The sequence below is a fragment of the Xanthomonas sp. AC360 genome (assembly GCF_979258225.1).
Map to the genome: position 1 here is coordinate 4,535,135 of NZ_OZ409846.1, position 115,343 is coordinate 4,650,477.

At 62.7% G+C, this 115,343-nt stretch carries 96 protein-coding genes, 2 tRNA genes, 3 other RNA genes and 4 pseudogenes (1 of these 105 cut by a window edge); 33 read left to right on the plus strand and 72 right to left on the minus strand.

The annotated features are described in order from the left end of the window. Positions 1-34 precede the first annotated feature (34 nt). The 11 genes from ACZZ0O_RS19420 to grxD all read right to left on the minus strand — a co-directional run bounded on the left by ACZZ0O_RS19420 (position 35) and on the right by grxD (position 13,741). Entirely contained in the window at positions 35-481 is a 447-nt protein-coding gene (locus tag ACZZ0O_RS19420) for a type IV pilin protein (RefSeq protein WP_463591604.1), read from the minus strand. Continuing rightward, positions 478-4,221, minus strand: coding sequence for a pilus assembly protein (locus ACZZ0O_RS19425; RefSeq protein WP_463591605.1), 3,744 nt, complete (start codon positions 4,219-4,221; stop codon positions 478-480). The genes ACZZ0O_RS19420 and ACZZ0O_RS19425 overlap by 4 nt, the downstream gene beginning before the upstream one ends. A 12-nt stretch (positions 4,222-4,233) precedes the next feature. Beyond that, positions 4,234-4,752, minus strand: coding sequence for a pilus assembly PilX family protein (locus ACZZ0O_RS19430; protein WP_463591606.1), 519 nt, complete (start codon positions 4,750-4,752; stop codon positions 4,234-4,236). A gap of 2 nt (positions 4,753-4,754) precedes the next feature. Further along, positions 4,755-5,909: a PilW family protein gene (locus tag ACZZ0O_RS19435; protein ID WP_463591607.1), complete on the minus strand. Its 1,155-nt coding sequence runs from the start codon at positions 5,907-5,909 to the stop codon at positions 4,755-4,757. Between the two features lie 3 nt (positions 5,910-5,912). Then, positions 5,913-6,386 (minus strand): type IV pilus modification protein PilV, encoded by a 474-nt coding sequence (gene pilV, locus ACZZ0O_RS19440; protein WP_082473501.1) that lies wholly within the window; start codon positions 6,384-6,386, stop codon positions 5,913-5,915. Beyond that, on the minus strand, positions 6,383-6,898 hold the full coding sequence (locus tag ACZZ0O_RS19445) for a GspH/FimT family pseudopilin (RefSeq protein WP_082473500.1): 516 nt from the start codon (positions 6,896-6,898) through the stop codon (positions 6,383-6,385). The genes pilV and ACZZ0O_RS19445 overlap by 4 nt, the downstream gene beginning before the upstream one ends. Positions 6,899-7,014: 116 nt before the next feature. Beyond that, complete coding sequence (ppnN, locus tag ACZZ0O_RS19450; protein WP_115513319.1) at positions 7,015-8,400, minus strand: nucleotide 5'-monophosphate nucleosidase PpnN; 1,386 nt, start codon at positions 8,398-8,400, stop codon at positions 7,015-7,017. Between the two features lie 106 nt (positions 8,401-8,506). Next, positions 8,507-11,713 carry a TonB-dependent receptor gene (locus ACZZ0O_RS19455; protein ID WP_463591608.1) on the minus strand — a complete coding sequence of 1,069 codons (3,207 nt, stop codon included), beginning with the start codon at positions 11,711-11,713 and terminating at the stop codon, positions 8,507-8,509. A 371-nt stretch (positions 11,714-12,084) separates the two neighbouring features. Continuing rightward, the gene (locus ACZZ0O_RS19460; protein ID WP_005996031.1) at positions 12,085-12,684 is read right to left on the minus strand and encodes a YhgN family NAAT transporter; all 600 of its coding nucleotides are present in this window, start codon (positions 12,682-12,684) and stop codon (positions 12,085-12,087) included. Next, a complete protein-coding gene (locus ACZZ0O_RS19465; protein ID WP_463591609.1) occupies positions 12,681-13,424 on the minus strand; it encodes an SDR family NAD(P)-dependent oxidoreductase in 744 nt (247 codons plus the stop codon). Before ACZZ0O_RS19465 ends, ACZZ0O_RS19460 begins: the two co-directional genes overlap by 4 nt. Beyond that, positions 13,421-13,741 carry a Grx4 family monothiol glutaredoxin gene (grxD, locus tag ACZZ0O_RS19470; RefSeq protein WP_055850119.1) on the minus strand — a complete coding sequence of 107 codons (321 nt, stop codon included), beginning with the start codon at positions 13,739-13,741 and terminating at the stop codon, positions 13,421-13,423. The genes ACZZ0O_RS19465 and grxD overlap by 4 nt, the downstream gene beginning before the upstream one ends. Before the next feature lie 121 nt (positions 13,742-13,862). On the opposite strand from grxD, the gene ACZZ0O_RS19475 reads away from it, so the two are divergent. Beyond that, a complete protein-coding gene (locus tag ACZZ0O_RS19475) occupies positions 13,863-14,441 on the plus strand; it encodes a superoxide dismutase (RefSeq protein ID WP_463591610.1) in 579 nt (192 codons plus the stop codon). A gap of 122 nt (positions 14,442-14,563) precedes the next feature. Here ACZZ0O_RS19475 and ACZZ0O_RS19480 read toward each other — a convergent pair whose 3' ends face one another. After that, positions 14,564-15,709, minus strand: a complete 1,146-nt coding sequence (locus ACZZ0O_RS19480; RefSeq protein ID WP_055850113.1) for a 5-(carboxyamino)imidazole ribonucleotide synthase — start codon at positions 15,707-15,709, stop codon at positions 14,564-14,566. Next, a complete protein-coding gene (gene purE / locus ACZZ0O_RS19485) occupies positions 15,706-16,209 on the minus strand; it encodes a 5-(carboxyamino)imidazole ribonucleotide mutase (protein WP_055850111.1) in 504 nt (167 codons plus the stop codon). The genes ACZZ0O_RS19480 and purE overlap by 4 nt, the downstream gene beginning before the upstream one ends. 58 nt (positions 16,210-16,267) lie before the next feature. Between purE and ACZZ0O_RS19490 the strand changes: the two genes are divergently transcribed. From ACZZ0O_RS19490 to ACZZ0O_RS19500, 3 genes are all read left to right on the plus strand, one after another. Next, entirely contained in the window at positions 16,268-16,537 is a 270-nt protein-coding gene (locus tag ACZZ0O_RS19490; RefSeq protein ID WP_055850108.1) for a Trm112 family protein, read from the plus strand. A gap of 8 nt (positions 16,538-16,545) precedes the next feature. Continuing rightward, a complete protein-coding gene (gene nadC, locus ACZZ0O_RS19495) occupies positions 16,546-17,415 on the plus strand; it encodes a carboxylating nicotinate-nucleotide diphosphorylase (protein ID WP_463602913.1) in 870 nt (289 codons plus the stop codon). A gap of 63 nt (positions 17,416-17,478) precedes the next feature. Further along, on the plus strand, positions 17,479-18,531 hold the full coding sequence (locus tag ACZZ0O_RS19500) for a DUF2272 domain-containing protein (RefSeq protein ID WP_463591611.1): 1,053 nt from the start codon (positions 17,479-17,481) through the stop codon (positions 18,529-18,531). Positions 18,532-18,898: 367 nt separating this feature from the next. Here the strand turns inward: ACZZ0O_RS19500 and pnp are convergent, their stop codons facing one another. The 25 genes and pseudogenes from pnp to tpiA form a co-directional block, all read right to left on the minus strand. Then, positions 18,899-21,013, minus strand: a complete 2,115-nt coding sequence (pnp, locus tag ACZZ0O_RS19505; protein WP_055850102.1) for a polyribonucleotide nucleotidyltransferase — start codon at positions 21,011-21,013, stop codon at positions 18,899-18,901. A gap of 168 nt (positions 21,014-21,181) precedes the next feature. After that, a complete protein-coding gene (rpsO, locus tag ACZZ0O_RS19510) occupies positions 21,182-21,442 on the minus strand; it encodes a 30S ribosomal protein S15 (RefSeq protein ID WP_055850100.1) in 261 nt (86 codons plus the stop codon). A gap of 156 nt (positions 21,443-21,598) precedes the next feature. Further along, positions 21,599-22,524: pseudogene (truB, locus tag ACZZ0O_RS19515) on the minus strand (tRNA pseudouridine(55) synthase TruB). Between the two features lie 81 nt (positions 22,525-22,605). Next, positions 22,606-22,998 carry a 30S ribosome-binding factor RbfA gene (gene rbfA, locus ACZZ0O_RS19520; protein ID WP_005991395.1) on the minus strand — a complete coding sequence of 131 codons (393 nt, stop codon included), beginning with the start codon at positions 22,996-22,998 and terminating at the stop codon, positions 22,606-22,608. A 141-nt stretch (positions 22,999-23,139) separates the two neighbouring features. After that, entirely contained in the window at positions 23,140-25,851 is a 2,712-nt protein-coding gene (infB, locus tag ACZZ0O_RS19525) for a translation initiation factor IF-2 (protein ID WP_463591613.1), read from the minus strand. 95 nt (positions 25,852-25,946) lie between these two features. After that, positions 25,947-27,458, minus strand: a complete 1,512-nt coding sequence (gene nusA / locus ACZZ0O_RS19530; protein ID WP_055850094.1) for a transcription termination factor NusA — start codon at positions 27,456-27,458, stop codon at positions 25,947-25,949. A gap of 4 nt (positions 27,459-27,462) precedes the next feature. Further along, on the minus strand, positions 27,463-28,047 hold the full coding sequence (gene rimP / locus ACZZ0O_RS19535; protein WP_463591614.1) for a ribosome maturation factor RimP: 585 nt from the start codon (positions 28,045-28,047) through the stop codon (positions 27,463-27,465). 211 nt (positions 28,048-28,258) lie between these two features. Next, a tRNA-Met gene (locus tag ACZZ0O_RS19540) sits at positions 28,259-28,335 on the minus strand. Between the two features lie 205 nt (positions 28,336-28,540). Beyond that, a complete protein-coding gene (nuoN, locus tag ACZZ0O_RS19545; protein ID WP_463591615.1) occupies positions 28,541-30,001 on the minus strand; it encodes an NADH-quinone oxidoreductase subunit NuoN in 1,461 nt (486 codons plus the stop codon). 36 nt (positions 30,002-30,037) lie between these two features. Then, positions 30,038-31,540 (minus strand): NADH-quinone oxidoreductase subunit M, encoded by a 1,503-nt coding sequence (locus tag ACZZ0O_RS19550; protein ID WP_055850090.1) that lies wholly within the window; start codon positions 31,538-31,540, stop codon positions 30,038-30,040. 20 nt (positions 31,541-31,560) lie between these two features. After that, positions 31,561-33,735 (minus strand): NADH-quinone oxidoreductase subunit L, encoded by a 2,175-nt coding sequence (nuoL, locus tag ACZZ0O_RS19555; protein WP_463591616.1) that lies wholly within the window; start codon positions 33,733-33,735, stop codon positions 31,561-31,563. Between the two features lie 7 nt (positions 33,736-33,742). After that, on the minus strand, positions 33,743-34,048 hold the full coding sequence (nuoK, locus tag ACZZ0O_RS19560) for an NADH-quinone oxidoreductase subunit NuoK (protein WP_006450557.1): 306 nt from the start codon (positions 34,046-34,048) through the stop codon (positions 33,743-33,745). Then, positions 34,045-34,707 (minus strand): NADH-quinone oxidoreductase subunit J, encoded by a 663-nt coding sequence (locus tag ACZZ0O_RS19565; protein ID WP_193552493.1) that lies wholly within the window; start codon positions 34,705-34,707, stop codon positions 34,045-34,047. Before ACZZ0O_RS19565 ends, nuoK begins: the two co-directional genes overlap by 4 nt. Positions 34,708-34,711: 4 nt before the next feature. Continuing rightward, positions 34,712-35,200 (minus strand): NADH-quinone oxidoreductase subunit NuoI, encoded by a 489-nt coding sequence (gene nuoI / locus ACZZ0O_RS19570; protein ID WP_055850086.1) that lies wholly within the window; start codon positions 35,198-35,200, stop codon positions 34,712-34,714. A gap of 3 nt (positions 35,201-35,203) precedes the next feature. Further along, positions 35,204-36,295, minus strand: coding sequence for an NADH-quinone oxidoreductase subunit NuoH (nuoH, locus tag ACZZ0O_RS19575; RefSeq protein WP_055850084.1), 1,092 nt, complete (start codon positions 36,293-36,295; stop codon positions 35,204-35,206). Continuing rightward, the gene (nuoG, locus tag ACZZ0O_RS19580) at positions 36,292-38,526 is read right to left on the minus strand and encodes an NADH-quinone oxidoreductase subunit NuoG (RefSeq protein ID WP_115528403.1); all 2,235 of its coding nucleotides are present in this window, start codon (positions 38,524-38,526) and stop codon (positions 36,292-36,294) included. The genes nuoH and nuoG overlap by 4 nt, the downstream gene beginning before the upstream one ends. Next, positions 38,523-39,857, minus strand: coding sequence for an NADH-quinone oxidoreductase subunit NuoF (gene nuoF, locus ACZZ0O_RS19585; protein ID WP_055850080.1), 1,335 nt, complete (start codon positions 39,855-39,857; stop codon positions 38,523-38,525). The genes nuoG and nuoF overlap by 4 nt, the downstream gene beginning before the upstream one ends. Positions 39,858-39,860: 3 nt before the next feature. Next, a complete protein-coding gene (gene nuoE, locus ACZZ0O_RS19590; protein WP_005991372.1) occupies positions 39,861-40,388 on the minus strand; it encodes an NADH-quinone oxidoreductase subunit NuoE in 528 nt (175 codons plus the stop codon). Beyond that, entirely contained in the window at positions 40,385-41,692 is a 1,308-nt protein-coding gene (locus tag ACZZ0O_RS19595) for an NADH-quinone oxidoreductase subunit D (protein WP_115513331.1), read from the minus strand. Before ACZZ0O_RS19595 ends, nuoE begins: the two co-directional genes overlap by 4 nt. Beyond that, positions 41,689-42,441 carry an NADH-quinone oxidoreductase subunit C gene (locus tag ACZZ0O_RS19600; RefSeq protein ID WP_115528405.1) on the minus strand — a complete coding sequence of 251 codons (753 nt, stop codon included), beginning with the start codon at positions 42,439-42,441 and terminating at the stop codon, positions 41,689-41,691. The genes ACZZ0O_RS19595 and ACZZ0O_RS19600 overlap by 4 nt, the downstream gene beginning before the upstream one ends. Before the next feature lie 36 nt (positions 42,442-42,477). Beyond that, positions 42,478-43,032: a NuoB/complex I 20 kDa subunit family protein gene (locus ACZZ0O_RS19605; RefSeq protein WP_039420570.1), complete on the minus strand. Its 555-nt coding sequence runs from the start codon at positions 43,030-43,032 to the stop codon at positions 42,478-42,480. Further along, on the minus strand, positions 43,023-43,379 hold the full coding sequence (locus ACZZ0O_RS19610) for an NADH-quinone oxidoreductase subunit A (protein ID WP_005991364.1): 357 nt from the start codon (positions 43,377-43,379) through the stop codon (positions 43,023-43,025). Before ACZZ0O_RS19610 ends, ACZZ0O_RS19605 begins: the two co-directional genes overlap by 10 nt. Before the next feature lie 105 nt (positions 43,380-43,484). After that, a tRNA-Leu gene (locus tag ACZZ0O_RS19615) sits at positions 43,485-43,569 on the minus strand. A gap of 49 nt (positions 43,570-43,618) precedes the next feature. Then, positions 43,619-44,092 carry a preprotein translocase subunit SecG gene (gene secG / locus ACZZ0O_RS19620; RefSeq protein ID WP_055850073.1) on the minus strand — a complete coding sequence of 158 codons (474 nt, stop codon included), beginning with the start codon at positions 44,090-44,092 and terminating at the stop codon, positions 43,619-43,621. A gap of 33 nt (positions 44,093-44,125) precedes the next feature. Continuing rightward, positions 44,126-44,881: a triose-phosphate isomerase gene (gene tpiA, locus ACZZ0O_RS19625; RefSeq protein ID WP_055850072.1), complete on the minus strand. Its 756-nt coding sequence runs from the start codon at positions 44,879-44,881 to the stop codon at positions 44,126-44,128. 112 nt (positions 44,882-44,993) lie between these two features. On the opposite strand from tpiA, the gene ACZZ0O_RS19630 reads away from it, so the two are divergent. Together ACZZ0O_RS19630 and ACZZ0O_RS19635 are read left to right on the plus strand one after the other, a co-directional pair. Next, positions 44,994-45,794, plus strand: a complete 801-nt coding sequence (locus ACZZ0O_RS19630; protein WP_115554124.1) for an SDR family NAD(P)-dependent oxidoreductase — start codon at positions 44,994-44,996, stop codon at positions 45,792-45,794. 82 nt (positions 45,795-45,876) lie between these two features. After that, positions 45,877-47,271: a hypothetical protein gene (locus tag ACZZ0O_RS19635; protein WP_463591617.1), complete on the plus strand. Its 1,395-nt coding sequence runs from the start codon at positions 45,877-45,879 to the stop codon at positions 47,269-47,271. A gap of 56 nt (positions 47,272-47,327) precedes the next feature. Here the strand turns inward: ACZZ0O_RS19635 and ACZZ0O_RS19640 are convergent, their stop codons facing one another. The 10 genes from ACZZ0O_RS19640 to trpB all read right to left on the minus strand — a co-directional run bounded on the left by ACZZ0O_RS19640 (position 47,328) and on the right by trpB (position 58,211). Continuing rightward, complete coding sequence (locus tag ACZZ0O_RS19640; protein WP_115513335.1) at positions 47,328-47,753, minus strand: group I truncated hemoglobin; 426 nt, start codon at positions 47,751-47,753, stop codon at positions 47,328-47,330. Next, complete coding sequence (locus ACZZ0O_RS19645) at positions 47,753-48,625, minus strand: DUF3034 family protein (RefSeq protein ID WP_463591618.1); 873 nt, start codon at positions 48,623-48,625, stop codon at positions 47,753-47,755. Before ACZZ0O_RS19645 ends, ACZZ0O_RS19640 begins: the two co-directional genes overlap by 1 nt. Continuing rightward, the gene (locus ACZZ0O_RS19650; RefSeq protein ID WP_463591619.1) at positions 48,622-50,988 is read right to left on the minus strand and encodes a putative bifunctional diguanylate cyclase/phosphodiesterase; all 2,367 of its coding nucleotides are present in this window, start codon (positions 50,986-50,988) and stop codon (positions 48,622-48,624) included. The genes ACZZ0O_RS19645 and ACZZ0O_RS19650 overlap by 4 nt, the downstream gene beginning before the upstream one ends. Continuing rightward, positions 50,985-51,668: a methylamine utilization protein gene (locus tag ACZZ0O_RS19655; protein ID WP_463592496.1), complete on the minus strand. Its 684-nt coding sequence runs from the start codon at positions 51,666-51,668 to the stop codon at positions 50,985-50,987. Before ACZZ0O_RS19655 ends, ACZZ0O_RS19650 begins: the two co-directional genes overlap by 4 nt. A gap of 258 nt (positions 51,669-51,926) precedes the next feature. Next, positions 51,927-52,865 carry an isopenicillin N synthase family dioxygenase gene (locus tag ACZZ0O_RS19660; RefSeq protein WP_055850060.1) on the minus strand — a complete coding sequence of 313 codons (939 nt, stop codon included), beginning with the start codon at positions 52,863-52,865 and terminating at the stop codon, positions 51,927-51,929. Between the two features lie 123 nt (positions 52,866-52,988). After that, complete coding sequence (gene glmM / locus ACZZ0O_RS19665; RefSeq protein WP_463591620.1) at positions 52,989-54,338, minus strand: phosphoglucosamine mutase; 1,350 nt, start codon at positions 54,336-54,338, stop codon at positions 52,989-52,991. A 148-nt stretch (positions 54,339-54,486) separates the two neighbouring features. Continuing rightward, positions 54,487-55,371 (minus strand): acetyl-CoA carboxylase, carboxyltransferase subunit beta, encoded by an 885-nt coding sequence (gene accD, locus ACZZ0O_RS19670; RefSeq protein ID WP_104615893.1) that lies wholly within the window; start codon positions 55,369-55,371, stop codon positions 54,487-54,489. A gap of 289 nt (positions 55,372-55,660) precedes the next feature. Then, positions 55,661-56,482 (minus strand): tryptophan synthase subunit alpha, encoded by an 822-nt coding sequence (trpA, locus tag ACZZ0O_RS19675; RefSeq protein WP_323521183.1) that lies wholly within the window; start codon positions 56,480-56,482, stop codon positions 55,661-55,663. Next, positions 56,479-56,982 carry a hypothetical protein gene (locus ACZZ0O_RS19680; protein ID WP_463591621.1) on the minus strand — a complete coding sequence of 168 codons (504 nt, stop codon included), beginning with the start codon at positions 56,980-56,982 and terminating at the stop codon, positions 56,479-56,481. The genes trpA and ACZZ0O_RS19680 overlap by 4 nt, the downstream gene beginning before the upstream one ends. Positions 56,983-56,993: 11 nt before the next feature. Beyond that, the gene (gene trpB, locus ACZZ0O_RS19685; protein WP_055850419.1) at positions 56,994-58,211 is read right to left on the minus strand and encodes a tryptophan synthase subunit beta; all 1,218 of its coding nucleotides are present in this window, start codon (positions 58,209-58,211) and stop codon (positions 56,994-56,996) included. A 107-nt stretch (positions 58,212-58,318) separates the two neighbouring features. On the opposite strand from trpB, the gene ACZZ0O_RS19690 reads away from it, so the two are divergent. Further along, positions 58,319-59,245: a LysR family transcriptional regulator gene (locus tag ACZZ0O_RS19690; protein ID WP_463591622.1), complete on the plus strand. Its 927-nt coding sequence runs from the start codon at positions 58,319-58,321 to the stop codon at positions 59,243-59,245. A 400-nt stretch (positions 59,246-59,645) separates the two neighbouring features. Here ACZZ0O_RS19690 and ACZZ0O_RS19695 read toward each other — a convergent pair whose 3' ends face one another. From ACZZ0O_RS19695 to prmB, 9 genes are all read right to left on the minus strand, one after another. Then, positions 59,646-60,314, minus strand: a complete 669-nt coding sequence (locus ACZZ0O_RS19695) for a phosphoribosylanthranilate isomerase (protein ID WP_055850047.1) — start codon at positions 60,312-60,314, stop codon at positions 59,646-59,648. Continuing rightward, the gene (gene truA / locus ACZZ0O_RS19700) at positions 60,311-61,084 is read right to left on the minus strand and encodes a tRNA pseudouridine(38-40) synthase TruA (RefSeq protein ID WP_115513343.1); all 774 of its coding nucleotides are present in this window, start codon (positions 61,082-61,084) and stop codon (positions 60,311-60,313) included. The genes ACZZ0O_RS19695 and truA overlap by 4 nt, the downstream gene beginning before the upstream one ends. Before the next feature lie 174 nt (positions 61,085-61,258). Beyond that, on the minus strand, positions 61,259-61,630 hold the full coding sequence (locus ACZZ0O_RS19705) for a VOC family protein (RefSeq protein WP_193552494.1): 372 nt from the start codon (positions 61,628-61,630) through the stop codon (positions 61,259-61,261). 8 nt (positions 61,631-61,638) lie between these two features. Continuing rightward, positions 61,639-63,621 (minus strand): FimV/HubP family polar landmark protein, encoded by a 1,983-nt coding sequence (locus ACZZ0O_RS19710; protein WP_463591623.1) that lies wholly within the window; start codon positions 63,619-63,621, stop codon positions 61,639-61,641. Positions 63,622-64,803: 1,182 nt separating this feature from the next. Beyond that, the gene (locus ACZZ0O_RS19715; RefSeq protein WP_115554133.1) at positions 64,804-65,829 is read right to left on the minus strand and encodes an aspartate-semialdehyde dehydrogenase; all 1,026 of its coding nucleotides are present in this window, start codon (positions 65,827-65,829) and stop codon (positions 64,804-64,806) included. A gap of 84 nt (positions 65,830-65,913) precedes the next feature. Further along, complete coding sequence (locus ACZZ0O_RS19720; RefSeq protein ID WP_463591624.1) at positions 65,914-66,972, minus strand: 2-hydroxyacid dehydrogenase; 1,059 nt, start codon at positions 66,970-66,972, stop codon at positions 65,914-65,916. Then, positions 66,965-68,068 carry a chorismate synthase gene (gene aroC / locus ACZZ0O_RS19725; protein ID WP_463591625.1) on the minus strand — a complete coding sequence of 368 codons (1,104 nt, stop codon included), beginning with the start codon at positions 68,066-68,068 and terminating at the stop codon, positions 66,965-66,967. Before aroC ends, ACZZ0O_RS19720 begins: the two co-directional genes overlap by 8 nt. Continuing rightward, the gene (locus ACZZ0O_RS19730; protein WP_463591626.1) at positions 68,058-68,546 is read right to left on the minus strand and encodes a hypothetical protein; all 489 of its coding nucleotides are present in this window, start codon (positions 68,544-68,546) and stop codon (positions 68,058-68,060) included. The genes aroC and ACZZ0O_RS19730 overlap by 11 nt, the downstream gene beginning before the upstream one ends. Continuing rightward, complete coding sequence (prmB, locus tag ACZZ0O_RS19735) at positions 68,536-69,462, minus strand: 50S ribosomal protein L3 N(5)-glutamine methyltransferase (protein ID WP_463591627.1); 927 nt, start codon at positions 69,460-69,462, stop codon at positions 68,536-68,538. The genes ACZZ0O_RS19730 and prmB overlap by 11 nt, the downstream gene beginning before the upstream one ends. An 80-nt stretch (positions 69,463-69,542) precedes the next feature. Between prmB and ACZZ0O_RS19740 the strand changes: the two genes are divergently transcribed. From ACZZ0O_RS19740 to ACZZ0O_RS19760, 5 genes and pseudogenes are all read left to right on the plus strand, one after another. Then, on the plus strand, positions 69,543-70,193 hold the full coding sequence (locus ACZZ0O_RS19740; RefSeq protein ID WP_115513349.1) for an SCO family protein: 651 nt from the start codon (positions 69,543-69,545) through the stop codon (positions 70,191-70,193). After that, positions 70,190-71,039 (plus strand): annotated as a pseudogene (asd, locus tag ACZZ0O_RS19745) (archaetidylserine decarboxylase). Before ACZZ0O_RS19740 ends, asd begins: the two are co-directional and overlap by 4 nt. Before the next feature lie 48 nt (positions 71,040-71,087). Continuing rightward, a pseudogene (locus tag ACZZ0O_RS19750) lies at positions 71,088-71,171 on the plus strand (archaetidylserine decarboxylase); the annotation flags it as partial. A 179-nt stretch (positions 71,172-71,350) separates the two neighbouring features. After that, positions 71,351-72,334 (plus strand): hypothetical protein, encoded by a 984-nt coding sequence (locus tag ACZZ0O_RS19755; protein ID WP_463591628.1) that lies wholly within the window; start codon positions 71,351-71,353, stop codon positions 72,332-72,334. 60 nt (positions 72,335-72,394) lie between these two features. Further along, positions 72,395-72,471, plus strand: a non-coding RNA gene (locus ACZZ0O_RS19760) — sX9 sRNA. 44 nt (positions 72,472-72,515) lie between these two features. Here ACZZ0O_RS19760 and ACZZ0O_RS19765 read toward each other — a convergent pair. Further along, complete coding sequence (locus tag ACZZ0O_RS19765) at positions 72,516-74,096, minus strand: transglycosylase SLT domain-containing protein (protein WP_323518348.1); 1,581 nt, start codon at positions 74,094-74,096, stop codon at positions 72,516-72,518. A gap of 284 nt (positions 74,097-74,380) precedes the next feature. On the opposite strand from ACZZ0O_RS19765, the gene ACZZ0O_RS19770 reads away from it, so the two are divergent. Both ACZZ0O_RS19770 and ACZZ0O_RS19775 read left to right on the plus strand, forming a co-directional pair. Further along, positions 74,381-75,886 (plus strand): helicase HerA-like domain-containing protein, encoded by a 1,506-nt coding sequence (locus tag ACZZ0O_RS19770; protein WP_463602853.1) that lies wholly within the window; start codon positions 74,381-74,383, stop codon positions 75,884-75,886. A 23-nt stretch (positions 75,887-75,909) separates the two neighbouring features. Next, positions 75,910-76,431 (plus strand): hypothetical protein, encoded by a 522-nt coding sequence (locus ACZZ0O_RS19775; protein WP_463591629.1) that lies wholly within the window; start codon positions 75,910-75,912, stop codon positions 76,429-76,431. Between the two features lie 204 nt (positions 76,432-76,635). Here the strand turns inward: ACZZ0O_RS19775 and nudK are convergent, their stop codons facing one another. Continuing rightward, entirely contained in the window at positions 76,636-77,235 is a 600-nt protein-coding gene (nudK, locus tag ACZZ0O_RS19780; RefSeq protein ID WP_463591630.1) for a GDP-mannose pyrophosphatase NudK, read from the minus strand. A gap of 432 nt (positions 77,236-77,667) precedes the next feature. On the opposite strand from nudK, the gene ACZZ0O_RS19785 reads away from it, so the two are divergent. Both ACZZ0O_RS19785 and ACZZ0O_RS19790 read left to right on the plus strand, forming a co-directional pair. Further along, a complete protein-coding gene (locus ACZZ0O_RS19785) occupies positions 77,668-78,942 on the plus strand; it encodes a hypothetical protein (protein WP_463591631.1) in 1,275 nt (424 codons plus the stop codon). Between the two features lie 60 nt (positions 78,943-79,002). Beyond that, positions 79,003-79,073, plus strand: a non-coding RNA gene (locus ACZZ0O_RS19790) — sX9 sRNA. Between the two features lie 258 nt (positions 79,074-79,331). Here ACZZ0O_RS19790 and ACZZ0O_RS19795 read toward each other — a convergent pair. Next, positions 79,332-80,798, minus strand: coding sequence for a rhomboid family intramembrane serine protease (locus ACZZ0O_RS19795; RefSeq protein ID WP_463591632.1), 1,467 nt, complete (start codon positions 80,796-80,798; stop codon positions 79,332-79,334). Positions 80,799-80,910: 112 nt separating this feature from the next. On the opposite strand from ACZZ0O_RS19795, the gene greB reads away from it, so the two are divergent. After that, positions 80,911-81,417, plus strand: a complete 507-nt coding sequence (greB, locus tag ACZZ0O_RS19800) for a transcription elongation factor GreB (protein ID WP_055850016.1) — start codon at positions 80,911-80,913, stop codon at positions 81,415-81,417. A gap of 281 nt (positions 81,418-81,698) precedes the next feature. Here the strand turns inward: greB and rimO are convergent, their stop codons facing one another. Then, positions 81,699-83,072, minus strand: coding sequence for a 30S ribosomal protein S12 methylthiotransferase RimO (gene rimO / locus ACZZ0O_RS19805; RefSeq protein WP_463591633.1), 1,374 nt, complete (start codon positions 83,070-83,072; stop codon positions 81,699-81,701). A gap of 183 nt (positions 83,073-83,255) precedes the next feature. On the opposite strand from rimO, the gene ACZZ0O_RS19810 reads away from it, so the two are divergent. From ACZZ0O_RS19810 to ACZZ0O_RS19825, 4 genes are all read left to right on the plus strand, one after another. After that, positions 83,256-83,918: a dienelactone hydrolase family protein gene (locus ACZZ0O_RS19810; protein ID WP_055850012.1), complete on the plus strand. Its 663-nt coding sequence runs from the start codon at positions 83,256-83,258 to the stop codon at positions 83,916-83,918. Next, positions 83,915-84,352, plus strand: coding sequence for an HIT domain-containing protein (locus ACZZ0O_RS19815; protein WP_463591634.1), 438 nt, complete (start codon positions 83,915-83,917; stop codon positions 84,350-84,352). The genes ACZZ0O_RS19810 and ACZZ0O_RS19815 overlap by 4 nt, the downstream gene beginning before the upstream one ends. 28 nt (positions 84,353-84,380) lie before the next feature. Next, positions 84,381-84,548 (plus strand): LiaI-LiaF-like domain-containing protein, encoded by a 168-nt coding sequence (locus ACZZ0O_RS19820; protein WP_005994260.1) that lies wholly within the window; start codon positions 84,381-84,383, stop codon positions 84,546-84,548. 394 nt (positions 84,549-84,942) lie between these two features. After that, entirely contained in the window at positions 84,943-85,128 is a 186-nt protein-coding gene (locus ACZZ0O_RS19825; protein ID WP_055850008.1) for a LiaF transmembrane domain-containing protein, read from the plus strand. Positions 85,129-85,289: 161 nt separating this feature from the next. On the opposite strand, the gene dcd is transcribed toward ACZZ0O_RS19825, so the two are convergent. Next, positions 85,290-85,859, minus strand: coding sequence for a dCTP deaminase (gene dcd, locus ACZZ0O_RS19830; protein WP_055850006.1), 570 nt, complete (start codon positions 85,857-85,859; stop codon positions 85,290-85,292). A gap of 96 nt (positions 85,860-85,955) precedes the next feature. Further along, positions 85,956-86,807 carry an iron-sulfur cluster carrier protein ApbC gene (gene apbC / locus ACZZ0O_RS19835; RefSeq protein ID WP_055850004.1) on the minus strand — a complete coding sequence of 284 codons (852 nt, stop codon included), beginning with the start codon at positions 86,805-86,807 and terminating at the stop codon, positions 85,956-85,958. Between the two features lie 331 nt (positions 86,808-87,138). Between apbC and ACZZ0O_RS19840 the strand changes: the two genes are divergently transcribed. Both ACZZ0O_RS19840 and ACZZ0O_RS19845 read left to right on the plus strand, forming a co-directional pair. Next, complete coding sequence (locus tag ACZZ0O_RS19840; protein ID WP_463591635.1) at positions 87,139-90,129, plus strand: TonB-dependent receptor plug domain-containing protein; 2,991 nt, start codon at positions 87,139-87,141, stop codon at positions 90,127-90,129. Between the two features lie 374 nt (positions 90,130-90,503). After that, positions 90,504-93,578, plus strand: a complete 3,075-nt coding sequence (locus ACZZ0O_RS19845; protein ID WP_055850002.1) for a TonB-dependent receptor — start codon at positions 90,504-90,506, stop codon at positions 93,576-93,578. Between the two features lie 115 nt (positions 93,579-93,693). Here the strand turns inward: ACZZ0O_RS19845 and ACZZ0O_RS19850 are convergent, their stop codons facing one another. Next, positions 93,694-95,289 carry a phytoene desaturase family protein gene (locus ACZZ0O_RS19850; RefSeq protein ID WP_463591636.1) on the minus strand — a complete coding sequence of 532 codons (1,596 nt, stop codon included), beginning with the start codon at positions 95,287-95,289 and terminating at the stop codon, positions 93,694-93,696. A gap of 362 nt (positions 95,290-95,651) precedes the next feature. Between ACZZ0O_RS19850 and ACZZ0O_RS19855 the strand changes: the two are divergent. The 4 genes and pseudogenes from ACZZ0O_RS19855 (at position 95,652) to ACZZ0O_RS19870 (ending at position 104,875) form a co-directional block, all read left to right on the plus strand. Continuing rightward, positions 95,652-97,756: pseudogene (locus tag ACZZ0O_RS19855) on the plus strand (M13 family metallopeptidase). Between the two features lie 306 nt (positions 97,757-98,062). Further along, a complete protein-coding gene (locus ACZZ0O_RS19860; protein WP_463591637.1) occupies positions 98,063-100,165 on the plus strand; it encodes a M13 family metallopeptidase in 2,103 nt (700 codons plus the stop codon). A gap of 402 nt (positions 100,166-100,567) precedes the next feature. Beyond that, positions 100,568-102,676, plus strand: coding sequence for a M13 family metallopeptidase (locus ACZZ0O_RS19865; RefSeq protein ID WP_463591638.1), 2,109 nt, complete (start codon positions 100,568-100,570; stop codon positions 102,674-102,676). 186 nt (positions 102,677-102,862) lie between these two features. Next, positions 102,863-104,875, plus strand: coding sequence for a M13 family metallopeptidase (locus ACZZ0O_RS19870; RefSeq protein WP_463591639.1), 2,013 nt, complete (start codon positions 102,863-102,865; stop codon positions 104,873-104,875). A gap of 544 nt (positions 104,876-105,419) precedes the next feature. Here the strand turns inward: ACZZ0O_RS19870 and ACZZ0O_RS19875 are convergent. Beyond that, positions 105,420-106,121 (minus strand): rhomboid family intramembrane serine protease, encoded by a 702-nt coding sequence (locus tag ACZZ0O_RS19875; protein ID WP_055849991.1) that lies wholly within the window; start codon positions 106,119-106,121, stop codon positions 105,420-105,422. 41 nt (positions 106,122-106,162) lie between these two features. Continuing rightward, positions 106,163-106,576, minus strand: a complete 414-nt coding sequence (locus tag ACZZ0O_RS19880; RefSeq protein ID WP_463591640.1) for an MGMT family protein — start codon at positions 106,574-106,576, stop codon at positions 106,163-106,165. Positions 106,577-106,666: 90 nt separating this feature from the next. On the opposite strand from ACZZ0O_RS19880, the gene ACZZ0O_RS19885 reads away from it, so the two are divergent. Further along, positions 106,667-106,744: non-coding RNA, sX9 sRNA (locus tag ACZZ0O_RS19885), on the plus strand. A 540-nt stretch (positions 106,745-107,284) separates the two neighbouring features. Here ACZZ0O_RS19885 and gorA read toward each other — a convergent pair. From gorA to ACZZ0O_RS19905, 4 genes are all read right to left on the minus strand, one after another. Continuing rightward, entirely contained in the window at positions 107,285-108,655 is a 1,371-nt protein-coding gene (gene gorA / locus ACZZ0O_RS19890; protein ID WP_463591641.1) for a glutathione-disulfide reductase, read from the minus strand. A 121-nt stretch (positions 108,656-108,776) separates the two neighbouring features. Continuing rightward, on the minus strand, positions 108,777-109,703 hold the full coding sequence (locus ACZZ0O_RS19895; protein WP_463591642.1) for a hypothetical protein: 927 nt from the start codon (positions 109,701-109,703) through the stop codon (positions 108,777-108,779). 30 nt (positions 109,704-109,733) lie between these two features. Next, positions 109,734-110,978 carry a DUF418 domain-containing protein gene (locus ACZZ0O_RS19900; protein WP_463591643.1) on the minus strand — a complete coding sequence of 415 codons (1,245 nt, stop codon included), beginning with the start codon at positions 110,976-110,978 and terminating at the stop codon, positions 109,734-109,736. Positions 110,979-111,210: 232 nt separating this feature from the next. After that, positions 111,211-111,690 carry an FKBP-type peptidyl-prolyl cis-trans isomerase gene (locus ACZZ0O_RS19905; RefSeq protein ID WP_055849982.1) on the minus strand — a complete coding sequence of 160 codons (480 nt, stop codon included), beginning with the start codon at positions 111,688-111,690 and terminating at the stop codon, positions 111,211-111,213. On the opposite strand from ACZZ0O_RS19905, the gene ACZZ0O_RS19910 reads away from it, so the two are divergent. Together ACZZ0O_RS19910 and ACZZ0O_RS19915 are read left to right on the plus strand one after the other, a co-directional pair. Beyond that, on the plus strand, positions 111,689-112,342 hold the full coding sequence (locus ACZZ0O_RS19910; protein WP_193552458.1) for a C40 family peptidase: 654 nt from the start codon (positions 111,689-111,691) through the stop codon (positions 112,340-112,342). The genes ACZZ0O_RS19905 and ACZZ0O_RS19910 overlap by 2 nt on opposite strands. A gap of 109 nt (positions 112,343-112,451) precedes the next feature. Continuing rightward, complete coding sequence (locus tag ACZZ0O_RS19915; protein WP_055849980.1) at positions 112,452-113,201, plus strand: C40 family peptidase; 750 nt, start codon at positions 112,452-112,454, stop codon at positions 113,199-113,201. 200 nt (positions 113,202-113,401) lie between these two features. Here ACZZ0O_RS19915 and ACZZ0O_RS19920 read toward each other — a convergent pair whose 3' ends face one another. Further along, a complete protein-coding gene (locus ACZZ0O_RS19920) occupies positions 113,402-113,893 on the minus strand; it encodes an acyl-CoA thioesterase (RefSeq protein WP_055849978.1) in 492 nt (163 codons plus the stop codon). Positions 113,894-114,233: 340 nt separating this feature from the next. Here ACZZ0O_RS19920 and ACZZ0O_RS19925 point away from each other — a divergent pair, with 340 nt between their 5' ends. From ACZZ0O_RS19925 to ACZZ0O_RS19935, 3 genes are all read left to right on the plus strand, one after another. Next, on the plus strand, positions 114,234-114,449 hold the full coding sequence (locus tag ACZZ0O_RS19925; RefSeq protein WP_463591644.1) for a hypothetical protein: 216 nt from the start codon (positions 114,234-114,236) through the stop codon (positions 114,447-114,449). 225 nt (positions 114,450-114,674) lie between these two features. Continuing rightward, complete coding sequence (locus tag ACZZ0O_RS19930) at positions 114,675-114,803, plus strand: hypothetical protein (protein WP_463591645.1); 129 nt, start codon at positions 114,675-114,677, stop codon at positions 114,801-114,803. Positions 114,804-114,806: 3 nt separating this feature from the next. Continuing rightward, on the plus strand, positions 114,807-114,965 hold the full coding sequence (locus ACZZ0O_RS19935; RefSeq protein ID WP_463591646.1) for a hypothetical protein: 159 nt from the start codon (positions 114,807-114,809) through the stop codon (positions 114,963-114,965). Between the two features lie 10 nt (positions 114,966-114,975). On the opposite strand, the gene ACZZ0O_RS19940 is transcribed toward ACZZ0O_RS19935, so the two are convergent. Continuing rightward, positions 114,976-115,343, minus strand: the end of a protein-coding gene (locus tag ACZZ0O_RS19940; protein ID WP_463591647.1) for a class I SAM-dependent methyltransferase. Its footprint extends 472 nt past the window's final position; the window shows 368 of its 840 coding nt (coding positions 473-840); its start codon lies off the right edge, out of view; it ends in the stop codon at positions 114,976-114,978.

Sequence of the window (115,343 nt, forward strand, 5' to 3'; positions counted from 1 at the left end):
GAAGATGCAACCCCTTATCTACCGACCTTCCGAGTCACCAACAATCGGACTTGGCTCCCTTGGAATTGGATTTTCTTGAAGCTTGATCAATGCCGAGATCGCCACACTTGTCTTGCGCCTGGTTGCCCTGTGCGGTTGCGGAGATCGAGAAGGTCGACTGAGTGGTTTGAAGAGCAAGACGATACGCAGCTGTTCCTCCCTCCCGAGGCGAAACTTGCGTCGGCAGCGTAAAGTCCACGTAGGTATTCCGCACGGTGTAGAACCTCACCGCTAACTGCGCATACTCGACGAGATCAGCCTTAGCCTGCGCCCGTCGGGACTTACGGACGTACTCGGCGTAACTCGGATACGCAATAGCAGACAAGATCGCTATTACCGCGACGACTATCATCAATTCGATCAATGTGAAACCGGAAACAGCTCGCCCCGATTTCCGTACTGACGCCGCACGCCCTGTAAATGCTTGCAAGAAAGTGGTCATTGCACCTGCCTCCAGGACTGCCTGCCGCATGGGTAAGGTATATAGAGCGGACCAGAACCGGCGGCCGTAACGACCATCCAGCAGGCCTGCCCGCCAGGCACACCAACACTCTCAGCCGGGGACAATCGAGGAATCGCGGAGACTCCAACATCCTTGACTGGCGCATTACCGCCTGTGGTCAGCGGCGTCGCAGCAGTTCTTGAGGCAAAGCTGGCGCCTGTAGGAGATCCTTTACGTGCGTCCATCAAAGCCCCGTCTCCAGTACGCGTATCCAAGCCGAACAGCCAGTTGGCGCCTTCTGGCTTACAACCGGAACTGACCACAGTCGGTGTATACGTCGGCATAAACACGATACCCGAAGCAATCGAAGGATTACCCACCATCCGCTCTTTAGCCGGCAAATCAACGTACGAGCCCTGCGAATTTGTAGGTGCTACTGCACGATTCAGCGTGCGATCACCGTTCTGAACGACTGTACTACCTCGCAAGTTCGCTCGGGTGAGCGCTGCAACTGGTGCAGCCCTCGATGCATCGTTGATTCCATAAAGCGACTGAATCGATTCATCACTTGGGTCATTAGTAAATGAAAAGCTGCCGGTCCCGAAGAACAACATGACGCCGCCCGCATCTCCAGCAGTCGCAACAAGCCCGCCGGTGATAGGTTGACGATACGTTTGCCCACTCTCAGTCGAAGTTCTTGTAGTGAAAAACGGCACGGTAATCGAAGTTCCTGCACTACGGAGATCAAACTTCCAAATTGCACCCTTTTGATCAGCGCCGTAGACAGTGTCTGCATAGCCGTCGCGAACGGCGTCAGTCTGCGATGTCCCGCCCCATCGATCCACAACCACGATGTTTCCCAACCCATTGCTTCCAGCAATAGCGTTTCCGGGCTCTGCCGCCTCGATCATCGTGATGGCAGGCGCTCCTGTTTTGATATCTACGACAAACAGGACAGCCTTTCCGCTCTGGCTATTGTAACCGTTGCCAAAAATTGCCTTCCACGTAACAGCTCCTGCCGCATTTCTGACGGGGACAATGACAGGTTTTCCAAGTACGTGACCTATATTGTTTCTGATCGCCGCCGAAAGACTGACATCAAGATCACTGATCTCCCACAGTTTACTAGAGGTCGAAAAGCTTGAGGGGTTAGTCACATCCAGTGCAAATATACTGCGCCCACCCGCCCCTGCAGTACCTACGGCAACGGTCTTCCAGCTACCACCATAATTAGCGTCACCCACAACAACGGGCCCGTCTACATAGTAGCGATGCTCATACTCGACCGTCTTATTAGTGGGATCGGACGCCAAGAGAAGATTCCCCATGTGTCCCAATGCAGTTGCCGGAATGTAGGCAAAACGCTCAGCACCACCGTTGACATCAATCGAACCATCTGCGGTCATCCCAGCATCGAATGCGTGCAACATCCCATCATTTGCACCAACATAAACCGTATAACGCCCAGATGCCGTTTTTGTAGCCAGATAGCTACTATAAGTGGTTCCTAACGCTGCAGGCAGAGCCCGGTAGCCATAGTCATCGGTGGGCGCGCTGATAACCGGAGACGAATTAACGATGTCGCCGAGCAAGGAGGTCCGATCACGTAAATTACCACGATTCTTAACCTCATTCGCCCGATCTCCCCTGAGATAAGCGACGGCAGACTGGGCGGTTACATTGATCGCTGTCAAACCCAGCCCAGTGCATTTGGAAATTCCAGGATAGAGCCCGGCAGGCTTAGTACATAGATCGAAGAGCGTCACATTAGTGGCGTTAAAGTCGAAAGTAGTGCCAACCTTATTAACAACGATATTTCGTGAGCTCTGCGCCATTCCCGCAAGACGAGCGCTCGCCTCCCAAACCTGCGTCGTCGTGGCCAACCGGGTTTGAGGGTCAATACCTACCCGATTTCCCTCCAGACGACCGTACCAATCGGTACCGTCGGTCGCAATACGATACGCCGGCGTGACAGCGAACGATCCATTTCCTATTCTCGCACCGGTCTGAGCGGCAGTCCCAGACGGCGATTCACCCTGAGTCACCGACGCAAGGACACGATCGATCGCGGCCGTAATATCGGCAGGGGTACGCGCATTGATGTACTCGCCGCGCGTGTTTACGGCCGCATGCCATATATCATCAATAGTGGAAGGATTATTGTCAGAGCGTGCCGGCCAATTATTATAAATTGACGGGTCGGTGTATGCATCCTTCACTATGTTCGGATCAAAAAGATTACCTCTTGCACCTAATGTAACACCAAAGAAATTGATGTGCAGATTCTTCTGACAGTCAAGCCTAACGCTTGGCGCAGAGGCGCACTCACTGGGAATAGGAACTTGCCCGGCAAGTAGATCTGGCCGCAAAGGTGATGCACCGCTGAAATCATTATAATATCGCGCAGCGATATCCGCCATAGTATTAGAGTGAGCGTCAGTAAACGGAATACCCATTCCACCATCGCCATCAGCATTGTCGACAGAAGCAAAGTTGTCGTCGATATCATTACTAAATCCGTCAGTAAATAGCATGACGGCATTTTTTTGGCATGCAAGCAGAACTGGCGCTCCTGCGCCGGAGCGGGTGAACTGGATCGCAGCGGCGTTTACTGCCTCACGATTCGGAGTGCCGCCAGAAGCAGTGAGACCAATCATATCTCCATAAAGAGCATTTCGATCATCTGCATTACTTATATTCCTCATCGCCAATGGCTCATCAGTAGAATCGAAACTAGTGTTTTGATTGATCCTGAAATAACCGACTCGCAAATTCTGCTCTACCGCGTTAAATGAGCGCGTCATGCCAGCGATCATTGCTCTATTTCGATTACCGTAAAAAGAGAACCAATTCGCAAAATTTTTCAATGCCGCTGTTGAGCCGGAGGAGATAGTGTACTTCCAAAGGTCGCACCCTTGACCACAGGCATTAGCGACACGCACGCGTTGACCGCTGTTGTAAGCGTTGGTTTCTCCTGGCAAGACAGGAACCGGATCATTATTTGAAGTATAAGGCACGAAAAACACAGCGCGCCGATGAGAGATCACGACGTTCGCTGCACCACCACTCCACGCCGATCCATCAGAACGCTGAAGTGTTCCGTAAGAAATAGCACCTCTAGCGCTAACATTGACTCGCTTAAAGTTAACCCCAGCAGGAATCACCATTCCATTTTGGATGTACCCAGCATCAAACCAATTATCCAGCAACAGATCGTCGGTCAGGTTCACCCTAAGATTGGTATTACGCGGATCAACCAAGGTTGAGCCTGTATCTGCATCTTGATAAACCGTACGATTAGGCCCTATCCAGGGCTCATACTTGACCTCGGGATTATAGTAAGTAGGATTATAGGCAGAAGAACGCGCAAACCCATATATATCAAGCGGCGGAATTCCCCGTCGAGCCAACTCCAGACGGGGACCAAAGATTACGTGGTTATAATTGCATCCATCAAGACTTCCAACAGTATTGAGGACGCGCGGCGCTGAAAAGAAACTTAGCCGGGTGGCATTCCAACACCCTTGCCCATCAGCACCGGGAAACTGTGTCTGAAATGTCATTGAACCAGAGTCGTCCACAGCCATAATGAACGCGGGCGGGATGGAAAGCTGATTATTGAGAGGCCCCTGCGCAAGCACACCCTGACCTTGCGCAGCAACCAACATGTATATCAAACCAAGCCCAGCAAGACATAGTACGCTGGAAGCGGTAATGAGCTTTACTTTGCGCGATGGCATAATGGGTGGCCTTTAAAGCTTGAACACGGTATCGATGGCGGATTTCGACGAAGCATTTGTCTGATCGTCAACGGAGACACCTGTGATTTGAAAAATTGGCGACGCTGAATCTACCGGCGGACCCATTCCGATACTCGCTTCGCCCTCAATACATTGGTCTATCTGGCGTACATTGGTGGCTTCAGTCGAGGTCTGCTCGCGGGCCCACTGCACCGGGTCGAAACCATCATCGCATCCGCGCTTTATGCTGGCAGAGGTCACAGTACTGCCAGTCGGCAGCGCAGTGCGGTTAGAAATCGCTTCCACTGAAGCCTCGCCGTTGCGAACCACACCCTCCGCCTGCTGGAAAGCCCGGTTAACAGCACGGTAGTTGGAAGCCATCTTTTCTTGCATTCCTGCTACCTGCATTGCAGAGATACCCAACAATGCAAGCAGAATCAACATAATCAGGGCGACATACAGAACAGCGCCCCTCTGCCGACTGTGCGAGGACAAACATACTTTATTCACGAGGTTATGCTGACGATTCATGATTAGTTGCCAAACAAGCGATTGCGAAGTGCGATGGATAGTTCGTAACTGGCTCGGTAGCGGCCGTCAGATGCAGATGGAGGTTGCATGCTGACTCCCAGTACACCTACGGGATCGTCACTAGCCGTAGCAACTGCGTTAGCCGTATTGGGACTGCGCGCTAGAATTCCTACCTGGACCGCTCCAACCCGTCGCCACTGGTTAGCGCCTGCCGCATCTGCACTGGCTCCCAACCCTGATGCCGTCAATTGAGACGTTATATTCCCCACGGGCGGAGTAGCACTTGAGATATTGGCTGTGGAATCCAGCCCGTATAGCAATTGCATATTTTCAATACCCTCGACGAGCTCCTCGTTCTGAGTGTATGTGCCATCGCTCGCTGCTCGTGCTCGACGCAGCGCAGGCTCACCTGATGCTCCAGTGCCGACGTAGTACACCAGTGACTCGGCACGGTAGAGCATTGTTTGCCCCGTCGGCTGAGCGGTATAGCGCGAAAGATCTAAACTGGTCGTAACAGAACTCGCAGCAGATGTCCCAGTAAACACGTCTGCATGTGAGCAATCGGCGATGCCGAATAAGGTGGGTGTTCCAACGCCCCCACTGGTTAAGCGTGACAAACGCGCTGCATCAAAGCTGGCGATGGAGTTGCTGCCTGTACGTACTAGTCCAGTAACCGGCACACCTTCAGGGGAAAGAAAACGTAGTACAAGAATATCGCTGCCTGGCAACGGAGCAGGATTGAGCCCTTGAATTTGCGAAGGCACACCAGCAGCGGCGGACAACGTCCCGCCGAGTCGCAGCTGCGCTCCCGGCGATGTACCCGTCGCTTCATACCCTTGAATCGATACAGAGAAATCCAATGGACTGCCACTTCCGGTTGTCGCGGATAAGCTGACGCGGGGATCGCCCTGGCCTTTAACAAAATGCGCCTGGTCGTTGACGCAACCGAAGTGACCCGCCATCCGGATGTCACGCGCCAGGAAATCCAGGGCGAACCGTGCATTTTCTTGGGCTCTGGACGCTCCTTCAGACAGCTGAAACGCTGTTCTCGAAGCGGAAAAGACCTGGATTACCCCAAGCATCAGCACAAGGCCAATGACCAGCGCAATCATCATTTCAATAAGCGACAGACCCGCCGCCCTGGTACGTGCGGTCATGATTCAGATCTCTGTCTGCAATGCGAATGTCGTCGATGTGTCCGGATCAGTTGCATCCCATTTCTGATCACCCCAGGAGATGGACACAGTAACCCGTCCATTGGCGACCACGACGTTTGCCGATGAAGTGTCTCCCAATGCCTTGGTAACCTGGCATTTCCAGCGACTAATATTTTGGGTGATGGATACGGTCTCGCCAGTCGGGCGACTACAGGCTCCTCTTGCGGTCGCCGAACCTGCAGCGAAGCTGGCCGCTGTGTACTGACTAGCCTGGTACCGATTTGAGCGCATTTGATCGATAAGGTCATAGGCGAGATTAGTTGCCTGTGTTCGATAGTTGGCGCTTTGCACGAAGCGCACGCTCATCGTTTGTAACAGTGCAAAACCAAGTAGCCCGAACGCGAGAACAATGATCGCTATTAATACCTCAATCAATGTAAACCCAGATGTTTTCCGCCTAGTTCCGTGCCGTCTCATTGACAGGTATCCTTTCTGCTTCTGACTTGCCCAGCTGCATTGATGAGCAGCGTTCGCATCAATTGCTGGCCGCCACATTGATCCGGGCGCACAGTGACCTGCTGGTCGGCAGCAGAAATTCGGCGTCCTCGGCCGTCAAAGGCAACTAGACCGCTACTTGGGCCTTGAACAACCAGCTTGGAATTACCAAGCCAGTAGCGCAAGACAGGTTCTCCGCCATCCAGTGCACCGTTTGCATTGACATCGCTCCATGCAAGGATGCCTCCGCCCCAGTTCCCATCGCAGGCAGTGCCATTACTGCTTCCGCAGATCGCCCCACTTTGGCCAGAACGCAATGCCTCGCTCCTGGCGAGGTTAAGCAACCCGAGCACTTCATTATTTGCGGTAACAGCTCGATTCGACCGAATGACGCCTTGAAAACTCGGGTATCCGATAGCGGCGACGATCGCAAGGACTGCAACCGTGGTCATCAACTCAACCAGCGTGAACCCGCGGGCACGGCAGAAAGACATCAATACGCTCCCCAGCGTCAGTGCTGAGGAGCATGAGTGACCATAAGAGTAAAGACAAGCACCCTACCGACAAGCGGCTCTGCGAACCGACGAACGTCAGTCCCGCAGCTAGCGGATCAAGTCACCACCCGATAACAAGGCCGGTAGTCCCCCGAGATCTTCATCCGGCGCTGCTCGACGAAGCCGCGCAGCAGTTCGTCCAGGGCCTGCATGATGTCCGGGTCGCCGTGGATCTCGAACGGGCCGAACTCTTCGATACGGCGCATGCCGTCTTCCTTGACGTTGCCGGCGACGATGCCTGAGAAAGCACGGCGTAGGTCGGCGGCCAGTTCGGGTGCCGGGCGGCCGTGGTGCAGGTCCAGGGCGGCCATGGCTTCGTGGCTGGGGACGAAGGGCTGCTGGTACTCGAGCGGGATGTGCACCGACCAGCTGAAGTAGTACGAGTCCTTCTGGTCCTTGCGATGCGCGCGCACCTCGTGGATGCCTTCTGCCATGCGGCGCGCAACGGCGACCGGGTCGCCGACGATGATCTCGTAGCGCGAAGCTGCCGCATCGCCGAGGGTGAGGCGGATGAAGCGGTCGATCTGTTCGAAGTACGGCGCGGCGATGGTCGGCCCAGTCAGGATCAGCGGGAACGGTAGGTCCGCGTTTTCTTCGCGCAGCAGAATGCCGAGCAAATACAGGATTTCTTCGGCAGTGCCGACGCCGCCCGGAAACACCAGAATGCCGTGACCGATACGGACGAAGGCCTCGAGGCGCTTCTCGATGTCCGGCATGATCACCAGGTGGTTGACGATCGGGTTCGGCGATTCGGCCGCGATGATGCCGGGCTCGGTTACGCCGATGTAGCGCGTGTGATGCTTGCGCTGTTTGGCGTGGGCGATGGTGGCGCCCTTCATCGGGCCCTTCATCGCGCCTGGGCCGCAGCCGGTGCAGATGTCCAGCCCACGCAGGCCTAGCTCGTAGCCCACCTGCTTGGTATAGAGATATTCGTCGCGCGAGATGGAATGCCCGCCCCAGCACACGACCAGATTTGGGTCGGACGGCTGAAGGATGCGTGCGTTGCGCAACTGGCCGAACACTGCGTTGGTGATGCCCTCGCTGGTGTCCAGATCGGCGCGCTGCGCTTCCAGCTCGATGGCCATGTAGGCCAGATCGCGTACGACGGCAAACAGCAGCTCGGCGACGCCGCGGATGATCTCGCCATCGACGAACGCCATTGCCGGCGCATTATTCAGGTCGATGCGGATACCGCGATCCTGCTGGTTCACCTGGATGTCGAAATCCGGGTACAGATCGCGCGCGGCGCGCGGGTCGTCGGAAGCGCTGCCGCTGGTCAGCACCGCAAGCGCGCAACGGCGCAGCAATTCGTGCATGCCGCCGCTGGATGCATCGCGCAACCGGGCCACTTCCGCCTTGGACAACACGTCCAGGCCACCACGCGGGTAGATCCGCGCATCCACCACCGGCAGCGCCCGTGCCGCCGTACTGCTGAGTTCCATAGCTTGCTCCTGTCGTCTCTCAAGGACTTTAACGTACTCACCCGCCCAAAAGAAAACGGCCGGGAAGACCCGGCCGTTTTCGCAACACATTACACGCTAAACGCGATCAGAACTGGTAGCGGAAGCCCAGCTGCAGTGCCCAGCGGGAGATGCCGCGGTCGTCGTACACAGTGGACTGGTCCGGCGTATTGAAGCGATATACGTACTTGCCGCTGGCCGCATCGATACCGCCGTATTCCACGACACCACGCATACCCGGGAAGCCATACTCCTCGACACGGCCCCACTTCTTGTTGAGCAGGTTGCCCACGTTCATGACGTCAAGCCAGACAGAGGCCTTGTTGTCCTTGAAAAAGCCCGGAATCTCCTGCTCGATGTGCAGGTCGAACTGGTTGATCCAGGAGTTCCGTGCGCCATTACGTTCTGCAACCTGACCACGACGGGCGGCCAGATACTCATTGCCTTCGATGTAGTTCCAAAACGCCTGTTCTTCTTGAGCGGAACCGAACAGCACATCACCACGGCCGGCCGGGATATACAACAGGTCGTTCAAGCGACCATCGCCATTGGCGTCGTTGTCGAACGCATAGCTATACGGGCGACCATTGCGGCCTTGGTAGATCAGGCCCAACTTGGTCTCGTAATCGCCGAAGAACGCATGCTTCCAGTTCAACGTACCGAGGATGCTGTTCTTCACTTCGTACGCGGCGGTCGAGGCAACGTTTTCATTGGCCTGGAAAACGGCGTTGTTGCCCAGCTGCGAACCCGAGGTCGAACTGGTCAGGCCGCTGACTTCGTCGGCATCGGTGTAGGTGTAGTACAGGCCCCACGACCAATCACCACCGTTGAAGGGCTTGTTCAGACCGACGGTAAAACTCTCGCTGCCGCCCTTGTCGGTTGGACGCGCGATCAGCGCATCGTTGTATCGGCGATCACGATTGCCGCGTGCATCCACTGAAACACCAGTTGGCTGCAGGCCGTTGACGTTCCAACTGGAAGGACGAAGACCGTTCGCGTTCCAGTAAATGTTGCGGCCATCCTGGCCCACTGCACTCGCCGCACCCAGGTTCAGCTGCTGATAGTAGATGGCTTCGTTGACCTTCGTAACTACAGCTTCAGCAGATGCAACGATTCCGTTCCACGGCAATTCCGTATCGAAGGCGAGGTTCGCCTTCCACACTGAGGGCTGCCCCAGCTTGCCATCGACGAAATCGACAGATTGCGTGCTTCCGGCGACAGTCGTGCCCCGCGGCTGATTGTTGATATCCGGAGTAAAGCGGATGCCATTGTCACGTACCAGTGCCGGGCTAGAGAAGTTGTAATCCGTATAGGCCAGGCCGGTGTTGGAGTATGGGTTCGACAACCAAACCGTTGCCGCTGCGCCCTGGAAGAGGCCTACGCCACCACGCACCTGAGTCGGGCGATCACTGTCAAACGTATAATTGAAACCAAAACGCGGCTCGAACAGGCCATTCCCGTCGATGGTCTGGTCGTTGCGGAAACCGAACACCGAGGATGCCGTCGCATTGTAAGCAGGACTGTTTTTCACCATCGGCTCGTCGTAACGCAGACCGAAGGTTAGCGTCAAGTTGTTATTGACTGCCCAAGTGTCCTGCACAAATACGCCCACGTTGCGCATTCCCCACTTCGCAGCGATATCGTCGATATTTCCGCTGTTGGACTGCGAGTAACGATAGTTCTGGGCAATATTGTTGCGGTAGTCCGAAATCGAGTTGAACGTGTAAGAACCAAAGACACGCTGCCCAAACAGATTGAAAAGATCGTTGTCTTCGTAGTCAAAGCCGAACTTGACGGTGTGGTCGTTCAAGAACAACGTACCCGCGAAAAAGGCGTTCCACGTTTCGGTACGCAGTTCGTTAGCCTGGGTGCTCTGCTCGGTGCCCAGGTTGACGGTGTTGTTGCCGATACGCACAGCTACGGCCGGCAATTGCGAAGCAGCCGTACGCGCGGCCGAGTAATCGCGATAGGAAACCTTGGCTTCGGTCGAAAAGGTATCGGTCCAATCGCTGAACAACTGAGCGGTATAGGTTTTGAGACTGAAATCGCGAACGTAGTGATACGAATTCAGCGAAAGCGCCTGATTGCCAAACCCGTTAAGGTTCGCGGTGCTCTGCTCGGTCTCGCCGTAGCGGAAGGAAGCGCGGTGCTTGTCGGAAATATTCCAGTCAAGCTTGAAGCCCTTTTCTTCCGAATCCGAATCCAGTGCCGGTAGTGCCAGAGTACCCGGATCGAATCCGTAGACATTGCGCGAAATGTCGATAATTTCATCGACCTGCGCCTGCGAGATCGGAACGATATTGCTCTCGCCCGAGCCAGTCGGACCGTAGCCAGAGGCTCCGGTGAACACGCCCTTGCCCTTGTACTTTTCGTAGTTGGCGAAGAAGAACAGCTTGTCCTTGATGATCGGGCCGCCCAGGGTCAGGCCGTAGGTGGTCTCGTTATCGAACAGCTGCGGGCGGATATCGTTCTGGTTCTTGCCCGACCAATCGTTCTCGCGATAGGTGCCGTAGACCGAACCGTGAAATTCGTTGGTACCGGATTTGGTGACCGCATTGATTACGCCGCCCGTGGCGCCGGTGATGGTGACGTCGTAGTTTGCAACGTCTACCGAGATTTCGTCGATGACATCCATCGAGAAGGGCTGACGGGGAGTTGGCAGTCCGTTGGACTCGAGACCGAACGCGTCGTTGGTGCTGATACCGTCAACGCGGATCAGATTGAAGCGCGGATTCTGGCCACCCACCGAGATTTCGTTGCGCGCCTTATCGGTCTGCGCCACGCGCGGGTCGAGACGCACATAGTCCTGCAGGTTGCGGTTGATCGACGGCAGCGATTCGATCTGCTCACGGGTCACGTTGGTGCCGGTGCCCATCTTGTTGGCACTGAACAGAGCCGAGCCGTAGTCGCCACCAATGGCCTGCACAGCACCCAGCGTGGTGACGTCACCGCCCAGGGAAGCGTCGACGCTATTGACCTGATTGAGGTTGAGGTACACGCCCTCTTCGGTCTTGGTGCCTTCACCCGACTTGGTGATGGTGATCGTGTACGGCCCACCCACACGCAGGCCGCGCGCGTTGTAGCGTCCGCTGGCATCGGTGGTGGCGCGGCTGACGGTACCCGATTCGACGTGGGTGATCGTGACTTCGGCATTCGGCACCGGCTGACCGCCGCTGCTGGTAACCAGGCCAGCGACGCCGGCGGAGGTGCTCTGGGCAAATACGGGGGCAGCGGCGAGTGCGGCAACGAGACCAAGGGTGAGCTTGGACATGCGGAGACAACGGGGGTGGGTCATTTCGGTAGCCTCGATACAGGTTGGGCAGTGACAAAAAGGCGCAGTCAGCCCAACCGTTCCCGGGGGTGGGCTGCCGATGATCTGGGGTCCCTTGCCGCGCGGCTGGTTGCTGCCGCAACGGTTAACAACAGATTAACACGCTAAGGCCTGATTGTGACGGCGGCGTGACAAAGTTCGCGCACTGCAACATGAACTTCGCATGTGACGGCGCAACGGCCAGACTGCGCAAGGTCGCAGCGGGAGCGAGACGTGCGTCTCGACAGGAAGTTTCTCAGGCGCGGAAAGCCGGCAGAAATGCCGTTTGCCCACTCTGCGCAAACGCGCGCGCAAGACGCGACGAGGCCGGGTCGTTCCCGGATATGACAATCGCCTTAGATGGACACCGGCAGCTTGAAGTACGTCCCTAACCCGTCCAGGAACATCTGCACCGAAATCGCGACCAGCAGCATGCCCATCAGCCGCTCGATTGCGGTCAGTGCACGGTGGCCGAGCAATTTGTACAGCAACGGGGCCGAGGCCAGGATCGTGGAAGCGCCGATCCAGGCGATCATCAGCGCCAGGCTCCAGTCCCAAAGACGCGTGGGCTCGTTGCTGCCCATCAACATCACCGCGGCCATACCGGACGGGCCGGCCACCAGCGGGATGGCCAACGGCACAATGAAGGGCTCGCCATCGGGGATCTCGCCCATCAGGCCTTCCGGGCGCGGGAAGATCATGCGGATGCCGATCAAAAACAGCACGATGCCGCCGGCGATCGCTACCGATTCCTGACGTAGATGCATCAGTTCCAGCGCGTATTTGCCGCCCCACAAGAACGCCATCAGCACACACAGCGCGATCAGCAGCTCGCGTGCGAGCACGAAGCGCTGACGCTTCGGCGGCAACGGCTTGAGCACGCTGAGAAAGACCGGGATGTTGCCCAGCGGGTCCAGGATCAGGAACAGCAGCAATGCTGCCGACAGAATGGTCATGTGGAAGGGCTCCAGATCGCACCGCGGTGCGGGACACCTGCCATGGACAACAGGGTGACGCAGGCGGACGCGTAACGGGCAGGATCGGCCGCCTCACTGTCTTCCTGATGGGTAAAGGCGCGCGCGCGCAACGCAGTACGCATGGGGCCAGGTTGCAAGCCATGGACACGCACCGGACCGGCTGCAGTTTCATGATGCAGGCTGGCGATCACGCCGAGCTGTGCGTGCTGAGCGGCGCCGTATGCACCCCAGTACGCCTGACCAACGCGTACGGCATCGTCGACGACGAAGACCACGGCCGCGTCGTCCTGCTGCCGCAAAAGCGGCAGGCACGCCTGGGTCAACCAGGCGCGTGCGGTGAGGTTGACGTGGATGCTGCGTGCGAAGTCCGCAGGTGCCGCAAGTTCGGCGGGCGTCAGCCCACCGAACTCGGCCGCGCAATGCAGCAGGCCGTGGACGCCGCCCAATTCTGACTGCAGCCGCTGCGCCAATGCTGCGTAATCCTCCGGGGCCGCCCCGGCCAGGTCGAGCGGATACAGCAACGGCTCCGGCCCTAGCGTGGCGACGGCATCGTAGACGCGCTCCAGCGGGCGCAGTTTGCGGCCCAGCAGCACCACGGTCGCCCCTGCGGATGCGCATGCCTGTGCGGCAGCAGTGCCCAGCCCGCCGGCCGCGCCGGTGATCAGCACGACCCGCCCGGTCAGTGATGGCGAGAGAGGCTGGCCCTGCACTGCAGTCACGGCTGGTACGCTTCGGTGACGATGCGCTTGAGCTCGCCGGCTTCAAACAGTTCCAGCGTGATGTCGCACCCGCCGATCAACTCGCCATGGATGAACAACTGCGGGAAGGTCGGCCAGTTGGAATAGCGCGGCAGATTGGCGCGCACTTCGGGTTCTTCCAGCACGTTGACAGTGCGCACCTGGTCTGCGCCAGCGGCGATCAACGCCTGCACTGCGCGACTGGAAAACCCGCACATCGGAAACTGCGGGGTGCCTTTCATGAACAACACGATCGGGTGTTGTTCGACTTCGGCCTGGATCCGTTCCATCACCGGCATTGGACTCTCCTGACTGGGAGCGGCAGGCCCGACCGCCGGGTCGGATAGACTTCCGCAAAGGCGCGCATTGTAAGCCTTCAGCGCGACCTGTCGCCGCACTCCCTTCGCTGCCATTGCCATCATGCCGATCGAACACGTTGCACTGCCCTACTCCCGCGCCGCTCTGGAGCCGCATCTCTCGTCCGCGACCCTGGAGGCGCACCACGGCGTCTGTCATCGCGGCGAGGTCGAACGGCTCAATACGCGCATCGAAGGCAGCGAGTTTGCCGAGCTGACGCTGGAAGAGATCATCGCGCAGGCGCAGGGCACGCTGTTTCATCTGGCCGCGCAGGTGTGGAACCACAATTTCTATTGGCAATGCCTGCGGCCACGCGGCGGCGGCGAGCCGCTCGGCAAGCTGGCCGACAGCATCGGCACATCCTTCGGCGATTTCGTGCACTTCAAGCAGGAATTCAATCGCGTCGCCTTGAGCAGCTTCGGCTCGGGCTGGGTATGGCTGGTGCAGCGTCCGGACGGCACATTGGCCGTTGTCGCCACGCCTAATGCGTCGACCCCGCAGACTGGGCCGGATACGCCGCTGCTGGCGTGCGACCTCTGGGAACACGCGTACTACCTGGATTACCAGCAAGACCGTGCGCAGTACCTGGAGGCATTCTGGAAGCTGATCAACTGGGATTTTGTCGCCAGCCGGTTGGGCTAGCAGGCGCGTCTCGTTAGCAACGGATCGCTCACCGATGCACCCACCTGCGCGCACTCAATCGAAGCGCACGCAGTCGGCACCACAACCCTCGCGATACCGCACTGCTGCGTCGCGATTGACACTCAGCCTTCGCGCAAGCGCGCAATCACCGGTTCAACGTGCGCATTACGCTGCAACGCCATGCCGGCCTCGACCAGCGCCTGTACCAGCATCTGCGGCGTATCGGCACGCAGCGTTGCGTGGCCCACCTTGCGACCATCGCGCGACTGTTTGCCGTAGTCGTGCCAATGCCCGCCGGGCACAGCCAGAAATGCCTCAGCGTCCGGCATAGCACCCAACCAGTTGAGCATGCAGGCATGGCCGCGCATCGTGGTGCTGCCCAACGGCAACCCGAGCACAGCGCGCAGGTGATTTTCGAACTGGGAGGTTTCCGCGCCCTCGATGGTCCAGTGGCCGGAATTGTGCACGCGCGGGGCGATTTCGTTGGCGAGCAGTGTGCCATCGCGCACGAACAGCTCCAGGGCGAACACGCCCACGTAGTCGAGCGTGTCGGCAATGGCACGCGCGTGTGCTTCGGCGACCTCCTGCAACGTTGCGTCCACATTGGCAGGCGCAAGACTGGCCGACAGCACGCCATCGACATGCCAGTTTTCGGTCAGCGGCCACGCACGGAATTCGCCATCGCGGCCCCGCACCGCTACCACGCTGACTTCGCGTTGAAATGGCACGAATGCCTCAAGAATCAGCCCGACCTTGGCAGCCTGTGCACCCAGCGCAGTCCATGCCGCATCGGCATCGGCAAGCGTCTTGATGCGGAACTGGCCCTTGCCGTCATAACCGAAGCGGCGCGTCTTGAGGACGCACGGCGCACCGATACGCGCCAACGCAGCATCAAGCCCGGCGCGGTCGTCGATGGCAGCAAACTCCGGCACCGGAATACCCAGTTCGCGGAACAAGGTTTTTTCGCTCAACCGGTCTTGCGCCACCGCCAAGGCATCCGGGCGCGGAAACACCGGCACCTGCGCAGCAAGTTGCTGCGCGCTGGCCGCGGGCACGTTCTCGAAATCGAAGGTGATCACATCCACCTGCGCGGCGAACGCAGCGAGCGCGGCAGCATCGTCGAACGCGCCCACCTGCAGCGGCGCCACCTGCCCTGCGCAGGCATCGGCTGCCGGGTCGAACACTGCAAACCGCAGCCCAAGCGGCGCGCCGGCCAGCACCAGCATGCGCGCCAACTGGCCGCCTCCCAGAATTCCAACTGTGGTCATTGGCGCGGGTCGTCGCTGGCCATCACATCATCGGTCTGCTTGGCACGGAACTGCGCCAGTGCCTGGCCGATCTGCGCCTGCTCCGGCGCCAGCATCGCAGCCGCGAACAACGCCGCATTGGCAGCGCCGGCATTGCCGATCGCAAACGTGGCCACTGGGATGCCCGCCGGCATCTGCACGATCGACAGCAATGAATCCATGCCGTTGAGCGCCTTGGACTGCACTGGCACGCCCAGCACCGGCACCGCCGTCTTGGCCGCCAGCATGCCCGGCAGGTGCGCCGCACCGCCGGCACCGGCAATGATGGCGCGCAACCCACGCGCGCCCGCCTGCTCGGCGTAGGTGAACAGCACATCGGGCGTGCGGTGCGCCGACACCACCTTGACTTCGTACGGCACGCCCAGCGCATCGAGCTTCTGAGCTGCGTGTTGCATGGTCTCCCAATCCGAACGGGAGCCCATCACGATGCCGACCAGCGGCGCGGAGTGGTTGGAGGTCATGGCCCTGCCCTGCGGTAAAGACGTATTCTAGCCAATCTCCACGCAAGACAAGACTTCGATGGATCGCAAACTGCTCGACCTGCTGTGCTCGCCCGACACCCGCCAGCCACTCTCGCTGCTGGACGGCAAAGGCCTGGAAGCACTCAACACCGCCATCGCCGCCGGAAACCTGCAGCGCGCCGACGGTACCGCGCAAAGCCAGCCGCTGCGCGAGGCCCTGATCACCCGCGACCGCAAGCAGATCTTCCGCGTCGACGACGGCATTCCGGTACTGCTGGCCGAAGAAGCCATCGGCACCGCCCAGATCACCGACTTTCCCGACAAGTGAATTCGTCCGTGCGCACCGTGCCGGAGGCGCCGCCCGCCGCGTTGGTCGACGCCGATGTGGCGCGCGCGCTGGCCGAAGACATCGGTACTGGCGATGTAACTGCGGCATTGCTTCCCGATCAAGCCGACAGTGCGTATCTGTTGTGCAAGCAGGATGCGGTGATTGCCGGCCGGCCCTGGTTCGATGCCACGCATCGCGCGCTCGACCCGCAGGTACGCATCGACTGGCACGTGCACGAAGGCCAGCACGTCAGCGCCGGCACGGTGCTGGCCACCCTGCAAGGTCGCAGCCGCAGCCTGGTCAGTGCCGAACGTACCTCGCTCAACTTTCTGCAGACGCTTTCGGCCACGGCTACCACCACCGCGGCGTATGTGGCCGCAGTCGCCGGCACCGGAGCCCGCATCCTGGACACGCGCAAGACGCTGCCGGGCCTGCGCATGGCGCAGAAATACGCAGTGCGCTGCGGCGGCGGCGACAATCACCGCATCGGCCTGTTCGACACGGTGATGCTCAAGGAAAATCACATCCGCGCCGCCGGCTCGTTGAGCGCAGCCGTGCAGGCCGCACGTGCCCAGCAACCGCAGCTACCGCTGGTGGTCGAGGTGGAAACGCTGGCGCAGTTGCGCGAGGCATTGCAGGTGGGCTGCACGCGTATCCTCATCGACGACTTCGATCCGGCGATGCGTCGCGATGCCGTGCGTATCGTCGCCGCGTTGCCGGTGGATCAGCGTATCCCGCTGGAAGTCTCCGGCAGCGTCGACCTGGCCGGCATCCGCGCAGTTGCGCAGGACGGCGTGGATTGCATTTCCATCGGCGGGCTGACCAAACATGTGCAGGCGGTGGATCTGTCGCTCAAACTCGGCCCGGCCCCGCGCTGATTTCACGCGTGCGCGCAGGCTGCTCTGTCAGCCTGCTGCGATTGATTTCGTGCAGGATGTTCGATGACCGTAAGACCCTGGCCGTGGATGTGCCTGCTGCTTGCAGGATTGGGTGGCAGCGCTGCGGCTGCGGAAGTGTGCGATATGCCACCGCGCTTCGGCACCAGCCCTGCAGCCATCGCCATCGTGCGCACGGCCTGCAATGAGCATCGCCTATGGCAGCACCCGTTTATCGACGCCAAAGGCCGCCTTGCCAGCCTGGGCGTGACCGAGGCCGAATCCGGCTATCTCGCCGACCATGGCGTCGTGGCCTGGCAACGCGTCGCAGGCTATTGGCGCGATAGCGGCACGCTTGCCTCGATGGGCGGACGTCCCGGCGCATCGAGCTGCGCCGCACTGGATGGCACCCGCTACACCGCCAGCGACTGTCGCGCGTTCCTGATCGACAACCCGTGGTCGGCCGCCTTCATTTCATGGGTGATGACGCAAGCGAGACTGAGCGGATTCCATCGCTCCGCACGCCATCTGGATTACATCCGCAGCGCGTACAACGACGGCGCCACCGGCCCGTACCAGTTCACCGACCCTGCGGTGGAAAAACCCGCACCCGGCGATCTGCTATGCCTGCTGCGTGGGCGCAACGTTGCACTCGGCTACGCGGGTTTGAAGGCCGCGCTGGGCGGTAGCGCACCGATGCCATGGCAATCGCATTGCGATGTGGTGGTGGCCGCCAATGTCGGTGGCGATCGCATGCTGTATCTGATTGGCGGCAACGTGTTCAACACCGTCATGATGCGCAAGATGCCGCTGGACCGCGCCGGCCGTGTGGTATTGCCGACGCCGCAGTCCGACAGCGCGCAGGATCAGAATGAAGACAGCCTTGGCGTCGCAAGCGAATGCACGCCGGCACACGAAGAACTGTGCGACTTCAACCGACGCGACTGGGCGGCACTGCTGAAGCTGCGTCCCGACGCAGCAATGCTGGCGCCACCGCCAACCGAACCACTGCCTGTGCCCACCGCACCGCCTGCCGAGCAGACGATGCCCCCAGGTTTCCCACGCGTGGTGCCGCCGCGCCCGGAAACCCAGCCGGCGCCGACGCAGCAGCCTGGGTGAGAAAAGATTCAAAGCCCCTCTCCCGCCGGCAGGCTGGTTGAGGTGAAGGTGTGGGGCGAAGCCCTAGTGCCGCCTCAACTGCACCGGGCTGCGCACGTATCCTCATCCGCCCCTTCGGGGCACCTTCTCCCGAGGGGAGAAGTAACAGACACGTGGCGCCACGCTCTAGCCATTCTCCCGCCGAGAGGGGGGCGGGTACGGGGCGAACATGGTGATGCCTCAACTGCATGAGGCTGCGCCCGACCCCTCATCCGCTCCTTCAGGCACCTTCTCCCAAAGGGAAAAGGAACACGGCATGGGCTATTCCGAATCGACAACGAAAAAGCGGGCCGAAGCCCGCTTTTCGTGACGCATCAACCAGCGGCGATTACTCGGCCGACGGCGGAACGCCCTCGCCTTCTTCCACTGCCTTGATCGACAGACGGATACGGCCCTGCTTGTCCACTTCCAGCACCTTGACGCGGACCAGATCGCCTTCCTTCAGCTTGTCGCCGACCTTCTCCACGCGCTCGCTGGAAATCTGCGAGACGTGCACCAGGCCGTCCTTGCCCGGCAGGATGGTGACGAACGCACCGAAGTCCATGATCTTGGCGACCTTGCCTTCGTAGATGCGGCCCGGCTCCACGTCCGAGGTGATCTGCTCGATGCGCGACTTCGCAGCTTGCGCGGCGATGGCGTTGACCGAGGCAATGATGATCGTGCCATCGTCCTGGATGTCGATCTGCGTACCGGTTTCCTTGGTGATCGCCTGGATGGTCGAACCACCCTTGCCGATCACTTCGCGGATCTTGTCCGGGTGGATCTTGATGGTCAGCAGACGCGGCGCATAGTCGCTCAGTTCCAGACGCGGGGTGGTCAGTGCATGCGCCATCTCGCCGAGGATATGCAGACGGCCAGCCTTGGCCTGCTGCAATGCCTGCTTCATGATTTCTTCGGTGATGCCTTCGATCTTGATGTCCATCTGCAGCGCGGACACACCTTCGGCAGTACCGGCCACCTTGAAGTCCATGTCGCCCAGGTGATCTTCGTCACCCAGGATGTCCGACAGCACCACGAAGCGGTCGTTTTCCTTGACCAGGCCCATGGCGATACCCGCGACCGGCGCCTTGATCGGCACACCGGCGTCCATCAGCGCCAGCGAGCTGCCGCAGACCGATGCCATCGACGAGGAACCATTGGACTCGGTGATTTCCGAGACCACGCGGATGGTGTACGGGAATTCTTCCAGGCTCGGCATCACGGCGAGCACGCCGCGCTTGGCCAGACGGCCGTGACCGATTTCGCGACGCTTCGGCGCACCGAACCGACCGCACTCGCCCACCGAATACGGAGGGAAGTTGTAATGGAACAGGAAGTTTTCCTTGTACTCGCCGCTGACCGCATCGATCACCTGGCCATCGCGGGCAGTGCCCAGCGTGGTGACCACGATCGCCTGCGTCTCGCCGCGGGTGAACAGCGCCGAGCCGTGGGTACGCGGCAACACGCCGGCCTGCACAGCGATCGGACGCACGGTATCCAGCGCACGACCATCGATACGCACCTTGGTGTCGAGCACCGAGTCGCGCATGGTGTGGTATTCCAGCTCGCCGAATTCCTTCGACAGCTCAGCGGTGTTCCAGCCCTCGGAGGCGACGCGGCCGGCCAACGACTCCAGCACGTCCTTCTTGATCGCCGAGATGGCGTCGCGACGCTGCAGCTTGTCGCGCACCTGGAAGGCGCTCGCCAGCTGCGTGCCGACGGCTTCCTTCAGCGCGTTGATCAGCGCGGTGTTCTTGGCAGGCGCAACCCAGGTGCTGGGCTTGGTGCCGGCTTCCACGGTCAGCTCGTTGATCGCGTTGATGACTTTCTGCAGTTCGCGATGACCGAAGGTCACTGCGCCCAGCATCACTTCTTCGGACAGCAGCTCGGCTTCCGACTCGACCATCAGCACCGCATTGGCGGTACCGGCAACCACCAGCTCCAGCTGCGAATCCTTCAGCTCGGCGATGGTCGGGTTGAGGATGTACTCACCGTTCTTGTAGCCCACCTTGGCGGCGCCGATCGGGCCGTTGAAGGGGGTACCGGCCAGCGACAGTGCAGCCGATGCGCCGATCAGCGCGGCGATGTCGCCGTCGATGTCCGGGTTCATCGACATCACGGTCGCGATGATCTGTACTTCGTTCTTGTAGTCCTCCGGGAACAGCGGACGGATCGGACGGTCGATCAGGCGCGAGATCAACGTTTCCTTCTCGGTCGCACGTCCTTCGCGCTTGAAGAAGCCGCCCGGGATGCGGCCGCCGGCATAGAACTTCTCCTGATAATCGACCGTCAGGGGGAAGAAGTCCTGCCCTTCGCGCGCGGTTTTTGCGGCGACGGCGGTGACCAGCAGTACGGTGTCGTCCATCTTGACGATGACGGCACCGCTCGCCTGGCGAGCGACTTCGCCCGTCTCCAGGGTGACGGTGTGCTTGCCGTACTGGAAGGTTTTGGTGATTTTTGCCACGGAGGTTTTTTCCTTAGGTGTAACTGTCTTCGTTGGACCGTCGTCGACCCATGCCGAGAACGGGCGGCCGGGAGGCTCCGGCCCATAAACTTGATGGTGCGATGACGCGTTTGCGAACGACCAAAACAAAACCGCGGCGCATCGCTGCACCGCGGTGGTAGGACTCGATTAGCGGCGCAGGCCGAGCTTCTCGATCAACGACTTATAACGCTCGTTGTCCTTCTTCTTCAGGTAGTCGAGCAGGCTGCGGCGACGGTTGACCATCTGCAGCAGACCGCGACGGCTGTGGTGATCTTTCTTGTGGGTCTTGAAGTGACCGCTCAGCAGCTCGATGCGTGCGGTCAGCAGAGCGACCTGCACTTCCGGCGAACCGGTGTCCTGGGCGCTGCGCTTGTTGTCTTCAATAACTTTCTGGGTGTCAACAGACATGATGTTTTCTCGATAGATGCGTGGTCGACAGAAACGTGCATGACGCACCGTCGGACTCGCCGTTTGCTAGGGATAAGCGCGCTTGGCGCTGAGGTGCCCCGATCGGGGCCGCGAAATTGTACCGTTGCACGGCGCCGGGAACAAGTTGACTAAATCTTAACAACCCGGACTTCCGTTCAGTCCATTGAACAGGCGCTGCGGCGACAGCCTGCCGTCAGCGTCAACAAGGCCAAGGCCTGACGGGCTTCCATCCGGGTCAAATACCGCGACCTGGCCGGTCGGAAATGCAGGATCGCGCAGCCGCTGCCCCATCCGGAAGCGGGTCGCATGGGCCTGGTCGAGGGTGATCTGCGCAAAATCGGCCAGCCCGGCCTGGATCGGCAGCAGCAGATCGTCGGCCCGCGCACCCGATTCCAATGCCGCGCTCAACGCCTCCAGGGTCATCATCTGTGGCGACCGGAACGGTTCTACCCAGAGCCGGCGCAACGAAGCGATATGCGCCCCGCAACCGAGCGCCTCGCCCAGATCGCGGGCCAGGCTGCGGATGTAAGTGCCGGAGCCACAGGTCACGCGCAACTGCAGACGCGGCGCGTGGTAACTGATCAGCTCGATCGCATGCACCTCGACCTCGCGTACCGGCGCCTCGATCACTTCGCCCCGGCGCGCCTTGGCATACAGCGGCTCGCCGCCCTGCTTCAACGCGGAATAGATCGGGGCCTGCTGCTGGATGCGGCCAATCAACGGCGCCAAGGCTGCGCGTAACGCGTCTTCGGTCAGCACAGGCACCGCACGCTCGCGCAGCGGTTCACCGTCGGCATCGTCGGTATCGGTGGTGACGCCCAGCACCACCTCGGCGTCGTACGCCTTGGCCGAGCCGAGCAGCAAGCCGGCGATCTTGGTCGCCTCGCCCAGGCACAACGGCAGCAAGCCGGTGGCCAGCGGGTCCAGGCTGCCGGTGTGGCCACCTTTTCGGCCCGCAACAGACGGCGCGCGGCCTGCAATGCGTTGTTGGAACTGAGCCCGGCCGGTTTATCCAGCAACAGGATGCCGTGCAGCGGGCGATAGACGATGCGGGGTTTCAAAAGATCGGTGCTCGAATCGGGCGCTGTGCGCGTCCGCGGGAATCCAGGGGGCGCGACAATCTCACCCCGCCGACACAGCGCTTAGCGCTGCTCAGCGTCTTCATCGCTGGACGTGGCCTGCGGACCGACATCGTCCAGGTCACGCAGCAGGTTATCGATACGTTCGCCACGGTCGACCGAGTCGTCGTAGTGAAAGTGCAGCTCGGGCACGTGACGCAGCTTCATCGCGCGCGCCAACTGCGTGCGCAGCTGCCCGGCGATTTCCTTGAGTCCCTTGACCGCTTCGGCCGAACGCTCCTGCTGCAACGCGGTGACGAATACCTTGGCGTGCGCCAGATCGCGGCTGATTTCGACATCGGAAACGCTGACCGACGGCAAGCCGTGGTCGCGCACGGCCGCGTGCACGATCGTGCCGAGGTCGCGACGCACCTGCGCAGAAACGCGATCGGTGCGATGGAATGATTTGGTTGGCATGGTCGTGGACCTGGTTGATTCGGAGGGCCAGATGGCACCGAAGCCAAAAACGAACGCGGGCGGCCATGCCGCCCTCGCCTTGCAGAACTTGCGTACACCATCGCCTGTGTGGAAGACCGGGGCCGCAGGCCCCGGCAGCCATTACAGCGTGCGGGCAACCTCGATACGCTCGAAGCACTCGATCTGATCGCCAGGCTTGACGTCGTTGTAAGCCTTCACGCCGATACCGCACTCGGTACCGTTACGCACTTCGTCGACGTTTTCCTTGAAGCGACGCAGCGATTCCAGCTCGCCCTCGAACACCACGACGCTGTCGCGGAGCACGCGGATCGGCTTGCTGCGCTTCACCACGCCTTCGATGATCATGCAGCCTGCAACCGCACCGAACTTCGAGCTGCGGAACACGTCGCGCACCTGCGCAATACCGATGATCTCTTCGCGGATTTCCACGCCGAGCAGACCGGACGCCACCTGCTTCACCTGATCGATCACGTCATAGATGATCGAGAAGTAACGCAGATCGATGCCATTGGACTCGACGATCTTGCGTGCCGACGCATCCGCACGCACGTTGAAGCCGATCATCGTGGCCTTGGACGCCGCTGCCGAATTCGCATCCGACTCGGTGATGCCGCCCACGCCGGAATGGATCACGTTGATGCGGATGTCGTCGTTGGACAACGCCACCAGCGACTGCTTGAGCGCTTCCACCGAACCCTGCACGTCGGCTTTGATCACCAGGTTCAACACCTGCTGGCCTTCGCCCTTGCCCATCTGGGCCAGGATGTCTTCCATGCGGTTGGTTGCCGAGGCGACCAGACGCGATTCGCGGCGCTTGGTTTCGCGCTGCTGCGCCACGTCCTTGGCCAGACGCTCGTCGTCGACGACCACGAAGTCATCGCCAGCTTCCGGCACGCCGGACAGGCCGAGCACCTGCACCGGAATCGACGGGCCCGCCGAGGCCGGCTGATGGCCGGTTTCGTCGAACAGCGCACGCACGCGGCCGTACTGAATGCCGCACACCAGGTAGTCGCCACGCTTCAGCGCGCCCTGCTGCACCAGCACCGTTGCGACCGGGCCACGGCCCTTGTCCAGCGAGGATTCGATCACGGTACCGCTGGCGCGGCCATCGGCCACTGCCTTGAGTTCCAGCACTTCGGCCTGCAGCGAAATCGCATCCAGCAGCGTATCCACACCGGTACCGACCTTGGCCGACACTTCGATGAACTGGGTATCGCCGCCGAAATCTTCGGCAACCACGTTTTCGGCCAGCAATTCGTTCTTGACCCGCAGCGGATCCGCGCCGGCCTTGTCGATCTTGTTGACCGCCACGATCAACGGCACGCCTGCCGCCCTGGCATGCGCCACTGCTTCCCTGGTCTGCGGCATGACGCCGTCGTCGGCCGCAACCACCAGCACCACGATGTCGGTGATCTTGGCGCCGCGCGCACGCATCGAGGTAAACGCGGCATGGCCGGGCGTATCCAGGAAGCTGATGACGCCACGGCCGGTTTCGACGTGGTACGCACCGATATGCTGAGTGATGCCGCCAGCTTCGCCGGAAGCGATCTTGGTGCGACGGATGTAGTCCAGCAGCGAGGTCTTGCCGTGATCGACGTGACCCATGATGGTCACGACCGGCGGACGCGAGGTGGTCTCGCCCTGCGCGTCTTCGGAATGCGCCAGCAGCGCATCTTCGAAGTCGGCATTGTCCGCACGCACTGCCTTGTGGCCGAGTTCTTCGGTCACCAGTGCAGCGGTGTCGTGATCGATGCTCTGGGTAATGGTCGCCATGACGCCCATCTTGAACAGCGCCTTGACCACGTCGCCGCCCTTGAGCGCAAGCTTCTGCGCCAGATCGGCCACGGTGATGGTCTCGCCGATCGCCACTTCACGCACCACCGGTGCAGTCGGACGCTCGAACCCGTGCGGGCCGCTGTTGCTCTGGTTGCTGCCACGACCGCCATCATTGCCGCGACGCGACGACGACGAACCCGGACGACCGGTCGGCTTGCCACGCACATTGGAACGACGCGCGCGATCGGCGGCCGACAGATGCAGCTGACCAGCAAAGCGCTTGGTCGCATCGTCGTCTTCGACGCCAGCCACCATGACGTGCGAACCGCGCGTCTTGTGCTTGGCTGCGTTATTGCGATCATCCGGACGTGCCGGCGTCGCCGGACGCGAAGCGGGCGACGCGCCAGCCGGACGGGCCGGACGCGGTGCCGAAGACGGCGAAGATGGTGCACGCGCAGCAGGCGCCGAAGACGGCGTCGGCGCAGCGGCAACCGGGGCCGGCGCACTGGCAGCCGCAGCGGCTTCCTCGGCAGCCTTGCGCTCGGCTTCTACACGGTCTTTTGCGGCCTGCTCTTCGTCGCGCTTGCGCTGAATCGCTTCATCGCGCACACGGTCACTTTCGGCCAGGGCCTGCTGCTCGTCGAGATTGCGCTGACGCGATGCAGCGAGCTTGGCCAGGATGTCGGCACGCTCTTCGTCCGGCGTCATCGGCACGGCACGGCCGCCGACTTCGTTCTCGGATTTGACGTACGTCCGCTTCTGGCGCACTTCCACGTTGACCGTGGTCTTGGTGCGACCGGCGCTGACCGTGACTTCCTGCAGCTTGCGCCGATTCAGCGTGATCTTCTTGGCTGCTTCGCTTGCCGCTTCGGCAGGTGCATCGGACTTGCCATGCGTGCGACGCAGGAAGCCAAGCAGTTTCATCTTCTCGGTGCTGGTCACGACCTGGTCGGGACCGCTGAACTTCATTCCGGCCTCGGCCAGTTGAACCAGCAGTTTATCGACCGGCGTGTTGACCAGTTCGGCAAGCTTGCGGATGGTGGTTTGCTGCGACATTCGGATCCTATGATCTGGTTGGCGCCCCCTCGCCCAGAGCAAGGGAAACGCTGATTCTAAGCCCTGATGGGGTCAGGGCGCGGTTCATTGCCGGCTCATTCGCCGCGCTCCAAACGGGCGATCTCCTCGGCGCGGGCCGCCAGGATCAGCGCCGAGGCGCGCTCCTGGGTCATGCCCTCGATGCCGAAGTCGACGATCTCGTCCGCTGCCAGGTCGGACAAGTCCTCGCTGGTACGCACGCCGTGCTCGGCCAGAGCAAAGGCCGTTTCCTCGTCCATCCCCTCCAGCGCCAGCAGGTCCTCGGTGGGCTGAGTTCCTTCCAGGCCTTCTTCCTCGGCCAGCGCGGCGTTGAGCAGCGCATCGCGGGCACGGGCACGCAGTTCTTCGACGATGTCTTCGTCGAAGCCTTCCACCGCCAGCAATTCGCCGACCGGCACGTAGGCGATTTCTTCGACCGTGTTGAAGCCTTCGGACACCAGGATCGCGGAGATTTCTTCGTCCACTTCCAGGCGATCCATAAACAGCTGGCGCGCCGATGCCTGTTCAGCCTCGGACTTGGCGGCCACCTGGTCGGCAGTCATCACGTTGAGCTGCCAACCGGTCAGGCGGCTGGCCAGACGCACGTTCTGGCCGCCCTTGCCGATCGCCTGCGCCAGGCGGTCTTCCGCCACGGCCAGGTCCATCGAGTGCTTGTCTTCATCGACGATGATCGACTGCACTTCAGCAGGCGCCATCGCGTTGATCACGAAGTTGGCCGGGTTCTCGTTCCACAACACGATGTCCACGCGCTCGCCATTGAGCTCGTTGGACACTGCCTGCACGCGCGAGCCGCGCATACCGATACAGGCACCGATCGGATCGGTACGCGTGTCGTGCGCAATCACCGCAATCTTGGCGCGGTCGCCAGGATCACGTGCGCAGGCCTTGATCTCGACCAGACCCTGACCGACTTCCGGTACTTCGAGCTTGAACAGCTCGATCATGAATTCCGGCGCAGCGCGGCTGATGAACAGCTGAGGGCCACGCGGTTCAGAACGCACTTCGGCCAGGTAGCCGCGTACGCGGTCGCCCGGGCGCAGCACGTCGCGCGGAATGCCCTTGTCCTTCGGAATGAAGGCTTCGGCATTGCCACCCAGATCGACAAAGATATTGCCGCGCTCGGCACGCTTGACCACACCGGTGATCAGCTCGCCGACGCGATCTTTCCATGCGTCCACAACCTGCTGACGCTCGGCTTCGCGCACACGCTGCACGATCACCTGCTTGGCAGCCTGCGCGGCGATGCGGCCGAAATCCGGATTTTCGATCTGTTCTTCGATGTAGTCGCCCACATCCACGCCGTCGGCTTCGTCGATGGCATCCATCAGACGCACCTGGCGATCCGGCGACTCCATCACCACATCGTCGGCGACGACTTCCCAACGACGGTAGGTTTCGTAGTTACCGTCCTTGTGGTCGATGGTCACGCGTGCCAGCACATCCTGGTCGGGATAGCGCTTCTTCGCTGCGGAAGCCAACGCGGCCTCGATCGCATCGAAGATCACTTCGCGCGGCACGCCCTTTTCGTTGGCCACCGCATCCACTACCAGCAAAAGTTCCTTGCTCATTTAGTCACTCCGCGCGCGGCTTGCCAGCCGCCGACTCGTTGGATGGTTTCTTCTTGTCGTGCCCGGGTTTTTTCGGGCCGGGCTTATTCGGTTTTTGCGGCGCCAGGCCCAAGGCAACCCAATCCGGCAGGATGCGCGCCTTGTCGATGTTGTCGAAGCCGATCTGGACGTCCTTGCCATCGACCGAAAACACTACGGCCTCGGACTCGGTACGCAGGATCTGACCCTGAAAACGGCGCCGACCATCCTGCGCAAGCTTCAACACGATCTTTGCGGACTCGCCGGCATGGCGCGCGAACTGTTCGAGGGTGAACAAGGGACGGTCCACACCCGGCGATGACACTTCCAGGGTGTAGTTGCCACTAACTGGGTCTTCGACGTCGAGCTGGGCCGACACTTCGCGGCTCACGCGCTCGCAGTCGTCGACGTTGATCACACGCTCGGGCTGTTCGGCCAGCGGCACATCGATGTAAAGGCGCAACGTGGCGCCACCTGGCGCGGGAAGATATTCCACGCCCAGCAGTTCCAAGCCCAGGGACTCAACCGTTGGACTCAGCAGATTCGCGATTTCGGTCGCTTTTTCGCTCACAGACTGCCCTGATCAAATGATTGCCAGTAGAACCCCGGCAACCGGCAGCAAACTTTCCGGTTCCGGAAAAAACAAGGGGCCCGATGGGCCCCTTGCGTGAAAAAAGCCCGACCTCTCAGGGTCGGCACAAAGACGGGAACATGCGTCTTTGCGATCCAAGAACATGAACTGCTGCCTTAAGGCAAACTGCATTAAAGCAGCAATTCAAACTTGGTAGCGGGGGCAGGATTTGAACCTGCGACCTTCGGGTTATGAGCCCGACGAGCTGCCAGACTGCTCCACCCCGCAGCAGAAGCGGAATTATGAAGAACTTGAGCGGCAATTGCAAGCCCTAAGTTTTTCATCTGTTGGACACTTTGGCGAGTGTCCAACGTCGCGGCGAATGATAACCGCAATGCAACAAAAACGAAACACCAATCACAACTTTATTTCAGATCCGCGCCATACACCTGCAGCAAACGCCGCTGCGTCAGCGTCGCGCGCGTCTACCCGCTTACACGAGACCAGCAAACGCGCGCTGGCACCACACCATGATCGGGCTCCAGGCCAGACCCAGCGCCAGCAATGCGAGTACGTTGACGCCCAGCACCGTGCCCAGGACGCGATCATTGTTGGCGGGCAACGGCTCACCGACCGGTTCGTCGAAGTACATGACCTTGATGACACGCAGGTAGTAGTACGCACCGATCACCGCACACAGCACACCTACCAGCGCCAGCCACAGCATGTCGCCCTTCACCGCCGCGCCCAGCACGGCGAGCTTGGTCCAGAAGCCGAGGAACGGCGGAATGCCCGCGAGCGAGGCCATGATGCACAGCACCAGGCCAGCCATCCACGGATTGCGCGCGTTGAGCCCCTTGAAGTCGTCGATGTTCTCCGCTTCAAAGCCATTACGCGACAACGCGATGATCGCGCCGAACGAAGCGGTCGACATGATGGTGTAGCTCACTGCATAGAACATCGCAGCCGCATACCCTTCTTCGCCGCCACCGGCTACGCCCATCAGCAGGAAGCCGATGTGCGACACCGTCGAATACGCAAGCATGCGCTTGAGATTGGTCTGCGCGATGGCCATCAGGTTGCCGATGACCAATGACAGTGCCGACAGCCCGCCAATCAGCAGATGCCACTGCGGCGACAACGGACCCATACCCACTTCCAGCAGGCGGTAAGCCATGCCGAATGCAGCCAGCTTCGGTGCCGAGCTGATAAACAACGCGATCGGTGCCGGTGCGCCCTGATAGACGTCGGGCAGCCACATATGGAACGGCGCAGCGCCCAGCTTGAATGCAACGCCTGCGATCATGAAGATGGTACCGGTCAGCAGCAGTGTGCGTTCGCCCGAGCCGTCGATCGCGTCATGGATGCCCGCCAGGCTCAAGGTGCCGGTAGCGCCATAGACCAGCGACATGCCGTATAGCAACAGACCCGACGCCAACGAACCCAGCACGAAATACTTCATCGCCGCTTCGGTGGCCAGGCCGTTGTCGCGATTGGATGCGACCAGCGCGTACGAACACAGCGCCAGCAGTTCCAGTCCTAGATAGACCATCAGCAGACTGCCGGCCGAGGCCAGCAGCATCATGCCGGCGGTGGCGAACAACACCAATACCGGGATTTCGCCCTGATAGAGATTGCGCTCGCGCAGGTAGGTCCAGCCATACACCAGGCTCAACCCGCTGACGAGCACGATCACCGTCTTCATGACATCTGCGGCGGTATCGCGCACGAACATGCCGTTGAAAATGTCGCCCTGCCCACCCGTGCCGGTTGCCAACAACGCAAACACCACGGCCAGAACAGCGATAGAGAACAAGTGGGTCCAGACCTTGTTCCGCTGGCTCATAAACAGGTCGAGCATCAGCAGTGCGAAGGCGCCGCCGATCAGCACCAGCTCCGGAACAAGCGGAGCCAGGTCAGCGGTGGTCAACGGCGCGAGCGTTGGCGTGGTCATCATCAAATCCTGAAAATCGGTACGTACGGCAAGCAGTTACAGCTTGGTCGCGGCAATCTGGGTAGCCAGCTTGGCGATCGATGGTTCCATCAGATCGGTCAGCGGCTTCGGATACAGGCCCAGGGCCAGCACGCCAGCAGCGAACACCCCCAGCACGAAGGCCTCACGGCCATTGATGTCCTTCAGCTCGGCCACATGCGCGTTGGCCACTTCGCCGAAAAACACGCGCTTGTAGAGCCACAGCGTGTAGGCGGCAGTGATCACCAGCGTGGTGGCGGCAGCGAAGGCAACCAACGGATGCTTCTGGAAGCTGGCCAGGATCACCATGAACTCGCCGACGAAACCGCTGGTACCCGGCAGACCGGCATTGGCCATGAAGAACAACATCGCAAAGGTGGCGAACCACGGCATCACATTGACCACGCCGCCGTAATCGGCGATGCGACGCGTGTGCATGCGGTCGTACAACACCCCGATGCAGGAGAACATGGCGCCGGACACGAAGCCGTGCGAAATCATCTGCACCATCGCGCCTTGCAAGCCGAGACGCGCAGCGTCGGTGCTGCCGTACTCACGCACCAGCGTGAAGGCAATGAAGGTACCCAGGGTGACGAAGCCCATATGCGCGATGGACGAGTACGCCACCAGCTTCTTCATGTCTTCCTGCACCAATGCCACCAGACCGACGTAGACCACCGCGATCAGCGACAACGCAATGACCAACCAGGCGAACTCGTGACTGGCGTCCGGCACGATCGGCAGGTTGAAGCGCAGGAAACCGTAGCCGCCGATCTTCAGAGCGATCGCAGCCAGGATCACCGAACCGGCGGTCGGCGCTTCGACGTGCGCATCCGGCAGCCAGGTGTGCACCGGGAACATCGGCACCTTGACCGCAAAGGCAATCAAGAACGCGAAGAAGATCCAGGTCTGCTCCTTGGCGGTCAGCTGCAGCGCGTACAGGTCGGCGAGTTGGAAACTGCCGCCCTTCAGATACAGGTAGACCAGACCCACCAGCATCAGCACCGAGCCGAGGAAGGTGTAGAGGAAGAACTTCATCGCCGCATAGATACGTCGCGGACCACCCCAGACACCGATGATCAGGAACATCGGGATCAGCATGGCTTCGAAGAAGACATAGAACAGCATCGCGTCGGTGGCAGCGAAGATACCGACGGTGACGCCTTCCAGAATCAGGAACGCGGCGACGTACTGATTGACGCGCTTGTCGATCGAGCGCCAGGCGCCGATCAGCGCCAGCACCGTCACCAATGTGGTGAGCACGATCAACGCGACCGCGATGCCATCCACGCCCAGGTTGTAGCCGATGTTGTAAGCCGGAATCCAGGCATGCAGTTCGATGAACTGCATCGCGTCATTGGCGGTGTCATAGCCCAACAGCGGCAGACTCAGCACAAAGGTCGCCACCGCCACCGCCAAGGACGCCCAGCGGGCAGTCTCGGCGTTGCGCAACGCGAGGATCAGGGCGCCACCGATAATCGGCAGCCAGATCAAGATAGACAGTAAAGGCCAGTTCGACACGTTTTCTTATTCCGTACAGGTCAACGCCAGAAATGCATCAGTACCGCCAACAAGGCGATCAAACCGATGATCATTGCGAAGGCGTAGTGATAGAGGAAACCGGATTGCGTGCGACGCAGCAGATTTGCAGCCAGGTCGATCAGTCGGGCAGAACCATTGACGACCACGCCGTCGACCACATGGGTGTCGATTGCGCGTGACGCTTTGCCAAGGACAACACCGCCACCGGCGAAGCCATTGATCCACAGCTTGTCGAAGCCGTATTTGTTTTCCAGCAGCCACACGATCGGCGCGAACGCCTTGCGCGACTTGGTGGCAAGGTCGGGCTTCCACAGATAGAACAACGCGGCAAGCAATAGACCAGCGACCGTCAGGAAGAACGGCGCCGCCATCATGCCGTGTAACGCGAACGCCACCGGGCCATGGAATTCTTCGGCCAGCGCACCAACGGTATCGCGCGCCGGGTCGTAGAAGTCGACGATGCCGGTGAAGAACGACACGGCCTGCCCCTTGAGCGCGTGCGCCGCGTGGTGGCCCTGCCAATCGGTACCGAACAACATGGGGCCGATGGTGAAGAAACCGATCGCCACCGACGGAATCGCCAGCAGGATCAGCGGCAACGTCACCACCCACTTGGACTCGTGCGGCTCGTGAACACCGTGGTGCCCATGACCGTGATCGTCGTGGCTATGGCTGTCATGCGCATGTGCATCGTGCGCGTGGCTGTCATGGGCATGCACCAGCGCTTCGGCATCGGTGTGCGCGCTGTCGTGATGTGCATGCGCATCGTGCGCATGGGCATCCCGGAAACGCTCCTTGCCGTGGAAGGTCAGGAACAGCAGACGGAAGCTGTAGAAGCTGGTGACCAGCACGCCACCGAGCACGGACCAGTAGCCGTAAGTCGCGATCCAGCTATGCGATTCGTGCGCGTGGTGCGCAGCGGCTTCGATGATAGTGTCCTTCGAGTAGAAACCCGAGAAGAACGGCGTACCAACCAGTGCCAGCGTACCGATCACGCTGGTCCAGTAGGTCACCTTCATGTACTTGCGCAGGCCGCCCATCTTGCGCATGTCCTGCTCGTGGTGCATGCCGATGATGACCGAACCCGCCGCCAGGAACAGCAGCGCCTTGAAGAAGGCATGCGTCATCAGGTGGAACACAGCGGCCGAATAGGCCGACACGCCCAGCGCCACGGTCATGTAACCGAGCTGGGACAGCGTCGAGTACGCGACCACGCGCTTGATGTCGTTTTGCACGATGCCGATCAGGCCGGTGAAGAAGGCCGTGGTCGCACCGATGAACAGGATGAAGTTGAGCGCGGTTTCCGACAGCTCGAACAGCGGCGACATGCGCGCCACCATGAAGATGCCGGCGGTGACCATGGTCGCAGCATGGATCAGTGCCGAAATCGGGGTCGGGCCTTCCATCGAGTCAGGCAGCCACACATGCAGCGGCACCTGCGCCGACTTGCCCATCGCGCCGATGAACAGGCAGATGCAGATCAGCGTCATCACACTCCATTCGTGGCCCGCAAACAACTGCACCTTGGCGTTGGCCATGGTGGTCGCGTTGGCAAACACGGTGGAGTAATCCAACGAGCCGAACCACAACAGCACGCCGGCGATGCCGAGAATGAAGCCGAAGTCGCCCACGCGGTTGACCAGGAACGCCTTCATGTTGGCGAACACGGCAGTCGGGCGCTTGAACCAGAAGCCGATCAGCAGGTACGACACCAGACCCACCGCTTCCCAGCCGAAGAACAGCTGCAGGAAGTTGTTGCTCATCACCAGCGTCAGCATGGAAAAGGTGAACAACGAGATGTAGCTGAAGAAGCGCTGGTAGCCGGGATCTTCTTCCATGTAGCCGATGGTGTAGATGTGCACCAGCAGCGACACGAAAGTCACCACCACCATCATCATCGCGGTCAGGCGGTCGACCATGAAGCCGACATGCGCGGAGTAATTACCGACGTCGAAGAAGGTGTACAGGTTCTGGTTGAACGGGCTGGCGCCCTGCTCCACCAATTGGTGCAGCGTCAGGCACGACAGCACGCAGCTGACCGCCACGCCGAGGATGGTGACGTATTGCGCGCCCTTGCGCCCTACCTGGCGACCGAACAGGCCGGCGATGATGCTGCCGATCAGCGGTGCAAGCACCACCGCAATCAACAGACTCTTGGAGAGAGTGATTTCCATCTACAGGTCAGCCCTTCAACGTATCGACTTCGGCCACATTGATCGTGCGGCGCGTGCGGAACAGAGTCACCAGGATCGCAAGGCCGATAGCGGCCTCCGCGGCGGCAACGGTCAGGATGAAGAACACGAACAACTGACCGGCGGGGTCGCCCAGCTCGCGCGAAAACGCAATGAAGTTGACGTTGACCGACAGCAGCATCAACTCAATCGACATCAGCAACACGATGACGTTCTTGCGGTTGAGGAAGATGCCGGCCAGGGAGATGCAGAACAGCACCGCGCCCAGTCCAAGCAGGTGGCCCAAGGTAATCAAGACTTCGCCTCCTGTCCGTCGGCCGCATCGACGCGCGGCGCAACCTGTGCTGGCTTTTCGACTGCCATCTTGACGATGCGCAGACGGTCGCCCGCCTTCACGCGGGATTGCTCGCTGGCGTTCTGGAGCTTGATGCCGGTGCGCTTGCGCAAGGTCAGCATCACTGCGGCCACCACGGCCACGGTCAGAATCACGGCGGCAAATTCGAACGGCAGCAGGAACTCGGTGTACAGACTCTTGGCCAGCCAGGTCAGGTTAGAACTGTCGGCAGCTTGCGCTGCCGCGTTGTCGGCCGGGAACGGCGTGGCCGTGCGGGCCTTGACCCCGATCAAGGTGACCATCTGCGCCAGCATCGCCACCGCAACGATCACGCCCAGCGGCATGTATTTGACCCAGCCCTCGCGCAGCCGGCTGGTGTCGATGTCCAGCATCATCACCACGAACAAGAACAGCACCATCACTGCGCCGACGTAGACCAGCACCAGCGTGACGCCGAGGAACTCGGCACCGACCAGCAACCAGATACACGCCATCGAGAAGAAGGTGAGGATCAGGCACAACACGGCATACACCGGGTTACGCACGCTGATCACCGCACCGGCGGACACCACCGCGACTGCGGAGAAGGCGTAAAAAGCAATAGAGACCCAGTCCATCATGACCTCAACGGAAGGCGGCATCGGCAGCGCGACGCTCGGCGATCTCGGCTTCTAGCCGGTCTCCGATCGCCAGCAACTGCGGCTTGTTGACAATATTCTCGCCACGCTTCTCGAAGTGGTACTCGAGGATGTGCGTCTCGACGATCGAGTCCACCGGGCAGCTTTCTTCGCAGAAGCCGCAGAAGATGCACTTGAACAAGTCGATGTCGTAACGCGTGGTACGGCGCGAGCCGTCCTCGCGCTTGGCCGAGTCGATAGTGATCGCCAGCGCCGGGCACACCGCTTCGCACAGCTTGCAGGCAATGCAGCGTTCTTCGCCATTGGGATAGCGACGCAGCGCATGCAGGCCACGGAAACGCGGCGACTGCGGAAACTTCTCCATCGGATACAGCACGGTGTACTTGGGCTTGAACGTGTACTTAAACGTCAGCCACAAGCCTGCGAGCAGTTCGAGCAGCAGCAGGCTCTTGAAGTAATGGGTGATCTTGTTCATCGGTTACACGCCCTTCTGGATCACGCCGTAAAACACCATCAACGCCGTCACTGCGATCCACACGATCGTGAGCGGAATGAACACCTTCCAACCCAGACGCATGATCTGGTCGTAGCGGTAGCGCGGGAAACTGGCACGGAACCAGATGTAAGCGCTGGCGAAGAAGAACACCTTCATCAGCAGCCACGGCCAACCGCCCTTCCACACCCAGTCGATCCACGGCGAGATATCCGCAGTGACCCAACCCTGGATCGGGCTCAGCCAGCCGCCGAGGAAGAAGATCGAGATCAGGAAGCTGACCAGGATCATGTTGGCGTATTCGGCCAGGAAGAACAGCGCGAACGCACCGCCCGAGTATTCCACCATGTGGCCGGCGACGATTTCCGATTCGCCTTCCACCACGTCGAACGGCGCGCGGTTGGTTTCGGCAACACCGGAGACCCAGTACACGATGAACAACGGGAACAGCGGAATCAGGAACCAGTCGAAGAAACCCGAATTACCGCCCTGCGCCAACACGATCTGGCTCAGATTGACGCTGCCCGAGGCGATCATGACGCCGACCAGCGCAAACCCCATCGCAATTTCGTAGCTGACCACCTGCGCGGCCGAGCGCATCGCACCCAGAAACGCGTACTTGGAGTTGGAAGCCCAGCCCGCGAGGATGATGCCGTACACGCCCAGCGAGGTCATCGCCAGCAAATACAGCAAACCGACGTTGGCGTTGGACAGCACCAGCTGCGCATCGAACGGCACCACCGACCACGCCGCGAATGCAGGCGCCAGCGTCAACAGCGGCGCGATGATGAACATCGCCTTGTGCGAACTGCTGGGCTGCAGGATCTCTTTGAACAAGAGTTTGAACACGTCGGCGAAGGCCTGGAAGATGCCCATGCCCACGTACATCGGCCCGTGACGCACGTGCATCCAACCGATCAGCTTGCGCTCCCACACCACGTAGAAGGCCACCGAGACGATCACCGGCACGGCGATCAACAGGATCTTCAACACGGTCCACAGCAGGATGCCGCCATCGCCCAGTCCGAGAAACCACTGGTGCAGAGGGTCGACCACGTTCAACAGCAATTCGTTCATGCAGCCACCACCGTTACGCGACCGGCACCAAGCGGCGCGGTTGCGCCATGGCCGGATTCGATCCACACCGTGCCAGGTGCAACACGCTTGTCCAGCACCACCGGCAACGTCGCCTTACCCGCGTCGGTGCCGACCTTGACCATCTGCCCATCGGCGATCTGCAGCTGCGCAGCCTGCTCGGGGTGCATCGCCACGCACGGTGCAATATTGAGCGGATGCGATTGCAGCGCAGCGGCGCGACGCACTACCGCATCGGTGCGGTAGATCGCAGCAGTCGCCGCGACTTCCAGCCCGTCGCTTGCCACCTGCGGCTGTGCCGAGGCCACCGGACGCACGCTGCGGTTCTGCATCTCTGCACGCAAGCCGACCAGATCGATGAACTCGAAACCAGCCAGACCCAGCTCACCACCCAGCGCACGCAGCACACGCCAGCCTTCGCGCGCTTCGACCGGCAAGCGGCCTGCGGCACGCGCCGTCTGCACGCGACCGTCGAGATTGGTCAACGAGGCATCGATTTCCGGCAATGCACCGATCGGCAGGATCACGTCAGCCACATCGCGCGTTGAAGCGCAGGCGAACTGACTGAAAGCAACGACCTTGGCACCGGCCAGCGCGCTGCGTGCAGCAGCGGCGTCGGCAAAATCCAGACCGGGCTCGATGCCGTACAGCACGTACGCCTGACGCGGCTGCGCCAGCATTCCGGCCACATCACGCGCGGTTGGCAACACACCTTGCGACACCAGACCCACCGCGTTCGCGCCCTGCGGGATACGGCACAGCGAAGCGCCCGTTGCCGCAGCAAAGTCGCGTGCAGCAGCACGCAGTGCAGCAGCCTGCGGATGATTTTCAGCCAGTGCACCAACCACGATAACGGCGCGCGTTGCACCCTTGACCGCATCGCGTAGCGCGGCGTCGTCAAGTGCGCTTGCCAGCTGCGACGGCGCGACCACGGCGCGGCTCGCCTGCGTGAATGCGAAATCGAAATCGACCGGGTTGACCGAATGGATCTGCGTGCGGTTCTGGATGTGCGCCTTGCGCAGACGTGCATGCAGCAACGGCAGCTCGTGACGCACGTTGGTGCCGAACAACACCACCACATCGGCCTGCTCGATCTCGGCCAACGGCGTTGCAAAGGCTTCGGCAACCGCAGCGTCGGAGAAATCCCGATTGAGCAGCCGGTGATCCAGATTGCCGCTGCCGAGGCCTTCGGCCAGACGTGCCAGCAGCGCACCTTCCTCGTTCGAAGTGGACGGATGCACCAGCACGCCAAGCTGATCGCCGGCGTTGTCACGCAGGATCTGGGTCGCAGCGGCCAGACCTTCGGTCCAGCTCACTTCGGTCCACTCGCCGTTGACCTTCTTCAGCGGCTTGCCCGCGCGGTCTTCAGCGTACAGACCCTGATGCGAATAGCGGTCGCGATCGGACAGCCAGCATTCGTTGACTGCTTCGTTCTCGCGCGGCACGGTACGCAGCACTTCGCCACGACGCACATGCAGGAACAGGTTCGAGCCCATCGCATCGTGGTAACCCAGCGATTCGCGCGCCATCAATTCCCACGGACGTGCGCGGAACTGGAACACCTTGTTGGTCAGCGCGCCCACCGGGCAGACGTCAATGACGTTGCCGGAAATTTCGGTGGTCAGCGGCTTGCCGTCGTAGGTGCCGATCTGCAGGTTTTCACCGCGGTACATGCCACCCAGCTCGTAGGTGCCGGCGATGTCTGCAGTGAAGCGCACGCAGCGGGTGCACTGGATGCAGCGGGTCATTTCGGTGGCGACCAGCGGACCGATATCCTCGTCCGGCACCACGCGCTTGCGCTCGTTGAAGCGGCTCACCGACCGGCCGTAGCCAAGCGAGACGTCCTGCAACTCGCACTCGCCGCCCTGATCGCAGATCGGGCAGTCCAGCGGGTGATTGATCAACAAAAATTCCATCACGCTGCGCTGGTACTTCAGCGCCTTTTCGCTACGCGTGGCGATCTTCATGCCATCCATCACCGGCGTGGCGCAGGCGGGCGACGGCTTGGGCGACTTTTCGACATCCACCAGACACATGCGGCAGTTGGCGGCGATCGGCAGCTTCTCGTGATAGCAGAAGCGTGGGATCGGAATGCCTGCCTTGTCGGCGGCCTGGATGATCATCGAGCCCTTCGGCACGACCAGACTCTGCCCGTCGATTTCGACGGTGACATGATCCGGCGGCACGTTCGGGTTCACTGGTTGGGCGCTCATGCGGCCACTCCGACGTGCGTGTCGACGATCGAACGACCGTTGACGATGTAGTACTCGAACTCGTCCCAGAACTGGCGCAGGAAGCCTTGAATCGGCCACGCTGCCGCTTCACCGAACGCGCAGATGGTGTGCCCTTCGATCTGACCCGCCACGGTACGCAGCTGGTGCAGGTCTTCCATCGTGGCCTTGCCGGCGACGATGCGCTCCAGCACGCGGTGCATCCAGCCGGTGCCTTCGCGGCACGGGGTGCACTGGCCACACGATTCCTTGTGGAAGAACTGCGAGATGCGGCAGGCAAAACGCACGCAGCACACGCTGTCGTCCAGCACTACGATGGCGCCCGATCCCAGACCGGTACCCAGCGCACGCAAGGTGTCGTAATCCATCTGCAGACCGGCAACCTGATCGGCCTTCAGCACCGGCATCGACACGCCGCCAGGCACCACGCCCTTGAGGGTGCGGCCCGGACGCAAACCACCGGCCATTTCCAGCAGTTCGTCGAAGGTGGTACCGAGCGGCACTTCAAAGTTGCCACCCTTCTGCACGCAGCCGGAGACCGAGAAAATCTTCGGCCCGCCGTTCTTGGTCTTGCTCAACCCGAGGAACCACTCCGGGCCGTTGCGAATGATCGCCGGCACCGACGCATAGGTCTCGGTGTTGTTGATGGTGGTCGGCTTGCCGTACAGGCCGAAGTTCGCCGGGAACGGCGGCTTGTAACGCGGCTGGCCTTTCTTGCCTTCCAGCGATTCCATCAATGCGGTCTCTTCGCCGCAGATGTACGCGCCAGCACCCAGCGCACCGTAGATATCGATATCCACGCCGCTGCCGAGAATGTTCTTGCCCAGCCAGCCGTTCGCATACGCATCGGCCAATGCCAGTTCGAAGTTTTCGAACGGCTCGTGGTGGAACTCGCCACGCAGGTAGTTGTAGCCCACCGTCGAGCCGGTGGCGTAGCAGGCGATCGCCATGCCCTCCACCACCGAATGCGGGTTGTAACGCAGGATGTCGCGGTCTTTGCAGGTCCCCGGCTCGGATTCGTCCGAGTTGCACAGGATGTACTTCTGCATCGTGCCCTTGGGCATGAACGACCACTTCAGACCGGTCGGAAAACCGGCGCCGCCGCGGCCACGCAGATTGGACGCCTTGACCATTTCGATGACGTCGGCCGGCGCGATCTTTTCTTCCAGGATCTTGCGCAACGCGGCGTAGCCACCGGTCTTGAGGTAGCTCTCGTACGACCACGGAGTGTCGTAATGCAGGGTCGTGTAAACGACCTGATGCGGCAACGGCGCCGGACCGACCGGACCTGTAGGTGCGTGATGATGTGCCATGTCTTATTCCAGCCCGTCCAGCAGCGCGTCGACCTTCTCTTTCGTCAGGTGCTCATGGTAGTGGCCGTTGATGACCATCATCGGCGCTGCAGAGCAGGCCGCCAGGCACTCTTCTTCGCGCTTGAGGTAGACGCGGCCATCGGCCGTCGACTGCCCCAGCTTGCAACCCAGTTTCTTCTCGGCGTGCGCCAACAGATCTTCGGCGCCGTTGAGCCAGCAGCTGATGTTGGTGCAGAACGCCACGTTGTGGCGGCCGACCTTCTCGGTCTCGAACATCGAGTAGAAGCTGGCCACCTCATAGGCCCACACCGGCGGCAGTTCCAGATACTTGGCCACGCCAACGATCAACTCGTCGGTCAGCCAGCCCTGGTTCTGCTCCTGCGCCGCGTGCAAGCCCTGCAGCACCGCCGAACGCTTGCGATCGGGCGGAAACTTGGCCAGCCAATGATCGATGTGCGCGCGCGTTTTATCGCTCAGCACCACCTGCGGATCGACGTCGCGCGCCGCTTCGAAATTACCCGTCGCCTTCATCGGTCAACCTCACCGAAAACCAAATCGTAAGTACCGATCATCGCCACGACGTCGGCCAGCAAATAACCACGCACCACCGCATCCATCGACGACAAATGCGCAAAGCCCGGCGCGCGCAGATGCAGGCGGAACGGCTTGTTGGCGCCATCTGACATCAGGTAGCAGCCGAACTCACCCTTGGGCGCTTCGACTGCGCAATAGGTCTCGCCGGCCGGCACGCAATAGCCTTCACTGAATAGCTTGAAGTGATGGATCAGCGCTTCCATGTCGTCTTTCATGCCTTCGCGGCTTGGCGGAGCGACCTTGAAATTGGTGACCATGACCGGGCCAGGATTGGCCTTCAGCCACTTCACGCATTGCTTGATGATGCGGTTGGATTCGCGCATCTCGGCCACGCGGACCAGATAGCGGTCGTAGCAGTCGCCGTTGGTGCCGACCGGGATATCGAAATCCACCGCGTCGTACTTGGCATACGGCTGCTTCTTGCGCAGATCCCACTCGATCCCCGAGCCACGCAGCATCGGACCGGTCATGCCCCAGGCACGCGCCAGATCCGGGCTGATGATGCCGACATCGACAGTACGCTGCTTCCAGATGCGGTTATCGGTCAGCAGCGTTTCGTATTCGTCCACGCGCGACGGGAAGGTGTCGGTGAAATCCTCGAGGAAATCCAGCATCGTGCCTTCGCGAGCAGCGTTGCGCTTCTTCAGCGCCCCACCCTTGTGCCAGCGCGATTCCTTGTACTTGGGCATGAAATCGGGCAGATCGCGGTACACGCCACCCGGGCGGTAGTAGGCCGCGTGCATGCGCGCGCCGCTGACCGCCTCGTACACGTCCATCAATTCTTCGCGCTCGCGGAACGCGTACAGCATCACCGCCATCGCACCCAGATCGAGTGCGTTGGAACCCACCCACATCAGGTGGTTCTTGATGCGGGTGATCTCGTCGAACATGGTGCGGATGTACTGCGCACGCTCCGGCGCTTCGATTCCCATCAGGGACTCGATCGCGCGCACGTAGGCGTGCTCGTTGCACATCATCGACACGTAATCCAGGCGATCCATGTACGGAACCGACTGGTTGAATGGCTTGGACTCGGCCAGCTTCTCGGTGCCACGGTGCAGCAGGCCGATATGCGGATCGGCACGCACCACGGTCTCGCCGTCCATTTCCAGGATCAGACGCAGCACGCCGTGCGCCGCAGGATGCTGCGGGCCGAAGTTCATCGTGTAATTGCGGATTTCCTGCTTGCTTTCGACAGGATTGCTCGCGAAGGCATCGGTTGCCTGGCGGAACTCACTCACTTGGCGGTCTCCGACTTGCCCACTTCACCGGCGGCAGTCTCATAACGGGCATCGTCGCGAATCACGCGCGGCACACCAACGCGCGGCTCGACCGAGGTAACCGGCTCGTACACCACGCGCTTGCGCTCTTCGTCGTAACGCACTTCGACGTTGCCGATCAGCGGGAAATCCTTGCGGAACGGGTGGCCGACGAATCCATAGTCGGTCAGGATGCGGCGCAGGTCCGGGTGACCATCGAACACGATGCCGAACAGGTCGAATGCTTCGCGCTCGAACCAATTCACGCCCGGCCAGATATCGGTCACCGACGCCACCACCGGCACCTGCTCGTCGGGTGCGTAGCAACGCACGCGCAAACGCTGGTTGTGCTGGTAGGAAATCAGCTGGGCAACGACCGCAAAACGCTGCTTGGGCATGTGCTGCGCATGCGCGCCGGTGGAGCCTTCCTGGCTGGGAAACTCACCCCAACCGAAACGCCCGATGCCCTTACCTTCGACGCCACGACTGAAGCCCTGCGAGGACACGTCGGCGGTATCCCACTCGTCGCTGCCATAACCCAGGTAGTCGACGCCGCACAGGTCGCTGAGCTGTTCGAAAGCGAGCTCGTCGCGCAGCGCCAGACAGGTGGCGTGCCAATCGGCCGCGGCGACTTCCAGCGTGACTTCGCCGCGCGGCAATGCCACGGCGATCTGGGCACCGGCGAAACGTGCCGCAAGTCGGTCAGTGAAGGAGGATGCTTGCTCTGCCATGGGGGCTTGGCTGCTCTCGGTAGGAGAAGACGGGTATCAGCGCGCGATCGTCTGGGTACGCCAGATCTTCTTCTGCAGCTGCAAGATGCCGTAGACCAGCGCCTCGGCGGTCGGCGGGCAGCCCGGGACATAGATGTCCACCGGCACGATGCGATCGCAACCGCGCACCACCGAATACGAATAGTGATAGTAGCCGCCGCCGTTGGCGCAGCTGCCCATCGAGATGACCCACTTCGGGTCCGGCATCTGGTCGTAGACCTTGCGCAGCGCCGGAGCCATCTTGTTCACCAAGGTGCCGGCGACGATCATCACGTCGGACTGGCGCGGCGACGGGCGGAACACCACGCCGTACCGATCCAGGTCCAGACGCGAGGCGCCAGCGTGCATCATTTCGACCGCACAGCAGGCTAAGCCGAAGGTCATCGGCCACATCGAGCCGGTCCGCGCCCAGTTCAACAGCGCGTCGACGCTGGTGGTCACGTAGCCCTTCTCGAGCAGCGGGTTTTCGCCGTCCGGGCGCAGGATGTCTTCCACCCGGCCTTCCGGCATCGGGTTGGTCATCAGACGATCCAGGGTCTGAATCACTCCCATTCCAGCGCTCCCTTCTTCCACACGTAGATAAAGCCGAGGAACAACATGCCGACGAACAGCCCCATGGTGACCAGCGAACGTGCGCCGATCTCCATGAACACCTGCGTCCACGGCACGATGAAGATGATTTCCAGGTCAAACACGATGAACTGGATCGCGATGAGGTAGTAGCGCACATCGAACTTCATGCGCGCGTCTTCGAATGCCTCGAAGCCACACTCGTACGGCGAAAGCTTGCGCGCGTCCGGGCTGCGCGGAGCGAGAAACCGACCAATCAGCATCAGCACGATGCCGATGCCAGTGGCGACGATCAGAAACAGCAGACTCGGCAAATATTCGGCCAGCACAGCGATTCTCTCTTGCCTCTGCCCGCACGCGCCGCGTGCCGGCATGGGGTATAGGCAGACCCTGCGCGCGACGTGTCGCAATGCACAGGAACTGCAGCCAAACAATGGTGCCCAAGAGGGGACTCGAACCCCTACGACCTAAGTCGCTACCACCTCAAGGTAGTGCGTCTACCAATTCCGCCACCTGGGCATACGTTGCGCCGCTGGGCATCCCAGTGCGCAGCGTATTGTAACCGGCTTCAGCGTTTTTGTGCTGGTTCTGAAGCGTTTTCTTCGCTGGCCGCTGGCGCCGACGGCGCAGGTGCGGACTGCACTGGCGCAGCAGCAGGTGCGGCGGCAGGAGCAGGCTGCGACGGAGCGGTCGGTACCGCACCGGCGGCAGGCGCCTGCGGCAACGGCTGGGTCAACTCACCGGCTGCAGCCGGCGCCGGGGTGGCGGACTGCGACATCACACCCAGGTTCTGATCGGTCGGACGGGCACCGTGGGTGGCGTACCACGCCATGAACAGACTGATGCTGAAAAACACCACCGCCAGCCACTTGGTCGACTTGGACAGGAAGTTCGACGCACCCTGCGAACCGAACACCGTGCCAGACGCGCCGGCACCGAAGCCGGAACCGGCTGCCGCACCCGCGCCACGCTGCATCAGGATCAGCGCAATCATCGCCAGCGCGACCAGCACGTAGACCACATTGAGGATCAACATCAGCATTTCGAAATCCGTCCCCGGACAAAACTTAATGGGTTAACAAGCGGCCGCCGCACGCGCGATGGCCAGGAAATCTTCGGCCACCAAGGAGGCGCCTCCGACAAGCCCACCATCGACATCGGGCTGCGCGAACAGCTCGCTGGCGTTGTCGGGCTTGACACTACCCCCGTACAGGATGGGCAGAGAGTCGGCAATTCTAGCATCCGCCTTCGCGACTTCGCCACGCAGGAAGGCGTGCACGGCCTGTGCCTGCTCCGGGCTGGCAGTCCGTCCGGTCCCAATGGCCCAGATCGGTTCATAGGCCAGCACCGCGCGGGCAAAGCCCTCGCTGCCGACCAATGCCAGTACCGGCTCGAGCTGGGCACGTAGGATTGCCTCAGTCTGACCGGCTTCACGCTGTTCCAGCGACTCGCCCACGCACAGCACCGGGATCAACCCGGCGTGGATGGCGGCGGCAAACTTATGCGCCACCAACTCGCTACTCTCCTGGTGGTACTGGCGGCGCTCGGAGTGACCGACCAGTCCGTAGTCGGCCCCGACATCCACCAGCATCGTGGCCGAGACCTCGCCGGTATAGGCGCCCTTCTCGTTACTACTGACGTCCTGGGCTCCAAAGGACAGGTGATGCGCCTCGAAATCCTCGATCAGGTCGCCGAGGTAAGGCAGTGGCGGCAGGATGACGACATCGACACCCTCCAGGGGCATGTGCGCAGCGACCTGGGCCACCAGTTCGGTGGCGAAGGCGCGGCTGCCATGCAGCTTCCAATTTCCAGCAACGATCTTTCGACGCATCAGGCGCAGGTTCCTGAGTGGAAGACAGGCGACAGAATAGCCCATGCCCTGTCGGCAACCGGCACACTTCTGTCCGCCGCATGTCCCACCCCTCGTTCAACAGGAACCTGCCATGTCCGTTTCACCTGTCTTTGCGCTGGTCACCGGCGCCTCCAGCGGGATCGGCCGCGAGATTGCGCGGGCGTACGCCAAACGGGGCGTGCCGTTGATCCTGACCGCACGCCGGGTGGACCGACTACAGGCGCTGGCCGCCGAACTGGGCACGCAGGTCCGTGTAGAGGTGCTGCCGGCCGACCTGGCCGACCCTGCGGCGGCCGAGGCGCTGGTGACGCAGATCCAGCGCAATGGCTGGACGGTAGGCACGCTGGTCAACAACGCCGGCTACGGCGTGCCGGGCCGCTACCTGCACAACGACTGGGCCACGCATGCGCGCTTTCTGCAGGTGATGATCGGCGCGGTGTGCGAGCTGACCTGGCGGCTGTTGCCGATGATCCGCGCCAGCGGCCAGGGCCGCATTCTCAACGTCGCGTCATTTGCCGCACTCACGCCCAGTGCCGATGGGCAAACGCTGTATGCGGCCAGCAAGAGCTTCATGTTGCGCTTCAGCGAGTCGCTGGCGCTGGAAAACGCCGATTGCGCGGTCAAGGTGTGTGCGCTGTGCCCGGGCTTTGCGTGGTCGGAATTCCACGATGTCACCGGCACCCGCGAAGCGATGTCCACCCTGCCCGGCTGGGCCTGGTTGCAGGCCGATGCAGTTGCCGAGTACGGCATCGCCGCATTGGAGCGTGGTCAGGTGCTGGCGGTGCCGGGCTGGCGCTATCGACTGGTCAATGCCGCACTGCGCCTGCTGCCGCATTCGGTTGCGCTGCGGCTGATGGCGCGCGGCTCGCATCGGGTAAGACCGCTAGACTGAGCACAGGCAAGTCTTTAACTAACAGACACTAAGATGCATGGGGTCGGCACACGTCACGACCATCAAGGATGCGGACAAGGTAATGACCAAGCTGGAAACAAGACCCGTGCTTACACCACCCGCGCTCAACGACGATGCAAGGCTGCTTCCATTTCTTGCTGCTGTCGCTATCTTCCTCACAATCCAACTGGTCATCAATGCCAAGGACTTTACAGGTGACGCTGGCGCTTACTGGGCAATAAGCTCAGCCATTCTTGAGGGCACCTTCCCGCAAACAATCCGGGGTTATGCGTATCCACTTCTATTGACTCCCTTCAGGCTTGTCTTCGACCACTCACAGACTGCCGGGCTTTTTTTTCTAAAAGCAGGGCAATCCATCGGGTACGGCTACGCATTCTCCATTCTGATTCCAAACCTTTACCGATCGATGTTCGGCGGAAAATTAACGCCGGCCAGACGAATCGTCCCGTCGCTTCTGACGGCAGTCGTTTTTCCAGGCCTTGTTTCCTACCCCCTGAGTGATGCGCCATCCCTTGGCTTGATGGCACTTTCTTTACACTTGGCGATCAGCTCAATCAGATCGAAATCGTTCGCAGGACTCCTACTTACCGGGATAATCTGCTATTTCACATATAATGTCAGAACCATCTATCTATTTTCATTCATCAGCCTAGCCATCGTTATTGCATGTTTTTTTGCCAAAGATATTCAACGCAAGACTCTTGCACTAACCTTCTTTCTGCTAGGCTCACTAATCGGCGCGGCGCCACAGATGGCGATCAACTACAAACACCATGCAATCGCATCGCCATTGGTGATAACCGATGTCCGTGGCGCATCGCTTTTTGCCAGGCAGCTGACATGGGGCATGGTCGTCGATAGATACGAAACGTTCATTGACCCTGACACACAACAAGCAATACCAACCTTCTACGCAAACGATCGCGGCGCCGCAGTACTCGAGCAAAATGGCGGGTTCGCTGAAAATCAATCTTTCACGAAAATCTTCGCGATGATGACGGATAACCCCATCACTTTCGCTGAAATCTATTTGCGCCACACAGCATCAGCACTGGATGCAAGAGATGGCGAGATTTATACAAGACAACCTTCTTCCGAAAAAAATGTTAAGTCACTCATTTTTCTAGTTATCGTCACCTTCGGAATTACTCAACTGGGAAAGGCTATCCTCTCCACATCCCAGGAGCCCAGACGTACCAAAGCCTTATACGCACTGACTTTGATAGCACCATGCATCGCCATCGTCCCCGGAGCAATTGAAACGCGATTCTTTCTGCCTTTGTATTGCATGTCTTATTGCGCACTAGCATTTCAAAGAATCAACAGAAAAACGCTCGCCCTCCAAATGGTCTTGACTGCGACACTGACGGCAGGCATCTATTGCTTTGTTGCCGATTCAGTAGAAAATCCGATTCACGCCCGACCGGAGTCATACATCCCAGCCGCACCAAATTAGATTCCTCAAAGTCAATGCCTGCCGCAGCATTCAGTCGCAAGCTCAACAAGCGGAGCTCAGTGATTGACGATCTCGCCGTGCATGGCGGCCAGCCTTGCCAACAGGCGATTCTGGGTGCGGCGCGGGATCTTTTGTTGATCCATTGCCCAGTTGAGATCTTCGACCAGGGCGTTGAAATCGCCCTCGCGAATGGCCAGATGCGCATGCGCCTGTTGCATCGATTTGGCGGTATCCGGGCACGGGCCATCGGCGACATGGCAGAACTTCTGCACCAGGCGCGCGTTGAGCATGACGATGTTGACCCGCGCGAATTTGTCGACGATGCGTTGATCGTCAGCAATGCGCGACAACATGGTTTCCACCAGCGCCTCGATGCCGGCTTGGCCACCAAGTTCGTCGTACAGCGTTTGAGGCGGCTGCGTGGTGGCGCAGGCACTCAGACTCAGCACACATAGCAGAGACCACCGCAGCCATCGATTCATCAGAACGCTACCTGCAAGGAGAGATACGGGCCGCGCTGGTTGGTCAGCGTGGCGATGTCGCCAAGATCGGCCCAGGCTGCGGTCAACGACACATGCTTACTGGGAAACCAGGCAACGAAACCGTCGGCCCAGGCCTGTTCGCGCGCAAAGCCCAGATTGTCCGGTTTGCCGCGATATTCCACACCAACCACCCACGACGGCGACAGCACGACCGCAGCACTGGCCTCAGCGACCAGTCGATAGCTGTTGCGCCGATCGCCACCGAAGCCGAGCAAACCGGTCTGATTGGCGCGGGTCGCGCGCAGCGTGCCGTTGAGCAGCAATTGATAGCCGCCAGCGCCCTGCAACAGCAGCCTGCTGGCGCTGACATAGACATCGGTGCCGTGGTCGTCACGTGCACCGATGGCCAATGGCAGCGTGCCATCGCGCAGACGCTTGTACTGCACGCCGACGCTGACTTGCGGAGCGCGCCCGTAGACCAGATCGCCGTATACGCGCAGCTTGGCGCCGAAGACATCCTGGCCGAGCGCGTTCCACGGCAGCGCCAGGCGATCCTGCAAGGTGCCCAGGTCCAGGCGCTGGCGCGCAAGCGACAGTTCCAGGCGGTTGCCGACCGTCAGCGCGGCGCCTTGTACATCGAGCCGATAATCGCCGCTGTCCACATGCGTGGCAAACAGCACGGCACCGAGCTCGTCACGCGTGCCATACCCCGACAACGTAGCCCATGGCACGATGCCGCCACCGCTGCTGCCTTCGATCATCGACACGCCACCGGTAGCGAGCAGGCGCCCGTCGCCGGCGACCGCAAGCGCTGGCATGAGCGCAACTCCGCACACTGCAGAGGCGAGCGCAGCGCGGAGACGATGCTTCATCGTTGCGCTCCCATCTGCGAGGGCGAGGTCATTCCAAGTTGGCGCATGCACCACGCCACGAAGGGAGCTTGCTCCAGCGGCGGCGCGTAGAGATAGCCCTGCACCATGTCGCAACCATAGCCGCGCAACAGACCGAGCGCAGTGGTGTTCTCGACGCCTTCGGCGATCACGCTCAGGCCCAGGTTATGCCCCAGATCGATCGTGCTGCGCACGATGAACGCATCGTCGGTGCCTTCGGCCAGCTGCATGACGAAGCTCTTGTCGATCTTCAATTCGTTCACCGGCATGCGCTTGAGTTGAGCCAACGAGGAATAGCCGGTGCCGAAGTCGTCGATGGACAGACGCACGCCAACGCTACGCAGTTGATGCAGCATGTGCAGCGCGGATTCGACATCGCGCATCAAGGCGCTTTCGGTCAGTTCCAGCGTGACCGACTGCGCCGGCACCGCATGCTGTTCCAGCCGCGCACGCACGTAATCGGGCAACCCCGGATCGGCGAGATCCAGTGCCGATAGATTGATCGCCATGCCCAGCTCCAGCCCTTGTGTGCGCCAGTGCGCCTGGCAGCGCAGCGCCTCGTCCAGCACGAAGCGGGTCAATGGATGGATGACACCCGAATGCTCGGCCAGCGGAATGAATTCGTCGGGCCCGATCGGACCCAGCGTCGGGTGATGCCAACGCACCAGCACTTCGACCTGTTCGACGCGATCGCTGCGCAGGCAGATCTTGGGTTGGAAGCGCAAGGTCAACTCGTTACCGCCGATAGCCTGGCGCAGATCGCCGGTGAGCCGCAGCCGTCGCAGATGCTGTTCGTCCTGCCCCATGCGATAGACGCTGGCACCGATGGTGGCGGCATCGTCCACCTGCCGTCGCGCGATGTCGGCACGGCGCAACAAGGTGTCCGGGTCTGCGCCATGCTCGGGAATCAGGGCGATGCCAATGCTGGCTTCGAGCTGGATACGTGCCTGCGGCAACACCAATGGGCGACGCAGTTGCAGCAGCAGGCGTTGTGCATCCTGCTGCACGGTGGTCGCATCGGCATGCGCCACGATCACCATGAACTCATCGCTGCCCAGCCGCCCGACCAGGTTCGGTTCCTGCACCACCTCTGCAAGCCTGCGGCCGGCCTCGACCAGCACCTGGTCGGCGAAATCATGACCAAGGCTGTCGTTGAGTTCCTTGAAACGCTCCAGATCCAGAATTAGCACCGCCGCCGTTCCGCCGGAGGCGACTGTCTGCGCGGTCACGTCCTTCAGTCGTTCGAGCAACCAGACACGATTGGGCAGCCCGGTCAATGCGTCGTGCCGCGCCTGATGCAGGATGTGTTGCTCGCGGCTGGCGATCTGATGCTGCATGCGCCCAAAGCTATCGGCCAGTTCGGCGAGCTCGCGACCCGGCGGAACCTCCACCGCCGTCTGATAATCGCCGCGCTGGATGCGTCGTGCCGCCTGCACCAGTTGCGCGACCGGTTTGCTGACGCTGCGCGCCAGAACGATCGCCACGCACAAAGCTGCGGCAGTGGCCAACCCTGCGAGCAGCAGGATGCGCAACTTGAGGGTGCGATAGGGCGCGACCGCGCGATCAAGCGAGGCCTGCAAGGCCACCCGCACGTGGCTGTCGCCCTGGAGCGATTGCAGTTTGACCAGGTAGCGTGATTCGCCCAGGTTGAGCGGAATCGCTTCCGCCTGCGTGTGCTCGGCGGCAGGCAACTGTTGCGCAAACTCGCGACGCGCTGCCGGCTCCAGGGTGGATGCGAGCACGCGCACCGGTGGGCCGTCGGTAAAGAACGTGGCATCCAGTCCGGTCGTGCTGCGGAAGTCCTGTGCCAGGCCGTCGCCGGATTCGTTGCCGATCGCGATCCAGCCAACGCGACTGGGCGCCAGCACCTGCACCACGGCCAGGCGCACGATATGTTGATCCAGGGCAACCACGCCGACTGCGCGTCCATCGCGTTGCGCCTGTTGCAACAACGCCTGCACCGCACGCAATTGTTCGGCCTGCGGAAGGTCGGCCAACCCGGTCAAAAATTCACCATCTGGCGAAAGCAGCACTGCGGTCTGCGCAGACATGCGCGCGGCATGGTTGCGCAGCGCCGACTGCATGGTGGGCACATCGCCACTGGCCACCGCGGCACGAAACCCGAAGTCGTCTGCCAGCACCGACGCCGATTGCAACAATTGCTCATCACGGCGCAGATTGATGCGCTGCCACACGCGTTCGCCGATCTGCAGTTCTTCGCCCAATTGCGCCTTGACGCTGCGCTCGGTGGCCAGCTGCACGGCGATGAAGGTCAACGCCTGCGTGGCCAGCACGACCAGCACCAGCAGAGCCGCGATGCGCGTGTGCAGGCGCATCGCCCTCATGGGTGCGGCTTCTTGGGATCGGCGCTGCGGAACTTGTCCTGCAGCGCACGGACGCGCTCGTCCGGTGGCGCGACGACCGGAGCGGTGCCTGTGGTCTGCAAGGTGACCTTGCGTTGCAAGGCATCACGCGCAATCACCAGCGGCTCGCCCACCGCAGCGCCCTTGATGCGTGGATGCCACACGCGCAGCGTGTAGGTTCCTGCCGGGGCATCGAGTTGTACGCGACCATCGCTGCCGGTCTTGCCGAAATACGGCGTCTCCAGCACCACGATATAGCCCAGCATCCAGTCATGGATGTTGCAGCCCACCGTCACCAGACCGGCCTGATCGAACCGCACCGGCGCGGCGGTAGTGCCCTGAAACAGCGGCAATTCGAAGCGTTTGGCGGGCGAGAACGAATACACCTGGTGACGGATCTGATCGTTGTTCGGAAACCGTACCGAGGTGCCGGTGCGCACCGCCAAGACCGCCGGCACGAATTGCGAATTGACCTGATCCATCTCCAGCATCTTGCCCGCGCTGGCTGCGGCGGGCCGCGGCAGTTCCAGACTGACCACCGCGTCGACCAGGACACCGTTGGCATCGGTCACGGTCACGCTCACCGGCGTTGCTGCAGCCGGTGCCATCGCGCCAGACAGCGCAAGCAACGACATCGCACCTAATTGTTTGAACCACGGCATCCGCATGCGCCCCTACCTCGTGCAATCGGCAGCGGGCGCCAGGCGAATCCGACGTCGCGCTAGCGATCAGACTGAGTTATCGGCGCGGGTGAACGCAAGCTTTAACCAGACACGAGCGGAATTTTATGAATAGAAGTGTGGCACCTGTCATGGCGCATGTTGCGGACGCGGCCATGCGCTGTGTGAGCGATCGGCCACGCATTGCGCACCTGGCGCCGAAAAAACCAACAGCGCCAAACAGCCGACCTCTCTGCCGAGTTACTTCAGCTTGATCTCGCGCAGGCGCTCTTCCAGAAACCCGTGTGCGGTGATCGGCTCGAGGTAGCGGCTGGGGTTGTCGGCACTGATGCACGAGGGCAGCACGTCGATCAAAAAGTCCGGATTCGGATGCAGGAAGAACGGCACCGAATAGCGCGGCTTGCGGGCCGCTTCGCCCGGCGGGTTCACCACGCGGTGAATCGTGGACGGATACACATGGTTGGTCAGGCGCTGCAGCATGTCGCCGATATTGACCACGATGGTGTCGGCGTCTGCGGTGAACGGCACCCACTCGCCGTCGTTGGAACGCACTTCCAGACCGGCCGCGCTCGCACCGACCAGCAAGGTGATGAAGTTGATGTCGCCATGCGCCCCGGCGCGCACATTGGGAATGTCGTCGCTGGTGATCGGCGGGTAATGGATCGGGCGCAGGATCGAATTGCCGTTGTTGGTCTTGTCGACGAAATAGTCCTGCGGCAGGCCGATGTGCAGCGCCAGTGCTGCGAGCACGCGCGAGCCCAGCTGGTCGAGCTGCTGATACAGCTGGTAGCCACGCTCGCGGAATCCGGGCACTTCTTCCGGCCACAGGTTCGGCGCCATCACCTCGCGGTACGGCGAATCGTCCGGAATCTCGCGGCCGATGTGCCAGAACTCCTTCAGATCGAAGTGCTTGGAGTCCTTGGCGGTTTCCACACCAAACGCGGTATAGCCACGTGCGCCGCCACTGCCCGGCACGTGATAGCGGCGCTTGACCTCTTCGGGCAAGGCGAAGAATGCCTTGAACACATCGTAGGCCGCGTCGATCTCGGTCTGCGCAATGCCGTGATTGCGGATGCCGGCAAAGCCCCATTGGCGGTAGGCCGCACCGAGCTCGGCGACGAAAGCGTCGCGATCGGTATCGAAACGGGTGATGTCCAGGGTGGGGATGCGCGCGCTCATACGGATATCTGCAGTCGAAGTCGAAAAGTCGGGAGGACGCCTGCCGCTCAGGACAACAGGCGATACAACACATAGAACGTTGCGGCCTTGGCGAAGACCACGCAAACGCCAATGATCAGCGACTCACGCCGCGTCACGCACCGCTCCGGAGAGCCGGTCGAGCGTGTCCTGCATCAGGCCGGCGTCGTCGGCTTCCACGGTCACGCGCACCACCGGCTCGGTGCCGGACGGACGCAGGAACGCACGTCCGCGGCCTTGCACGGCGGCTTGCGCCTGCTGCAGCGCCTGCTGCACGCCGGGCGCTTCGACGATGGCCTTGGCCGCGCCGCCCTCCAGACGCACATTCACGGTCTTTTGCGGCACCTTGGCCAGGCCACTCAGCGCTTCGCGAAGGCTGTGCCCATCGCGGCCCAGCGCTTCGAGCACCTGCAGTGCGCTGACGATGCCGTCGCCGGTGCTGGCGCGGTCCAGGCACAGCAGATGGCCGGAGGTCTCTCCGCCCAGCGTGCCGCCACCTTCGACCAGCGCCTGATGCACGTAGCGGTCGCCCACCTTTGCGCGCTGAAACGGAATCCGCAGCGCGGCCAGTGCCGGCTCCAGGCCGTAATTAGTCATCAAGGTGCCGACCACGGTACCGGTGAGCCGGCCGCTGGCCTGCCACGAGCGGGCCAGGAGATACAGCAAATCATCGCCATCGACCGGGTTGCCCTGGTCGTCGGCCATCAGCACGCGATCGCCATCGCCATCGAAGGCGATGCCCAGATGCGCGCCGCTCTCGCGCACTTTGGCGGCAAGATTGTCGATATGCGTCGAGCCAACGCCATCGTTGATGTTGAGCCCGTCCGGCGCCGCACCGATCACCACCACATCGGCACCCAGCTCGCGGAACAGCATCGGCGCGATGTGATACGTGGCACCGTGCGCGCAATCCAGCACCATTTTCAGGCCCTGCAGGGTGAAGCCACGCGCCACGCTGGCCTTGCAGAATTCGATGTAACGGCCGATCGCATCGCGGGTGCGAATCGCCTTGCCCAGGCGCTCGGATTCCTCGGTGTGGAACGGCTCGTCCAGCGCGGCTTCGATCGCTGCTTCGGTGGCGTCATCGAGCTTTTCGCCCTCTGCGGAGAAGAACTTGATGCCGTTGTCGTAATGCGGGTTGTGCGAAGCGCTGATGACCACACCGGCATCGGCGCGCAAGGTGCTGGTCAAGAACGCGATGGCGGGCGTCGGCATCGGGCCGATCATCTGCACATCGGCGCCTGCAGCGACCAGGCCGGCTTCCAGCGCCGCCTCGAACATGTAGCCGGAAATACGGGTGTCCTTGCCGATCAACACCAGCGGACGCTTGCTGCGCCCTTGCGTCAGCACGCGCCCGAGCGCATTGCCCAGACGCAGCACGAAGTCGGCAGAAATGACGCCCTGCCCGACCCGACCGCGGATGCCGTCGGTGCCGAAGTATTTGCGGGCGCTCACAGGGTCTGGACCTTGAGGACCGAGACCAGGGAGCGTGGCCCTGAGACCTGGCAAGAACCGTCGCAATCGCGAAATGCCATGCGAGCGAGCACAGCGTTTTCGAGGCACCGGCCCTGGGTCCCGGGCCCCGTGTTCATCAGTGCCATCCTCACGCCACCGCCTCCTGCGGACGCGCCTGACGCATCATCATCGCGGTCAGGTCGGCAATGCGGTCGCGCATCTCGCGACGGTCGCAGATCTGGTCGATGGCGCCGTGATCGAGCAGGAATTCCGAACGCTGGAAGCCTTCCGGCAAGGTTTCGCGCACGGTCTGTTCGATCACACGCGGGCCGGCGAAGCCGATCAATGCATGCGGTTCTGCGATGTTGATATCGCCCAGCATCGCGAACGACGCCGACACGCCACCGGTGGTGGGATGGGTCAGCACCGAGATGTACGGCAAGCCGGCTTCGCGCAGGCGACCGAGCGCTGCGGAGGTCTTGGCCATCTGCATCAGCGAAAACAGACCTTCCTGCATGCGCGCCCCGCCACTGGCGGAGAAGCACACGAACGGGCAGCCCACTTCCAGTGCCACTTCGGCCGCACGCGCAAAGCGCTCGCCGACCACCGAGCCCATCGAGCCGCCCATGAAGGGAAAATCGAAGGCGGCGGCGACCAGCGGGTTGCCCTTGAGCGTGCCGCGCATGGCGATCAGCGCGTCGTACTCGCCGCTGGCCTTCTGGCTGGCCTTGATGCGTTCGCCGTAGCGCTTCTGGTCCTTGAACTTGAGCACGTCGACCGGACTCAGCTGGGCGGCGATTTCGGTGGTCGCGGTTTCCGGGTCAAACAGCGAGTTCAGGCGCGCGCGGGCGCGAATGGCCATGTGGTGGTCACACTTCGGACACACCTCCAGGTTCTCCTCAAGCTCCGGGCCGTACAGCGCGCTGCCGCAGTTGCTGCACTTTTCCCACAGCCCCTCGGGGACGCTGCGCTTCTTGGCCGGGGTGTTCTCGGTGCGGATGCCGGAGGGCATCAATTTGCTGAGCCAACTCATGCGTTTATGACAATCCATGCAGGGCGGCGATGCGGGCCGCAGAGGGGCGACAGTCTAACGCAGCGCCCCAGGCTGGTGCAGCGCGTGGGGCAGCGGCGGATGGCCGGGGTTCTGGCGGGGCTTGCTGGAGATGGCTGTTGGGCGCTGCGGGCTGGTGTTTGAGGCAACCTCCGCTAACACAGCCTCGCACCGTTTGACGTCTCCCCCTCCCCTTGCCGCAGGAGAGGGATTGACGCCGCACCGCCTTTCCCACGCAGCGAGCGCTAACCGGGCCTGCTGCGCAGGTGCCTCACTGCGTCTGATCCAGCGCCTGCCGCAGCGGGGCCAGGAAGGCTTCGGCGCATTCGCGGGCGCTGCGCACATCTTCGGCTTCGGCCAGGGCCGCGACCAGGGCACTGCCGACCACGACACCATCGGCATCGACCGCCATCGCGGCGGCGCTGGCAGCATCCTTGATGCCGAATCCTGCCACCACTGGTGCGCCGGCGCGCTGGCGCAACTGGCGCAAGCGATCGCTGGCGGCATGGGTATCGAGCAGGTTGGAGGCGCCGGTCACGCCAGCAAAGCTGACGTAGTACAGATAGCCCTGCGCTGTGCTGCACAGCATGTCCAGGCGTTGCTCGCTGGTGGTCGGCGAGGCCAGCGCGATCAGCGCCAGCCCGACCTCGGTGAAGATCTCGCGGGTTTCTGCCGCTTCTTCGGGAGGCAGATCGACCAGCAGCACGCCGTCCACACCGGCAGCGACGGCGGCTTCGGCGAAGCGGCGCGTGCCGTGGATTTCGATCGGGTTGAGGTAGCCCATCAGCACCACCGGGGTGGTGGCGTCTTCGCGGCGGAATTCGTGCACCGCTTCCAGCACGTAGGCCAGGCCGGCGCCACGCCCCAGCGCGCGCTCGGAACTGCGCTGGATGGTGGGGCCATCGGCCATCGGATCGGAAAACGGAACGCCCAGTTCGATCACGTCGGCACCGGCGCGCACCAGTGCGTGCATCACCGGCACGGTGGCTTCCAGCGATGGGTCGCCGGCGGTAATGAAGGGAATCAGTGCCTTGCGGCCGGCCTGACGCAGGGCGTCAAAACGCGCAGCGATACGGTCTGGCGCACGGCTCATGCGCAGCCCTCCACCAGTTGCACGGCGTCCCAGCTTCCCCAATACATCGATGTCACAGTGCCTTCTCCGGTTTCATAGCGAACGGCGAACCCGCCTTGCGGGTCGCGCCACGTCAAATAAAGAGCGTTGCCGCCATCGCGGCCGTATTTATGCGGTTGGACGCTGTAGCCCGATGGCAGGCGCGCACGCGCGTCCGCTTCGCTGTCGCCAACGCGGATACCGAACGGGCCCACCGGGCCGGGGTCGGTAACGTCGAAACGGACGATGCGATCGGCTTCGACCATCATCGCCACGCCGTTGGGCAACAGCCCGGCTTCCAGATAGCCGCAATGTCCCAGCGGCCCCACGTTGAGCGGTGCCCAGCGCGCGCGTGGTTCCAGCTCACTGAAGCGCTGGCCAACACGTACCTCACCGCTGCGGTCCAGCACGGGGGCAGTTGCCGCAGCACAGGCCAGCGCAGACATGCACAGCAGCGACACACCACCGCCCAGCGTGCGCATCTGCGCTGCGATCACAGCACCATGCCCTCGCGCGCGGCGATGGTGTGCACGTCCTTGTCGCCACGCCCGGACAGGTTGCACAGGATCAACGCGTCCTTGGGCATCTCGCGCGCCAGCTTGATCGACTGCGCCACCGCGTGGCTGGATTCCAGCGCCGCAAGAATGCCCTCGGTGTGCGCCAGCAGATGGAAGGCCGCCATCGCCTCGTCGTCGGTGATGCCCTGATACACGGCGCGACCACTGTCGGACAGGAATGCGTGCTCGGGGCCGACGCCGGGGTAATCCAGGCCGGCGGAGATCGAATGGGTTTCAGTGATCTGGCCGTCGTCGTCGCAGATCACGTAGGTGCGGTTGCCGTGCAGCACGCCGGGGCGTCCGGCAGCGATGGACGCGGCATGGCGGCCGGTGGCGATGCCGTCGCCGGCGGCTTCGGCGCCGTAGATCTTGACGCCCGGATCGTTGAGGAACGCGTGGAACAGGCCGATGGCATTGCTGCCGCCACCGACGCAGGCGCTGATCGCATCCGGCAGGCGGCCGTAGTCCTGCAGCATCTGCTCACGTGCTTCGCGGCCCACGATCGCATTGAAGTCGCGCACCATGCGCGGATACGGGTCCGGGCCGGCTACCGTGCCGATGATGTAGAAGGTATCGCGCACATTGGTGACCCAGTCGCGCATCGCTTCGTTGAGCGCGTCCTTGAGCGTGGCCGAGCCCGACGTTACCGGAACCACCTTCGCGCCCAGCAGCTGCATCCGGTAGACGTTGATCTTCTGCCGTTCGATGTCGGTAGCGCCCATGTAGACCACGCACTCCAGCCCCAGCCGTGCCGCCACCGTGGCACTGGCCACGCCATGCTGGCCGGCGCCGGTCTCGGCGATGATGCGGGTCTTGCCCATGCGGCTGGCCAACAGGGCCTGGCCAATGGTGTTGTTGATCTTGTGCGCGCCGGTATGGTTCAGGTCTTCGCGCTTGAGCAGGATTTGCGCCCCGCCCACTTCGCGACTGAGCCGCTCGGCGTGATAGATCGGGCTGGGCCGGCCGACGTAGTGCTTGAGGTCCTTGTCGTATTCGGCGATGAACGCCGGGTCCTGACGCGCCTGATCGTAGGCGGCAGAGAGTTCCTGCAGCGGGCCGATCAAGGTTTCGGCGACAAACCGGCCACCGAACTTGCCGAAGTGACCGGCAGCGTCCGGATAGGCGTAAAAGTCACTGATGGGCTGGGCCGACATGGAGATCCTCTGCAGCGATGCGGTCATACGCGAAGCCGTCACCTTACCGCAGCCAGGCAATGCGATAAATCGATAAGATTGCCGCAACCTGTGATCTGGACTCACATATGAGCACCGTGCTTCCACCGCTGGCGGCGCTGCGCGCCTTCGAGGCCGCCGCACGCCTGCAAAGCGTCAGCCGCGCCGCGCAGGAGCTGCACGTCACCCATGGCGCCATCAGCCGCCACGTCCGTTCGCTGGAACAGGCGCTGGGCGCGGCGTTGTTCGCCCGCCAGGGCCGCGGCCTGGTGCTGACGGCTGCCGGCGCCCGCCTGCGCGATGCCACCGGCGAAGGCTTCGCGCTGATCGCCGATACCTGGGCCGCCTTGCGACGCCCGGCCAGCGAGGCACCGCTGGTACTGGGCTGCTCCGGCAGCCTACTGGCGCGCTGGGTGATTCCGCGGCTCGGCCTGCTGCAGCGCGACCTGCCCGACCTGCGCCTGCACCTGTCGGCCAACGAACAACCGCCCGGCCCGGATCTGGACGGCCTGGACGCCGCCTTGCTGTTGGACACCCCGCCGTGGCCCGGCGAATGGCAGGTGCACGAGCTGGGCGTGGAATGGATCGGCCCGGTGCTGAGTCCGCAGCTGGCAAGTGCGTTGCAGATCGACGGAGAACCTCCGGCCGCCCTGCGCGATCACCGCCTGCTGCAAACACGTTCGCGACCGCAAGCCTGGCCGGAGTGGGCACAGGCGCATGGCGTGGCGCCCGACGCGCTGCGCTTCGGCACCGAGTTCGAGCATCTGGTGTATCTGCTGGAAGCTGCCGCCGCCGGCCTGGGCATCGCCATCGCCCCGCACCCGCTGGTTGCCGCAGATCTGGCGGCTGGCCGGCTGTTGGCACCGTGGGGATTCACCGCCACACGCGGGCGCTGGGTGCTGTGCGCCGCCAGGCGCAATCCGGACCCACGCATCGAACGCCTTGCCGGCTGGTTAGGCGAGGCATTGGCCAAGGATCAGTTCACGCCAACGACGCCGAGTACGGGTGGAGCCTGAGCGTTCATCACACAATCGCTTCGCCAAGCAACCCTCAAGCGCGGCTGACAGACCTTAACGAGCAGTCGTAGGAATGGGTGTGGACGGTACGCGTGGAACCGGAGGGCATGCGTACTCGATGCCACAACGAGCAGCGGCCGCGCCCGCCGACGGTGAGCGCAGCAGCTTTGTCAGCAGCACTGAAGGCGACTACGCGCATTACAAGATCAGCGCAGCAGCTCAAGGGATTTGCAGCGATCAAAGAGTCTGGGCAGACGGCTAGATGTCGAATGAACAAATGACTGGGTGCGACCGCTCGCCATTAACAAACACGAGCCACAAGCAGCCGTCCACAACCAATCACACCACCGCAGCAAACCAGCTCTTACCAATCCCCAATCCCGACTCACCAATCCCCAACCTACGACATCTCGTGGCAATCGGCCCGCCGCACTTCTTCCACGAACTTGCGCATCTTGTGGCCGTCCTTGATGCCGGGCGCCAGCTCCACGCCGCTGGACACATCCACGCCCCACGGCAACGTCGCCACGATCGCATCGAACACATTGTCGGCCGTGATGCCGCCGGCGAGCAAAAACGGGCGATGCAGCCCGGTGGGCAGGCGCGACCAGTCGAAGGTCTTGCCGGTACCGCCGCCTGCGCCAGGCGCATGGCTGTCGAACAGGAAACCGGCCGAATTGGGAAAGGCCAACTGCAAGGTACGCGCGTTGGCATCCTCGCCGTTCACCCCGGCGCTGCCCATCGGCACGGCCTTGAGGTACGGCAGATTGAAGCTGCGGCAAAACGCGTCGTCTTCCTCGCCGTGGAATTGCAGCAGGGTCGGCCGCACGGTGCGCACCACCTCGCGCACTTCTTCCTTGGAGTTGTTGCGGAACAGGGCCACTACATCGACCATCGGCGCGGTGGCCTGGCGCATCGCGCGCGCCTCGGCCGGCGCCACACGGCGCGGGCTGCCGTGCGCGAAGATGAAACCCACCGCGTCCACACCCAGCTCCCCGGCCAGTCGGATGTCTCCGGCGCGGGTCATGCCACAGAACTTGATACGGGTGCGGTACAGCGATCGATTCATTGGGTCACCTCGGCAGGCAGATGCCACTCTGCAGGATACAGAGGCCCGATAAACACCAGGCCTTGTGGCGGCGCTGTTGGCCCGGCAACCGTGCGGTCGCGCCCGGCGAGCAACGTCGCGATCCAGTCGGTCGGTTGCTCGCCGGTTCCGATCAAAATCAGCGAGCCAACAATATTCCGCACCATGTGATGAAGGAATGCATTGGCCTGGACCTGCACCTCCACCACCTCGCCGATGCGCTGCACGGTGATGGCCTGCAGGTTGCGGCGCGCATGCAGGGCCTGACATTGCACGCTGCGGAACGCGCTGAAGTCGTTTTCGCCTAATAAGGCCTGCGCGGCGATATGCATGGCCTCGGCATCGAGCGGCCGACGCTCCCAGCTCAGCGTCTGTCGATACAGCGCCGGACGGATCTGACGGTTCAGCAGGCGGTAGCGATAGCGGCGCGCACGCGCGGAAAAACGCGCATGGAAGTCATCGGCGGCCGGCACGCACCAGCGCACCGCGATCGACGGCGGCAGCCGCGCGGTGGTGCCCAGCATCCAGCCACGCAGTTCGCGCCGCGCGTCGCTGTCGAAATGCACCACCTGGCATTCGCCATGGACGCCGGCATCGGTGCGACCCGCGCACACCACCTGGATCGGCGCGTCGGCGACCGACGACAACGCCGCCTGCACGCTGGCCTGCACACTCGGCCCACCGTGCTCGCCCAATTGCTGCCAGCCCTGAAACTCGCTGCCGTCGTACTCCACGCCCAGCGCGTAACGCATCGGTACCTGCCTATTGATTGAATCGGTGAGGCGTCTGCATCACATGTTGCGAACCGCAACGCGCGCTGTGAAGCAATGATGCCGACAGCGCGCGACGGATGCCGCCGGTGCATGGTACAGCCGGCCACTCGCCAACAGCGTTTGCCGGCGACACGCCGTCGTCGACGGCTGGCGTCAAGCCGCGGCGCGCTCGGACCACACCGCCAGCGTGCTGCCGCCGGGCTCGCGGAAATGAAATCGACTGCCACCGGGAAAGCCGAACACCGGCTTGACGATCTCGCCGCCTGCCGCGCGCACGCGCTCCAGCATCGGGGCCAGGTCGTCGGCATACAGCACCACCAACGGGCCACCTTCTGCCGGGGCGGGCACCGTGGTGCGATAAAAGCCCCCGTCCAGACGGCCGTCGTTGAAGGCCAGGTAGTCCGGGCCATAGGCCTGAAACTGCCAGCCGAACACGGTCTCGAAGAAGGCTCGGCTGGCGTCGGGATCGATGGAGGCGAACTCCACGTAATCGATCCGCCGCTCGCGCACCGTGACGCTATCCATGGCCGGACTCACGTCAGCCGCTCCAGCAACTGGGCCGCTTCGGCGCGGGTGGCGTCGTCGCCGGTGGCAGCGACTTCGAGCAACAGACCGCGTGCTGTGTCCTTGTCACCCAGGTCCATGTAGGCCACCGCCAATTCCAGGCGATCGCGCCCGGCCGAGGCGAATTCCCTGTTGCTCACCGCATTGGGCGCCCCCACCGGGACGGCCGGGGTCTGCTCGACATCGTCGGGATGTTGCAGCATGTGATTGAAGTCGAAGCCGTCCTGGACAGAGGCAGCCGCTGGCGCCGGTGGGCGCTCGCCAAGGGCGTACTCCGGTTCGATCTGTGGCGACGACACATCAGAGTCCTGAGCAACCTCAGGTTCCTGATAGGTCGCTTCGGGCTCCGCCACCGGCGCCGGCGGGGATGCGCGCAGCGCGCGCCATTCGTCGCTGTTGATCACTGGAGCCACAGCCACCGGTTCGGATAGCAGCGGTTCGCGACGCAACACGTCCGACAGCGGCGTTTGCGCATCATGGGCGCGCTCGTCCTCGCGCAGGTTGGCCTGTTCGAATTCGGTTTCATGCAGCACATCGTGCTCGCTGGGCTCGGTAGCTTGTGGGTCGTCCTGCTGCTCGGTGGTCTCCACTGGAGCCAGGGGTGGTGCGAAGTCGAACTGGCGGCGCGGCAACGGCGGCAGCGGCGAGGGTTTGCGTCGGCGCGCCGCCAGCCATGCGACCACGGCCGCCACGATCAACACCAGACCTCCGATCAACCACAGCGGAAAGCCGCCGCCCTGCGGGGTGGCCTGCGGCGCATCGGCCAGACGCTTCTGCGCGGCCGCCAGGTCGGTGTCCTTCATGGCGATCAAGGCTTGCTGTTGCTGCTTGAGCTTTTCCAGATCGGCCACGCGCGAGCGCAGGTCCTGCAATTCCGCATCGCGGGTGGCGATGTCTTCCTTGGCCTGTTGCAACTGTTGGTTGGCCGCCATCTCGCCCTCGCCTTCGGCACTGGTGCCGGACGTGGCGCCGGCGATATTGGTCTGACTCGCCACTGCCGGGGCGATTTCGAGCCGCGCGCCGGCACCGGCCGCGGTGGATGCCGCCGGTGCGGCAGGGGCAGGCGTCGCTGCAGCAGCGGCACCGGCATCGGCCGGCTGCGGAATGGCAGAGCGCGCCTGCCGCCACTGGGCAGCCTGCTCGCGCACCATCACCGCCGCTTCGGCTGCACCGACCTGCGCCAGCGCGTCTTCTTGCGGCGTGCGCAACACGGCGCCCTGTTTCAAGCGATTGATGTTGCCGTTGACGAAAGCGTCCGGATTGGTCCGCAGCAACGCCAGCATGGTCTGATCCAGCGAATGTCCGCTGGAGCGTGCCAGGCCCGCTGCAATTTCCGACAAGGTCTGGCCCGAGCGCACAGCCGGCAATGCATCGCCGGTCTGCGTGGCGGCGGGGGCGGTTGCGGCGGCACGCGTTGGCGCAGCTGCAGCGCCAGCGTCCCGGTCCGCGCGTTCCACCGCCGGAGCTGCCGCCGGCTCGCGTGCAATCTCGCGTGCAATCGTGTTGCTGGCGCCGGCACGTGGCGCGTCGATGGCCGGTTCGGCAATCGCGGCAGCGGTGTTGGGCGCATCGACCAACGCGGCATATTCGCGCACCAGACGGCCCTGGCTCCACTCCACTTCGATCAAAAAATTGATCGCTGGCTGGTCCACCGGCTGACTGCTGGTCACGCGGATCACCGCACGCCCGCGCGCGTCCTGCGCAAACTGGAACTGCAGGCTGCTGACCAGTCCTTGCGGCCGTTCCAGACCGACGCGCGCAAAGGTGGTTGCCGATGCCAGCGCCACACGCGCGTTGTCGAGTTCGCCCGGCTCGTTGGAAATGACCGGAATCTCGGCCACCAACGGTTGCCCGGGTTTGGACAGCACCCGGATATCGCCCAAGCCCAACGCCATGGCGGCGCCGCTGCACGCCATCAGCAGCAACGCACCTATCCCTTGTATCGGACGCATCGCGCCCCTGCCCCTATGTTTCATGGGCATCAATATAGCCGCTGAATGAGCGAAAAAGTCGTTCGTGCCTCGCGCATGCGCCGCGCTTGCGATGCCGCAATGCGACATCGGTGCAGATGCGCAGCTGCGCGCGGTGAATCGGTAGGCCGATCAGCTCATCACATAAGAAGGAAGAAGACCTGCTGCGGCTGCTGCGGGGTCCGCGCAGAGCGCAGCAGCTTCGACTGCTGCCTTGATCGATATCGGCTTGTACAGAGATTGATCGCGGCCGGACCTTTACGAGTTGGGCCAACCGGGGCTTCATTCGAAGGCGCGCTGCAGTGCAGTGCGATCAGTCTTCGCCGCCAATGCATGTCACATGCGAGCGCCTTCTTACGACAGGCACTTCCTTACCCCGGCACCATGTCGTCAAAAGCTTCAAGCCATCAGCTCGTGTAGGAGCGCACCTGGGCGCGATGAACCGTCACAGGGACAGCCCTCGCGCCCAGGTGCGCTCCTACACGGCAGGTGGATCGGCTTTCCTGTGTGACCAGACCGGTCAGGTGCGTTGCTTCGAAGGTAGCTGCAGGGAATGCATGCCCCATACAAGTGCCCCTCTACGCAGGGACACTTCGTTACCAACCTACTAGATCGTTGACGGCCAAAACCACCGGCTCGTGTAGGAGCGCACCTGGGCGCGATGAACCGGCACGGGGACAGCCCTCGCGCCCAGGTGCGCTCCTACAAGACAGGTGGATCGGCTTTCCTGTGTGACCAGACCGGTCAGATGCGTTGCTTCGAAGGTAGCTGCAGGGAATGCATGCCCCATACAAGTACTCCTCTACGCAGCACACTTCGTTACCAACCCACTAGATCATTGACGGCCAAAACCACCAGCTCGTGTAGGAGCGCACCTGGGCGCGATGAGGCGCCACAGGGACAGCCCTCGCGCCCAGGTGCGCTCCTACAAGGCAGGTGGATCGACTTTCCTGTGTGACCAGACCGGTCAGGCACGTTGCTTCGAAGGTAGCTGCAGGGAATGCATGCCCCATACAAGTGCCCCTCTACGCAGGACACTTCGTTACCAACACGCTAGATCGTTGACGGCCAAAACCTACTGGCTTTTGTAGGAGCGCACCTGGGCGCGATGAACCGTCACCGGGACAGCCCTCGCGCTCAGGCGCGCTCCTACGTGGCAATGGATCAACCTTCCTGGGCGACCAGTTCGGCCAGCTGCACGGCGTTGAGTGCGGCACCCTTGCGGATATTGTCAGAGACGATCCACAGATTGAGACCACGCGGGTGCGATAAGTCCTCACGAATACGGCCGACGAACACCGCATCCTTGCCCGAGGCATGGGTCACCGGCGTCGGGTAGCCGCCCGCCTTGTGCTCGTCCACCACTTCCACGCCCGGCGAGGCTTCCAGCAGCGCACGCGCGGCTTCGACGGTGATCTTCTCGCGGGTTTCGATGGCGACCGCTTCGGAGTGGCCGAAAAACACCGGCACGCGTACCGCGGTGGGATTCACCTGGATGTTCTCGTCGCCCAGGATCTTGCGGGTCTCCCAGACCAGCTTCATCTCTTCCTTGGTGTAACCGTTGTCCTGGAAGTCGTCGATGTGCGGGATCAGATTGAAAGCGATCTGCACCGGGAAGCGCTGCGGGTCGATTTGCTGGAAGCTCAACAGCTCGCTGGTCTGCTTGCCCAGTTCTTCCATCGCCGAGCGGCCGCCGCCGGACACCGACTGGTAGGTCGCCACGTTGATGCGCTCGATGCCGTACTTGCGGTGAATCGGGCCCAGCGCCACCAGCATCTGCATGGTCGAGCAATTGGGATTGGCGATGATGCCGCGCGGGCGCTGCTTGAGCGCTTCGGGATTGACTTCCGACACCACCAGCGGCACGTCGTCGTCGTAGCGGAACGCGGAGGAATTATCGATCACCACCGCGCCGGCAGCGGCGAACTTGGGGCCGTATTCCTTGGACACGCTGCCGCCTGCGGAGAACAGCGCGATGTCCACGCCGGTCGGGTCGAAGTCGGCCAAATCCAGCACGTCGACCTTGCCGCCATTGAACTCGACCTGCCCACCGGCCGAGCGCGCCGAGGCCAGCGCGTACAAGTTGGCGACCGGAAAGTTGCGCTCGGCCAGGATGCTCAGCATGGTTTCGCCGACAGCGCCGGTGGCGCCCACGACCGCGACATTGAAACGACGGTTTTCGTTGCTCATGAGAATGTCTTTATCGAAAGAGTGAAGAGGGGAACGCGCTGCGCGTGGGTTCGGGGAACCTCCAACGCTGGCTGTGGAGGTTCCCTATCGTTTGGTCGCGCCGGTTTTACTGGCGTCCACGATCGTACCGCCGCGTTTGGCGGCTGCGATCGCATCAGCATTGAGCGCGCTCGGCGGATGCCCGGCGTTGGGGCCATGGCCGAGCGCGGCAACCAGGTTGTCCACCGCCAGCTGCACCATGGCACGGCGCGTGGCCAGGCTGGCGCTGCCGATATGCGGGGTGAGCACCACGTTGTGGAGCGCCAGCAGTTCCGGGCGCACCGCCGGCTCGCCTTCGTAGACATCCAGGCCGGCACCGGCAAGACGCCCATTGGCCAACGCATCGGCCAACGCGAGCTCATCGACGATGCCGCCACGCGCGATGTTCACCAGCGTTGCGGTGGGCCGCATCTTCGCCAGCGCGGCGGCGTCGATGATGTGGTGCGACTGCTTGCCGTAGGGCAGCACCAGCACCAGGTGATCGGACTGCGCCAGCAAGCTGTCGAGGTCGACGTACTGCGCGTTGAGCTCCTGCTCGGTCTGCGCCGGCAACCGACTGCGGTTGTGATACAGCACGCGCATGCCGAAGCCGTGCGCGCCGCGGCGTGCAATGCCCTGCCCGATCCGGCCCATGCCCAGGATACCGAGCGTGCTGCCGTGGATATCGGCGCCGAGCATGGTCTTGAACGACCACTGCCCCCACTGCCCGTCGCGTAACCAGCGCTCGGCCTCGGTGATACGGCGCGCGGTGGCCATCAACAACGCAAAGCCCAGGTCGGCAGTGGTTTCGGTCAACACGTCGGGCGTGTTGCTGGCCAGGATGCCGGCCGCGCTCAGCGCGTCGATATCCAGATTGTTGTAGCCCACACCAACATTGGCGATGGCGCGCAGCTGCGGGGCCGATGCGATTTCGGCCGCGCCCACGCGCTCGTTGAGCGTGATTAGTGCGCCATCGACGCCGGCCAGGTGCGCGGCCAGCTGCTGCGACGAATACGCGGTGACGCCCGCAGTGGTGGTCAGCGCAAAATGCGCGCTCAGCTGTTCGACAACGTCGTCGAACAGCGGCTGGCTGACCCAGACCTTGGGGCGCGTCGTTTCAGACATCGATCTGACCGGGGATGCGCGGCGAGATCTCGCCGACATCGCCGCATTGCGCGCGATGACGCAGCGCCTGATCCATCAGCACCAAGGCCATCATCGCTTCGGCGATCGGGGTGGCGCGGATGCCCACGCATGGGTCGTGCCGACCGGTGGTGATCACATCCACGACCGTGCCGTCTGCGTCCACGGTCGCACCGGGCAGGCGCAGGCTGGACGTCGGCTTGAGCACCATCGACGCGGTCACCGCCTGGCCGGTGGAAATGCCGCCCAGAATGCCGCCGGCATGATTGCTGAGAAAGCCTTCCGGGGTGATCAGATCGCGGTGTTCGGTGCCCTTTTGCGCGGCACTGGCAAACCCATCGCCAATCTCCACGCCCTTGACTGCATTGATGCTCATCATCGCGGCAGCCAGCTCGGCATCGAGCTTGCCGTAGATCGGCTCGCCCCAGCCTGGCGGCACGCCGCCGGCCACCACGTCCACGCGCGCACCGACCGAATCGCCGGACTTGCGCAGCGCATCCATATAGGTTTCCAGCTCTGGCACCTGCTCGGCGTGTGGCCAGAAGAACGGGTTGTCTTCGACCGCATTCCAGTCGAAACCGGTCGGACGGATCTCGCCCAGCTGCGACAGATACCCGCGTACCAACACGCCGTAGCGCAGCTTGAGCCACTTCTTGGCGATGACGCCCGCGGCCACGCGCATGGTGGTTTCGCGCGCAGACGAGCGCCCACCACCGCGTGGGTCGCGGATGCCGTATTTCTGCCAGTAGCTGTAGTCCGCATGGCCGGGACGGAACTGCTGGGCGATGTTGCTGTAGTCCTTGCTGCGCTGATCGGTGTTGCGGATCAGCAGCCCGATCGGCGTGCCGGTGGTGCGACCTTCGTACACGCCGGACAGGATCTCGATCTCGTCGGCTTCGCGGCGTGCCGAGGTATGCCGGCTCTTGCCGCTAGCACGGCGCTGCAGGTCCAGAGTGAACTCTTCCGGCGCCAGTTCCAGGCCCGGAGGGCAGCCATCGACAACGCAGCCGATCGCCGGCCCGTGCGATTCGCCGAAGGTGGTGACCGTCAACAGGCGGCCGAAACTGTTACTGCCCATAACGGCATCCTCTCAACATTGCAGCAGGTGGCAGCGCGCGCACGATGCGCGGCAGGTGTCGTGCCGCCACCAGCATCGGTGCGACGGCCAACACACTGCCGACCACCACCAGAAACAGGTCCAGCGCGAATCGCTCACTGAACAGCCACTCGGCGAGCAGATACAGCGCCGTGCCGACCCCACCCAGCAAGCCAAGCGCCACCCCCACGCTGCGGCGCCGATGCGCACGCAATGCCGCATCCGAGCTGGCCGCCACGATCCAGGCCGATACCAGGCCGAAGAACGCGATCGACCCGAAGCCGATCTGCGCTGCGACGCTCCACCAGCCCCGCGCGGTCGGACCGCCGTACATCGGGTCGAACAACTGCAATACCACGTCGACCAAAGCGAACGGAATGGCCGCCCCGAAGACGGACACCGGCACCAGCAGCACGATATCGATCAGCTGCGGACGGGATACGGGCGCCTTAGCGCGCACCGGCCAACTCGGTGATGCGTGCGCTGTGCGCGATCAACTCGCGGCATTCCACCGCAAAGATGCCCATCTGCCCAACCTTGAACTCGACCCAGGCCAGATCCACTTCCGGCAGCAGCTTGATCAGATGCTGCTCGGACTCGCCCACTTCGCAGATCAACAGGCCGTCTTCGCTCAGGTGCTGCGGCGCATCGCGCAGGATCTTCAGCACCAGGTCCAGGCCATCGTCGCCGGCACGCAAGCCCAGCTCCGGCTCGTAGGAGTACTCCTGCGGCAGCGCGTCGGTCTCGTCGTTGGTGACGTACGGCGGATTGGTGACGATCAGATCGTATTGACGGCCAGCCAGCCCGGTGAACAGGTCGGACGTGAGGAAGCTGACGTTGTCGGCATGCAGGCGCGCCTTGTTTTCGGCGGCCAGCGCCAGCGCGTCGTCGCTGATGTCCACGCCATCCACCTCCCAATGCGGGTTGTAGTGGCCCATGGCGATGGCGATGCATCCCGAGCCGGTGCACAGGTCCAGCGCGCGGGTGACTTCGCGACCGCCCAGCCAGGGTTCGAAGCCGGCTTCGATCAATTCGGCGATCGGCGAGCGTGGCACCAGGGCGCGCGCATCGCTCTTGAAACTCAGCCCGGCAAACCAGGCTTCGCCGGTCAGATAGGCCGCCGGCACGCGCTCGGTGATGCGGCGCTCGAACAGGCCCAGCACGCGTTCTTTTTCATCGCGCAGCAGGCGCGCCTGGCCATACGCCGGGCCCAGGTCATGCGGCAGATGCAGGCTGTGCAGCACCAGCTGGGTGGCTTCGTCCAGCGCGTTGTCGTAGCTGTGACCGAAGGTGAGACCGGCTTCGTTGAAACGGCTGGTGCCGTAGCGGATCAGGTCGATGATGGTGTGCAGTTCGTCGGCCGCGGCGGCAGTCATGGCAACAACTAAAAAGGAATCGGCCCACGATTATAGAGGTCGGATCGGTATCATGAGCGTCCGTTGCACTGGAAACCGCCATGTTCAATCGCAATACCGGCATCGTGCTACTGGTGGCGCTGGCCGCCGGTCTTGGGTTGTTGCTGGGCCAGAAGTTCTTCGGCGGAACGCCCCGCTCGCCCTGGCCGCCCACCCAGACCATCACTTTTTACCCGCAGCCGCGCCCCTTGCCGCAGTTCAGCCTGCGCCAGTCCGATGGCACCCAGCTGGTGTCTGGCGAACTGAAAGGGCATTGGACGCTGGTGTTTTTGGGTTTCACCTTCTGCCCGGATGTCTGCCCGACCACGCTGACCGATCTGGCGGTGGCGCAGCAGCAGTGGGAAAGCATCCCCGACGGGCTGCGCCCGCGCGTGCTGTTCGTGTCGGTGGACCCGCAGCGCGACCCGCCTGCGCGGCTGGGCGAGTACGCCCACGCCTTCCACAAGGACACGCTGGCGGCCACCGCAGACGTACCGGCGCTGGAACGCTTTGCTACCGCGCTGGGCTTGGTATTCCAGAAGGTGCCGGGCAAGAACTTCGATCAGAACCCCAACGACTACAGCATGGATCACTCGGCCGGCATCGCCGTGCTCGACCCGCAAGGCCGCCTGACCGGCCTGATCCGTCCGCCGCTCGACCCCAAGGCGATTGCCGCCGACCTCCAACAGCTGACCAAGGTAACCGCTCCGTGAGTTTCGTCACTTCCCTGACCTACGTGCTGCCGCATCGGTTGCTGTCCTCCATGGCGCGCGCGCTGGCGTACTCGGACACACCTTCGACCAAGCAATGGTTGATCGACACGGTGACGCGCAAGTTCGGGGTGGACCTGAGCGAAGCGCAGGAACCGGACCCGCGCGCGTACCCCACCTTCAATGCGTTCTTTACCCGCGCTTTGAAGCCGGGCGCACGCGTGCCCGATGCCGACCCGGCAACCGTATTGATGCCGGCCGATGGCCGTATCAGCCAGCTCGGCCCGATCGAGAACGGGCGTATCTTCCAGGCAAAGGGCCAGTCGTTCACCGCAGCCGAATTGCTCGGCGACGCGGCAGCGGCCGCGCCGTTCAACGACGGCCTGTTCGCGACGGTGTATCTGTCGCCCAAGGACTACCATCGCGTCCACATGCCGTGGACCGGCACCCTGCGCGAAACCGTGCATGTGCCCGGCCGCCTGTTCAGCGTGGGCCCGGATGCGGTGCGCAATGTGCCGCGGTTGTTTGCCCGCAACGAGCGCCTGGTGTGCCACTTCGACACCGAGTTCGGCCCGATGGCCTCGGTGATGGTGGGTGCGCTACTGGTGTCCGGCGTGGAAACGGTGTGGAGCGGCGTGGAAATCCCACGCTACGGCGACCGCATCACGCGCAAGGATTACCGTGGCAAGGGAATCGTCTTGGAGCGGTTTGCGGAGATGGCGCGCTTCAATTACGGCTCGACGGTGATCGTGCTGCTGCCACCGGGTGTGCGCCAAGCTCGATGGCGCACTTGCCGCAGAGACGGCGGTGCGGCTTGGGCAGGCATTGGCACGTCGCCAGGTGGGCTGACGCGGGGCGAAGCGGACAGCATTTGGATGCTGCAGTTGATTGAGGCGCGGCTCGACGCTGATCGTGTTGCTGCCCTTTGGTATGGCCACGCTTGCCGGTGGATTGGCTGTAGAAACGTCGGTGCGGCTGGGGGCAGGCGCTAGTGGCCTGGGCCGCAGCGACGCGGCCGGTCGCGTTGTTGTTGGTTGTCGTTACTCGTCACCGCATTCTTTCAAAGCACGCTGCATCGCTGGAAACAGCCAGCGCACGCTGCACCCGCTCTTTCACCTGCACTTCCAGCCGCCGGATATCGGCGGTTTTCAGGATCTTCGATGACAACACGGATGTTGCGCTGGCCGCTGGCGATTGTGCTGCTTACGGCAGTGACCGGCTGCGGCCACAAGAGCGAGCAACAACAGTTGGACGATCTGCGCGGCGGCCTGCAATACCGTGGCTACCGGCACTTCAGCGAACAGGGCTTACCGATCGCATTTGCGGCGTACCAGCGCGGCGGCGGCCTGCTGGAGACCCCGCCCGCCCCGTTGACCGCCGACGACATCTGCATGCTGCACGCCATGCTGTCCTACACGGCACTATCGGCGAACAAACTGCTGCCGACGATCGCCGAGGCCGACCTACTGGAGCGCGATTGCGCTCCACAGGGGCGCGTCATCGCCACCGCATTGCGCTCGGTGGCCTACGAACGTAAGCAATGGCCACAACTGGCGCAACAGTCCAGCGACAGCCTGTGGAAAAACAGCGCCGATCCGGAAGGCGACTTCGCCACCTTGGTGATGCTGCACGTGGTGATGGCCTATGCCGCGATGCAGGACAAGCGCTGGGAAAACGTGGTGCTGCATGTCGATGCGATTGCGCTGGCGGTGCGTGCACCATGGCTGGGCGAACTGGCACGCGCCGGGCTGGACCTGGCCGAGCACCGTTATCTGGCTGGCTTACGCCGTCTGAAACGGCTCAGCGAAAATCCCGCCGTGCCGCCGGAGGTGCGCGCCGAACTGCAGACCTTGATCCTGCATGTGGAAGCCGAGAGCGGCGACCTGGATTCCAATCTGGTCATCGCCCGCATCCTCAGCCGTTTCATGTGGCAGGCGATCAAGCAGAACGGCTCGCCGGTGATGCAGCAGGCGATGCAGTTTGCAGAGCAGCAGGCGCAGCGTTTTGGTCCCGAGGCGTTGCGCCAGAGCTGGCGTGCGCGGTGGACGCAATGGTGGGACGGCCTCAAGGCACGATGGAGCGAGGACAGCGGCTCGCCGCCCTCCTCGCAGGCAGGTATGGCACCAGCTGCGCCGCTTGCTTAAACGCAGCTGACAAAACGACTGCGCTCACCACCAGGCGGCGCAGCCGGTACTCGGTGCGGCATGGACCACGCGTACACGTTGTTCCTGAGCGCCCCGTCGATACCCAACTGGCGGCTGCTCGCTACGTTTTTTCAGCCGCTCCAAGTGAGGTGCGGCAATCTGCGATCGCAGCACCTCACACTCAGCGGTCGCAGCCCGCCAGCTTGATGCTCTGCCCTGGCTTTAACGCATAGGCCGGTGCCTTCAGGCCATTGGCCTTGGCCAGTTCCTTGATCTCGCACTGGTACTTCTGCGCCACGCGGCCGAGCGTGTCGCCCTTGGCGATGGTGTAGCTGCGCGCCTGCTTTGCCTTCGGTTTGGCGACCACCGGCTGGCCGGTGGCCACGGTGGTCGGCACGCCAGCCATCGGACTGACATCGCCCACCGCCACGGTGGGCGTGTACTCGGTTGCGCTGCTGCGCACGATGGCGCTGTTGAGATCGGCAGTGATCAAGGTGCGTGCCAGGTCCGCACGCGGACCATTCACGCAGTAACGCGTGTACAGGCTGGCGATGCGGTTGGTGGCGTTGATGACGGTGCCGGCCGGAATCCAGCCATCGGGTTCATAGCGCGGGTTGAGGTTGCGCAGCGCGCGCATATAGCCCTCGCGGACGCCCATGCCGCCCAGGCAAATCGTCAGCTCATAGATCGTGGTGGACTTGGCGAGCTTGAGCGTGGCCGGCTGCGCGTCGAGCTTGGGGAAATCGACGCCGTACTGGCGCGGGTGCAGGAAGATCCACGCCGCCGCGATCACCATCGGCACGTAGTCCTTGGTTTCGGCCGGGAACTGGTTGTAGACGTCCTGTTCCCAGAATCCACGCCCGCCGGTCTGCGAAAACACCCGTGCAGCACGCCCTTCGCCACCGTTATAGGCAGCCAGCGCCAACTCGATGCTGCGATTGAGCCCGGCCATGCGCTCGTTGAGATAGGCAGCGCTGGCTTCGGCGGCGCTGCGTGCATCAAAGCGCGTGTCGAAACCGCTGCCGTCCGGGCCCAGCCCGAAACGCCGCCCGGTGGCCGGCATGAACTGCATCAGCCCGGCCGCACCCGCGCGCGAATTGGCGTGCACCTTGCCGTTGGATTCCTTGGCCATGATGCCGAACAGCAGCGCCTCGGGCAGGCCGCGTTTCTGCCATTCCGGCCACATCACGCCGCGCAGGTTGCTGTAGTTGTCGTAGCTGGTCATCAACGCCGGGCGCATATCGGTCAGCCAGCGACGGATGCCGGCCTGCACGGCCGGGTTGTACTGCACCATCTTGTCGAACTCGTGGCGCTGGTCGTTGAGCAGGGTGGCCGCACGCGCCGCCTCGGGCACGCCATTGGCGGCCGGGCCGAGATGATCCGGGTCGGCCTGCAGCAAGGTGTCGTCGTCTTCCGGGTCTTCGGCGGCCGGCGCTTCGGCATCGGCACGCGCCTTAAGCAGACGCTTGTAGGTGGCCAGCTGATTGGCAACCAGACAGCCACGCTGCTTGATGCAGGCGTCGATGACATCCTCCATGTCCTCCAGTGCGGCATCGCCTTCGGCGGTGCCCTTCGGGTCGGAGTTGTTCACCAGCACCAGTGCATCGCGGTAGCGCTTTTCGGCCGCGGCCATGCGTGTATCGAGCACGGCAGCCTTCTCCGTGTCGCGCTTGGAGATGGCGTGGGCGGCGGGGACAACAGACATCAGCGCCACCACAGCCAGGACAGGCCATGGGCGCAAACCAAAATGAGCGAGCGGCATCGGAGACAGTGCAGCGGAAAGGCAGGCAGGGTAGCCGCCGGGACGACACCGGGGCAAGGCGATGCCGCCGGCAGGTCAGTGGCGCGTTAGCTTGGCGCGCCTGCCCGATCCATTGAAAACGGGCGGAGCCGGTTGTCTGGCAGCGGCGCGCACGGTGTCGACCTTGCCTGGAGACAGGCGCCGGCTCGCCGCACAGCCTGACTGTCAGAACCCATACGTCGCCCGCCGATTTGTGCGGCAACGTTGCCCGCTAGAATCCGGTCTTTCCTCACCGGATCTGCCCAATGGCCTCGTTCCTGCTCGGCAAAGGCGTCACCGACGATATCCCGGTCGTGCTCGAAGGCCGCTTCGGCAACCGCCATGGTCTGGTGGCCGGCGCCACCGGGACCGGCAAGACCGTGACCCTGATGACCCTGGCCGAAGGCTTCTCGCGCTTAGGGGTACCGGTGTTCCTGGCCGATGTGAAAGGCGACGTGGCCGGCCTGGCTGTGGCCGGCGACGGCGCGCCCGGCGTGCTGCAGCGCGCCACGGATGTAGGCATCGCCGATTACGCGCCGGCCGCCAGCCCGGTGGTGTTCTGGGACCTGTACGGGCAGCTCGGCCACCCGGTGCGCACCACGGTGAGCGAAATGGGCCCGACCCTGCTCGCCCGCATCCTGGAACTCAACGACACCCAATCCGGCGTGCTGGACATCGTGTTCAAGCTGGCCGACGACCGCGGCCTGTTGCTGCTGGATCTGGACGATCTGCGTGCCCTGCTCGCGCTGGTGGTGGAAGAACGCAAGGAGCTGTCCACCAGTTACGGGTTGGTCTCGGCGCAATCGGTGGCCGCGATCCAGCGCGCCCTGCTGCGGCTGTCGCAGGACGGCGGCGAGCAGTTCTTCGGCGAACCGGCGCTGGAGCTGGCCGAGCTGATGCGCGTCGCGCCAGACGGCCGCGGGGTGATCGGCATCCTGGCGGCCAACCAGTTGGTGCTCAAGCCGCGGCTGTATTCGACCTTTCTGCTATGGCTGCTGTCGGAACTGTTCGAAGGCCTGCCGGAAGTGGGCGATCTGGACCAGCCCAAGCTGGTGTTCGTCTTCGACGAGGCGCATTTGCTGTTCGAGGACGCGCCTGCGGCGCTGGTGCAACGCATCGAGCAGGTGGTGCGATTGATCCGCTCCAAGGGCGTGGGCATCTATTTCTGCTCGCAGTTTCCCGATGATATTCCCGACAACATTCTTGGTCAGCTCGGCAACCGCGTGCAGCATGCGCTGCGTGCTTACACGCCGCGCGACCAGAAAGCGGTCAAGACCGCAGCGCAGACCTTCGTGGCAAATCCCAAGCTCGATGTGGCCACCGCCATCTCCAGCCTGGGCACCGGCGAGGCGCTGGTGTCGCCACTGCAGGGCAAGGGCGTGCCCGCGCGGGTGCAGCAAACCCTGATCGCCCCGCCGCGCTGCCGCATGGGCGCCATCAGCGCACCCGAACGCGCGCAGGTACGCGCGGCCAGCCCGGTGGGCACGCGTTACGACACGCCGATCAACCGCGAATCGGCAGCCGAGCTGTTGGCACGCCGCGTCGAACAGGTCGCCGCGCAGACCGCCGCCCCGCCCGCCCGCACCCGCGAGGAGGAGGAAACCCAGGACAGCGGATTCGGAAAAGCGGTCAAGGACGCGGTGTTCGGCACCGGTCGCCGCCAGGGCATGTTGGAAACGATGGCCAAACAAACATCGCGCACCATCGGCAGCAAGATCGGGCAGCAGATCGTGCGCGGGATTTTCGGCAGTATTTTTGGTGGGAAGCGTTGAACCCAAACAAATGAGGAAGCACCATGAGCAAGGATGCCAAGAAAACCCTGCTGACCTGCACGATTGCCCTCGTACTTTTCGTCGTCAGCACGGCCTCAGCTGCACAGAACGGCCGGAGTGATCTTTGGCCTCTAAAGCGGCAGCAGGTATTGACCGGCACCTACACGGGGCAACTCGCCTCCTATACGCAAGACTGCCAGACTGTCCGCGCAGAGCTTTTTCTTTCGATGCCGACTCCCAGCAGAAACATGCAGCGCTACACGTTAAAAACCACCTGCATCGCTGGCAACCAACTGAACCTCCCTCCCCGCAAGATTACCGGTGCCTGGGACATGGACGAGAGGAGCGGTAGCTGTCTGGTGCTCAACTTCATCGATGTCGACGAGCCGATGGTAGGACCGAACATCTACGGGTTTGCCGTCGAAGAGGATCCTCTCCCCTCGGACCACAAGCACCCCATTTACGTTCTCGCTCAAGACGGCCATAACTGCCACAGCGGCAAATCACCGGAATACGACGACAAGGTGCTTAGAAGGGTGCCCTGACAACGGCACGCCTTGGTTTGCTCGATGGACTGTGGCGAGTAAAGGCCAGTATTTTTTGATGGGTTGGCCATCTACAACAGCTCTACTTCTACTGACTACGAGCACTGATGCGCAAGACTCGCAATTTCGCAGTCATCGCTAGACTCCGAAGCGACACCTCCGCCATCTAGCAACGCCAGTGCTCTAACGAAGCTTATGTTCAAGTTAACTCAGCACGCCATGCAGCTTGGCGTACTGCAGCAACATGATGGTCTTGGCGTCGGCGATTTCGCCGGACGCGATCATTGACAGCGCAGCGTCGAGCGACAGTTCCAGCACCTCGATCTCTTCGCCGTCTTCTTCCACGCCGCCACCGTCGCTCACCTTGTCGCCGTCGAAGTATTCGCCGACGAAGAAGTACAGGCGTTCGGTGACCGAGCCCGGACTCATGAAGGCCTCGAATACCTTGCGCACGTTGTCGATGCGGTAGCCGGTTTCTTCTTCGGTTTCCTTGCGGATGCAGGTCAGCGCATCGTCGTGGTCGAGCAAGCCGGCGCAGGCTTCGATCAGCATGCCATCCGGGTTGCCATTGAGCAGCGTCGGCAGGCGGAATTGCCGGGTCAGCATCACCGTCTGCCTGGCACGACTGTAGAGCAGGATGGTGGCGCCGTTACCGCGGTCATACGCCTCGCGCGACACCGTCTGCCAGCGGCCGTCCTTGCGCTGAAAATCGAAGGTGACCTTGCGCAGCACATACCAGTTGTCGGACAACACATCGATGCTGCGAATGCGAACCTGCGGGGTGTCGGCGACAGATGGATTCAAGCAGAACTCCTTGCGATAGGGGGAATGACTGCACCACCGCGATTGCACGGCAGCGCGTGCCGCCTGCAGCAACGTCGCCACATGGCCGGCAGCCGACCGGTAGCGAACCATAGGTTCTACGCAGAAGTCCATTGCGCGGCCGATGGTTCCTGATGCCCGATGGCTCGCCCGTCGCACTGCGTTCAATCGTTGTAAGCCAGCTACATGCCGGCGGCACCATCGGCGCTTTTTTGCAGCTGACCATGCAGGACCCGCCTACGCTGCCTGCCCACGCCACGATATCTACAGCGCCAGGCAGCCCAGCCGCAGGATTGCGTGCAGCAGGCAGCGGATCCCACCCAGCTCGACGCCACTGGACAGCCGCGCTATCCCAATTGCACCCAGCCGCGCATCGCCGCACAATCCCGGCACATCACACGCTTGGGGAGCGTCATGGAAGACCGTTTTCGCGCGCACAGGGTTGCCGCGCAGGCTGTACCTGCACCGTTTTGGACCCGCATCCCGGCGATCGCCACTTATCCGCTGCGCGGCTCGGCGCTGTATGCGCTGATCGCACTGACGCTGTGCAGCGCGCTGCTGGTCCTGCCGGGCATCCTCAAACTGGTGGTCATGGGCGTGCTGGGCATGGCGACCTACACCTATGCCTTCGATATCCTGCGCCACACCGCCGATGGCCAGCCCGATGCGCCGAAGCTCGGCTACAACAGCTTCGACAGCGCGGTGCTGCGTCTGATCCTGCTGGCCTTTGCACTGGGCATCGTGATCGGCGTCGCCGCCGCGCTTGCAGGTAAATTCGGGCTGACCATCGCCTATCTGGGCACCATGCTGTTGTTGCCCGGCATGCTGATCTCGCTCGCCATCGATGGCAGCCTGCGCCGCGCGCTCAACCCGGCGGTGTCGATCGACATGGCGCTGCGAATCGGCTGGCCATATCTGGCCGCCTACGGCCTGCTTTACGTGATCCAGGGCAGCGGTACCGCAGCGGTCTTCGTCGCACTGAAATATCTGCCGCCGCTGGTACGCGAGGCGACGGTGATGATGACCTCGATCTGGACCCTGTTCGCCAGTTTTCATCTGCTCGGGTATCTGGTGTACCAGTACCACGAAGCGCTGGGCTATGTCCCCAGCGCTGGGGCGGCACACAAACGCGCCGACCCGGATCAGCGCCTGCTCGACGAGGCCGAACAGTACGTGCGCGACGGGCATTCCGACGAGGCGTTCCAAGCCTTGCGTGGCGCGGTACGCTCGCGCGCAGTGAGCCTGGCAGTGCACGAGTTGTATCAACGCCTGCTGCGTCAGCACCATCGCAACGACGAGCTGCGCGAGCACACCCGGCAGTACATCAACCGCTTGTTGCAGGAGAAGCAGGAGCGCCGCGCGCTTGCGTTGCAGCGCGAAGCCCTGGACAGCGACGCCGCGTTTACCCCGCTGCTCCCGGGACAGGCCACGCTGCTGGCCGAGCGCGCCAAGATGGCCGGGCAGTTTCAGCTTGCGACCGATGGGCTGCTGGCCGCCATCGCAGGCTGGCCACGCGATCCGATGCTGCCGAGCTGGTCGCTGGATGCCGGCCTGATGCTGGCCGAGCGTTTCGGCCGCGATGAGCAGGCGCGCGTCATCCTGCAAAGCGCCTTGGAGCATTGCGACGATGCCGCACAACGGACAAAGCTGGACGCGGCGTTACGGGCGGTTGCGATCCAACCGGCGTAGCGCATCTAACAAAACGACTGCGCTCACTGTCAGGCGGACGCGGCCGGTGCGCGGCGCGGCATGGACTACTCGTACGCTCTGTCCGCGCCGTCCACACCCACCTGACGACTACTGGCTACGTTCTGTTAGCTGCTCTTGGCAGTCCAACACACATCGCCGCAGCCGGACGGTGGCGGCCAGACCTCAAAACCGGTTTGACGCACCTCATAAAGCGCCTGCATAGCCGCAAGTGCACGCGCGCTCGGCTCTCAAAACGGCATGTAGTGAGTACTGAGCGCACCATCCAATCGTACCGACGACCGCTCGCTGGGCTCGGCTAGCCACTGCTGAGACGGCTTTAAAACGCCTGCCACCGATACCCCCAAAATCCACTCGAACACGCAGCTGCGTCAGCCATTCTCAAGCAGAAACCGCGCCTTGACCGCCTGCCCCTGCTCCGGAAATTGATCGCGCACCAGCTGCAATACCCGCGTGCGCTGTTCGCCGGCCTGCAGTTCGCCGTGCCGCAGCGCCAGCACAAACCACTGTTGGGCCAGTTCGGCGCGTGGCGCCTCGATGTCGCACTCCTTCAACAAACGCTCGGCATCGGCCAGCAACCCGGTACGCAGGCACGCGCCGACCAGGGCCATGCGTGCCGGTAGCGCAACGGCGATCGTGTCCTTGCTCAGTTCTGCTGCCACGCCCAGCTGGACGCGTGTCTGCTGTGCGTTATGGCTGGGCAGGTGCAACAGCGTCTGTGCATGGCGCACGGCGTCCTGCGTGCGGCCGGCGTTGCGGGCCACGCGGTAACGGGCCAGCGCAACGTCCGGGCTGTGCGGTGTCTCGCTGGCAAGCTCGGCGAGCAGCCGCTCGGCTTCAAGGTTTTCCATGCGACCCAGATGGCGCTGCGCACGCTCCCAGCGGTCGTCCACCTGTGCGGCGGCGTCCTCGTCCATGAAGGCCGGGCGGGTTTGCCGCACCGCCACCAGCAACGCACCGAGCAGCGCACCGCTGACCAAGCCGCCGGCATGCGCTTCGAAGGCGACACCGCCGTTATCGCTGCCCAGCAGGCTGTACAACTCCCAGCCCAGCCACAGTGGCAGCAGCAGAATCGCCGGCCCGCGCACGTAGTTGAAGACCACAAAAAACCAGTAGAAAAACCGCACCCGACGGCGGCCCCACACCACGCAAAACGCCCCCATCAATGCGGCGATCGCACCGGACGCGCCCAGCCCGCCGCCAGGCTCGCCCCAGCGCCACCACAGGCTCGTCGCGCTTGCCCCAAACCCGCCCAGCAGATACAGCAGCAGAAACCAGCCGCTGCCGATCGCCCCCTCCAGCAAGGTGCCCAGCGCCAGCAGAAACACCATGTTGCCGAGCAAATGATCGAAGTCGCCATGCAAGAAGGTGGCCGTCAGCATCCGCGCCGGCGACCACTCCGAACTGCGTTGCAGATGACGCAGCGTGAACACCCTGGACAGGCGGGCATCGTAAGGCGCACGTAGACCGCGCCATTCGCGCATCTGCTCCTCGTCCTTAAACAACGCGCCGCCGCGCAAGGCCTGCGCAAAGGCGACATCGTGCAGTGTCAAATGCGCCAGATACGCGATGCGCTGCGGTGCCGGCACGCTGTCCAGCTTGCCCTGTCGCGCGGCACGCAGTTTGGCGTCGGTGGTCTGCGCCAGGTAGCGTGCGTGGGCCTGCGCTTCCAGCGCGCCCAGCCCCGACGCGACGTAGTAATGCACGGCGTTTTCGACCAGCGCATCGTCCTTGCGCTGATAGCCTACATAGACAACGACATTGATCAGCACCAGCAGCAGCGTCACCCACGGAATGTTTTGGCGCGACCAGGGTTTGTGCAGCGGCATGAGCAACATGACAACGTCCGTGTCCGAGAATGGCGCAAAGCTTCGCCGGGCGGCGGCAGATGCGCAAGCCGTCCATGCGCGCTAGCATCGCGCCCCCGCTGTCCGACACTCCAAGCCCGACATGAGCCGCTGGCGCCCGCCCGCCGAAAAAAGCACCGCGTTGATCACGCCCGAGGGTCACACCCGTCTGAAGGTCGAACTGGAAGATCTGTGGCGGGTGCGGCGGCCCGAGGTGGTGCGCGCCCTGGCCGCGGCTGCCGCCGAGGGCGATCGATCGGAAAATGCCGAGTACACCTATCGCAAGAAGCAGCTGGGCGAGATCGACCGCCGTGTGCGCTATCTGAGCAAACGTCTGGAAGCGTTGCGCGTGGTGGATACCGCGCCCACCGACCCGCACGCGGTGTTTTTTGGCGCGCAGGTGGAGCTGGAAGATGCCGATAGCGGCGAGCTGTTGCGCTATCGCATCGTCGGTCCGGACGAAACCGATGCCGGCCTGGGCTGGATCAGCATCGACTCACCGCTGGCGCGCGCGCTGCTGAAAAAGCGTGTGGACGATGAGTTCGAGGCGCAACTGCCGGCCGGGAAGCACACCTTTGTGGTGGTGTCGGTGGATTACGGCAGTCAGTAAGCAGGTGACGCAGGCGGCTGAGCTGTAGAGGCGCCTTTGCGCGATGGTGTTATCGGCAAGAAGCATCGCGCGCTGACGTGAGCGACACCCTGCTGGGCGATGGGCTCGGCGCGGAGCCACGCGCAGGCAACTGATGCGATCGGCTGCGCTATACGGGCGCAGCGTGCGCGGTTGGCTTGTTCGGGAAGGCCTTGTCGCGCTCTGGCACGCTCCTACGATAGGCCTGTGGCGGCTTGGTGTCGCACGTTGCTGTTGCGCAACGTGCGCCGGCTTGCGGCCGGTTACACCATCTGCAGATTCAGCGCGCGCCCCTGCTGGGCAGCGCCGGTGGGCGGCAATGCGTCGCCGAACAAATCGTGGTCATCGCTGTCGGTGATTTCCACATCGATCAGGTCGCCGACCTTCAGCCCAAGCTCGCCGCCGTTCTGGATATGCACCAGGCCGTCGATCTCGGGCGCGTCCGCGCGCGAACGGGCCACGGCGATGTCGTCTTCGATCAGATCGACCAGGCATTGCTGCACGCTGCCGATCTTGGCTTCCAGCCGCATGGCGGAAATCTCCGCCTGCTTGGCCATGAAGCGCGCCAGGCGCTCCTGCTTCACTTCTTCCGGCACCGGGTCGGGCAGCGCATTGGCACTGGCGCCGTCCACCGGCGAGTAGGCGAATGCACCGACACGGTCCAGCTGCGCCTGATCCAGAAACTCCAGCAGCGATTCGAACTCGGCCTCGGTCTCGCCGGGGAAGCCGACGATGAAGGTCGAGCGCACCGTGATCTCCGGGCACATCGCCTTCCAGCGCTGCACGCGCTCGAGGGTTTTTTCCACCGCACCGGGCCGCTTCATCAGCTTGAGGATGCGCGGGCTGGCGTGCTGGAACGGGATGTCCAGATACGGCAGCAGCTTGCCTTCGGCCATTAACGGAATCACATCGTCCACGTGCGGATACGGATACACGTAATGCAGGCGCGTCCACATGCCCAGCTCCGACAAGCCTTCGCACAGCGCCTTCATGCGGGTCTGGTACATGCGGTCGCGCCACGGGCGCTCGGCGTATTTCAGGTCCACGCCATAGGCCGAGGTGTCCTGCGACACCACCAGCAGTTCCTTGACCCCGCCACGCACCAGCCGCTCGGCTTCGCGCAGCACCTCGTCCACCGGGCGCGAGGCCAGATCGCCACGCATCGAAGGAATGATGCAGAAGCTGCAACGGTGGTTACAGCCTTCGGAAATTTTCAAGTACGCGTAATGGCGCGGGGTCAGCTTGATGCCGTAGTCCGGCACCAGGTCCACGAACGGGTCGTGACGCGGCGGCAAGGCCGCATGTACCGCCTCCATCACACTCTGGTAGTCCTGCGGGCCGGACACCGCCAGCACCTGCGGGTAGGCCGCGCGGATCTGCTCGGGGCGCTTGCCCAGGCAGCCGGTGACGATCACCTTGCCATTGGCGTTCATCGCCTCACCGATCGCATCCAGCGATTCGGTCACCGCCGAATCGATGAAGCCGCAGGTGTTGACCACCACCACGTCGGCCGCGTCGTAGCTGGGCACGATGTCGTAGCCCTCCACGCGCAGCTGGGTGAGGATGCGTTCGGAATCGACGAGCGCCTTCGGGCAGCCAAGGCTGACGAAGCCGACTTTGGGGTTCAGCTGGGACATGGAAGCAGGAGCCTGGGAAGTGGAGCGGCCTGGGGCCTGGGCAAGGCCAATTATAGCGGCGTGCGGGCAACGCTCTGAACCGCAAAGACGCGCCAGCCCAGCCGGCTTTGCGAAACCCTCACTTTTCACCATGCCGGTCCGGTCGATAATGCGCGCCTCCCTCGCTGCACATCAGGAATTCCCATGGGTCACTGGACCACGCTCGACACCCCCGACGGCCAGGTTGCCGCCTGGCACGCCACCCCCGCCTCCAGCCCGCGCGGCGGCCTGGTGGTGATCCAGGAAATCTTCGGCGTCAACGAACATATCCGCGCGGTCGCCGACGACTACGCCGCACGCGGCTATGAAGTGCTGGCGCCGGCCTTCTTCGATCTGGAAGAAAAGGACGTGCAACTGCCGTACGACCAGCCCAGCGTGCAACGCGGCCTGGCCCTGGCCAACGCGGTGGGCCTGGAACGCGCAGTGGAGGTGGTCAAATCCGCCGCCACCTTGCTGACCCGCGCCGGCAAGGTGGGCACGGTGGGGTATTGCTGGGGCGGCTCGGTGGCGCTGCTGTCGGCCATCCGCCTGGGCCTGCCGTCGGTGAGCTATTACGGCGGCCGCAACACCCAGCTGCTGGACGAAACGCCCAAGGCGCCGGTGATGTTCCACTTCGGCGAACAGGACGCCAGCATCCCGCCGGAAGCGATCCAGGCGCACCGCGAGAAACTGCCGCAGATGGAAACCTTCGTGTATCCCACTGGCCACGCCTTCAACCGCAGCATCGACCCCAACCACTACGACGCCGACAGCGCCGAGCGTGCGCTCGAACGCACCCTGGGCTTCTTCGAGGCGCATCTGGGATGAGCGCACCGGCATCGAGCGCCCCTGCGGCAAGCGACTTCGAGCTGGATGCGCGGCTGGCGGCCGACAGCGTGTTCGTCGCCGACGGGCCGCTGTCGCAGGTGCGCTTGATGGACGACACCCGCTTCCCCTGGCTGGTGCTGGTGCCGCGGGTGGCCGATGTCAGCGAGTGGATCGATCTGGATGGTGGCCAGCAGCGCCTGTTGCTGGCCGAGATCAACCAGCTCTCGCAGTTGCTGCGCGTGGAGCCTGCCGTGACCAAGCTCAATATCGGGGCGCTGGGCAATATCGTGCGGCAGCTGCACGTGCACCTGGTCGGTCGTCATCCCGGCGATGCGGCCTGGCCGGGCCCGGTCTGGGGCAGCGGCCAGGCACAGCGGTTTGCCGCCGACGCCTTACACGAGCGTGTCGCGGCATGGGCGCAGCGGCTACGATAGGCGCCCGTTCGCCAAGCTGCCCTCTCGCATGAAATCCAATGTCGTCGCCGCGCTGATCCTGATCCTTGTGGGCCTGCTGTTTCTGGCCAACAACCTGGGCTGGACCAATCTCAGTCTGGGCAAGCTGATCGCCACCTGGTGGCCGGCGGCGCTGGTGGCCTGCGGCATCGGCATGTTGTTCGGGCGCGGCAAGTAGGTGGGGCTGGGATTGGGGAGTTGGGATTCGGGAGTCGTCACAGCGGTGCCTCCGCGCTGGTAGTTCCCGTAGCAGTTCAGCCGCAATGCCCCCCTTCTCCCCTCGGGAGAAGGGGCCCCGAAGGGGCGGATGAGGGTACGTGCGAAGCCTAGTGCACTCGATGACACGTCTGATCCAGCACTGTTTTCTGATCCAACACCATTTCCGATGTTGCAGCGACCATGACCATCGCGTACGTCGTTGTTACCGCGTGCGCCCTGATGACAACTCACGATCAATGCGCACCTGGCAGCAGCGCGACATGACGACTGTCACCCGCAACTGTTGACTTCCGGCACCTGATTGGCGGGGCCATCGCGCGCAGCATGGCCTCACACCCAACGAGGACGCCGCCATGCATTACCGACTGACTTCCGGCCTGTTTTTGATCGTCATGGGCGGGATGTTCCTGCTCAACAATCTTGGCCTGAGCCGCATCGACCTGGGCGACGTGATTGCGGCGTGGTGGCCCTTGATGATTATCTGGGCCGGCGTCCACCAGCTGATGCGTCGCCGCAAACCGGTGCTGGCAACCGACTGAGCTGCGGGCCAGAAGCGCTGGCGAGAGCGACCTCGCACGCTATGTGCCATGCAGGCACTCGACGCATCCCGTGCACCGCACACCCTTGATATGGCCTCAGCGCGTCACGGCCCTGCTGCCGCCGGCTGCCGACGTGCTTGCGTCGACACCCATGCAGCACATCACGTACGCGGCAAGGTCACACCGGTCTGGCCCTGGTACTTGCCACCGCGGTCCTTGTACGAGGTTTCGCACACTTCGTCGGACTGGAAAAACAACATCTGCGCCACGCCTTCGTTGGCATAGATGCGCGCCGGCAGCGGCGTGGTGTTGCTGAATTCCAGGGTCACGTGGCCTTCCCACTCCGGCTCCAGCGGGGTGACGTTGACGATGATGCCGCAGCGCGCGTAGGTGCTCTTGCCCAGGCACACCACCAACGTATCGCGCGGGATGCGGAAGTATTCCACCGTGCGTGCCAGGGCAAAACTGTTCGGCGGGATGATGCAGACATCCGATTCGACATCGACAAAGCTGCCTGGGTCGAAATGCTTGGGGTCGACAATGGTCGAGTTGATGTTGGTGAAAATCTTGAACTCGCGCGAGCAACGCACGTCGTAGCCGTAGCTGGAAGTGCCGAAGCTGACGATGCGCTGGCCTGCTGCGTCGTGCTTGATCTGGCCGGGCTCGAACGGCTCGATCATCGCGTGCTGTTCGGCCATGCGCTTGATCCAGCGGTCGCTCTTGATGCTCATGCGGTGTTCCTTGAAGACGGTAGGCGGCAGGCCGGGCGGCCCGCGCGAAAGACGGCAAAGTCTAGCAGCGGCCGGCACCAGAGGCCGGCCGGCGGATTACAGCAGCGAGGCGGAAATCGGAATACTGGCGCGCGGACGCTTGCCCAACTCTTCCGACAGCCGCCTGGCTGCCGCCAGGTAGGCCTGCGCGGCAGCAGAGTCCGGCGCGGCGATCACGATCGGCTGACCCGCATCGCCCTGCTCGCGGATGGCGATCGCCAACGGCAGGGACCCCAGCAACGGCACGCCGTACTGCGCCGCCATGCGCTCGCCGCCGCCTTCGCCGAACAGATGCTCGCGATGGCCGCAGTTGCTGCAGGTATGCACCGCCATGTTCTCGATGATGCCCAACACCGGCACCTCGACCTTTTCGAACATCTTCAGCGCCTTGCGCGCATCCAGCGTGGCGATGTCCTGCGGCGTGGTCACGATCACCGCGCCGGCCACCGGAATCTTCTGCGACAGGGTCAGCTGGATATCGCCGGTGCCGGGCGGCAGATCGATCAGCAAGTAATCCAGGTCGTCCCACAGCGTGTCGTTGAACAGCTGGGTCAGCGCCGAGGTGGCCATCGGCCCGCGCCAGATCATCGGCGTGTCCTGATCGACCAACAGGCCGATCGACATCGCCTCGATCCCGAACGCACGCAATGGCTCGATCGACTTATTGTCCGGGCTGTCGGGCTTGCCGCTCAATCCCAGCATCGCCGGCACGCTCGGCCCATAGATGTCGGCGTCCAGCACGCCGACGCGCGCGCCCTGCTGCCGCAGCGCCAACGCCAGATTCACCGCGGTGGTGGACTTGCCCACCCCGCCCTTGCCCGACCCCACCGCAATGACATTGCGGATGCGTGGATGCGGAGCAAGCGCGCCCTGCACCGCGTGCGCGGCGATCCTGCGTTCGCCGCTCATGCCTGGCTACCTGCTGCGTCGCCGGTCACTGCGCGCGCATTGTTGTCCAACATCGTTGCCATTACCTTTCCCGTTTCGTCGTGTGCGGTCGCGAGGAACAACGCCCAGCGCGCGCCGCGAATGGCGCTCAGTTTACCGGCTCGTACTGGTTGCCCCCGATATCGCCCTCGCTCCGAGTCACACGACGGCGCCAGGGGCACGCATGCCAATCCTCGACATATTTCACAATTGTGGACACATGGTGAAGGACTTGTTACGGTCGGGGATCAATTCAGCCCGCGCTCAGTGAGCACAGCTGTTGGACTCATCCCAGCAAGGAATCCGCACGTTCATGTCGAGTCGTCTCCCGCAACGTAACCACCGTCATCGTTTGAGCGCAGCCCTGTTAGTCGCGCTGGTCGCCCCCGCCGGCCACGTCGCTGCGCAATCCGAAAATGGTGTAGCTCCCGGCACCACCGATCTGGACAAGGTGACCGTCACCGGCTCGCGCATTGCGCGTACCGGCTTTGTCACGCCGTCGCCGGTCACCGCGATCACCGCCGAAGAGATCCGCGCCACCGGCGCGACCACCATCAGCGACCTGATGGCGCGCATGCCAGCCCTGGCACCGAGCTACACGCTGGGCAACTCCACCCGCTTCATCGGCACCGCCGGCCTGGGTCTGCTCGACCTGCGCGGGATGGGCACCGACCGCACCCTGGTGCTGGTCAACGGTCGCCGCCATGTGGGCTCCAGCCCCGGCTCGACCGCGGTGGACGTCAACACGATTCCGGTGGAATGGGTCGAGCGCGTGGAGGTCATCACCGGCGGCGCGTCGGCGGTGTACGGCGCCGATGCGGTGGCCGGCGTGGTCAACTTCATCCTCAAGAAGAACTTCACTGGCTTCGAAACGCGGGCGCAAACCGGCCTGGCCGATGAGGGCAACTACAACCGCTCGTTCGCCAGCTTTTCTGCCGGCACCGACTTTGCCGAAGGCCGCGGCAACATTGCGATCTCGGGCGAGTACAGCAAGCAGGATCGCTTCGGTCGCGGCAACCGCGCCATTGGCCGCGAGTATCTGGTCAGCGTGCAGAACCCGAGCTTCGATCCGACCCGCCCACCGAGCGAAAGCAACCCGCAGACCGTGCTCAGCGGCCCGGGCGGCAACCACAGCACCTCTTACGGCGGCACCTTCAACCTGGGCACGTTCGATTTCCGCAACCCGGCCACCTACGGCAACCGCTATCTGTTCGGTGAAGATGGCAGCTTCCGCCGCAACCGCTACAACGGCACGGTGGTCAGCAATACCTCGTGCGTGGATTGCGATTTTGTCGATCTCAACGCCGTGGCCGACCTGCAGCCGGGCTTCGATCGCAAGAGCGTCAACACGATGGTGAACTTCGAACTGAGCGAGAACCATCGCCTGTTCTTCGAAGGCAAGTACAGCGAGACCGATTCGGAATTCTTCGGCCAGCCCGCATTCGATAGCTCGCTGCGCGTGCGCCGGCAGAACCCGTATGTCAGCCCGCAGCTCGGCGCGCTGATGGATTCGCGCGGCGCCACCCAGATCCTGATGAACCGTTTCAACGTCGATGCCGGCCGTCGCGGCGAAAACATCGAGCGCAAGACCTACCGCGCCGTGCTCGGTGCCGAAGGCAACTTCACCGACAACTGGACCTACGACGTGTCTGCCAACTACGGCAAGACCACGGTGGACCGCCTCAACCTCAACAACCGCATCAACGAGCGCTGGCAGGCTGGCATCGATGCTGCGCGCGATGCCAGCGGCACTATCGTCTGCCGCACCACGCTGGACCCGAACGCGATCAACCCCAACACCAATCGTGTGTATTCGGCACTGGCGCGCGAAGGCTGCGTGCCCTTCAGCGTCTTCGGCAATGGCGCGGTCACGCCGGAAGCTGCCGCCTGGTTCAACACCACCGCGCGCGCGCAGGCCAAGATCCAGCAGACCGTGTTCAGTGCGTCGGTGGCCAACAGCAACCTGCTGTCGCTGCCGGCCGGCGACATCGGCATTGCCGGCGGCGTGGAATACCGCAAGGAACAAAGCGAGGAAATCACCGATCCGTTGGCAGCCTCGGGCGTGACCTTCCTCAACGCCATCCCCAACAGCGGCGGCGAGTACACCGTCAAGGAAATTTTCGTCGAAAGCACCATTCCGTTGCTGGCCGGCCTGCCGGGCGTGGATCGGTTGGCGCTGGATGTGGCCGGGCGCTATTCGGACTACGACAGCATCGGCTCGACCAAGACCTGGAACATCGGTCTGGACTGGACCATCATCCCGTCGCTGCGGTTGCGCGGCACGCTGGCGCAGGCGGTGCGTGCGCCCAGCATCGGCGAGTTGTACGACTCGCAGAGCGAGAACTTCGCCACCATCAACGACCCCTGCAACTACCTGCCGACCAATTCCAATCGTCCTGGTACCGCCGGCGATGTGGGATTGCGCCAGTCCAACTGCAGCGCGTTGGGCGTGCCGGTCGGCTGGATCGACACCTTTACCTCGACCCGTCCCGGCGTGAGCGGCGGCAATCCGGAGTTGAAGCCGGAGCGCGCACGCAGCCTGTCGTACGGACTGGTGTGGCAGCCGGAGTTCTTCGAAGGCTTCGGCATGTCGATCGACTACTGGCGCATCGATCTGCGCGATGCCATCGGTACGGTGACGGCCGAGACCAATGCCACGCGTTGCGTGGACAACCCGGGCGGCATCAACAACAGCTTTTGCGGCTTCGTACAGCGCGCCCCGCTGGGCGGCTTTACTGATCCACAGGGCCGCATCTACCCCGAGCACAGCATCATCGGTTGGCAGGCTTTGAACGAAAACCTGGCCCGCTCGCGCCGCGTCGGCGTGGATCTGGAAATGGATTACCGCTTCCAGATCGGCGAAGGCAACACGGTGCTGCGGCTGGTCGGCACCCGGCTGATCCAGTCGCGCGAATGGGTCTTTCAGGATTTCCCGCAGGAATACGACGAGTACGTGACCTACGTGACCGACCCGCGCTGGCGCGCGCAGTTCCAGACCAAGTACAACTGGAACGAATGGCGCGCCTCGTGGGACATGAACTATGTGGACGGCAACCTGCGTGTGACCCCGGAGAGCTACAACAGCAACCCCGGTTCGGCCAGCCCGATCAAGAACGGCTCGTACACGTATCACAACTTCCAGTTCGGCTATCAATTCCCCGGCTCGAAGATCGACGTCTACCTCGGCATCGACAATGCCTTCGACAAGGATCCGCCGCGCAACTACTTCGGCTCGGATTTCAACTCGGCGCTGTATGACAACGTCGGCCGGTTCTTCTACCTGGGAACGACGGTGCGGTTTTGACCGGAAGTGACACATAGGAAAAAGCCCCGCTTGTCGGGGCTTTTTTTTTGGCGGCGACGTGGCGAGCTGGAGCGCGACGTGTCTCCCAAGGGACCGATTCCCGCGCTGTGGTCGCGCTTGCTTCGCGCCGCCCAGCTTATCTGTATCGAATGTAACTACCGAAACCCGCTTGTTGTTGAGGTTGTTTCTTTGCATGTGTCGCACGGCTTGAATGTGTGCCGAATTCCTCACTTCGGATGCGGATCCCGCCTATTTCATTAATAAATCGTTTCAACTGCTTGCGCTGCAAAGCAGACATTCATTACGTTCGGGTTAAGGCCATCTGACTCCCCGATGACCGTCACCTTATCCGTACTCCAGTTGAAAGGTCAGGAATGAGCAATCAGTTTCGTCGCCAAGTCCTCAAGCGCACCGCTCTCGCCGTCGTGCTCGGTGCTTGCCTAACCAACGGCGCGGTCTACGCGCAGAGCACCACCGGCAGCATCTACGGCAGCGCCCCCTCCGAAGCCGGCAGCACGATTGTCGTACAGAGCGACACCGGCCTGAGCCGCACCATCACCATCGACGCAAACGGCCGCTACAACCTCGGCTCGCTGCCGGTTGGCGCCTACACCGTCACCCTGAAGCGCGGCGACCAGGTCGTCGATACCCGCAAGAATGTGCAGCTGCGCGTCGGCTCGGGCACCGAAGTGTCGTTTGCAGGCGCCAGCGCCGCGAGCAACGCCGATGCGACCACGCTTGGCGCGATCACGGTCACTGCCGCCAACGCACCGAAGATCGATGTGAGTTCGACCAGTTCGCGTTCGGTGATCACCTCCGAGCAGCTGGCCACTCTGCCGCTGGGACGCAGTGCAGAAGCGATTGCGTTGTTGGCGCCGGGTGCTATCTCCGGAAGCGGAGCGTTCAACAATGGCTCGCGCTCAACCATCTCCTTTGGCGGCGCGGGTGTGACGGAAAACGCTTATTACATCAACGGCGTTAACGTCACCAACCCGTTCAACAACCTCGGCGGGCTCAGTCTCCCTTACGGCGCCATCGACCAGCAGGAAACCTATACAGGCGGCTACAGCGCAAAGTACGGCCGCTCGACCGGCGGCGTCATCAGCCAGGTGGGCAAGCGCGGCACCAACGAGTGGCATTTCGGAGCGCAAGCGGTATGGGAACCCAAATCGCTGGCGAGCTCACGCGGCGATGCTTGGTATCCGAATAGCGAACTTCCGGCGAATTACGGTTATGAAGATGATGAACTGCCCGGCACGATCTATCGCCGCGGCAAGGGCGACGTGCAGAACAGGACCGTTTACAGCGCGTACGCAGGTGGCCCGCTGATCGAGGATCGCCTGTTCCTGTTCGTGGCCGGCGAAACGGACAAGGTCGACGGAGCAACCACCAATATTGCGACGGCCGCCAGCGACCAAGGACGCAGCCATTATGAGAACAGTTCGCCGAAGTTCTACGGCAAACTGGACTGGAACATCAACGACAGCAACATCCTCGAATATACACGCATCGAAAATAACGACCGACGTTCGGGCGTATATAACAATTACGACTATGCAACACTTACGGATCAGGGTCCTTCCGGGCTGTTCACGGATACGTACAAGCTAAAAGACAGTGTCGATATCGTAAAGTTCACCAGCTACATCACCGACGACCTGACCCTCAATGCAACGTGGGGACGCGATACTCAGCACAACCAACAGTTCAACCCTGGCGCATCCGCATTACCCAATATCGCCAGTTCGACTCTGCAGGACCCGGCAATCACCGGCGGCCGGCGTATTACCAACCGGCAGGCCACCACGACTGTCAAGGCAGCAGACCCGATCAATAAGAGCCGCAATCTGCGTCTGGAGCTGAACTATCGTCTGGGCGATCATGACTTGACCGCCGGCGTGGACAATATGTCCTTCAACGCCTACGACGAAGGCGTATTTACTAGTGGTCCAGGGTATCGCTGGATCTACGGCAGCCAGGACGATCCCAGCGAACCCATCAATGGTGCGCTGGGCGTTGGCCCCTCCGGAGGTAATGGCTACTTCGTGAACCGCCGTATCTTCACTACAGCTACCAGCATGTCAGTCGAGCAGAAGGCCTACTACCTGGAAGATCGGTGGCAGGTCAACGATAACTGGCTCCTCACGCTGGGTATCCGCAACGACAAGTTCACCAACTACAACAGCGATCATGTGGCCTACGTGGACAGTGGTGACCAATGGGCGCCACGTGTTGGGGTGAGCTGGGATGTCTTTGGCGACTCTTCCTTCAAAGTGTTCGCTAACGTCGGTCGTTACTATCTGGCGCTGCCCAATCAGGTCGCCATTCGTGGAGCATCGGCCTCGACGTTCACGAACGAATATTTCACCTACACCGGGATCGACGCCAACGGTGAACCAACTGGCCTGACTGCGCTCGGCCCCGGACCGGTTTCCTCCAATGGTGAATATGGTGAGGCACCGGATCCGAACTCGTTCGCCCCAAGCGATCTGAAGTCGCAGTATCAAGACGAGTTCCTGATCGGCTTCGAAAAAACGCTTGGCGAAAAATGGAATTCAGGCGCCAAGGTCACCTACCGCAAATTGCAGACCGCGATCGACGATGTCTGCGATCCAGGACGCATGTCCGATGCGCTCCAAGCAGCAGGCGGCGACCCGAGCAGCGTGAGCATTCCTGGTTGCGTGATGTTCAACCCTGGCGAAACCAACACCTTCAACCTTGCCAACACCGATGGCTCTGGCTATACCCAGCTGCGTATGTCGCAGTCCGATTGGGGCTTCACCGACAAAGCCAAGCGCAACTACGTTGCCGTGGATCTCTTCATCGAGCATCCGTTCGATGAAAAGTGGTACGGCCGCGTCGATTACACCTGGTCGCACCTGTACGGCAACACAGAAGGACAGGTGAAGTCAGATCTTGGGCAATCCGACATCTCCAAGACTCAGGACTGGGATGCAGCCCAGCTGATGTACTACGCAGGTGGCAATCTGGCCAATGATCGTCGCCATCAGTTGAAGGCGTTCGGTGCCTACCAATTCACTCCAGAATGGCTGGCATCTGCCACGGTCAGGGTGATGTCGGGCACACCGAAGTCCTGCCTGGGCTATTACGCCGGCCCCGACGCTGCAGCGCTGGATTACGATCCGGTCGGTTATGGCTCGTCGTATCACTACTGCTATGGCCAACCTGTATCTGCGGGCGGCGCTGGCGAGACTCCATGGATCAAAAACCTCGATCTAGGTGTCACGTATCGTCCAGGCTTCGCCGATCACAAGCTGGCGTTTTCGCTGAATGTATTCAATGTACTGAATGACCGTTCGGTCAATCGCATCTCCAGCACCAATGAGGTCACTCGCCGGACCGTGTCCAACACGTACGGGCTTGGCACCGAAGCCTGGAGCTACAACCAGCCGCGCTACATGCGTCTGACTGCGTCATACGATTTCTGATCGTTTGATCGCGTGCAAAGGCGAAGGTGGGTTCACTCACCTTCGCCCTGCAGACGTACTGCCTCTGGCCCCGGTTCTTTCGGGGCCTTTTTTTTGGCTGCCATCGCTGGCCGCATCATCCCCCCAAAATCACCCGCGCAGCATTATGTCCAGGTGCCCCTGTCACCCCGCCACCAGGGTGTGTTCCCGCGCCGCAGAGATATAAACCCGGAACCGCACCGCGATAGGCACCCTGCCCCAGCATCGGGCGTGCGCTGAACAGTTGGTTGAGGCTGAGTGCGCCGTGGAAGATGTCGCCGCCGACCAGGCCAAAGATACGTTCCAGGTCCAGTGGACTCAGTACCTGGCGGCCCAGGATCGATGCGGCAAATCCCGGTGCGTAGCGCTCCACGGTGGCGATCATCAGATCGGCGACTTCGTCACGATGGTCGTCCCAGTGGCGGCCATCTGGCAATGTGGGTGCAACGTGCTGACAGAACAGGCTGGCCACATGCTGGCCGGGCGGTGCCAACGAGTCGTCCAGCGTGCTGGGTATCAGCAATTCGACCACCGGTTCGCGCGACCATCCCAAGGCGCGTGCGTCCTGCCAGGCGCGGTCCATGTAGTCCAGATTCGGCGCCAGGATGATGCCGGCAGTGAGATGGTCGCCGGCGCCGGGCAACGCAGTGAAATCGGGAAGACTCGACAGTGCAACATTCATGCGGAACGTGCCGGATCCGCAGCGGTAATGGACGATGCGTTCGCGCGTGGCCTCTGGTACGTCCTCGGGTCGCATCAAACGCTGGTAGAGCAACTTCGGATTGACGTTCGCAACCACGGCACGCGCGCGGAGCGTTTCGCCATCGGCCGTCACCACGCCCACCGCATGCCCCTGCTCCACCAACACCCGATTCACCGCACAGCCGGTGCGAATCTGCGCGCCGTATTCGCGCACACTAGCGGCCATCGCCTGGGTGATGGCGCCCATGCCGCCGATCGCGTGGCCCCAGGCGCCTTTGACGCCATTGCTTTGCCCGAACACGTGATGCAACAACACGTACGCCGTGCCTGGTGTGTACGGGCTTGCGTAATTGCCGACGATGCCGTCGAAGCCGAATAACGCCTTGATCGGTGCGCTTTCGAACCAGCGATCCAGATACTCGGCGGCCGAAATCGTGAACAGGTCGAGCAGGTCTTGTCGCAACGCAAGCGTTAAGTCCTGCAGCTGCAGCCCCACTTTGCCCACGCGCCACAGCTGCGGCAACGCCTGCAACCATCCGCCCTCGGTCACATTCGGCGGCGCCTGCAATGCCAATGCGCGCAACACGTCGGCCAATCGCTCCAGGTGCGCTTCGTACGCTGGCAGTGCAGCTGCATCGCGCACGGAGAACTTGGCGATTTCTTCAGCGGTGCGCCCCGCGCCAGCCAGCAGATACTCGCCATTGGGCTGCGGCAAAAAATTATTGATGCGGCGCGCAACCACGCGCAACCCATGCCGTTCCAACGCGAGATCGGCGATGACCTTGGGCTGCAACAACGACACTGTGTAGGACGCGACCGAGTTGCGGAACCCCGGGTGGAACTCTTCGGTAACAGCTGCGCCGCCAACGACATCGCGCGCTTCCAGTACCAGCACGCGTTTGCCGGCCCGGGCCAGATACGCAGCGCATACCAGGCCATTATGGCCGGCGCCGATGATCAAAGCGTCCAACGGTTGGGAAGCGGTAGGCATGCAGCCGTATATAGCACCGCTTGCGCAGCCGGACCATTCGAGCAATGGCGGCTGCCTCGATCGCTATGCGCTGTCCGCTCACCTCCATAGACATCGACGACCAGGCCAAGCGACCACGAGTGTGGTCCGGAGCCGCGGCGCGTGGAACGCGACAGCACCGGACTGCCGCTAGGTGCAGTCCCATGCGCGCGCAGCGGCACGCAAGCGCACCCCGAACCCGCGGTTCTACACACCCCGCATCCATGACCTTCGACACCATGCCTGTCGGCTGGCGAGGCGTAGAGTGCCGGCCACGGCCCCGTGACGGGGCTTCCCAATCGACTGTCGCTCCTGGAGCCTTTGTGATTCGAACACCTCATCTATTGACGCTGACCCTGGCCGTAGCGGCCGCGCTGAGCGGTTGCAAGAAGTCCGACGACGCCGCGCCTGCGGCCCCGGCTGGCGATACTGCAGCGGCCGCCCCCGCCGCGCCCAAGACGCTGACCCTGGACCAGAGCAAGCTGCCGGCGGTGAACCAATTCACCGCGGCCGATCTGGATGCCAATGGCAACGCCTGTACCGATCTGAACGCCTACGCAAACGCCAAGTTCCTGGCCGCCAATCCGGTGCCGGGCGACCGCACCAGCTGGGGCGCGTTCGAAATGCTCGACGAGCGCTCCAATGCGATCCAGCAGCAGCTGGCCGAACAGGCCGCAGCCGACACCGGCGCCACCGGTGTGGAAAAGATCGTCGGCGACCTGTGGTCGACCGGTATGGACGAAGCCAAGATCAACGCCCAGGGCATCGAGCCGCTGAAGCCGCAGCTGGGCGCCATCGACGCCATCAGCGACCAGGCCAAGCTGGTCGACTATCTGCGCAGCAGCGCCGCCAAGGGCGACAACGCGCTCTTCAGCTTCGGCGCCGAAGCCGATTTCAAGAGGTCCAGCCAGAACATCGCCTACGCCATGCAGGGCGGCCTGGGCCTGCCGGACCCGGAGTACTACACCAGCGCCGGCAACAAGGCCAAGCTGGAGGCATACCAGGCGCACATCGCCAAGGTGCTGGAGCTGTCCGGCGTCGCGGCAGCCGACGCCACCGCGCAGGCCAAACAGGTGGTCGCGTTCGAAACCCGCCTGGCAAAGGTCTCCAAGACCAGCACGCAGATGTCGCGCGACGCCTCGTTGGCCTATAACCCGATCTCCCCGGCCGATGCCGACAAGCTGACTCCGAACTGGTCGTGGACCGAGTTCTTCAAGTCGCAGGGCGTCGGCCAGCGCCGGAGATGTTCTCGCTGGCGATCCCGGCCTTCCATCAGGAAGTGAGCAAGATGATCGCCGACACCGACCCGGCGATCTGGCGCGCTTACTTGCGCTTCCATGCCGTCGATAGCGCGTCGCCGTTCCTGAGTCAGCCGTTCGTGGACGAGAACTTCGCGTTCTACAACAAGACCCTGCGCGGCCAGAAGGAAATCAAGCCGCGCTGGAAGCGCGTACTGGCCACCATCAACGGCCAGGCCGGCGAAACGCTGGGCCAGATGTACGTCAAGGTCGCCTTCCCGGCCGATTCCAAAGCCAAGATGGAAACCCTGGTGAGCAACCTGCGCACCGCATTGAAGGCGCGCATCGAGAAGCTGGACTGGATGAGTCCGGAGACCAAGGCGAAGGCGATCGCCAAGTGGGAAAGCTTCACGCCCAAGATCGGCTTCCCGGACAAGTGGCGCGAGTGGAACGGCCTTGCCACCAGTCGCGATAGCTACCTGGGCAACGTGTTGGCCGCGCAGGAATTCAACTACAAGTGGAACCTGTCCAAGGTCGGCAAGCCGGTGGACAAGACCGAATGGGGCATGAGCCCGCAGACGGTCAATGCCTATTACAACCCGCTGCAGAACGAGATCGTGTTCCCGGCCGCCATCCTGCAGCCGCCGTTCTTCGACCCGAATGCGCCGGAGGAAATGAACTACGGTGGTATCGGCGCGGTGATCGGGCATGAAATGACGCACGGTTACGACGACCAGGGCAGCCGCTTCGGTGCCGATGGCAACTTCATCCCTGATCCGGGTTGGTGGACGCAAAAGGATCTGGATGCGTTCAAGGGCCGTACCAGCAAGCTCGTCGCGCAGTTCGACGGATACCGCACGCCGGCTGGCGACAAGGTCAAGGGCGAGCTGACCCTGGGCGAAAACATCGCCGACCTGGGCGGCCTCAACACCGCTTACGACGCCATGAAGACCGCTACTGCCGGCAAGGACGACCCCAAGACCGACGGCATCACCCGCGACCAGCGCTTCTTCCTCAACTGGGCCACGGTGTGGCGTCGCAACTTCACCCCGGAAGAACTGGTAGTGCGGTTGAAGACCGACCCGCACGCGCCGGCCAACTTCCGCGCCATCGGTGCACCGTCGAACATGCCGGCATTTGCCGCCGCGTTCTCGTGCAAGGCAGGCGATGCGATGGTGCGTCAGGGCGATCAGCAGGTCGTGATCTGGTAATTGCGCACGCGCGGTAAATCAGGCGGGCGGCGATCGAAAGATCGTCGCCCGTTTTTTTTGGATTCTGTCGCTTTTTCTTTTGCCTGGTAGGTGAATCACGCCGGCCAGCCACATGCATTGCGACCGACAACAGTTCAACCAACCGCTTCAAGCATCCGACCGCCGCCCTCGCGGCACACTGCACGCGGTTGGACCTGCATCCATCACGGTATCCGCGCATAAGCCTCAACAAAGCTCAACGTGTACGCAGGCAGGGCCGCGCCCGCTTATGCTCGGCGTTCCTCGTTCCTTACACGGCCGACGTTCATGCCATTGTTCAAGACTTCCACGCTCGCCGTTGCACTGGTTGTGGCCCTAGCAGGCTGCAAGCGCAACGCCGAAGACATCGGCACGCCGGCAAACACCGCACCCCAGACATCTGCGACTGCCCCTGCTACCCCGGCAACGCCTGCGTTCGACATCAGCGAACTCGGCCCAGCAGCCAGCGCCTGTCAGAACCTTGACGAATTCGTCAACGGCAGCTGGGCAAGCACCAATCCAATTCCGCCCGATCACACCAGCTGGGGCGTGGACGAAATCCTGTCCGAAAAAAGCAAAGCCATTCAGCGCAACATTGTTGAAACTGCCGCCGCCCAGCCAGGCAAACATCCAACGTCGCTGGAACAGAAAATCGGCACGCTCTATGCCGCCGGCATGGACGAAGCCGCCATCGAAGCAGCGGGCGCCCAGCCGATCCAGCCACAACTGGACGCTATTGCCGCATTGACGTCCGGCAAGGATGTCGCCACTTACATCATCAGCCGTCATGGCGAAGGCGATGCGCAGGTGTTCGCATTCGCTGCGGGTGCGGACTTCCACAATGCCGCGATCCAAATCGCCTTTACGCAGGAAGGCGGTCTTGGCCTGCCGACCAAGGACTATTACACCGACGCAGAACACGCGCCCATCCGCGCGGCCTATCTTGCCTATATCGCCAAGTCGTTCGAGCTCACCGGCAGCACCGCCGATGCCGCCAAGACGCAGGCGAAGGATGTACTGGCACTTGAAACGCGCCTGGCCGCCGCATCGCTGGCACCGGTGGACGCACGCGAACCCAAGAACCAGTACCACCTGCTCAGCATCGCCGAGGCTGACAAGCTCACACCGCATTTTTCCTGGAAGGATTTCTTCGCCGCCCAGGGTGTGGACGCCGGCAGCGGATTCTCGCTGGCACAGCCGCGTTTTTTCGCGGCGTTCGACCACGAGCTGGCCAGCGCGCCCGTTGCGCAGTGGCAAGCCTACCTGCGCTTCCACGCCATCGATGGCGCCTCTTCGCGACTCAGCAAGGCCTTTGTCGACAACCAGTTTGCCTTCTACGACAAGACCCTTTCCGGGCAGCCGGAACAGCCGCCGCGCTGGAAGCAAGTCCTGCACGCGGTCAATGGCGCAATGGGCGAAGGCGTGGGTCAGCTCTACGTCGCCAAGGTGTTTACGCCCGAGGCCAAACAGCGCGCCGGCGAGCTGGTGGACAACGTCCGCGCCGCGCTCAAGACGCGCATCGAGAACGTCGACTGGATGAGCGCGGAAACCAAGGCCAAGGCCATCGCCAAGTGGAACACCTTCCTGCCCAAGATCGGTTACCCGGATACCTGGCGTGACTGGTCCGGGCTGGAGATCGTCCCCGGCGCGTATTACCGCAATCTGCAGGCAGCGGCCAAGTTCAACTATCGCTACGACATCGCGCAGATCGGTAAACCGACTGACCGCACACGTTGGCAGATGACCCCGCAGACGGTCAACGCGTACTACGACCCTGGCACCAATTCGATCAATTTCCCGGCAGGAATCCTGCAGCCGCCGTATTTCGACGCCGCCGCAGACGATGCATTGAACTATGGCGGCATTGGCGCGGTGATCGGTCACGAGGCCAGCCATGGGTTCGACGACGAGGGCAGCCAGTTCGATGGTGCAGGCAACAACGTCAACTGGTGGACGGCCGAGGATCGACGCAAGTTCGAGCAGCGCAGCGCGCAGTTGGTCAAACAGTTCGATGCCTATACCCCACTGCCGAAACACCCGACGCTGCACGTCAACGGCAAGCTCACCCTGGGGGAAAACATCGCCGACCTGGGCGGCACCAACGTGGCCTACGACGCGCTGCAGACCGCCCTGCATCAGCATCCCGAGCGGGCAAAGGCGATCGACGGCTACAGTCCCGAGCAACGTTTCTTTCTGGCTTTTGCGCGCAGCTGGCGTCAACGCGTGCGCGAGCAACAGCAGATGGTCGCCCTGGCCTCGGATCCGCACGCGCCAAGCATGCTGCGCGCCATCGCCTCTCCCGCCAACATGCCGCAATTCGCCACCGCCTTCGCCTGCAAGCCGGGCGATGCGATGGTGCGGCCCGACAAGGACCGCGTGGTGATCTGGTAAGCGCGGCTGCAAGTGCTCCGCTACTGGACCCACTGCATAGGCCCGCTCACGCGGGCCTATCGCATTCGTGGCAAACGGCCGGTACCGATGACAGACGACAGCGCGTACGTGTCTGTGCAGCAAGCTGCCTTGATCACCCGGCACCTTGGGTTGGCCACTCTTGTTCTCGATGCCGCCATCGGCAAGCTGACCTTCGCTCCTCATTGGGTCGCCTTTTTTTGCGGGTATCGGCCATTACCGCCAGGCACCGCCAGTACCGCCAGCCCTGCCCTCCTCCCACCAGGTACGCTGCAGCCGCTGCGTGAACCGCGGCTGCCAGCAAAGCCTCAACAAAGCTCACCGCATGCGCTCGCAAGGCCGTGCCCGCTTACGCTCAGTGCTCTTTCACCCGACTGAGCTTCCATGTCACCGATCAAGACCTCTACGCTCGCTCTGGCATTGGTTGTGGCCTTGGCGGGCTGCAAGCGCGAAGCCGACGACAGCAGCAAGCCGGCGCAACCGGCTGCGCCGACGCGCGCATCGGCAACCGCCGGCACTACCACAACGAAACCCTCGTTCGACATCAACGAGCTGGACACGGCAACAAGCGCTTGCCAGAACCTGGATACGTTCGTCAACGCCAAATGGGCCAAAGCCAATCCGATTCCAGCCGACCGCACCAGCTGGGGCATGTTCGACGCACTAACGGAAAAGAGCCTGATCACGCAGCGAGAGATCGTTGAAAGCGCCGCGAAGCAGGCAGACAAGCAAACCGACCCGCTTGCACGCAAACTTGGTCTGCTCTACGCCACGGGGATGGACGAAGCCGCCATCGAAGCGGCGGGAGACCAGCCGATCCGTCCGCAGCTGAAAGCCATTGAGGCGCTGAAATCCGCCAAGGATGTCGCCAGCTACATCACCAGCCGCTATGCGGAGGGCGATGGCAATGTCTTCGAGTTCGGCGCGAGCGCGGACTTCCACAAGGCAGACCAGCAAATCGCCTTTGCCAGCGAAGGTGGCCTGGGCCTGCCGACCAAGGACTACTACACCTCCGCCGAATACGCTCCCATCCGTGCGGCCTATCTGGCCTACATCGCCAAGTCGTTCGAACTCACCGGTAGCGATGCCGACGCGGCCAAAGCGCAAGCCAAGGACGTGATGGCACTGGAATCGCGACTGGCTGCCGCCTCGCTTACCCCAACCGATGCACGCCAACCCAAGAACCAATACCACTTCGTCAGCGTTGCCGAGGCGAACAAGCTCACCCCGCACTTTTCATGGAAAGACTTCTTCGCCGCGCAAGGCGTGGATGTCGGCGCAGGCTTCTCGCTATCGCAACCGCGCTTCTTCGCGACGTTCGACCAGCAATTGGCCAGTGCGCCGATCGCACAGTGGCAGGCCTACCTGCGCTTCCATACCATCGACGCGGCATCCAGACAGCTCAGCAAGGCATTCGTCGACAACAACTTCGCCTTCTATGGCAAGGCCCTGTCCGGACAACTGGAGCAACGCCCACGTTGGAAACGCGTGCTGCGCGCAGTCGACGGAGCCATGGGCGAAGGCCTTGGCCAACTCTACGTCGCCAAAGTCTTCACGCCCGAAGCCAAGCAACGCGCCACCGAATTGGTCGACAACCTGCGTGCAGCGCTCAAGACGCGCATCGAAAACGTCGACTGGATGAGCAACGAAACCAAAACAAAGGCGCTTGCAAAGTGGGAGGCCTTCCTGCCCAAGATCGGCTATCCGGACACCTGGCGTGACTGGTCGGGGCTGGAGATCGTTCCCGGTGCCTACTACCGCAATCTTCAAGCGGCGGCCAAGTTCAATTATCACTACGATATCGCCCAGATCGGCAAACCCACCGATCGCAAGCGTTGGTCGATGCCTCCGCAGACGGTCAATGCGTACTACAGCCCAAGTACCAACACCATCAATTTCCCGGCCGGCATCCTGCAACCGCCGTTCTTCGATGCCAACGCCGACGACGCCCTGAACTACGGCGCCATCGGCGCGATCATCGGACACGAAGCCACGCATGGCTTCGACGATCAGGGCAGCCAGTTCGATGGCGCGGGCAACAACGTCAATTGGTGGACTGCGCAGGATCGCAAGGCATTTGAGCAACGTGCAGACGGCTTGGTGAAGCAGTTCGATGCCTATGTTCCCTTGCCCAGCCACCCCAACATGCATGTCAACGGCAGACTCACCCTGGGCGAAAACATCGCCGACCTGGGCGGTATCAACATTGCCTACGACGCGCTGCAGACTGCACTGCGTCAGCACCCCGAGGGCGTTGCGACTATTGACGGGTACAGCCCCGAGCAGCGGTTTTTCCTGGGCTTTGCGCGCAACTGGCGTGGACTCACACGCGAGCAGCAACAGCTGGTCTACCTCGCAAGCGACCCCCACTCACCCGACAATCTGCGGGCCATCGCCGCACCTTCGAACATGCCGCAGTTCGCCACCGCGTTTGCGTGCAAACCTGGCGACGCGATGGTGCGGGCTGAGAAAGACCGCGTGGTGATCTGGTAGGCGCTGCGCGAGGCACTACCTGCAAACGCTTCCAACACGATAGCTACACGCACAGGCCCGCACTCGCGGGCCTGTCGCATTCATGCAAACGGCCGGTACCGATGACGAACGGGGGCGGGCGCCCGCCTGTGCGAGGCGCAGCCTTGCTAAACTTCGCCGACTTTACTCTGGCCACCCTTCTTCTCGATGCCCACCATTCGCCCGCTTGCCCTCGCTCTTGGCTTCAGCCTGATCACGCTGCTGTCCGCCCCCGACGCCGACGCCGCTCGCAAGAAGAAGGCAGCCCCCAAGGCCCCGGCCGTGTCTGCGGCCTGCACCAATTTCTACGACTACGCAAACGCCAGCTGGCTCAAGGCCAACCCGGTGCCGCAGGCCGGCGCCGTGACCGCGCTGGGCCAGCTGTCCGAGCGTGCCCTGCAGCAGCAGCGCGAGCTGCTGGACGCGTCGATGAAGACGCCGCAGGGCAACGTGCAGAAGCTGCTGGGCGACTTCTGGGCCAGTGGCCTGGATGAGGCGGCGGTGGAGAAGGACGGTTCCAATCCGATCGCTCCCTTGCTGTCGCGCATCGACGCAATCAAGAAGGCCAAGGATGTGCCCGCTTCGATCGCCGCACTGCATCAGGTCGGCATCCCGGTCGGCTTCAACTTCGGCCCGGACGTGGACCTGAAGGCGCTCGACCGCCACATCGGCTACTTCATGCAAGGCGGCATGGGCCTGCCGGACCCGGCGTTCTACACCCGCACCGATGCCGATACCCAGGCGCTGATGGGCCGCTACCGCGCCTACGTCAAGCAGATCCTGGCGCTGACCGGTACCCCGGCCGACAAGCTCGACGCCGATGCCGCCTCCGTGCTGCAGATCGAAACCGCGCTGGCGCGTAGCGCGCAGTCGGTGCAGGGCATCAACAACCCGTTCAACAACTACGCGCCGATCGCCACCAAGGAACTGACCAAGCAGTACAAGAACCTGCGCCTGGCCGACTTCCTGGAAGCGCAGGGCGTCAAGGACGACCTGGTGTCGATGGCCGACCCGGCGATGTTCAAGCAGCTCGACAGCATGATCGTCAGCATCAAGCCGGAGCAGTGGAAGGCCTACCTGCGCTGGCGCGTGGGCGATGCGATGGCGCCTTACCTGTCCAAGAGCTTCCACGATGCCGAATACCAGTTCCGCGGCCGTCTGCTGCGCGGTGATGCGATGCCGCCGCAGCGCTGGCAGCAGGTGCTGGACGCCATCAACGTGGCCGCCGGCCCGATGCTGGGTCGCGAATACGTCGCGCGCTACCTGAGCAGCGACACCCGCCGCCAGGCCGAGGCCATTGCCGACCAGGTCCGCGATGCGCAGCTGGCCGCGCTGGAGCGTACCGGCTGGGGCAATGGCGAAGCCGTCGCCGAAGCCAAGGCCAAGCTGGCCGCGATGAAGATCGAAGTCGGCGCGCCGCGACGCGATCTGGACTACACCGTGCAACCGATGGGCCGCGGCAGCTTCGGCGGCAACATGCTGATCGCCTCGACCTGGCGTCACCGCGAGGAAATGAAGCGCATCGGCAAGGGCAACGCAGACCGTCGCTGGGACGTGCTGCCGCAGCAGCCGGCAGTGGCCTACGACATCGCGCAAAACCGCCTGATCGTCACCGCTGCGGTGTTGCAGGCACCGGTGCTGACTACCGGCGGCACACCGGCGGCCCAGTACGGCGCTTACGGTGCGCTGGTCGCGCACGAACTCACCCGTGCGATCGATGCCAAGGGCTCGCTGGTCGACGCCAAGGGCGAGCTGCGCAGCTGGTGGACACCTGCTGAAAAGAGCAGCTGGACCGAGCTGACCGGCAAGGTGGCCAACCAGTTCGCCGCCTACCCGTACCCGGGCGTGCCCAACGTCAAGGTCAACGGCGCGCAGACCGCCGAAGAGAACCTGGCCGATCTGGCCGGCGTCGAACTGGCCTGGCAGGCCTTCAGCAAGGCGCAACCGGCAGCCACCGAGGCCGACAAGCAGGCGTTCTTCACTGCCTGGGCCGGCCTGTGGGCACAGCAGTTGTCGCCGAACGAAGCGGTGCAGCGCGCAAGCGCCGACATCCGCGCACCAGGCCAGTGGCGCACCAACGGCCCGCTGTCCAACCTGCCGGAGTTCGGTGCAGCCTTCAGCTGTAAGGCAGGCCAGCCGATGCAGCGCGTGGACGCAGAGCAGATCAAGATCTGGCGCTGAGCCCCGATACGATCGGCAATACAGATCGGCAATAAAAAAGAGCGCGGATTCCGCGCTCTTTTTTTGTCCCAGATATCCGTGCCGGAAAATGCTTGCTCTGTTTTCCGCTTGATCCGCTTGATCCGTTTTTCTGCTTGATCCGTTTTGGATTGATTTACGTTTTGCTCAAACCGTCGTTGCTTGATCTGCCTTTCGCTTGATCCGCTTTTAGCCTGATCTGCTTTTCGCCTGATCTGCCTATCGCCAGATCTGCCTTTCGCCGGATCTGCCTTTCGCCTGATCCGCTTTTAGCTCGACTCGCCTTCCGCTAGATCCGCTTTCTGCCTGGCCAAGCCTCTCCCCGGACCTGCATTTCAGCCAGCTCGTTGCCTAATCTGCTGGTCGCTAGATCCACGGTTGCCTCATCTGCTTCCGCCGCGATAAGCCATCCGCCACCCTGCTCTCGTAGGAGCGGCCCTGGCCGCGATGCGGCCTTACCGGCCACCTTAATCGGGCCTAGCGTCACTCCTACAACTCATGCCGACCCGGCAAACCGTCTTTTGACTCAGCGCACCACGCGCAGCGGCGGCTTGCGTCCCTTTCCGCCGCCACCCTTACGACCACCACTACCGCCAAACGGCGACTGGCCGCGCCAGTAGCGGATCATCAACCAGCCGAACAGCATGCCGCCCAGGTGCGCAAAGTGCGCCACGCCCGGCTGCCAGCCGGTGGCGCCGAGAAACAGTTCGATCGCGCCGAACACGATCACGAACGTGCGCGCCTTCATCGGGATCGGCGGAAATAGCAGCATCACGCGCTGCGTCGGGAACAGCATGCCGTAGGCCAACAACAGCCCGAACACGCCACCGGAAGCGCCCACCACCGGTGCACCACTCTGGGTAAACCACGCCATCAGCAGCTGGCAGAGACCAGCGCCAGCCACGCACACCAAGTAGTAAGTCAGAAAACGTTTCTGCCCCCAGGTCTGTTCCAGCGGCGCGCCGAACATGAAAAGCGCCAGCATGTTGAAGAACAGATGGTTGAAACCACCATGCAGAAACGCGTAAGTCAGCAACTGCCACGGCATGAAGCTGGCGCCGGGCGAGAACGCATCGAACCCGTTCGAAATCGGCCACAGCATGAGCCATGACAAGGTGGAGTCGGATGGCAACACCCCCGCCCCCAGATCGCCCAAGGCCCACTGCAGCAAGAACAAACCGATATTGGCGATCAACAGTGCTTTGGTGACGGGCGGCAATTGAGGCATGGCGGCATTCCTTCTGAATGCTGTCGATGATAACGGCAGCGTTATGAAGGACCCCACACGGCCGCATCCAGCCGCTGCGCGGCCGTGGCGCGGCGTACCCGCCCCTGCACCACCGGCACCCCCTCGGAACGCAGCCGCTGGCACTGCTCGTCGTAGCCGGGCGATCCCGGCGGCAAAGCAATCCGGCCATCGCTACGAAGCACACGATGCCAGGGTAGATCCGGGTCGTCATTGCCGCTGAGCACACGCGCCACCATGCGCGCGCGCCCAGGCAACCCGGCACGCGTAGCGACCTCACCGTAGCCGGCAACCTGACCGGCAGGAATGGCGCGAATGACGTCAAGAATGCGCAGCCGTGCCTGCTCGCCTGAGAGCGCTACTGGCTTTGGAGAGGCAGGCGCTGCGAACTTGGCAGATGCTAATGGACGCAACGCGGGCTGGCGAGGTTTGGACATCCGGCAAGAATGCCAGCTGACGCGACTAAGGACAGCCAACAAAACGACTGTGCTCACCGCCAGGCGGGCGCGGCCGGTGCTCGATGTGACATGTGCCACTCCGTACACACCGGTTCTAAACGCGCCGTCCGCACCCACCTGACGACGGCTCGCGACGTTCTTTGAGCCGTCCTAAATGACAGCAGCGCCACGAAGCTTCTGCGACCGAGCGCGTTGCCCGATGCGTTCACGACGTAAGAACTCAAAACCCCCTCTCCCGCCGGGAGAGGGGTTGGGGTGAGGGTACGGGCGAAGCCACACAGAGCCGAGCAAGCAAGGCATCAAGCAGTGCGCAACATTGAAAGCTGCGGCATCACAATCCATCTCTTGAGAGAAAGACTCAAAAGCCCCTCTCCCGCTGGGAGAGCGGTTGGAGTGAGTGTCCGTGCGAAGCCCTGGACATCCAAACAGCAAAACGCTCAAAACCCGGCGCTGCGTCGCATGAGCACATGGTCGCTATCGCCAGGCGCAGCGTCAGCGTTGCCTAAGCACACTTACTGGCCAACCGTGCCCCCAAATCGCACTTCCCGCCGGAGGGGGCCTAATTGCGTTTCACGCTTCGCCTTCCGCTTCCACGTAGCGCTCCGCCTGACTTCCCTGCGCCGCTTCCATCCCTCCCCGCACGCAACTGCAGACGCTGTCGTTCATTGCGCAACACACGCCCACACATCAATGCATCAACACGATCTCTTCCGACGACGTGGGATGGATCGCCACCGTCTCGTCGAAGTCGCGCTTGGTCGCGCCCATCTTCACTGCCACGGCAAAGCCCTGCAGTATTTCGTCGGCGCTTTCGCCCAGCAGGTGCACGCCGACCACGCGCTCTTCCTCGCCCACGCAGATCAGCTTGAACAGGCTGCGTTGCGGCGCGTCGGCCAGGGCATGCAACATCGGCCGGAAATTGCTGCGATACACGCGTACCGTGCCGTCGTAACGCGCGCGGGCCTGCTCTTCAGTGAGTCCGACATGGCCGAGCGGCGGATGCGAGAACACCACGCTCGGCACGCCGTCGTAGTCCATGCGCGCATCCGGTTGATTGCCGAATAGCCGATCCATCAATTTACGTCCGGCGGCAATCGCCACCGGCGTCAGCCCGACCTTGCCGCCAACATCGCCGATTGCATGGATGTTCGGCACACTGGTGGTCTGAGCATCGTCCACCACGACTTCGCCCTTCTCGCCCAGCGCCACACCCACCGTATCCAGACCCAGGCCTGCGGTATTGGCGCGTCGGCCAATGGCGAAGAACACCTTGTCGAACACGTCGTTGCCCTGCTCGCGCGGGTGCGCCGGATGGCCATGCACGCGCAGCCCGCCCTGCGCATCGCGTTCCAGGCCGGTGGTAGTGAAACCGAAATGCAGGCGCACTCCCAAATGGCGCAGGTTGTCGGCCAATTGCAGCGTCAGTTCCGCATCGAAGCGTTCCAGCAAGCGGTCGCCTTGTACATACAGATGCACACGACTACCCAGCGCCTGCAGCAGACCGGCGATTTCCACCGCGATATAACCACCGCCGATGATAGCCACGTGCGCAGGCGCATGACAGAGATTGAAGAAATCGTCCGAGACTTCGCCGTGTTCGGCGCCTTCCACGTTCGGGCGTAGCGGATGCGCACCGGTTGCGATCACGATGTGCTCGGCCGTCACCGGCACCCCATCCTCCCCCATGAGCGTATGGCGGTCCTGCAACACGCCACGTTGCGGAATCAGCACCACGCCGTCTTCATCGAGTCGACGCCGATAACTGGCGTGGATGTTGGCGATATAGCCCTGCCGATGGGTGACCAGTTCCTGCCATGCCAGCGTCGGTCGCGGCACATCGAAACCGAGCGCACTGGCGAGCTCGATCTTGCCAGCCAGATCGGCCGCCAACCACATCGCTTTTTTCGGCACACAACCAAGATTGACGCAGGTACCGCCTAGTTCATTAGGTTCCATGATCGCCACGCGTGCGCCGTACCTTGCCGCGCGAAATCCGGCCGCCAGGCCGCCGGAACCGCCACCCAGAATCACCACGTCGTAGTCGTAGCGCGCACTCATGCAAGACGCTCCGAGTGGCAAAGGTGGAGCTCGCGCGCAGGCAGGCGGCGCGTCATCGAGTTAGTCATTGGTTGTTTGCTTTCAGTCCTGACACACAATCAGCTTAGCGTGAGGCAGCGGATCATTCGGTGAATATGCTGCCGAACTCCTCTTCGATCTTGTCTGGATCTCCGCCAATCTTCCGGAATGGGTCCTTGCTCCGGTAGGTGTTGACGACAGTGTTCTCGATGTTTGGGAAATTTTTTTCGAGGAATTCGCACGGCAGATGCGTCGCCCAGAAATTCCGCAGCGTTTCGCTCCTGAGGCCGTCCCAACCTTCCAGCTTTTTTTTGCCTTCGAAGCGCACCGAACGTAGCGTTGCGAGCTGCGAAAGTGATGAAACGTCGCCCGCAATACGACAGGAGACGAACTGCAAGACTTCAAGTGATTTGTAATGTGCAATCACAGCGATATTCTTGATCGTTGACGCGATCAGGAAAAGCTTTCGAATAGGCCGGTCGTCGAACACGTCAAGCGACCCACTCAACCCGTGGATGGACAGACGCGAAAGCCTGGCCCAACTGCCGTTGAGCGAATGAAGCGTATTGCTTTTCCACGCAAGGTTTTCCCATGCTTCCAGCTTGGGAAAAAGCATTGGCAGGACAGGTCCAAACGATACCCCCTGCGTCGTCAGCGCTTTGACATTCTTAAAGGTTTTGAACACGTCATAATCGAAGTCGTCGGCAAAGGCGCCTTCGCCCTGTATGCCGATCTCGACAATCGCGTCGCGTTTTTTCACCTTGCCAAAATCCGGGGAAAAATGCGCTTTCAGCTCGCCCTGCACGACGTCCTCAGGCGCGATCGAAAATCCGTCGCACGCATACGTATCGATGAGTTGGCTGTATTTTTCGAAGCCGCTCTTGTTGAACAACGCAATCCTGCGCGACGGTCCGTAGGATTTTTCCTGGATGATGACCCAAGGGCCCTCCATCAGGTTCTCCATCGTGCGCTCATCGGCCTCGAATAGAATTTCCACCATCCGGCTTTCTCCTTTCATCGAACGCAGCATGCGCACAACATACGCGCATCAGCGTGTGCGCTATTGCGCGCGCGTGTCGCCGCGCCACATCGGCGGCACCCGCAGATAGGTCACGCTACGCCACAGCCATTCAATCGGCCCGAAGCGGAACCAGCGCAGCCACAGCTGGCTCAACACCACCTGCAAGGCGAACAGCCCTACCGCGAATGGGAGTTGCCACACCCGCGGCAGCTGCTCGAAATATCCCAGCCCGTAGCCGTAAAACATCCAGGTACACAGCAACGACTGCAGCAGGTAGTTGCTCAACGCCATGCGACCGGCCGGCGCAAGCCAGGCCAGACGCGCAGCAAAGCGCACCACCCATGCGGCGTAGCCCAGGCTCATCAGCGGACCGGCCACCAACGCCAGCGCAAACGCGCCGGACAGGCGCATGCTCAACCGCGCCGGGTCCATCCAGGGTTCCATGGCATAGCTCAGCAACATCACGCCCAACCCAAGCGGCAAGGCGCCGTAACGCAGCACACGGAACAGCTGCGGGAAGCGTTCGGGCGCGGCAATCGCGCCGCTGCGCACGAACCAGCTGCCCAGCAAAAACATGCCGAGCATGGCCGGGCCATTGATGCTCAGCCCGCTCATCGCTTCGCGCAGGTCATGCCAGCGCTGCGTGGTGGCCTGCAGATAGGTGCCGTGCCCAAGTGCGGCGCGCTGCGCCTGCACGTTGGCCACAGCCTGCTGCGCAACATCGACCATAGCCGTTTTCCACTCCATTGCCGAGGCCGGGTCGGCCTGCATCAGCGCACCCGCAGCGCCGTACAACAGCACCAGGGCCGGCGCACACAGGTAGACCAACGCGGCAAGCCACGGCAGCGTCACCGTCGGCGCATTGCGGGCGCCCAGCAGCAACACTGCCAGCATTGCGTACGTCACCAGAATGTCGCCGGACCACAGCAGCAGCGCGTGCGCCAGTCCGATGACCAGCAAACCGGCCGTGCGGCGCAGATACATGCCAAAAAACCCGCGTCCGGTGCGTTCGGCGCGTTGGGCCATGACCGCAAATCCCATGCCGAACAGCATCGAAAACAGCGTGTAGAACTTGCCCTGCACAAAGATGTAGACCAGCGCATCGGCAACGCGATCGGCGCCGTGCCAATGCGGCTCCACACCGCTGAGCGCCAGATCCAGCGGGCCGACGAAGGCCTCGATGTTCATCAGCAAGATGCCGAGCAACGCAAAACCGCGCAGGACGTCCAGCACGACGATGCGCTCGCTCGCGGCAGTGGGAAACAGCAGATCGCGTTGTGTCATCGCAGCTCAGGCAACCGGATGCGGCATGGCGCGCCGCAGAAAGCAGACGGCCCGCCGAAGGGGCGGGCCGTCAGGAAGACAGACATCACTGGCTGCGGCCAACACCAGGTTGCGCATCATCGCCAACCCGCTGTGGGTGGCATGCCGCCCTCAGCGTGCACGCGCGGTGGCGCTGGTTGCCACGGCTGGGCGTACCCGGCCAGTGGCCACGCAGCGGTGCTGATCGTCGCGCTTAGTGGTGATGACCGCCGTCGCCGTGCACGTGCCCGTGGTCGCGCTCTTCCTGCGAGGCTTCGCGCACTTCGATGATTTCCACATCGAAATGCAGATCCTTGCCGGCCATCGGGTGATTGAGGTCGACGTCGACCACGCTCATGCCGACCTTCTGCACGGTGACCGCGCGCGGGCCGAAGTTGGTCTGCAGCACCACCTGGGTGCCCGGAATCAGCTTGGTCGCGCCGAAATGCTTCTTGGGCACGCGCTGACTCAGGCCTTCGCGGTATTCGCCGTAGGCCTCGGTGGCCTTGACGTCCACGCCGAAGCTCTCACCGGCTTCCTTGTCCATCATGGCCGCTTCCAGGCCCGGAATGATGTTGCCGTGGCCGATCATGATCGCCAACGGGTCACGCTCCTTGGAGCTCTCGATCGGCTCCTGGCCAATCTCCGAAACGGTGTAGTGGAAGCGGACGACGCTGTCTTTTTCGATCTTCATGCCTGGCTCTGAATGGGCTGCCCGGTGGCAGACGGTGGAAGACGGCTTGTCGGCCGCCGGGTGCGCCGCCATCATGGCGACCTTTCGAACCGCCCATTATCCCGGCTCCATGCATATCACGCCAGTTTTCGCCGCCCGCGCACATCGCGCCGCGGCCTGTTTGTTGCTGGGCCTGCTCCTGCTGGGCGGTTGCGCGCAGGCACCGGTCAAACGTCCGGCCGCCGCGTCGCCGCCGTCGTCACGAGTGTGGCCGCAAGTGCCGCCTGCAGATCCGGCTGCCGCCAACAACATCCTGATGCGCGCCCTGGGCCTGGTCGGCACGCCGTACCGGTTCGGCGGCAACACGCCGGAAACCGGTTTCGACTGCAGCGGCCTGGTCACTTATGTCTACAAGGATGTGCTGGCGCTGTCGTTGCCGCGCACCTCGCGCGACCTGGCCGCAATTCAAGGCCCGCGGATCGCGCCCGAGAAGCTGGCGACCGGAGATCTGGTGTTCTTTGGCGCCGGCGGGAGCGTGAGCCACGTCGGCATTTATGTCGGTGAAGGCCGCTTTGTGCATGCCCCGACCACCGGCGGTACCGTCCGCTTGGATTTCCTCGATGGCGCGTACTGGCGTGACCATTATTCAGGTTCAAAGCGGGTTTTGCACTAAAATGTGACGTTCATCACAAGTAATCAAACGGAAATTTAACTTTTTTTGAACGTAACGATTCGTTCACCAAGGCATCATCCCGCATCGACAGCAGAATTGTGATTCCCGCGTGACGAACGACGAACAGATCAAAACTGGCGCCGCACCGCTTCCGCTCCGGAAACCGCTCCGCCTGCTATGCGCTACCGCTCTCTGGATTGCCGCCCTGCCCGCTCTGGCGCAGACCGCCAATACCCCCCCATCCGCTGCACAGACGACCACGCCAGACAGCGCCGTCGCCGCCGAGAAAGCCGCAACCCGCAGCCGCGCCGACGCCGCTGCCACCGCTACGCTGGCCGCCCTGCTTCCGCATCTGGCCGCCAATGATGCCATTCCGCTGATGGACCGCTCGGCGATGTTCGCCGGAGACCTCAGCCGCCTGCTCGCCAATTACGATGTCTCGCAGAGCGCGGCCAATGCTGCGCAGAACGCCGTTGCCGACAGCCGTGTGCAGGTGATCCTGCAGCGTGCCATGGCCCTGCTGGGCACCCCGTACGTGTGGGGTGGCGAGTCCACCGAGGGCTTCGATTGCAGCGGCTTGGTCGGCTACGTCTTCAAGACCGCACTGGGCATCGACCTGCCGCGCGTCTCGCGCGACATCGCCCGCGACGAATCGGCCGAACTGATCAAGGACCCGAACGCACTGAAGGCCGGCGATCTGGTGTTCTTCGGCAAGCGTGGCCGCATCGATCATGTCGGCCTGGTGGTCGGCGACGGTAAGTTCCTGCACGCGCCCAGCCGCGGCAAGGACGTGCGCGTGGATTCGCTGGCCAGTGGCTACTGGAGCGAGAAGTTCATCCAGGCGCGCCGGGTGCTGTAAGCCTGAGTGCTTCGAACGATTAAAAGAAAGCCGCGGCGAACCCGCGGCTTTTTTGTGTGCGTCGTCATCGAAACGGTCATGTGACTGCCCTGTGGCAGCCGCTACCGCCAGCGTTGCCGCAACGGGACCTGATAAGCGCTCGCACGACAGCGCACCCTGTCCTAGGCACTCCGCGAATGGGTCCGGACAGCCGCCTACGCTTAGCCCGACGTATCGGCCCTGTAGTGCGCCATGGTGTCCTCGATGCCCTTGCTCAGCTCCATCACCTTGAGGGCGTACTCGGCCAGGCGCTGATCTTCGGGCGTGTCCGGCCGCCAGGAGGGGACTTCCACCGGCGTGACGCCGTCCGGATCCATCGCCACGAACACGATGATGCAATGGGTGCACAGGCGCGAGTCGCCGCCCATCGGGCTGCGCGCACGCACATCGATGGCGAAATGCATGCTGCTGCGCCCGGTGTAGACCAGCTTGGCCGACACCGCGACCAGATCGCCGATCCGTACCGGCGCCACAAAGCGGATGCCGCCCACCGCCACCGTCACGCAGTAATGCCCGCTCCAGCCACTGGCCGCAGCAAAACCGACCTGGTCGATCCACTTCATCACCACGCCGCCATGCACCTTGCCGCCGAAGTTGACGTCGCTGGGCTCGGCCAGAAAACGAAATGTCAGATCACGCTGTTGGCCAATCACTGCACGCTCTCACCAGGGGATAGGCTGAAAGTGTGCCATGTGCGCGCGTTGAAGGGATTGGCCCCGCGCACGCGGATGCGCTGACGGAAAGCGCGGCTCTGCGGCTGCCTTGCAGATCTCTCACACCCGCCGCACGTGATGACAAGACTCACACACACCGTAGGCGCGTCCCTCAGGACTTGGCGCGTGCTCGCTTACGCGCTCCGGAGCGGCCAGATCCTCACCGACCACCGGTCCCTGGACAAATCGCACATCTGCAGCAAAGCGCGTGCAAGCCTGATCGAAAGTCACTTACTCTCGGCATCCGGGCAAGGCTGCCCGCAGCAGGAGGCAGCGCGTCATGTCGGACCGAAGACGATTCACCATCGAGCATGCAAGGCAGCATCTGGAACGCGACGGTTGGCCGCGCTTGCAGATGAGCGCCATCGTGTTGACCACGGCAACAGGCGGGCTGCTGGCCTCGTTCCTGCTGCGCAATGCCGGCGTCGATGCGATGGTGGTGCGCTACCCGATGGCGACGCTGGTCGCCTATGGCCTGTTTCTGCTGCTGATGTAGGCATGGCTACGCTGGCGCAACGACCTAGACGATGAATTGGCGGGCGACTGCGTCGACCTCGCCAGCAGCGAGACGCAGGACGCCTCGGGATGGGCCGGCCACGGCGGCAGCTCCAGCGGCGCGGGTAGGTCCGGCACATGGAGCGCGCCATCCCGATCCAACTCGAATGTCTCGGGGGACGGCTCACTGCCCGACTTCGTCGATGGCGACGCCGGACTGCCGATCTTGGCGATAGTGGCAGTGCTGGCCGCCGCTGCAGTCGCAATCGTTGCTGCCGCCTGGGTGGTGTGGTCGGCGCCGGTGTTGATGGCCGAGCTTCTGGTGGACGCGGCGCTCGCAGGTGGGCTGTATTGACGCATGCGCGGCGTGCAGGCGCAAGGCTGGTGGTGGTTATGCGTCCGCCACACGCTGTGGCCGCTGATCGGCGTGCTGACGTTTTTTATCGTGGTCGGCGCGGTCGCGCAGCACAAGGCGCCGCAAGCGACGACGTTGATGGAGGCCCTACAAGGGCGATGACGCCAGCGAGCTACCGCCCCTGGTTGTCCTGCTTGCGAAGACACAACCACGGAAAATGCGGTTGCCGCAGTTTGAGCAGGCGGCGCACACGCGCACGCAGATGGCGCGGATCGAACAGCCATTGCACTGCGAACGCGTCGAAGGCGGCATAGGTGTGCTGGTGGTATTGCTCGGCCAATGCAGGAACGCCAAGGCCGGTGAAATAACGCAGGCTGCGTGCGGCGCTTTGGTCGGCACGCTGCCGATCTGGATACAGGGGGCTGTCGAGGATGTGCAACTCGCCGCCGTCGCGCAGTTGCGCAAGCAGGTGACGCACCAAGGCTGCAGGATCGGCAAAATACTGGATGCATGCCGGCACCACGATGACATCGAAGACAT

Coding starts and splice junctions, on each gene's coding strand:
- nusA (WP_055850094.1), bottom strand. CDS start 27,458: ATGAGCAAGGAACTTTTGCTGGTAGTGGATGCGGTGGCCAACGAAAAG.
- ACZZ0O_RS19815 (WP_463591634.1), top strand. CDS start 83,915: ATGAGCGCACCGGCATCGAGCGCCCCTGCGGCAAGCGACTTCGAGCTG.
- ACZZ0O_RS19680 (WP_463591621.1), bottom strand. CDS start 56,982: ATGCGCACGCTGGGCGGTGGTGTGTCGCTGCTGTGCATGTCTGCGCTG.
- ACZZ0O_RS19775 (WP_463591629.1), top strand. CDS start 75,910: ATGAGCAAGGATGCCAAGAAAACCCTGCTGACCTGCACGATTGCCCTC.
- ACZZ0O_RS19500 (WP_463591611.1), top strand. CDS start 17,479: ATGACCGTAAGACCCTGGCCGTGGATGTGCCTGCTGCTTGCAGGATTG.
- truA (WP_115513343.1), bottom strand. CDS start 61,084: ATGCGTTACGCGCTGGGCGTGGAGTACGACGGCAGCGAGTTTCAGGGC.
- ACZZ0O_RS19600 (WP_115528405.1), bottom strand. CDS start 42,441: ATGGCAGAGCAAGCATCCTCCTTCACTGACCGACTTGCGGCACGTTTC.
- purE (WP_055850111.1), bottom strand. CDS start 16,209: ATGACCTCCAACCACTCCGCGCCGCTGGTCGGCATCGTGATGGGCTCC.
- ACZZ0O_RS19480 (WP_055850113.1), bottom strand. CDS start 15,709: ATGACCACAGTTGGAATTCTGGGAGGCGGCCAGTTGGCGCGCATGCTG.
- ACZZ0O_RS19455 (WP_463591608.1), bottom strand. CDS start 11,713: ATGACCCACCCCCGTTGTCTCCGCATGTCCAAGCTCACCCTTGGTCTC.
- aroC (WP_463591625.1), bottom strand. CDS start 68,068: ATGGGCAGTAACAGTTTCGGCCGCCTGTTGACGGTCACCACCTTCGGC.
- rimO (WP_463591633.1), bottom strand. CDS start 83,072: ATGTCCCAGCTGAACCCCAAAGTCGGCTTCGTCAGCCTTGGCTGCCCG.
- ACZZ0O_RS19660 (WP_055850060.1), bottom strand. CDS start 52,865: ATGAGCGCGCGCATCCCCACCCTGGACATCACCCGTTTCGATACCGAT.
- ACZZ0O_RS19900 (WP_463591643.1), bottom strand. CDS start 110,978: ATGACACAACGCGATCTGCTGTTTCCCACTGCCGCGAGCGAGCGCATC.
- ACZZ0O_RS19425 (WP_463591605.1), bottom strand. CDS start 4,221: ATGCCATCGCGCAAAGTAAAGCTCATTACCGCTTCCAGCGTACTATGT.
- nuoG (WP_115528403.1), bottom strand. CDS start 38,526: ATGAGCGCCCAACCAGTGAACCCGAACGTGCCGCCGGATCATGTCACC.
- tpiA (WP_055850072.1), bottom strand. CDS start 44,881: ATGCGTCGAAAGATCGTTGCTGGAAATTGGAAGCTGCATGGCAGCCGC.
- trpB (WP_055850419.1), bottom strand. CDS start 58,211: ATGTCGGCCCAGCCCATCAGTGACTTTTACGCCTATCCGGACGCTGCC.
- ACZZ0O_RS19755 (WP_463591628.1), top strand. CDS start 71,351: ATGACAACACGGATGTTGCGCTGGCCGCTGGCGATTGTGCTGCTTACG.
- ACZZ0O_RS19865 (WP_463591638.1), top strand. CDS start 100,568: ATGTCACCGATCAAGACCTCTACGCTCGCTCTGGCATTGGTTGTGGCC.
- ACZZ0O_RS19795 (WP_463591632.1), bottom strand. CDS start 80,798: ATGTTGCTCATGCCGCTGCACAAACCCTGGTCGCGCCAAAACATTCCG.
- ACZZ0O_RS19645 (WP_463591618.1), bottom strand. CDS start 48,625: ATGAAGCATCGTCTCCGCGCTGCGCTCGCCTCTGCAGTGTGCGGAGTT.
- ACZZ0O_RS19870 (WP_463591639.1), top strand. CDS start 102,863: ATGCCCACCATTCGCCCGCTTGCCCTCGCTCTTGGCTTCAGCCTGATC.
- prmB (WP_463591627.1), bottom strand. CDS start 69,462: ATGACTGCCGCCGCGGCCGACGAACTGCACACCATCATCGACCTGATC.
- nuoN (WP_463591615.1), bottom strand. CDS start 30,001: ATGACCACGCCAACGCTCGCGCCGTTGACCACCGCTGACCTGGCTCCG.
- ACZZ0O_RS19475 (WP_463591610.1), top strand. CDS start 13,863: ATGCCGATCGAACACGTTGCACTGCCCTACTCCCGCGCCGCTCTGGAG.
- nuoH (WP_055850084.1), bottom strand. CDS start 36,295: ATGAACGAATTGCTGTTGAACGTGGTCGACCCTCTGCACCAGTGGTTT.
- ppnN (WP_115513319.1), bottom strand. CDS start 8,400: ATGGAACTCAGCAGTACGGCGGCACGGGCGCTGCCGGTGGTGGATGCG.
- ACZZ0O_RS19630 (WP_115554124.1), top strand. CDS start 44,994: ATGTCCGTTTCACCTGTCTTTGCGCTGGTCACCGGCGCCTCCAGCGGG.
- ACZZ0O_RS19490 (WP_055850108.1), top strand. CDS start 16,268: ATGGATCGCAAACTGCTCGACCTGCTGTGCTCGCCCGACACCCGCCAG.
- rpsO (WP_055850100.1), bottom strand. CDS start 21,442: ATGTCTGTTGACACCCAGAAAGTTATTGAAGACAACAAGCGCAGCGCC.
- nuoE (WP_005991372.1), bottom strand. CDS start 40,388: ATGAAGGCGACGGGTAATTTCGAAGCGGCGCGCGACGTCGATCCGCAG.
- ACZZ0O_RS19710 (WP_463591623.1), bottom strand. CDS start 63,621: ATGCGTCCGATACAAGGGATAGGTGCGTTGCTGCTGATGGCGTGCAGC.
- ACZZ0O_RS19650 (WP_463591619.1), bottom strand. CDS start 50,988: ATGAGGGCGATGCGCCTGCACACGCGCATCGCGGCTCTGCTGGTGCTG.
- ACZZ0O_RS19635 (WP_463591617.1), top strand. CDS start 45,877: ATGACCAAGCTGGAAACAAGACCCGTGCTTACACCACCCGCGCTCAAC.
- ACZZ0O_RS19765 (WP_323518348.1), bottom strand. CDS start 74,096: ATGCCGCTCGCTCATTTTGGTTTGCGCCCATGGCCTGTCCTGGCTGTG.
- infB (WP_463591613.1), bottom strand. CDS start 25,851: ATGTCGCAGCAAACCACCATCCGCAAGCTTGCCGAACTGGTCAACACG.
- accD (WP_104615893.1), bottom strand. CDS start 55,371: ATGAGTTGGCTCAGCAAATTGATGCCCTCCGGCATCCGCACCGAGAAC.
- ACZZ0O_RS19785 (WP_463591631.1), top strand. CDS start 77,668: ATGGAAGACCGTTTTCGCGCGCACAGGGTTGCCGCGCAGGCTGTACCT.
- nuoF (WP_055850080.1), bottom strand. CDS start 39,857: ATGGCACATCATCACGCACCTACAGGTCCGGTCGGTCCGGCGCCGTTG.
- ACZZ0O_RS19695 (WP_055850047.1), bottom strand. CDS start 60,314: ATGAATCGATCGCTGTACCGCACCCGTATCAAGTTCTGTGGCATGACC.
- ACZZ0O_RS19825 (WP_055850008.1), top strand. CDS start 84,943: ATGCATTACCGACTGACTTCCGGCCTGTTTTTGATCGTCATGGGCGGG.
- secG (WP_055850073.1), bottom strand. CDS start 44,092: ATGCTGATGTTGATCCTCAATGTGGTCTACGTGCTGGTCGCGCTGGCG.
- greB (WP_055850016.1), top strand. CDS start 80,911: ATGAGCCGCTGGCGCCCGCCCGCCGAAAAAAGCACCGCGTTGATCACG.
- ACZZ0O_RS19435 (WP_463591607.1), bottom strand. CDS start 5,909: ATGACCGCACGTACCAGGGCGGCGGGTCTGTCGCTTATTGAAATGATG.
- grxD (WP_055850119.1), bottom strand. CDS start 13,741: ATGCCGGTGATGGAACGGATCCAGGCCGAAGTCGAACAACACCCGATC.
- ACZZ0O_RS19690 (WP_463591622.1), top strand. CDS start 58,319: ATGAGCACCGTGCTTCCACCGCTGGCGGCGCTGCGCGCCTTCGAGGCC.
- ACZZ0O_RS19905 (WP_055849982.1), bottom strand. CDS start 111,690: ATGAAGATCGAAAAAGACAGCGTCGTCCGCTTCCACTACACCGTTTCG.
- ACZZ0O_RS19655 (WP_463592496.1), bottom strand. CDS start 51,668: ATGCCGTGGTTCAAACAATTAGGTGCGATGTCGTTGCTTGCGCTGTCT.
- ACZZ0O_RS19740 (WP_115513349.1), top strand. CDS start 69,543: ATGTTCAATCGCAATACCGGCATCGTGCTACTGGTGGCGCTGGCCGCC.
- ACZZ0O_RS19845 (WP_055850002.1), top strand. CDS start 90,504: ATGAGCAATCAGTTTCGTCGCCAAGTCCTCAAGCGCACCGCTCTCGCC.
- ACZZ0O_RS19715 (WP_115554133.1), bottom strand. CDS start 65,829: ATGAGCAACGAAAACCGTCGTTTCAATGTCGCGGTCGTGGGCGCCACC.
- ACZZ0O_RS19860 (WP_463591637.1), top strand. CDS start 98,063: ATGCCATTGTTCAAGACTTCCACGCTCGCCGTTGCACTGGTTGTGGCC.
- ACZZ0O_RS19460 (WP_005996031.1), bottom strand. CDS start 12,684: ATGACCATTCTGTCGGCAGCATTGCTGCTGTTCCTGATCCTGGACCCG.
- ACZZ0O_RS19770 (WP_463602853.1), top strand. CDS start 74,381: ATGGCCTCGTTCCTGCTCGGCAAAGGCGTCACCGACGATATCCCGGTC.
- ACZZ0O_RS19820 (WP_005994260.1), top strand. CDS start 84,381: ATGAAATCCAATGTCGTCGCCGCGCTGATCCTGATCCTTGTGGGCCTG.
- ACZZ0O_RS19640 (WP_115513335.1), bottom strand. CDS start 47,753: ATGAATCGATGGCTGCGGTGGTCTCTGCTATGTGTGCTGAGTCTGAGT.
- ACZZ0O_RS19895 (WP_463591642.1), bottom strand. CDS start 109,703: ATGCTGCGTTCGATGAAAGGAGAAAGCCGGATGGTGGAAATTCTATTC.
- trpA (WP_323521183.1), bottom strand. CDS start 56,482: ATGAGCCGTGCGCCAGACCGTATCGCTGCGCGTTTTGACGCCCTGCGT.
- ACZZ0O_RS19605 (WP_039420570.1), bottom strand. CDS start 43,032: ATGGGAGTGATTCAGACCCTGGATCGTCTGATGACCAACCCGATGCCG.
- ACZZ0O_RS19430 (WP_463591606.1), bottom strand. CDS start 4,752: ATGAATCGTCAGCATAACCTCGTGAATAAAGTATGTTTGTCCTCGCAC.
- pilV (WP_082473501.1), bottom strand. CDS start 6,386: ATGAGACGGCACGGAACTAGGCGGAAAACATCTGGGTTTACATTGATT.
- ACZZ0O_RS19880 (WP_463591640.1), bottom strand. CDS start 106,576: ATGTCCAAACCTCGCCAGCCCGCGTTGCGTCCATTAGCATCTGCCAAG.
- ACZZ0O_RS19925 (WP_463591644.1), top strand. CDS start 114,234: ATGTCGGACCGAAGACGATTCACCATCGAGCATGCAAGGCAGCATCTG.
- ACZZ0O_RS19910 (WP_193552458.1), top strand. CDS start 111,689: ATGCCTGGCTCTGAATGGGCTGCCCGGTGGCAGACGGTGGAAGACGGC.
- ACZZ0O_RS19810 (WP_055850012.1), top strand. CDS start 83,256: ATGGGTCACTGGACCACGCTCGACACCCCCGACGGCCAGGTTGCCGCC.
- ACZZ0O_RS19875 (WP_055849991.1), bottom strand. CDS start 106,121: ATGCCTCAATTGCCGCCCGTCACCAAAGCACTGTTGATCGCCAATATC.
- gorA (WP_463591641.1), bottom strand. CDS start 108,655: ATGAGTGCGCGCTACGACTACGACGTGGTGATTCTGGGTGGCGGTTCC.
- ACZZ0O_RS19705 (WP_193552494.1), bottom strand. CDS start 61,630: ATGGATAGCGTCACGGTGCGCGAGCGGCGGATCGATTACGTGGAGTTC.
- rbfA (WP_005991395.1), bottom strand. CDS start 22,998: ATGCCAACCAAATCATTCCATCGCACCGATCGCGTTTCTGCGCAGGTG.
- dcd (WP_055850006.1), bottom strand. CDS start 85,859: ATGAGCATCAAGAGCGACCGCTGGATCAAGCGCATGGCCGAACAGCAC.
- nuoL (WP_463591616.1), bottom strand. CDS start 33,735: ATGGAAATCACTCTCTCCAAGAGTCTGTTGATTGCGGTGGTGCTTGCA.
- ACZZ0O_RS19565 (WP_193552493.1), bottom strand. CDS start 34,707: ATGATGGACTGGGTCTCTATTGCTTTTTACGCCTTCTCCGCAGTCGCG.
- ACZZ0O_RS19445 (WP_082473500.1), bottom strand. CDS start 6,898: ATGTCTTTCTGCCGTGCCCGCGGGTTCACGCTGGTTGAGTTGATGACC.
- ACZZ0O_RS19840 (WP_463591635.1), top strand. CDS start 87,139: ATGTCGAGTCGTCTCCCGCAACGTAACCACCGTCATCGTTTGAGCGCA.
- ACZZ0O_RS19935 (WP_463591646.1), top strand. CDS start 114,807: ATGCGCGGCGTGCAGGCGCAAGGCTGGTGGTGGTTATGCGTCCGCCAC.
- ACZZ0O_RS19850 (WP_463591636.1), bottom strand. CDS start 95,289: ATGCCTACCGCTTCCCAACCGTTGGACGCTTTGATCATCGGCGCCGGC.
- ACZZ0O_RS19720 (WP_463591624.1), bottom strand. CDS start 66,972: ATGTCTGAAACGACGCGCCCCAAGGTCTGGGTCAGCCAGCCGCTGTTC.
- apbC (WP_055850004.1), bottom strand. CDS start 86,807: ATGAGCGGCGAACGCAGGATCGCCGCGCACGCGGTGCAGGGCGCGCTT.
- ACZZ0O_RS19420 (WP_463591604.1), bottom strand. CDS start 481: ATGACCACTTTCTTGCAAGCATTTACAGGGCGTGCGGCGTCAGTACGG.
- nuoI (WP_055850086.1), bottom strand. CDS start 35,200: ATGAACAAGATCACCCATTACTTCAAGAGCCTGCTGCTGCTCGAACTG.